This window comes from Sphingobium sp. SJ10-10, from assembly GCF_036038995.2.
In the GTDB taxonomy this organism is placed as follows: Bacteria; Pseudomonadota; Alphaproteobacteria; order Sphingomonadales; family Sphingomonadaceae; genus Sphingobium.
The window spans coordinates 1-111,225 of sequence record NZ_CP158136.1; the positions used below are offsets into that span (position 1 = coordinate 1).

The window sequence follows — 111,225 nt, forward strand, 5'->3', positions numbered from 1 at the left end:
GTGGCAGCATCACTCGACATAGACGGTACGCAAGATCTCCTATCGGTAGCGACGCTCGCCCAGCGCACCTCGTCGGTGCTGGAGCGGTTACGCGATTCCGCGAGGAGCGCGCGCGCGGATGATCGTCGCGAACCGACTTTCCCTATTGGCAAGGCAGCTGACCTTGTTGGACGCACGCCGGCGGCAATTCGGGACGCGGAGAAGGATGGTCGTCTACCACCCCCGCCCCGAACCGAAAACAATCGGCGCGTCGGATATACGCTGGCGCAGCTCAATGACATGCGCGGGCTGTTCGGTACGAGGCCGTGGCGTGCCGCGGATGACCCGTGCTGCGTAGTCGCAGTCCAGAATTTCAAGGGCGGCGTCGGCAAGTCCACGCTTTCGGTCCATCTTGCGCAGTATCTCGCAATCCAGGGCTATCGTGTGGCGCTGATCGACTGCGACAGTCAGGCGTCGGCCACGACCCTGTTCGGCTATGTGCCAGACCTTGACCTGACCGAGGACGACACACTCTATCCGTTTCTGCGGCAGGAGGAGATGACCTCCCTCGACTACGCTTTGCGGAAGACCCACTTCGATGGACTAGAACTGATCCCGGCCAATCTGCGATTGTTTCAGTCCGAGTATGAGATCGCCGCGCGCATGGCACGAGGGCAGGGGGGGCTGATCGATCGCCTTGCACAAGGCATCGCCAGTATCTCCGATCGGTTCGATGTCGTCGTTCTCGACCCGCCTCCTGCGCTCGGTGCGATTTCGCTGTCTGTCCTGCGTGCGGCAAATGCGCTGGTTGTGCCAGTTCCTCCGACCGTGATGGATTTTTCCTCGACTGCCGCATTCTTGGCGATGCTCGACGAAACCATCGAAACGCTCGCAGAAAGGGGGTTCGCACCGACGCTTCAGTTCCTGCGATTCGTAGCGTCCAAGGTCGATGAAAACAAATCGATGCAAAAGGAATTGCTCAATCTGATGCGCACGTTGTTCGGGCATGCTTTGGTCAGGACGCCGCTGAAGGACTCGGCCGAGATCGACAATGCGACCGCGCGTCTGATGACCGTCTATGAGCTCGATGGGCCGGTGACGAGCAGCGCTGTACGCAACCGGTGCCTAACCTATCTCGATGGCGTCAATGCGGAAATCGAACTGGATATTCGGGCGATGTGGCCCAGCCATTTGAGCCGTTTGCGCAAGGAAGGCTTAGCGTGAACAGGCAAAATTGCACCGGTGCAATTTTCGGTGAGAAAGCGGAATTATGAGCAGGAAAAATGCGAGTTTTGCTGCCGGCCTTGCGGCCGGAATCGATCCTCCCGAAGATGCCGCGGCCGCACCTCGACGACCCGGACTTGGCGCGAATGTGCTGACGGGACGCGAGAACCGCTTGGCGGAGTTGGCGGCTGGCACTGTGGTCAGCCGGACGCACGAATTGGTGGACCCAGCGCGCTGCCGGATGTGGGTCGGCCATAACCGTGAATATGCCCTGCTCACCGAGGAGCGGTGCGCTGATCTGATCGAAAGCATGAAGGCTCAAGGTCGGCAGGAAATGCCCGCGATCGTGCGCCGGGTGCGTGGCGAGGCCGATTATGATTTCGAGGTCATCTGCGGCGCACGACGCCATTGGTCGATAAGCTGGCTGCGAAGCCATAACTATCCCGATTTCCGCTTCCTGGTCGACATACGGGAACTATCTGACGAGGAAGCGTTCCGGCTTGCGGATATCGAGAATCGGGCCCGGGAAGACCTGACCGATCTGGAGCGCGCCCGCGACTATCTGCGCGCGCTCGACGCCTACTATGAGGGGCGTCAGAAGGTCATGGCCGAAAGGATAAAGGTTACCGAGAGTTGGCTCAGCCGATACCTTGATCTTGCGCGTCTACCGAACGAGCTGATGGCGGCCTTCCCGAATCCGCAAGATTTGCGCATCAAGCATGTGACGGCCATCAAGCCTCTTCTCAAGCCCGACGATCGGCGCCAGCGCGTATTCGCCGAAGCGGCAGTTCTCGGTAGTCGATCTGGAGAGGAGGGTGTCCCTACGGCAGTGCCGGACATCATCCGCGCACTCGCGCTGGCAGCAGACCCCCCCAAGAAGTCAGGCACCCCCAAGAGGTCAGGATCAACTGAAACGCTCACCTCGCAATCGGGTAGGCCGCTTGTGAGGATCGATGGCAAGGATCGTAAGGGGGTTAGGGTGACGTTGCTGACGCAGGCGGGGGGGACGCGTGCTGAAGCTGAAGATGCGCTCAAGCTATTGCTCGATAAGCACTGGCAGTAGGACGCGGTCTAATAGAGCTTCGCCATCAGCTTGCGGGCGCCTTGCGGGGTAATGCCGAGCAACCGCGTCACTGCAGGTTGGCGCAGACCTGGATAGGCGAGTTCGAGGCGAGCCAGGAGAGGCGCGCGGCTCCGACGGGTCGCTGCTGCATTCAAGGACGATGGTCCCCGACGCTCGAGCCAGTCGAGATCTTTCAGACCTGCCTTGCAGGCCGTGCGTAGCGAACGGGTGATGACAGCCACCATGTCGTCAATCTGTGCAGGTGGAAATTTCGGCAGCAAGATGAGTGAGGGCAGGGGGGCAAGCGTGAGACCGGCGGCGTGGAGTATGGTCGGCACATGACTGGCCACCAGCCAGGACCGATCACGCGCGCGGGGTTCGAGCATGACCGTTCGCCCATCGATGGTTGTTATGTCCACTGCCGCTTGATCGGACGATCCTACCACCGCCAGCATGTCGATGATCCGTGTCGCGACCGCGCGAAGCGTTGGGGCAGAGTAGGGGGCCTGCGCCGCGACGCGAGCCTGGCGCCATGCGGACCCGAAATAGGCGAGGTCGCTCGCGGCCCAGGTCTCGGCCTCAGCGCGGTCATCAAGGACGGTGCGCAAGATGTTGAGCGTAGCCCGTGCAATCGGGTCGCGTTCGTTTGCCGTAGCTTCGATGGCGAGATGAAACACGGCCGCGACCGAAACTGGATCATTGAGGCCCTCGGACGCGCGAGGAGGGGGCGTGCGTCCGCAGATCCAGTCCTGAAGATGGTCGACATCGACCGGCACGCCTGCAAGACCAGCCAAATCCGCCGCGCCGGATAGCCGCGCCCGGGCAAGCCATATATCGGCCCAGGGGCTGTTGCGAAGTCGACCATCAAGGCGGCCGAGCATGAGCAGGGCGTTTTCTGTGAGCGATGGATCTATGATCGGTCGTGCCATACCGCTAGCGTTAACGCGATTCAGAAGGAAACCAAATTGATAAGTTGGTTTCCCTTATCCTTAGCGTTGAAATAGGAACATATGATAATTGCAGTTATCACATGTCCATAATTGACCTTACTTTATAGGGTGGGCTATCAAGCATCCTCGGTGGGCAGGGGCGATCAAGCGTGGAAAAGACGGTATTCTGGTCATGGCAGAGCGATCTCGACGGGCGTGTCACGCGCGAGGTCGTCCGTTTCGCGCTCGACGCCGCGATCACGATGCTCTCGGCCGACGTCGAGGAAGCCGACCGGCCGAGCCTGACCTCGGACACGCAAGGCGTGGCCGGCACGCCCGACATCGTCGCGACCATTCTTCGCAAGATCGACGAGGCGGCGGTCTTCGTCGGGGACGTCACGCCGATCGCCGTGTCCGAGAGCGGCAAAGCCTGCGCGAACCCGAACGTCCTCCTCGAGATGGGCTATGCGAACCGAGCGCTGAGCGAGCACCGCGTCATCCAGGTCTGGAACACCGCGTTCGAGGGCGCCACGCTCGACAAGCTGCCGTTCGACATGCGGGGTAGGCGCGGACCGATCGCGTTTCACCTGCCGGTTGGCGCCGATACGACCGAGCTACGCCGCGTGCGCGGAGAATTGGCAAAGCAGCTCGCGGGCGCGTTGAAGGCCTCATTGGACGAACTTCCCCCGCTGCCGCCAGAAGCCATTCCCTGGCAGTCGCATTTCCCGGGTGATGCCGACGTCTGGTTTGATCGGTCCGAAGTGCAGACGGTGACCAATCCGATGCACGGCACGACGAAGCTGCGGTGGAAGCCGCACTTCGCGGGCTATGCGCGGATCATTCCGTCGAAATGGGCGGCGAAGCCGGGAGCAAAGCAAGCTCTGGCTGGCAGTGAGGGGCATCCGGCGCTGCTGGCACAGCCCAACGCGCTCAATTTCGGAATCAGCAAGGGCGGAGCGATGGTCTACTGGCCAGGCACAGCGGAGGAGGGCGTCGATCCCACGGTCGCCTTGACCCAGTGGTTCGAGAAGACCGGCGAAATCTGGGGCGTGGGCGGGGGGTTCCTGTTTCAGCGAGATGAAGAGCGGCTCACCCTGTCGACCGGCTATTTCTACCAGCGCTGGCTCCATTTTCTGGAGCGGAACTGCGCGCTGGTGCTCGCCCATGGTGGTTCGCTGCCGATCCATGTCCGGCTCGGCGTCACCGACATCAGGGACAGCTGGTGGCCGCGCGGCCCGTTCCAGTTCAATGACGAAGGCCACGCGGCGGTTGAGGACTCCTACGAGTACGATGCAACGCTAACGTCGATCGGGGTAGAGGAACTCCAGCGCGTCGCCGTCGCGGCCTTCAACGGCCTGGCCGCGGCTTACGGCATGGAGCCGTTCACCCACGACCAGATCATCGAACAGTCGAGGCCCTGAGCGTGGAACAACTGCCCGCCATAAGCCCAGTGACGGACCCGCCATCGGGATCGGGGGTCGATCTGGCATGGGAAGTGACGAAGCTTGGGGCCGGCCAGACGATCACCGTCAACAAGGCGCTCATCGATGCCTATCAGGCCGCCTCCTCGCCCCACAGCATCCGCGCCCTCAAATCCGATCTGGAGGCGTTCGATCTTTGGTGTCGGTGCTCGCACAGGGCGTCGCTGCCAGCGACCCCCGAACTCGTGGCTGACTATCTCGACGCAAGGGCGGGGAAGGGGGCCAAACCGGCTTCGCTCGGCCGCTACAAGGCGTCGATCGCGAAGATCCACCAGCTTCTCGATCTGAAGGATCCGACGCAGACCGAGCTGGTCAAGCTGCGGCTCCGGGCGATCCGGCGCGAGAAGGGGACCGCGCAGGTCCAGGCACGGCCGCTGCGCTTCAAGGGGCCGGTCCGTGATGTGGAGCGCGAGGCACCGCGAGGGCTGAACGTGCGGGCGTTGCTCGAGGCCTGCCCCGACGATCTGCCGGGACTGCGCGATCGCGCGCTGCTGTCGGTTGCCTATGATACGGGGCTGCGCGCCTCCGAGTTGGTGGCGATCGCGGTTGAGCACATTGTCGAGGCGCTCGATCCCGAGGCGCGGCTTCTCACGATACAGCGCAGCAAGGGCGACCAGGAAGGGGAGGGGGCGACCGCGTACCTGTCGCCGCGCTCGGTGCGCGCGATTGCGGCCTGGACGCAATCCGCAGGGATATCCTCTGGTCCGCTGTTTCGCCGCGTCCAGGTGCGGCGCTACAAGGCGCGAGCAGCGGTGAAGGGGCGTCGAATCGATAGTATCTCAAGCCGCGAAACCTGGGATCTACGCAAGACGCTCTCTAAGCCGGCGGTGCCGGCCCGGTTGGAGTTTGATGTCGGCAGTGTTGCCCTGCATCCCGGGTCGATCGGACCGATCTACCGGTCGATCATCCAGCGGGCGTTCGATCGCGGGGCTCTGAGCGATCTCACCGCCGACGATCTCGCGCGACTGCTCAAGGGGGTCAGCGCGCATTCGACACGCGTGGGGCTCAACCAGGACCTGTTCGCAAGCGGCGAGGATCTCGCCGGAATCATGGATGCGCTGCGCTGGAAGAGCCCGCGCATGCCGCTTGCCTACAATCGCAATCTTGCTGCCGAGGCGGGCGCAGCCGGGCGTTTGCTCAATAAATTGGCCTGACTGGTAAGCCGACTATCTGTCCAATCGCGAACTCGCCTAGGCGGCTCGGGGGCCTGAGACTGCTCTGGCTATCACCAACGAGATAGGGTAGGGGGGTATGCTATGGGACATTTGACCGAAGGCAGTGATGAGCTCCTGAAGCGCGTGCGACGTATCGCCGGGCAGGTCACGGCGATCGAGAAAGCGCTGACCGCCAACGCCGATTGCACGACGACTCTGCATCTCGTTGCAGCGGCGCGCGGCGCCATGAACGGGCTGATGGACGAGATTATTGAAGAGCATGTCCGAGCCCATGTGGCGGACCCCGACCTCACGGCCGAAGATCGTGCCGCGGGAGCAGACGAATTGATCGCGGTCATACGCCGCTACGCGAAATAAGGCTGAGATCATGACGACGTCCCGCGATATTGACGCCTTTGTGCACGACCATGTGTATCTGGGGGCCTCTCACGACGACAACGCTCGTCGGACGCTGTGGGTGGTGGTGCTGACGGCTGTGATGATGATCGGCGAGATTTTCGCCGGCTATGTCACCGGATCGATGGCGCTGCTGGCCGATGGCTTCCATATGGCAACGCATGCTGGCGCGTTGAGTGTCGCAGCGATTGCTTATGCCTATGCCAAGCAGCATGCATCGAACCGGCGGTTCAGCTTCGGAACAGGCAAGGTCGGCGACTTGGCGGGCTTCGCCTCGGCGCTGGTGCTGGGCCTGATCGCCCTGGGGATCGGGATTGAATCGATCCTTCGGCTGTTCGAGCCCATAAAGGTTGCCTTCGGCGAGGCGACCCTGATTGCCGTCGTTGGGCTTGGCGTGAATATCCTCAGCGCCTTCCTGCTGTCGGGCAGCCACCACCACCATCATGGGCATGACGATCATGCCCACGACCATCATGCCCATGGCGGCGACAACAATCTCCGCTCGGCGTATGTGCATGTCCTCGCCGACGCTCTCACATCGGTATTGGCAATCGCGGCCCTTCTGGCAGGCCGCTACCTTGGCTGGGTGTGGATGGACCCCGTCATGGGGATCGTGGGAGCCGTCGTAATCGCCCGCTGGTCCTGGAGCCTGATGCGAGATACCGCCTCAGTCCTCCTCGACTCGACCGACAGCCATGTTGCCGAGGAAATACAGGATCTCGTTGAAGGGCCAGGCGATGTGCGTATTGCCGATCTGCATGTCTGGCGTGTCGGTCCCGAGGCCCATGCCGCCATCGTCGGAGTGGTCGGCAGTGCGGGGATCAATGCAGGCGTGATCCGCGACCGGCTCGTGCCGGTCCATGAGTTGAAGCACCTAACAGTCGAATGCCACTGACGAGGTTGCTGTTAAGTCGCCGTGCATAGACCTGTGCCGTTTCGATGGCACGACCGGGTGGTGTCGAGGGTGCGGTAGGTCCAAACCCGAATGCCGGGCATGGAAGAAGGCGCAGCCTCAACAGCAACGCAAGATTGCTGCCGATCTTCCGCGCCGGCTCGCGAAACTGGCGGGTCGCGAGTTGCAGAAATGAGCGCGAAGGCCCCGCGCGAAGACTAGATTCAAGATTCCAGATGCGTCAGGATCGGACATTCCGGCCGATTGTTACCGTGACAGCTCCTCGCCAGATCCATCAGCGCTGCTCGCATCGCATTAAGCGCGTCCGCCTTGCGGCCAAGGTCGGCTGCGCGGGACTCTGCCAGTGCCTTGACCTCGGCACTGGCGCGGGCCCGATCGGACCATAGATCAAGCAGCTTTCGGATTTCTTCGATTGGAAAGCCGAGGTCGCGGGCATTGGCTATGAACCGAAGTCGATGCACATCGGCATCCGAGTAGTCGCGATACCCACTATCCCGCCGCGCCGCCGACGGGATCAGGCCGATTTTCTCGTAATGGCGGATCATCCGCTGAGAGACCCCGCTCGCGTCCGATGCCGCGCCGATGTTCACAATTCCACCCGGTTGAGCCGCAATGCGTTCGTCACGACGCTGACGGAGGACAGTGCCATCGCGGCCGCCGCGATGATCGGCGAGAGCAGGATGCCGAAGATCGGGTAGAGCAGCCCCGCAGCGATCGGGACCCCGGCAGCGTTGTAGATGAAAGCGAAGAACAGGTTCTGGCGGATGTTGGACATCGTTGCTTCGCTCAAACGGCGCGCACGAACGATGCCGTTCAAGTCGCCCTTCAGCAGGGTGACGCCGGCGCTTTCGATTGCGACATCGGTGCCCGAGCCCATCGCAATGCCGACATCGGCGACGGCGAGCGCGGGCGCGTCATTAACTCCGTCGCCTGCCATGGCCACGATGCGCCCCTCAGCTTTCAATCGCGAGACCACATCGCTTTTCTGATCCGGCAACACTTCGGCTTCGACATCATCGATTCCAAGTTTCCGCCCGACCGCTTGTGCTGTTGTGCGATTGTCGCCCGTCAGCATGACAACCCGGATGCCCTCCTTGCGAAGCGCCGCGATAGCCTCAGCCGTCGTTTCTTTGATTGCATCGGCAATGGCAAGGATGCCGGCGGCCTGTCCGTCGATCCCGATGAAGATGGCGGTCGCGCCGTCTTGGCGCAGCTCATCCGCCTGCGGCTCAAGGGCGCGAACCTCGATCCCGTTTTCTGACAGGAAGCCGGCATTGCCCAGCGTGATGCGCTTGCCATCGACCGTGCCGATCGCTCCCTTGCCGGTTGGGGAATCAAAGTCGGTGACCTCGGGGAGCGCAATCCCCCTATCCTTGGCGGCGGCGACCACGGCCAGCGCCAGCGGATGTTCCGATGCCCGCTCCACGCCGGCGGCAAGCCGCAGCAGCTCGGTCTCCTCATAGCTTGTCGCGGGAACGATGCGGGTAACCGACGGCCGGCCCTCGGTCAGCGTGCCGGTCTTGTCGACGACCAGTGTGTCGATCTTCTCCATCCGCTCCAGCGCTTCGGCATTCTTGATCAGCACGCCGAGCCCTGCACCCCGGCCGATGCCGACCATGATCGACATCGGCGTCGCCAGCCCCAAGGCGCAGGGGCAGGCGATGATGAGGACAGCGACAGCGGCGATCAGGCCATGGGCCAGACGCGGCTCTGGTCCCCAGATTCCCCACACGCCAAAGGCAATGAGCGCGATCAGCAGGACCGCGGGCACGAACCATCCCGCGACCTGATCGGCCAGGCGCTGGATGGGTGCCCGCGAACGCTGGGCGTCAGCGACCATCTGGACAATACGCGCCAACATCGTGTCGCGTCCGACCTTCTCCGCGCGAATGACGAGGGCGCCGCTTTGGTTGATCGTTCCGCCGATGACCGCATCGCCCAGCGCCTTTGTGACCGGCATCGACTCGCCCGTCACCATCGACTCGTCGAGCGAGGATCGGCCGTCTTCGACCTTGCCATCGACGGGTACTTTTTCGCCGGGCCGCACACGGAGACGATCACCGACGGCCACCTGCTCGAGCGAGACCTCCTCATCATCCCCGTCGGCGCCAATGCGGCGCGCGGTCTTGGGCGCGAGGTTGAGTAGCGCCTTAATTGCGCCCGAAGTCCGCTCGCGGGCGCGCAGCTCGAGCACCTGCCCCAGCAGCACGAGCACGGTAATGACGGCGGCGGCTTCGAAATAGATCGCGACCGTCCCGTCCATCATCCGAAACGCTGCCGGGAATACCGACGGGGCGATGGTTGCCACCACGCTGTAGGCCCAGGCCACGCCCGTGCCCATCGCGATCAGGGTGAACATATTGAGGTTCCGTGTCCGCACGGACGCCCACCCACGTTCAAAGAATGGCCAACCCGCCCAGAGCACGACCGGGGTAGCCAGCGCAAACTGAAGCCAACCAGATAGTTGGGGCGGTACAAGATTGTGCAGCGCCGGGAAGAGGTGGCTGCCCATCTCCAGGACAAACACCGGGATGGTGAGCAGCAAGGCGATCCAGAAACGCCGGGACATATCCAGAAGTTCACCGCTCGGCCCAGTGTCTGCCGTCACAAGTTCCGGCTCAAGGGCCATGCCGCAGATCGGGCATGGCCCGGGATGATCCTGGCGGACCTCCGGGTGCATGGGGCAGGTCCAGATTGCGCCCGGTTGAGCGGTTGCCGCCTCCTTCTCACCCTCGGACAGGTAGCGCTCCGGGTCAGCGACAAACTTCGTGCGGCAACCCGCGCTGCAGAAATGATAGTCCTCGCCGTCATGCGAGGCATGATGTGACGTTCCCGTCGGATCAACCATCATCCCGCAAACCGGATCTTTGACCGTTTTCACGTCCGTGCCGCCACCGTGCTTGCCGGCGCAGCAGCTATGGGCGCCCGAATTGCTAGCTGGAACAGGATCAGTCACAGGCTCGTCTCCTTATCGACGAAATGCAATCTGGGGTCTGACATCGTGTCAGGGTCAAGCCCGACATGCATATATTTTTGATGGCTGATTCTGCGCTGGCGTCTCAGCCGGGCAACAGATTGTGGATCGCCGTTGCAGCCTTGGCGGCCTGACCGGCCGCAACAGCAATTTGATCCAGCCCTTCGACCATGTCGCCAGCAGCGAACAGGCCGCTGACCGTCGTTTGTTGATGCTCGTCGACGACAATGCACCCTGCCTGGTCCAGTTTCGCACCGGCCATGTGCGCGAGTTCCGAGCGAGGGGAGGTTCCGAGGGCAACATAAAGGGTGTCGAAGCGAAGCGATCGGCCATCGGTCAATTGAGCGATCAGATCCTTTCCATCGATCGACAAATCTCGGACAGGGGCGCGTTCGACCGCGATACCGCCTCGAGCCAGATCTGCCTCTTCGGCCTCCGACAGTTGCGAGCCGTCCTGCGCGAGCAAGGTGACGGTGTCGCTATAGTGCCGCACGAACACAGACTCGGCGGCGCCATGGTCTGAGCACCCCAGCACGGCCACCCGCTTGCCGCGTACCTCATAGCCGTCACAGATCGGGCAATAGCGTATCAGACCTTGCACGAGGCCTCGATCATGCGTTTCCAGCGCCATTCGCGGACGATGATTTCTCACGCCTTGGGCAAGCAATATCGTGCGGGTATTGACGGCCTCGACACCTGTAGTGACCAGGAAGCCCGTCCGGGTCTGTACAATCCCATTGGCTAAACCATCGGAGAGCTTCGCGCCGTAACGCAGGGCATGCCGGCGCATCCGCGACAGCAGATCGTCGCCCGATATGCCGTCTGGAAAACCCATCAGGTTGTGCGTGGCTGGAATGGAGGACGCGCGGCCGTCGCCGGCATCGATGACCAGCGTAGAACGCAGAAACCGGCCCAGATAGGTGGCTGCTGTCAGCCCTGCCGGGCCACCGCCTATGATGACGCAATCGTACATGCGAGCCTTTCGCTGACCTCGGCCGTCACTGATATTACGCGGTACGATGCCTCTTCCCTCGAACAGAGACACGCTCTTCCAAAAAAAGATCGGGTCGTGAGGGGTAAACGCCAGCGCTGCGTAAATTGAGATGAAGCCCATCGCCTGGCAGGATGGACAGCCGAGGTGCCCACGGGTCGCAGCGTGGCGCCGGGGCGAGCGGATGTGGGGAAGACGGATTGGAATCAACCGATCGCGCTCCGTGTCGCTCGCCCCGCAACAAAGGTTGCAGCATCACGGGCAGGGGCGTCAGCATCATAGTCGGGTGGGAGCAATGGAGACCTACAGCCCTTTCTCGGCCTCGATGGGCCAGGCGCTTTGGGTGATCATGATCGTCGCTGGCCCCCCGCTGATAATCATGTTGGTGGTGGGGCTGATTATCTCAATGATCCAGGCTGCTACATCGATCAACGAACAGACCGTGAGCTTCGTCCCCAAGCTCCTGACGTTCATCTTGTTCCCCGCGCTTTACGGGGCAACCGCTGGCGATCTCCTGATCGACTATACCCGTGACCTGCTGACGCATATTCCGGACGATATCAAATAATGAGGACCGATTTTCATTCGGGGCGACCACGCAAAAACTGGTCGAATACGGGACGGAGTGCTAGCGTCGGAGAGGATCGGCGCGAAAGGGGAGCGGGGTTTGGCGGAGTTTGAATTGCTGGCGCGGCAACTGATCCAGCGATGGAAGGAAGACCCGAACGCGACGTACCAGAGCTGGTTTCTATGGGATGAGCGCATCAAGAACTTTCGCTCGATCAGGCGTGGTCTGGCTCAGGTGGTTGCTGAGATCGAAGCCGGTCGGTTTGGCGTGGCCTATCGCGGTTCTTCTCTGGAGACGGTCGTTCATTCAGTCGCCGAGCAGAGGCAGATCTTCAAGGGCGCGGACCATGCGTTTCTCTGGAAGCCCAAATTGCGCATTCCCGACATCTATGAAAACCCGGCGAACCAACGCGCGTTTGGTCGATTGCTGGACCATTGCGCCTGTTGCGACACCGCGGAAGAGATCATCGCAGGTATTCACACGATTGATCGTCTGAACATCAAAGGGCTGGGGCCAGCGGTGGCCAACCTCCTCTATTTCCTGCATCCAACCCTCGTGCCGCCGTTCAACACGGCGATCGTCAACGGCTATAACAAGCTGACCGGCGGCAAGGTGAAGCTCGGAAGCTGGCAGCATTTTCTCGCAATGCGCTCGGGCGTGCTCGACCTGAACGAGCGTTTTCGCGATCTGCTGTCGAACGATCTGGGCGCCATTGGTGGCCTTCTGTTCGACATCGGCTCGGGCCGCTATCCCGCGCCCCCGCGCGACGAGGAAGACCAGACTCTAAGATCCTGGGCCGCGCGCCTCGAGCAAGCCCGGGCCGAAGCTCAAACCCTCAACAAAGCGCTGCAAAAGCAGGGCGAGAGTGACCGCACCCATTCGGAAATCCAGGCGTGGCTGCGCGATATCGGTCTAGCGCTGGGGTATAACATCTGGATCGCATCCAATGACCGGGGACGGCTGCATGACGGGGTGCGCTTGGGGGAGGGGTGCCTCGAGAGCCTGCCAACTTCCATTTCGACATCGACGGGAGCGGATGCGATCCGCCTCATCGATGTTTTGTGGCTGGAGCAAGGCGGCGACCGGGTCGCGGCAGCCTTCGAAGTCGAACATTCGACCTCCATCTATTCGGGTATCGTCCGGATGCTGGACCTTGCGCTGAGCGGCAGCGATCTTCACGCGACAGCCGGATTGTTTCTTGTCGCTCCTGACGCTCGCGAAAGCGAAGTCCGCGCGCAAATCGCAAGGCCCGCGTTCAACCGGATCGCGGACCTCGAAATCGCCTATCTTCCCTATGGCGAGCTCGAACGGCACAAGGAGGCGATTTCCCGGTTTGGCTCGGGTCTAAAGGCGATCAAGGCGATATCGCGCGCGCTGCCTTGATGCCTTTTACATCCCGGAGGCAGGTGGCGCCAACAGCCCCAACCAGGCAACTAAGATAAGAATGGTAACGGCGCAGCCGGTCTCGATTGCGAGGCTGCGGCGGAGCGACCCTATCGCCGAGGAGGTGTTGCCTGTCTCGATCGCCGCCGCGAGCGACGGCGTCAGAAAGTAGCGATTGGCCGCCGCCAGCAACAGCATCAAGCCGAACAGCAGCAGCTTTGCCACCAGCAGCAGGCCATAGAGGCTGGTAAACATGGATCCCAGATTGGAGGGGCCGATCAGTATCCAACTATTGATCAAACCCGACACGATAAGCAGCGCCACGACCACCGATCCGACCTTCGCAAATCCATCCAGCGCGCGGTGCGAGAGGTGAATGTGATCCACCGCCATGCGCGCGGCAGGGCGGAAAACGAGGAGGCAAAGCGCGAACAACGCGCCTACCCAGATGCCAGCTGCCCAGAGATGGATGATATCGGCACCAAGATGGACCCATCCCCGCAAGCCTTCGTCGGCAGCGCCATGCCCCGTCCAGGCCAAGGTCGCCAGAGCGACAGCGGCGGTCGCTGACAGCGACCACAGGGCGAAAGCGGGACGCCGCCAACCGACGATGGAAAAATAGAGCACGAGCAGGAGGGCCGCGACCCGTACCTGCCAGACCGTCCCGATCGCAGTGCCCGATATGAGAAGATTGACCGTGGCGCGGTCTACCTGATCGAGTGGCACGCCCCCCATCGAGGCCGCCAGGACCATCATGCCCAGGATAGATAATACGATACCGGCCAGCGCGATTGTCGCCAACACCGACCGGAAACGCAGGACCGAGCCGGATGCCCGCTCAGTCCCGCGCAACGTGTAGAGGCCGAACATCGGCAACCCGAAGAGGAGCATGAGATCGAGGAAAAGTCCCAGCCTCACTGCGATCGCTATGATGTCCGGCACGGTCTTACTGGACCTTGAAGGTGTAGCTGCCCTGGATGCGATGGGTGTCAGCAGAGACGACGTGATAGTCGACCTTGTAGGTTCCAACCGGCAACGGCTTGGCAAGCGTCGCGACGAGCGTCTTGCCATCGGCGCCCACGGTGGCCTTGACGCCGTTCATCTTCATCGGCGCCATCTTCATGCCTGGCATTTCGGTCATCGTCAGGTCGAGCCCGGAAAATTGTGCGACGAGCGCTTCAGAAAAGACGAGCTGAATTCTGGTCGGGGCGGCGACCACGGCATTTGCGGCAGGGGTGGCGGCATTGAGCTTAGGGTGAGCCTGCGCAGCGGTAGCGGTGAGGACAGACGCCGCCATGGCGACGGCAAAGATTGTTTTACGAAACATCGATTTCTCCATGGGCGGCGAGACTGCCGACACATCGAATTACGCACCACGCGGCGCCACCCCTCATCAGGCGCGCAAGAATTCTGCAAATCAGAACCCCGGCGGGATTTGCGAATGAGATCTGCGCGACAGATGAGGGATCGAAGCTTGCAGTGCGTATGGACAATTGGATGGGTGTGAGAACCACCCGGATCCAAGGGACGCTGCCGCTCGGGAGGAAGCTATGGAGAATGCTAGGACGACTTGGCTGCGCAGGCACTTTCCAAGTGTAGGTTTTATCGCTGCGACAGCGCTGGTCGGCGGCGCGCTAGCGGGGATCGTCGTCTATGTGGGTGCCTATGACATCGGGGCGGATTCGCCGCACACCAAACCGGTCTATTGGCTGATCGAGCAGCTCCGAGATCGTTCCATCGCCGTGCGATCTCGTGATGTGAATGTCCCGGCCAACCTTGGGGACGTGAAGCGGCTGCAGAGCGGGGCGGGGCTCTACACCGAGATGTGCAGCGGCTGCCATCTCGGGCCAGGACTGGAAAAGTCCGAAATCAGCCAGGGACTCTATCCGAGGGCGCCGGAGCTTTCCCGCGAGGAGCAAAGATCGCCAAAGGAGCAATTCTGGATCATCAAGCATGGGGTCAAGCTGACCGCGATGCCAGCTTGGGGTAAGACCCATAGCGACGAACTGATCTGGGATATGGTGGCTTTCGTAAGGCAACTTCCGCGTATGTCACCCGCCCAATATCAGGCGGCAATAGCCAGTGCGCCCGAAGACCATGACGCGATGATGAAGGATATGCCCGGCATGACGAAGACGGCGCCATAGCGTTGCGGCTGCTCCGTCGCTGTTGCTCAGATCTGCCCGCTATGTGCGATGCTTTGACGGACAGGCTGATAGAGGGGAAAGTAAAGAACACGTCCTGGGCCGTTGCCCCGGATTGATTGAGGATTGGACTTTTCGATGGATACCGACCTGGACCGGCTGCTGAGCCGCTTACGCAACGAACCGACGCATCCGGGGCTGATTGGTCTGGAGGATGCTGTGTTCCGACGCATAGCGGCATTGCCGCAGGTTTCGACCGCGTCTCAATTCCGCCTCGGTGCGGTCGCGGCTTTCGGAGCGGTACTGCTGGGTATCGCCAGCAATGGCTTTACGCCGCGTGCCGAGGCGTCGGTCACGCTATCGCCTTTCGGGCCATCAAATCCGCTTGCCCCTTCGACGCTGCTGGTAGGTTCTCAATGAAGCCCAAATTGCTCCTCCTCGTCGCCATCGTCGCCTTTGCATCGGCGGTTGCGGGCGTGTTCCTGGGCCGCTACTTTTTCCCGCAGCCCAAGGCAGCCGGCGTCGAGCTCCACGATGTCTTGCACAGCAAGCTCGATCTGGATGATCGTCAGAAGGCCAAGATCGAGCTGCTAGAGCAGGGTTTCGCCGTGCGTCGGCGCGCGCTGGAGCTTGAACTGCGATCGGACAATGCGCGTCTCGCAGCCGCGATCGAGGTCGAACATGGCGAAGGGCCGCGTGTGACCGCGGCCGTCGATCAGTCGCATCAGGCAATGGGCGAACTGCAAAAGGAAACGCTCGGGCACATCTTCGCCATGCGGCAAATCCTTCGCCCCGATCAGGCCAAGACCTTCGATCAGGCGGTGGTTCATGCGCTCACCGACGATGCACGGTGAGTCTGGATCTCCAGGCGTGTTCGGACGGTGAACTAGCGGCACTGACGCTTGCCGGTCGGCAGTCGGCTTTCGCCGAGATTATGCGTCGGCACCAGACAGCGATATTTCGACTGGTGCGCGGCCTGGTCGGGAATGCCGAGGAAGCACTTGATCTCACGCAGGACTGCTTTGTATCCGCGTTCAGCCATCTGCGGAAATATGATGGTGCGCGTCCGTTGCGCGCCTGGCTATCCCGGATCGCGATTAACAAATGTCGCGATTGGCGCCGCCGCCAGAGGGTGCGGCAGCTCTTCACATTTGGCTCCGCGCCGTCGGATGATGAGATTGAGCAAGTGCCGGATGACGCACCCTCCGCACATGCCAGTGCTGAATCGAAAATAGAGGTGGAGCGACTGTCGGCGGCGATCAGCGCATTGCCTGCCACGTTGCGTGAAGTCCTGATGCTCAGGACCGTCGAAGGGCTCAGTCAATCAGAGGCCGCCAAAGCGCTTTCCGTCAGTAGCAAGGCTGTGGAGACGCGCCTGTATCGCGCGCGCGCGCGCCTCGCAGAAATACTCGCTGAGGAATGAGGGGTGCGCGCTGCTCGCGCGTAAGGATAAAGAGATACCGCGCTTAAGCGTCTTTTCAGACCCAAAGTGCTGCACGTTGAACAAGGAGATATTATGTCCCCCGGATTGAACCGCCGCGACCTTTTCCGCGGCGCTGCGCTGGCCGGCGGTGGCCTCGCATTGTCGGCATGGCTGCCGGCATGGGCTCAACCCATTTCGTCCGGGATTGCCAAGCCACTGCCAACGGTCAGCGGGAACGATATCACGCTCAAGATCGCGCATCAGATGATGATGATCGACGGCCGACAAAGCCATGCCATCGGCATCAATGGCACTGTGCCTGCGCCCCTCATCCGTCTGCGTCAGGGCCAAAACGTCCGCCTGTCGGTGATCAACGATCTCGAGGAAGACAGCTCGATCCACTGGCACGGCCTGCTTTTGCCGTTCCAGTTCGACGGCGTGCCCGGCATCAGCTTCCCCGGCATCAAGCCCAAGTCGACCTTTGTCTATGAGTTCCCCATCGTCCAGGCTGGCACCTATTGGTATCATAGCCATTCGGGGCTGCAGGAGCAGTTAGGTCATTACGGACCGATTGTCATCGACCCGGAAGGCGAGGATCCGATTCAGTCGGATCGAGAGCATGTCATCGTGCTCTCCGACCATAGCCAGATGCATCCGCACGCAATTTTCCGGAAGCTCAAGCAGGTCGGCGGTGGCTATTTCAATTATCAGCGGCAAACGCTGGCCGGTTTGCTGGCCAAGGAAGACCAACCCCTCAAGGACCGACTTGACTGGGGCAATATGCGGATGGATCCGACCGACGTGTCCGATGTCACGGGCTCGACCTATACCTATCTCGTGAATGGGCATGGCCCACGGGACAACTGGACCGCGCTTTTCAAGCCAGGTGAGCGCGTTCGCCTGCGTTTCGTCAATGCCTCCGCGATGACGACGTTCAATGTCCGGATTCCCGGTCTCAAACTTACGGTTGTTCAGGCCGACGGGCTCAATGTCAGGCCGGTCGAGGTCGACGAGTTTCAGATCGCGGTTGCCGAGACCTATGATGTCATCGTTACTCCGACCGATGATCGCGCCTACACGCTGGTCGGTGAATCCGTTGATCGTTCGGGCATGGCACGCGCCACACTGGCTCCGCGTGAAGGCATGACGGCCGAAGTTCCGCCGCTCCGCAAGCGGCCCCTTGCCGATATGAAGGACATGGGCATGGGGGACATGGATATGAGCGGCATGTCCGGCATGGACCACGCAGCAATGGGGCATGACATGTCTGCCGGCGGAGCTGCCGCGGGCGGGATGGCAGGCATGGATATGGGGGCCGGCGCGTCGATGCCAAGCATGCAAAAACCGGCGGATAGTTCCATGGCCAACATGCCCGGAATGGGCAGCGGGTCCGGTGATACAATGGGCGGCATGGCGATGGGCGGAATGGGCGGCATGAACATGCGCGACGCCAGCAAAGCGCCGCAGGTTAAGATGGGACCGGGTGTCCAGACGATCTCGCCCATGCCGATGGATCGCACGGGAGAACCGGGACAGGGTCTCGAAGACGTTGGCCACCGCGTCCTTGTCTATCGCGATCTCATGGCGGTGGAGCGCAACCCCGATGTTCGCGCGCCAGACCGCGCGATGGAAATCCACCTGACCGGGAATATGGAACGCTATATGTGGTCGTTCGATGGGGTGAAGCTCAGTGACAAGCGCGAGCCCATTCCCTTTATCGAAAACGAAAGGGTCCGCGTCACGCTCGTCAATGACACGATGATGTCGCACCCGATCCATCTTCATGGGCATTTCTTCGAGCTGGTGACCGGGCATGGCGAGTATTCGCCGCGCAAACACACCGTCAATGTCGCACCAGGAGGCAAGGTAAGTTTCGACGTCACCGCAGACGCAGTCGGCGACTGGGCGTTTCACTGCCATATGCTCTATCACATGCATGCCGGGATGATGCGCGTCGTCTCTGTCCGTCCCCGGGGAGATGCCGCATGAAGTCGCTTCTCCTTCTGATCGGCGCGGCCCCGCTCGCCTTGGCGACCCCAGTCAGCGCGCAGTCGATGCAGAATATGCCGGGCATGAACATGCCTGCTGCTCAGCCAGCGGCGAAGAAAAAGCCGGTGGCCAAGCCAGCAAGCCAGCCCAGGCGCGCCGCTGCGCCCACGGCTAAGGGCAAGCCTGCCACCCCGAAGCGCCGGGCACCGGCAGCAAAACCCAAGTCGGCGCCGCACGACATGTCGGGCATGGGGGCTATGTCCGGCATGGAGATGCCCGGTAACAAGACGCCTCCAATGGCTGACCCGCATGCCGGCCACGACATGTCCGGCATGCCTGGCATGACCATGCCCGATGGGGCGGGCGGTACGATGAAACACGACATGCCCGGCATGGACATGCAGGCGGCACCCGGCGGTCAGCCGATGCAGCACGATATGTCGTCGATGCCCGGCATGGCGATGGATGGGCCGATGGCAGCCCATGGCGCTGGTGGCACCAGTCTCATGCCCGGCAACGCCCCTGCACCCCAACCTCCTACCGACAACTATGCCGACCGCGTCTACAAAAACGGCGAGATGGCGGCTTCGCGTATCATGCTGCATAAGGAACATGGCGGCTCATCCAGCTCGATGATCCTGTTCAATCTGGCGGAATATCAGGTCCGTAACGGCCGCGACGGCTATCGGTGGGACGGGGAGGCGTGGTTCGGCAAGGATCTCGATCGGCTGGTGGTCAAGACAGAGGGTGAGGGCGTTCTTGCTGGCAGAAGCGGCACCTACATGGAGACCGCAGAAGTTCAGGCGCTCTACAGTCGTGCACTCGACCCTTATTGGAACCTCCAGGCGGGTGTCCGTTACGATTTCAAACCCAACCCATCCCGTACTTATGCGACGATCGGTATTGAGGGGGTGGCGCCTTACTGGTTTGAGACCGAGGCTGCCCTGTTTCTGTCGAACAAAGGCGAGGTGTTGGGGCGGATCGAGGGCTATTATGATCAGCGTATCACGCAACGCCTCATTCTCCAGCCGCGCCTGGAAGTGAACCTTTCAGCACAAAATGTCCCGGAGACGCGGATTGGAGCGGGCATCACGAACGCCGAATTGGGACTGCGTTTGCGTTACGAACTGCGCCGCGAATTTGCCCCCTACATCGGCGTTTCTTACGACCGAAAGTTCGGGCGGACGGCGGACTATGCACGCTCAGACGGAGGGGACGTGAAGGCGGCCAGCTTTGTAATCGGTGTTCGGACCTGGTTCTGAGAAGCGCCAAACTCCGCTTCCACATCGGGGCTAGCCGCGTTCATCGCTGGTTAGCCCTGGTTATCGGCGTCCAGCTGCTGCTTTGGTTTGCGAGCGGTCTTGTCATGAGCCTGTTGCCGATCGAGCGAGTCCGCGGTGAACATCTCGTCGAGCGATCGTCGCCGGCGATATTGGAACAGTCGAGATCGCGCGCGCCGTTGGACCTAGTGTTGCGCGCGGCGACCAGACCCGTGCGTGAAGTCCGATATCGCGCGCTGCTCGGCCGCGAGATTGCGGAGGTCGAGTCTATCGATGGGACGATCTCACTCCACGATGCAGAAACAGGTCGTCGACTTGGTCCCGTGAACGCTGCGATGGCTCGCGCGGTGGCGATACAGGCCTACCGTGGTACGTCGGAGCCGCCGAGCGTGCGCCTGGTTGTGGCGTCGACCCCAGAATTCAAGGGCGTCCTGCCGGCCTGGCGGGTGGACTTCCCTGACCGCGAAGCGACCCGCGTCTATGTTGCCCAGAATAGTGGTCGGATCGTCGCTGTGAGAAATGGAACGTGGCGCCTGTACGATTTCTTCTGGGCGCTCCACATCATGGATTGGAAAAACCACGAAAATTTCAACACGCCGTGGTTGATGGCGTTTGCCGCAGGTGGTCTCGCATTGGCGATCGCGGGTTCGGCACTTTTGTATCTTCGGTGGCCGCGAAAGCGACGCCGCACGGGTTGAATAGTCAAGCAGGATCGGGGCGGGGGCCAAAGGAGACGACCAATGATGAAAAATGCCTATGCGAGCCTCGCCCTGCAGACCTTGGTTGGCGGCGTCATCATGTATCTGGTGATGTTCGTCATGATCGACAGCTTGGGGAGCTTCTACAACAACCTGAATATGCTCTACATGACGCTAATGATGGTGGCGCCCATGGTGGTGCTGATGGTCCTCGCGATGGGCCATATGTTCCCGTCGAAAAAGGCAAACGCGGCCCTTATATTAGGGTCAGTTGCGATATTCGCCGGATCATTTGCCCTCATCCGCACGCAAACAACGATCGGCGATACAGCATTCCTCCGATCGATGATCCCGCATCATTCGGGCGCGATCCTGATGTGCCGCGAGGCCTCCTTGAAGGATCCGGAAATCGTTCGTCTGTGCAGCGGCATCGAGGAATCTCAGCGCCGCGAAATCGATGAAATGAAGGCTATTCTAGCCCGCAAGTAGGCTTCGCGCTCCCGTTCCCGTAAATTTTGTGCCGCCTCACGAGGGAAATGGCGCGCCCATGCGTATTATCAATGCGGGGCGCTGAGGAGAGAATTGTGAAGAAAATAGTCCCCATCATCATCGCTGGATTGGTGGCCGCGCCGGCGATCGCCCAAATGCAGGGCATGGACCATAGCAAGATGGACATGCGCCAGACCATGAACCCCACGCCAGCCAATCCTTACCCGCCTGCAGAAATGGAGATGCATCAGAAGATGATGTCCGCCACGGGCAGCGATGCAACGGAGACCTGGGTGCGCAAGATGATCGAGCATCATCGCGGTGCGATTGCGATGTCACGCATCGTTTTGCGCGACACCAAGGACGCGCAGGTCCGAATGATGGCGAACAAGTCAATCACCGAGCAAACGCGAGAAGTGGGCGAGCTTCAAGGCTGGCTGAGAGCCCACAACAAGCGCGCCCAATAGACCTTTCCTCCCCCGCCCAGGGGCGGGGGAACCAATAAGGGATCGTATGACACTCAAATTTGCCCTCGCTGCGTTCATAGCAGCCTTCTCCGTCGCCAGCGCCGAAGCTGCCCCGATCATCATGCATCGTGACCCTGGTTGCGGTTGCTGCGAACAGTGGGCGGCCCAGGTGCGCAGACAATTTGGACAAAGCGTCAATATCGTCGACGACCAGCAACGCGGCCGCTTTCAACGCGCTCAAGGCGTGCCCGCTGCGCTGGCATCATGCCATACTGCAATTGTCGATGGCATAGTTTTCGAGGGCCACGTTCCCATTGCCGACATGAAGCGCGCGATCGCGAAGCGCCCGAAGGGCGTAAAGGGATTGGCCGTAGCGGGCATGCCGCTGGGTTCTCCGGGGATGGAAGTCCCCGGCCAAAAACCACAACCCTACTCTGTCATCGCCTTCGGATCGGCGGGTCAGACGGTATTTGCCCGACACGGCGGGTGACCATCTCGTTGATCTTTGATGCTACGAGGCGTAATAAATAACGGCTGTGAAACGCGTTTTGCAACTTCTTCTCCTTCTGGGAGCCATGGTTGGCTTGATTGGCCAAGCGGCGGCCTTTGCGTCCGCTCCGCCTGCGATGTCCGCCCCAATGGCCACGTCTGTGCAGGCCGTGGCTGGGATGTCGGAAGACTGCATGAAGATAATGGCACAGCAGCAACAACCTGCTCAGAAGCCTTGCAAGGGCATGACCCTGGAATGCATCGCGGCCATGGGCTGCGTCGTTCCGCTGGCCGTTCGTAATGACGCGCCTATGCTGGAAGCACGCGAAGCCAGTCCAGCTCTGCCCTTCTGGGCAACCATCACTGTCCTGCACGGCAGTGACCTCACTCCCGAACCGGAACCACCGACTCTCCTTGGCTGATCGACACCGGCTGCCAGGCTGACAGGATTCTTGCGTCTATCGCGCATCTGAAAATCCTGTCTGACCCGCGGCTACCACGATATTTTGCCCAAGGATTACAGTCATGAAGAACCGTGTTTTCTATGCCCTGCTGGGCATTGCGCTTGCCGCTCCCGTTGCCGCTTTCGCCGGCGAACCCAACACAAACTCGCAGTCTGGCCATTATGAATGGCGTCAATCGCCAAACTATGGCCCGCGTGCGCCATCTATGAGCCCCCGTCGCGTCTGGGTGCCCGATGCTCCGCAGATGGCGAACTGCAACTGCGACATGATGAAGATGAGCGCGGCGGACTGCATGAAGGAGATGCATAGCATGGCATCGCCTTCGTCGGCTCCCTCGGCCGGCTAGGCACAGCCTCTGGCCGTGTAAGGTCGCATAGACGGCCAGGCCAGCAGTGGCGGCGGGATTGCCCCCATCCCGCCGCCACTGACATGCCTGCCAGAGTGCGCGACGCCGGCCTGATCCTCCGATCAGGAGTTTTCCATGCGATTGTTTGTTTGTCTGCCGCTGCTCGCGGCGATCCCCGGCGTTGCATTCGCTGGTCCCCTCACTTTCGACGCTGCGCTCCAGCGCGCGCGGCAGGAAGCGCCGTCGATCAAGGCCAAGGCGCTCGCCGCCGAGGCCGCTCGTTCCGCTCGTGGCGGCGCCGGATCGCTACCTGATCCGACTCTGGCCGTTGGGCTCGACAGTTTCCCGATCTCGGGGCCATTGGCGTTTGCTCCCGGGCAGGACAATTTCACGATGGCGCGGGTGGGCGTGTCCCAGGATATTCCCAACCTCGCCAAGCGCCGTGCGCAACGCGCCCGCGCTGACAGCGATATCAAGGCTGCAGATGCCGACACCGCATTTGAGGCGCGTTCGGTTGAGGTCGGCACTGCGCTTGCCTGGATCAACCTTGCCTATGCCGAGCGCCGGCTGACCGCGCTTGATGATCTTCTAGCCCGTCTGGAGCGCGTGGTGCGGACAACGCCCAGTGCCGTCGCGTCGGGCAATGCCCGGCCTGCGCAGACTCTTGCCGGCCGACAGGCTATCGCCTCATTAGAAGATCGTCGCAGCGAACTGGTCTCAAACATAGCGCGGGCACGGGCTGCTCTGACGCGATGGACGGGTGACCCGGCGCCTGAAATTGCCGGATCTATTCCCGACTTCCCTGTCGATGGGGCCGAACTGCGCGCTGGCCTGGATCGCCTTCCCACCATGGCAATGATCGACGCCCAGTCCGGTCAGGCAATGGCCGATGTGCGTATGGCCGATGCCAACCGCCGTTCCGACTTCGGGGTGAACCTTGCCTATCAACGCCGCGACCCTCGTTTTGGAGATTATGTGTCAGCCGGTGTGACGGTCAGTCTGCCCTTCTTCACCCGCAGTCGACAGAATGCGGGCATTGCGGCGGCCCAGGAGAATGCCGGACGCATCCTGGCCGAACGCGACGCGGCCCTGCGGGCGCTGGCCGCTGATCTCGAAACCGATCTTGCGGACCATATCATGCATCATGAACAGTGGCTGCGCGCGCGGGACACATTGCTGCCACTCGCCGAGCAGCGGGTGACGTTGGAGACGGCAAGCTACGGGGCAGGTCGCGCCAATCTTGTCGATATCGCGGATGCCTATGCGGCCCTTGCCGACGTCACCCTCAACACTCTCGACCGTGAAGCCCTTGTCGCTGCTGACGGTGTTCGACTGAACCTTACGTATCGGAGCGAATCGCAATGAGCCATTTCACAATCCCTCGGGGCGGCCTTTTCGGTGCCGCGGCGCTGCTCGCGGTCGCCGCTGGCGGGGTCGGTTTCACCATCTCTGAATGGAGAGGAGGATCACCCGACGCTACGGCCGCCAAACCGCCGGCACGCAAGATCCTCTATTGGTATGACCCGATGATCCCCGCTGAGCATCATGACGGTCCAGGCCTGTCGTCGATGGGAATGCAAACAATCCCGCGCTATGCGGATGAGGTGGGGGCAAGCGCGGCACAGCCGGGAATATCGATCGACCCGTCCGCCTCCCAGGCGCTCGGGATGCGAACGGTGGCTGTGCGGCGCGGCGAATTGGCGAGCAGTCTCACCGCCACCGGCACGATCGACTTCAACCAGCGCGACGTTGCGATCGTTCAGGCGCGTGCAGGCGGCTTCGTTTCCCGTGTCTATGGCCGCGCACCTGGTGATGTGATCGGTGCAGGCGCGCCGCTTGCCGATGTTCTGGTGCCGGAATGGGGCGGCGCACAGACCGAGTTTCTGGCGGTCCGCCGCACCGGCAACGCCGCTCTGATCCAGGCCGCGCGTCAACGGCTCATGCTGCTCGGCATGCCCTCCGGCACGATCGCATCGGTCGAGCAAACCGGACGACCGCATAATGTGATCACCATCTCCACGCCCACGGGCGGCGTGATCAAGACGTTGAACGTGCGGGGCGGCATGACCTTGATGGCAGGCCAGACGCTTGCCGAGGTCAACGGGCTCGGCACGGTCTGGTTGAATGCCGCCGTGCCCGAAGCGGTCGCCGGTCCCTTGAAGCCTGGACAAGCGGTGCGAGCCGCGCTTGCAGCCTTCCCCGGCGAAACCATCTCCGGGCGTGTCTCGGCGATCCTGCCCACGACTCAGGTCGACAGCCGGACGCTCACGGTGCGGATCGAGCTGCCCAACCGCGGCGGGCGCTTGCGGCCCGGCATGTTCGCGACCGTGTCGTTCGGCGGCAGTACGCAGCCGGCATTGCTGGTGCCGTCCGAGGCGCTGATCCGCACCGGCAAGCGGACGTTGGTGATGCTCGCGCTCGACAAGGGGCGTTACCGCCCCGCCGAGGTACAAACCGGGCGCGAATCCGGTGACGATACCGAGATATTGGCTGGCCTAAGCGAAGGTGAAAAGATCGTCGCCTCGGGCCAGTTCCTGATCGACTCCGAGGCGAGTTTGTCCGGCGTCGAAGCGCGGCCGATCGGTGGCAGCGCGCCGCCGGCAATTGCCAAACCCACAGCTGTAGCCGCGCTGTACGAGACCGTCGGCAAGATCGAACAGATCACCACCACTTCGGTGACGCTCAGCCATGAGCCGGTGCCCGCCATCGGCTGGCCGGCAATGACGATGACCTTCCAACTTCCAGACCCGAAGATCGCGCGGGGCCTGAAGACTGGCGATCGCGTCCGCTTCGGCTTCGACCAGCCACCGGCCGGACCGACGATCCGGCGTTTGGCGAAGGTTGCCGACCAATGATCGCCCATCTCATCCGCTGGTCGGTCAAGAACCGCTTCTTCGTCCTGATCGGCGTGCTGGCCCTCATCGGTGTAGGCGTCTGGGCGGTGCGATCGACCGCGATCGACGCGCTGCCCGATCTCTCCGACACCCAGGTCATCATCCGCACCAGCTATCCGGGACAGGCGCCGCAGATCGTCGAGAATCAGGTCACCTATCCGCTCACCACCACCATGCTCTCGGTCCCCGGCGCCAAGACGGTGCGCGGCTATTCCTTCTTCGGCGACAGCTTCGTCTATGTGATCTTCGAGGACGGCACCGATCTCTATTGGGCGCGCAGCCGCGTACTCGAATATCTCAACCAGGTGCAGGGACGATTGCCGGCGAGCGCGCGTAGTGCGCTCGGTCCAGACGCGACCGGGGTCGGCTGGGTCTATGAATATGCGCTGGTTGACAAAACCGGCCGGCACGATCTTGCCCAGCTTCGCGGGTTTCAGGACTGGTTCCTGCGCTACGAGTTGAAGACCGTCCCGGGCGTCGCCGAGGTTGCCAGCATCGGTGGGATGGTGAAGCAGTACCAGGTGCTGCTCGATCCGGTGAAGCTCGCCGCCTATGGGATTACCCACAGCCAAGCGGTCCAGGCGATCCAGCAGGCCAATCAGGAAGCGGGCGGCTCGGTGCTGGAGATGGCCGAGGCCGAATATATGGTCCGCGCCTCGGGCTATCTGAAGACGCTCGACGATTTCCGCGCGATCCCGCTCAGAACCGCTGCGGGCGGCGTGCCCGTGCGGCTAGGCGATGTCGCCACGATCCAGATCGGCCCCGAAATGCGGCGCGGCATCGCCGAATTGAACGGCGAAGGCGAGGTCGCCGGCGGCGTGGTGATATTGCGCTCGGGCAAGAACGCCCGGGAAACGATCGCGGCGGTCAAGGACAAGCTGGCGGACCTCAAGAAGAGTCTGCCGCCCGGCGTCGATGTGGTGACGGTCTATGACCGTTCACAGTTGATCGACCGCGCCGTCGCGAATCTCACCCACAAGCTGATCGAGGAGTTCATCGTCGTCGCGATCGTCTGCGGCCTGTTCCTCTGGCATGTTCGCTCGGCGCTGGTCGCGATCCTGACCTTGCCGCTGGGCGTCCTCGCGGCATTTACCGTGATGCGGTTCCAGGGGGTGAACGCCAACATCATGTCGCTCGGCGGCATCGCCATTGCCATCGGTGCGATGGTCGATGCGGCCGTGGTCATGATCGAGAATGCCCACAAGAAGATCGAGCGCTGGGAGCAGGATCACCCGGACAAGCATCTCGAAGGCGAAATGCGCTGGATCGTCATCACCGAAGCTGCTGCCGAGGTCGGACCGGCGCTGTTCTTCAGCCTGCTGATCATCACGCTGTCCTTCATTCCCGTGTTCACGCTCGAAGGACAGGAGGGCAGGCTGTTCGCACCGCTCGCCTTCACCAAAACCTATGCGATGGCGTCAGCGGCGATCCTGTCGGTGACCCTGGTGCCGGTGCTGATGGGTTTGCTGATCCGGGGAAAAATCCCGCCCGAGCAGTCGAACCCGGTCAATCGCTGGCTGACCAATATCTATCGACCCGCGCTCGACTGGACGATGCAGCGACCGAAGACAGTGCTGCTGATCGCGGCACTCGCCTTTGCGACCACGGCCTGGCCGCTCACACGCCTTGGCGGTGAGTTCATGCCGAATATGGACGAGGGCGACCTGCTCTACATGCCGTCAGCGCTTCCCGGCCTTTCGGCGGCGAAGGCGTCGCAACTGCTCCAGCAGACCGATCGGCTGATCAAGACCGTGCCTGAGGTCGAGAGCGTGTTCGGCAAGGCCGGGCGCGCGGAGACTGCAACCGATCCGGCGCCGCTGGAGATGTTCGAGGCCACGATCCAGTTCAAGCCACGCGATCAGTGGCGGCCGGGGATGACGCCCGACAAGCTGGTCGAGGAGCTTGATCGCACGGTGAAGCTCCCCGGCCTCGCCAATGTTTGGGTGCCGCCGATCAGGAATCGCATCGATATGCTCGCCACCGGCATCAAGAGCCCGATCGGGGTCAAGGTGTCGGGTGCCGATCTCGCCCAGCTTGATCGCGTCGCGCATGACGTCGAGGCGGTGGCCAAGACCGTACCCGGCGTCAGCTCGGCGCTCGCCGAACGGCTGACTGGTGGACGTTATGTCGACGTCGACATCAACCGGGCGGCCGCCGCTCGGCTCGGGTTGAACGTCGCCGACGTTCAGGCGATCGTCTCGGGCGCGATCGGCGGGGAGACGATCGGCGAGACAGTGGAGGGGCTTGCGCGTTATCCGATCAGCGTGCGCTATCCGCGTGAGCTGCGCGACAGCCTTGAAGGGCTGCGCACCTTGCCGGTTCTGACCCCGTCGGGACAACAGATCACGCTTGGCACGGTGGCAAATATATCGATCGCAGAGGGGCCGCCGATGCTCAAGACCGAGAACGCACGGCCCTCGACCTGGGTCTATGTCGACGTGCGCGGGCGCGACCTCGCCTCGGTAGTCGGCGACCTGCAACGCGCGGTGGCGAAACAGGTCAGGCTTTCGCCCGGCGTCAGCCTCGCTTATTCTGGCCAGTTCGAATACCTCGAGAGGGCAGTCGACAAGCTAAAATTGGTCGTACCGGCAACGCTGTTGATCATCTTCGTACTGCTTTACCTGATTTTCGGACGGTTCGATGAAGCCGCGCTGATCATGGGGACCCTGCCGTTCGCGCTGACCGGCGGGATCTGGACGCTCTACCTGCTCGGTTTCAACCAGTCGGTCGCGACCGGAGTCGGGTTCATCGCGCTCGCTGGCGTCTCCGCCGAGTTCGGCGTGGTGATGCTGATCTATCTCAAGAACGCATTGGAGGAGCGCGAGAACCATTCGGATGCTGCCGAGGTCGAGGCGGCGGTGCGTGAAGGCGCGCTGCTGCGTGTCCGGCCGAAGGCAATGACCGTCGCGGTGATCCTCGCAGGCTTGCTGCCGATCCTGCTCGGCTCGGGCGCTGGCTCCGAAGTGATGAGCCGGATCGCTGCGCCGATGATCGGAGGCATGCTGACCGCGCCGCTGCTGTCGATGTTCGTCCTTCCTGCCGCCTATCTTTTGCTCCGGCGGCCGAAGAGCAAGCCCTTACCTCAACCTCTCATTTCATGAAGGAGAAGACCATGAACCGTGCACGACTGACCATTGCCCTCGGCCTCGCCGCCCTGACCGCCGCCTGCGGCAAGAAGGCGGAGACGCCCGTTGCGGCCGAGACCAACCAGGCGGCGCCCGCCGCGACCATGAGCGGCGACATGGGCAACATGGCGATGGCGCCAGCGGCGCGCACCGCGATCAAGGCCAAGGGCCACGGCACCGTCACCGCGATCGACAAGACGGCGGGCACGATCACGCTTAACCATGGCCCGATCCCCGAAGCCAATTGGCCGGCGATGGCGATGGCGTTCAAGGCGGCGCCTGCGATCACCGATGCGGCCAAGGTCGGCGACAAGGTCGATTTCGACCTCACGCTGACAGGTAATGCGGGTGAAGTGACTGCGATCCACACGCAGCCCTGACCAGTTGATCGTGGTGCCGTTCGCCACCGCCTCACCATTATGATGCAGCATCGGCCTGCGGAGGCAGCTTCGCCGGCCGATGCTGAAAAAATGCACGTTTGATATCGCGCAATGACGCACCGGCCAAAGGGACCGATTCTATCCCGTGAGGCCGTCGACCAAAGCGAGTTGGCTTGGGACATTTACGGATAGAGCCAAATTCGTTGTTCCATGATCTTCGGCCCCGAATTGCAGATCACTGGAGGGCATGATCATGGTTTCGATGCGCAAGATTACGACCATATTGGCTTTGACCGCTTCTTCCCTTGTGCTGGCCGTTCCGGCCGGCGCGCAGTCGAACGGCGGCCCCGGCACGATGATGGGTCCGGGAATGATGGGTCCGGGCATGATGGGTCCGGGGATGATGGGCCCCGGGATGATGGGTCCGGGCATGATGGGTCCCAATGGGTGCCCCCACTGCGGGATGATGTGGAATCAGCGGCAGGCCAATCTGAACCTTTCGATCGCCGATGTCCGCGCCAATCTCGAGCAATGGCTTCAATGGAATCAGAACACCCGCCTCAAGGTTGGCCGGGTCGTGGAAACCGACGCCAACACGATCACCGCCGACATCGTGACGGCGGAAGGCAATTCGCTGGTCGAGCGCTACACGGTCGATCGTCATTCGGGCTTCTATCGCCCGGCCCGCTAAGATGATGTGGTGGGACCGAGCCTGTGGCTCAGCATATTGGACCGCCGGTTGGGGGGTGATGCACGCGATCATCCCCTTGACCTTGCTTGCATTCCTGGTTTTCGGCGTAATCCTGCTGGTCCGCAAAGGCCGCTCCGACGCGCCGCTCGAGAAACGCAGCGGGCTGGAGATCCTTGACGAACGCTACGCGCGGGGCGACCTCGATCGCGAGGAATATCTGCAGAAACGCAAGGACCTGGAGGTTGGGCCGTAGGTCCGCGCCGCCCCTCTCGTCAGAGGGAGGCGATCGCGCGCTGCAACTTGTCCCTGACCTGCTGAGCTGCCGATTTCAGTTCTGTATTATCGATCGCCTGCATTGAGGCAACGGGATCGATCGCGGCCACCTCGACCTGTCCGTTGCCGACATCCTGCACAATCACATTGCACGGGAGCATGGTCCCAACCTTGTCCTCGATCCGAAGCGCCTCATGGGCCAGCGATGGATTGCAGGCGCCAAGAATGCGATATTCGCGGAAATCAACGTTGATCTTCTTTTTGAAAGTCGCGCTGATGTCGATGTCGGTTATGATCCCGAAACCCTCTTGCTTCAGGGCCTCGGTCGCACGCTGGACTGCTTCGGTGAAGCCCATCGACAGCGTCTTGGCAAAATAATAGCTCAATGTTTGTCTCCGATGTGCGGTTGAGATGACAGGCAATGACCGAATGCGGCGCGCATGCTGATCACCCCCTTACGGGCCATTGCAGTAAGGCACTGTTAGTCGAAGGCGGTCGCCGGTTAAGTTGCCTCTCCTTCATTTAAGCAAGATGTAAAGACCGACCGCGACCACCATGGCAGCAAAGCCGCTTCGCGCGACCGTCACGCGCGTGGCGAGCCAGCGCGAAACCGGCAAGCCCAGCGTCGCACCCGCGACACCGCCCGCCACCAACGGGGTGAACAGTGCCCAGTCGACCAATCCCGAGACGGAGTAGCTGATACTCGTTGCCCCGCCGAACAGGGTGACGGACACGAGGCTGGACGCCGATGCGTTGGCAAGCGTCATGCCGGTCGAGGCCATGAGGCCGGGCGCAATCAGGAAGCCGCCGCCGATGCCGAAGAATCCGGCCGCGAAGCCGGCTGCCAAGCCCACAGGAGCCAGCTTCCACACCATCGGCGGGGTCAAACGGACGCCGGGGTCACCCTCACTCTTGCGCGGCATCAGCATCGAGATGGCGATCGCGATCATCGCCAATGCGAACCAGTGCAGCAGGGCCGCACCGTCGATCATCTTTCCGACCTGCGCTCCGGTCAGTGCGCCGACGAGTCCGGCCGCAGCAAAAACGCTGGCACAGGGCCATTTGACGGTGCCCGCACGCGCCTGGGCGGCAAGGCCGGTGGCGGCGTTGACCGCGACGGCCGCGGCAGAGGTGCCGATGGCCACATGCGTATCCGCGACGCCCACCACATAGATCAGCCAGGGCGTCGCCAATACCGAGCCCCCGCCGCCAAAGACGGTGAGCAGCAGGCCGATGAGGACGCCGCCGAGGGCCGCAAGGAGGAGCGTTTCCGTCACGATGTCAGGCAGCGCGAGCGCGGCGGTTCCAGGGGGCCAGCATCAGAAGCCGCGCCATACCGCAAAAGCCGGTGGCCCCGGCAAAGGTCAGGCCCGCGCCGACAAAGGCGGACAGGCCGAACCAGCCGGGTGCCACGACGAAGCCAAGGATGACTCCGATGAGGACGAGCAGGCCCGCCGCAATCTGGACCTGCCGCATGATTTCCAGCGGTGCCTTGGCGTCCACGGCGACCGGCAGGCCCGCCTTGCTCCACGCGTCGATGCCGCCCTGAAGCACATAGGCCTGGCCGGAGACGCGCGCGGCGAGGCGATCACAGGCTCCAGCCGTGCGCATGCCTGACCGGCAGGTGAAAATGACCTCACGATCGGGCTCGACAGTCAGGCGGGCCGCCTCCCAACCCGATAGCGGCTGGGAAACCGCGCCGGGAATATGGCGTCGGGAAAATTCGTCCGGTTCCCTGATATCGACCAAAATGGCGCTGCCATTTGCGAGCCGACGGCGGGTGTCGTCGGGCGAGAGTGGGATCAGACCCGCAGTCATGGCGTTGGCTCCTCATCGGTTGGGCAGAACAGTTCGGCGAGCGTGGCGATGACGCGCAGCGCGGCCGGATCGACAATTCGGTAATAAATGGTTTGCGCAGCGCGCCGGGTAGCAACGATGCCCTCTTCACGCAGCAACGCCAGATGCTGCGACAGCGCGGACTGGCTAAGCCCGACGCGCGGCTGGATCTGACCTACGGAGAGTTCCCCATCGGCAAGCTGACACAGGATCATCAGTCGCCGCTCGTTGGCGAGCACGCGCAGGAGCGTGGCGGCGCGAGCAGCGTTGGCCTCGAAGGTTGTCAGGTCGAATTTGGCGAGATCGAGCATGCTCCAATTATATTCATTGATTCTAATTTAGCAAGTGTTAATATGAAGGATATTAGGAGGTAACCTCGTGTCTCATGCTCTCCCCGTCTCCGCAGCCAGGCCCGCCGTGCAAGGGTTCTTCGATCCCGCGACCAATACCGTCAGTTACATCGTCCATGATCCTGCGACCAAGGCGGCCGCGATCATCGATCCGGTGCTGGATTTCACAGCGCGCAATGGGCGTACCAGCACTGCCAGTGCGGACGCGCTGCTGGCGGCGGTCCGCGAGCAGGGACTGGATCTGCGCTATTTGCTGGAAACCCATGCCCATGCGGACCATCTTTCCGCCGCGCATTATCTGCGGGCGCAGACCGGCGCCCCGGTCGTCATCGGCGCGCGCATCACCGAGGTTCAGGCGATCTTCGGCGATCTGTTCGAGGCGAATGACGTCGCACGCGACGGCAGCGCTTTCGATCGGCTCGTGCGCGAAGGCGATGTGCTGCCGCTCGGTGAGCAGAACTTGCATGTCATGGACACGCCGGGACATACGCCCGCCTGCGTCAGCTATCTGATCGGTGATGCCGCGTTCGTCGGCGACACAGTGTTCATGCCGGACTACGGCACTGCCCGGGCGGATTTCCCCGGCGGCGATGCCGCAACGCTTTATCGCTCGATCCGCAAAATACTCGACCTGCCCGCCGCGACGCGCGTTTTCACCGGGCATGACTATCCCCCGGCATCCCGCGCCAAACCTGCTTGGGAGGCGAGCGTCGCCGAGCACCGAAGCAACAACCTTCATGTTCGTGATGGTGTTGGAGAGGCCGAATTCGTGGCAATGCGCAAAGCTCGCGACGCCGGGCTCGAAGCGCCGCTGCTCATTCTGCCCTCCCTGCAGGTAAACATTCGCGCCGGTGAAATGCCGCCGGCTTCGCCTTCGGGACATGTTTACCTACGCTTGCCGGTCAACGCGATTTGAGGCTTCACGAGCTGGTGATGAATTCGCGAGCGCTTTGCCTTTCGTCGCGCCTACGACGTCAAGCGCGCCATCCCCCCGGCTCGGCGCGCGGGGGGGAAGGAGGGCATGCGGACCTGACTTCGCTTCCGCAAGGCCAGTTAAATACGGTTGGTCTCAGCGCACTTCACACGGTCTCGATCTTCAGGGCAATTGAAGTTCCGACACTATAAGATGTTGGCGGTCGTAAGGAGCAGAAGGACGCCGAGCATCCCGCGATAGACGACGAATGGCCATGCAGAAAAGCGCTCGAGGAATCGCATCAGCGCCCAGATAGCCACAAAGGCCGAGATCGAGGCGGTAAAGAGGCCGAGTGCCAGCACAGACCAGCCATGCAGGTCGAGTCCCACCCGATGAAGTTCCCACAGCTCCTTGAACCCGGCGAGCGCGATCGCCGGGATGCCAAGCAGGAATGAGAACCGGGCCGCTTCTTCGCGCTTGAATCCGAGCGCGAGCGCGGCGGTGAGGGTCGATCCGGAGCGCGATACGCCGGGGATGAGTGCGCCAACCTGCGCGAGACCGACGAGCAGCGCATCGGCCAGCGATGAAGCCTCGATGCCACGGCGATGGCGTGCCAAAATCTCGGCGAGACCCATCAGCACTGCCATCGCGATGCAAGCCCAACCGATCACCGGCAAGGCGCGAAAGGGCGAGTTGCATGTGTTGAGGCTGTTCGACAGCAGAGCGCCCGCTAGCACGATCGGGACCGTCGCGAGAGCGATCCAGATTGCCAGACGAAGATCAGGATCAGCGAACTGCCGACGACCGATTGCCGATACTGAACCGACCGCTAGGCGGCGGACATCCTGCCAGAAATAGCTGATGACCGCGGCGAGCGCGGCGAGCTGCATCGCGGCTGAAAAAGCCGAGCCGGGATCCCGCCATCCCAACAGAGCCGGGACGACCCGCATATGGGCTGTTGACGAAATCGGCAGGAGTTCGGTGATACCTTGCACCACGCCCAAGAAGGCGACCTTGGCATAGCCCAGTGTCACGAAGCCCGTGTCGACGCCCGCGGCACATTGTCCGGTCATAGCAGTGCGGTCCTATTGGGTGGTGGGTGAGCGTAGATCGTTGCTTCGCTGCCTGGGTAACCGGATTATCGAACTCGCTGGTCGCGACCGACAAGACGCATACCATTGAGCACGACCAGGAGCGAAGCGCCGACATCCGCCGCGATCGCGCCCCAGAGCGAGGCCATGCCAAGCAGAGTCAGACCTGCGAAAACGAGCTTTACCGTCAGTGAGAAGCCGATGTTCTGCCGGATGACGGCGAGCGTCGCCCTGGAATGCCGAATGAGCCACGGCAGGCGGGAGAGATCGTCCTGCATCAGCGCGATATCCGCCGTCTCGATCGCCGCATCGCTGCCAATCGCACCCATGGCGATGCCGAGGCCCGAGCGCGCCATCGCCGGCGCATCATTGACGCCGTCACCGACCATGGCGACAAGGTTGTGCTGCGCTACCAGCCTTTCTATCGCCTCGACCTTCTGTTCGGGAAGCAGCTCGGCGTGAACCTCATCCACGCCGGTCTCGCGCGCGATGGCCTCGGCAGGCGCGCGACTGTCTCCGGTCAGCATGACGATCTGCGCGATGCCAAGTTCATGCAGTTGCGCGACGATCTGTCGGGCCTCGGGACGCATCGCGTCACCGACCGCAATCAATCCGATGACCGACTTTGCCTCACCGACAATAATCCCGGTCAGTCCCGCGGCGGCTATGCGATGCAATTGGACGGCAAGCGCATCATCGCCGGCGTCCCCAAGTCGCTCTCCAAGATAGCCGGGAGATCCGACCCAGGCCTCGCGACCATCGATCGCGCCAACGACGCCTTTGCCGGGCAACGCCGTCACGGCCTTTGCGGGGACCACGTCAACGCCGCGTTCCGCTGCGGCATCGAGGATCGCACGCGCAATCGGGTGCTCGCTTCGCGCTTCGATAGCAGCCGCAACCGCCAGCAGTTCAAGTTCGTCCCGGCCGCCAAGCGGGATCAGTTCGATCACCTTGGGACGTCCAAGCGTGAGCGTGCCCGTCTTATCCATGGCGATCGCGGTGATGCGGGCAGGCGTTTCGAGATGGACGCCGCCTTTGACCAGCACGCCCTGCCGGGCTGCGCCGGTCAGCCCCGCGACGATGCTGACGGGGGTCGAGATGACGAGTGCGCAGGGGCAGGCGATGACAAGCAACACCAGCGCCTGATAGAACCAGGCGGCCGAGCTTCCCCCGAGCAGAAGCGGCGGCACCAGGAACACCGCCAGCGCAAGCGCCATCACGACCGGCGTGTAGATCCGCGCGAAGCGCTCCACCCACTGTTCGGTCGGCGCACGCTTGCTCTGCGCCTCGCCGACCATGCGCACGATACGGGCGAGTGTCGTGTCGGAGGCCGGCCGGGTCGTTACGATCTCGATCGCGCCCATGCCGTTGATGGTCCCGGCAAAGACCGTTGCGCCTTGCGCGACGGTGACGGGGACGCTTTCACCTGTAATCGGCGCCTGATCGACCGCGCTCGTCCCCGCAACGACGCGCCCATCGAGCGGAATCTTTCCGCCGGGCGGAACGATCACCTGCGTGCCGACCGCAACATCAGCGACCGGCACATCCTTCTCGACGCCTGCGGCATCCCGTATCCGGGCAGAGTCAGGCGCGATGTCCATGAGCGCCGCGACGGCGCGGCGGGCACGTCCAAGGCTCCATGCCTCGAGCGCGAGCGCAAGCGCGAAAAAGAACGCCACGGTCGCCGCTTCGAACCATTGCCCAATGCCGAGGGCGCCCGCCACCGCGACGATCATGAGCAGGTTCATGTCCGGCCGGAGCCGCCGCGCCGCGAGGACCGCCTTGGGGGCGACGTACCGAACCGCCGAGAGGATCGCCAGGGAATAGGCGAGCATGGCGAGGAGGGGAGGATGAGCCTCCCGCGCCAGACTCTCGTGCAGCACCGCGGCGAGGCCGCTCGCGCGGGCATGGATCGCAAAGCCCGCCACCACCAACACGCCGCTCGCGATCGTCAGCGCGGCCTGGATGCGGCGCCGACGCTGCTCGGCTTGCGCGCCGGCACTGTTCACGCCTTCTTTCCAGAGTTCGGCGCGCATGCCGGTGCGCTCGACCGCCTTCAATATTTCGGTGTGATGTAAGGCGTCGGAAGCACCCGCGATCGACATGCGGCCATTGATGAGATCGAACGACAGGTTCCCCAACCCGACGATCGGCCCGACTTCGCGCTTGAGAACCGCGACTTCGTCACCGCAGTCCATGCCTTGGATCTTGAAGATGACGCTGTCCGGACGGTCCGGAAGCATCTGTTCGACAGGCGTCGGTTCGCCCGAGCAGCTGCTGCAACCGCCGGCCTCTGCTTTATCCTCGGTGAACGCATTCGCGGTTAGCAATTCGGCTGTCATCCCGGTGGTCGATACGGCCGCGATTACCGCCTCCACTCCGATGCCGGCCTCGACATCGATATCAAGGAAACCGTGCTTCGGCTGGAACGACAGACGTTGCTCGTCTCCGACAAGGGGGACGAGGACCTCCTTGAGAAGCCGAACCTCATTCTGGCAGTCGAGCCCGCGGACCTTGAAGCGCCACCAGCGGCCCATCGCTATAGCGCGCGCGTCGGTTTGCTCGACCATATCGTCACCTCGACTCTTCGACATGACATCCTCTATAAAGCCTGAAGTCACTAGAGGGTCAAACGATATGTCCGTCGAGCTACTCAGCATCGGAAAGCTCGCCACCGCGACCGGAACGAAGGTAGAGACAATTCGCTACTATGAGAGCGTGGGCTTGCTTGCCCCGCCCGGGCGGACGAAGGGCAATTATCGGGCCTACTCTGCGCAGCATCTCGCCCGGCTCAGCTTCATCCGCCGCGCACGCGCGCTGGGTTTCTCGATCGGCCAGGTCCAGGAGCTTCTCAAACTCGCTGACCAGAAGGACATCTCGTGCAAGGCCGTGGATACGATCGCTCGCGAACATCTTGCCGAGATCGACCGAAAGCTTCGGGACCTGAATACTCTACGGTCTGAATTAAGCAGCGTGATCGTCCAGTGTGGGCACGGCACCATTTCGGAATGCCGCATCATCGAAACCCTGGCGCCGGATTCCGCGGCGGGTGGCTAGGAGGGCGACAGACTCAGGATTGCTTTTGCGGCTATCTGCGCTAATGCAAACTAGTCGCAAAAAACTGCTTGACCCTCTAGCTGCTAGAGGGTCTAAAGAAAGCGGATGTTTACGTCCTCGAGCAGTCTCCGCCTTTGGTCGATTCGCGGGCGAGCACCCTCACTCCACCGATGGGCACTCCGCATGTTGGCGGTGCTTGGTGCTGCCGCCTGTACACTGGGCGCAAGCGCAATCGCTCAAGCCGAAACGTCTGACGTTCAGACCGCGTGGCGGCTTCTCGACTACATGGCGGTAGACTATGGCGGCGCGGTCTCCGGCGGCAAGATCAAGAGCGCGTCCGAGTATAGCGAAATGACCGAGTTTGCAGCGTCGGTCTCTGCGCGCCTCGCGACGCTGCCGCCAACACCCGAGCGCAGCAAGCTTATCGATCGTGCGGCACGGCTTCAGGCGGTCGTGGCAGTGAAAGGCTCACCGAACCAGGTTGCCGATCTTGCCCATGGTCTCGCCGCTGATCTGCTCAAAGCCTATCCGGTCCCGCTTGCACCGGCCAAGGCACCCGATTTCGCCCGTGGCGCGACGCTCTTCGCGCAGAACTGTGCGAGCTGCCACGGCCCTGCCGGCGATGGCCATGGCCCGAACGCCGCCAAGCTCGCCACGCCGCCAATCGCGTTCACCGATGCCGCCCGCGCCCGCCAGCGCAGCCCCTTCGCGCTGTATCAGGTGATCGATCAGGGCATCGACGGCACCGCGATGCAGAGCTTTTCGTCGCTGCCGACCGATGATCGCTGGGCTGTCGCCTTCTATGCGGGGCATTTTGCCTTTTCCGATGTTGCTGCCAAGGAAGGTGAGCGACTCTGGAAAGCCGATCCCGGCCTTCGCCAGCAGATTCCCGATCTAACAGCGCTGGCCGGCCTGACGCCGGAAGCCCTCGCCAAGGATGTGGGAGTCGACAAGGCCGATGCGGTCATCGCCTATCTGCGCCGCCACCCGGAAGCGGTGGTTCGGCAGGCCCCCGGCTCACTTGATGTTGCGCGCGCGAAGCTGCGACTGAGCCTCGCGGCCTATCGCGCGGGCGACAGCCACGCCGCCCGAGAGCTCGCGCTCTCCGCCTATCTCGACGGGTTCGAACCGCTCGAGCCGATGCTGACCGCGCGTGACGCTACGCTCATGGGTCATATCGAAAGCGCCATGGGCGAATTTCGGGCCTCGCTCCAGCAAGGTCGGCCCGCCGACGAGATAGCGACGCGTATCCAGGTGCTCAACGGCTTGTTCGACGACGCCGACGCGGCCTTGTCTCCGGACGCGGCGAGCAGCGCTTCTACCTTCCTGGGCGCGTTCACCATCTTGCTGCGCGAGGGCCTCGAAGCCCTGCTGATCGTCGTTGCGATGATCGCCTTCCTGCGCAAGGCCGAGCGACCCGAGGTGTTGCCCTATGTCCATGGCGGTTGGATCGGCGCGCTGGCGGCGGGCGGCCTGACCTGGGCGGTTGCAACCTATGCGATTGGGATCAGCGGCGCGAGCCGGGAGCTCACCGAAGGGTTTGGATCGCTGTTCGCGGCCGTCGTTCTGCTCTCCGTGGGGATCTGGATGCATGGCAAGGCGCAGGCGGGCCAATGGCAGCGCTACATCCGCGAAAAGATGTCGCACGCACTGTCCCGGCAATCGGCCTGGTTCCTGTTTGGCCTGGCCTTCATCGTCGTCTATCGCGAGGTGTTCGAGACCATCCTGTTTTATGCTGCGCTCTGGACCCAAGGCAATGGCGGGGTCATGCTGGCGGGCGCCGGCTCGGCTGTCCTGCTGCTCGGCGTTATTGCCTGGGCGATGCTGCGCTACAGTCGTGACCTGCCGATTGCGAAGTTCTTCGCTTATAGCGCGTGGCTGATGGCGCTCCTCACCATCGTACTCACCGGCAAGGGTGTGTCGGCGCTGCAGGAAGCGGGCATCATCGATATTGCGCCGCTGGACGGCGGAATTCGCGTCTCGGTGCTCGGCATCTTCCCGACCGTGCAGTCGATGGGCGCCCAGTTGCTGATGCTTGTCGCGGTGGCCGGCGGGTTCATGCTCAACCGGCGCCGTGCCGTCGTGGCAACCACGGGATGAAGATCGGAGCAGGACGCGATATTCGTCTTGACCCTCTAGTAGCTAGAGGGTGCATAAGGCTGCTCATGATGCTTGCACGCGTTGATAATCATGGTCTGTAGCAGCTGCCAGTCGGATGCGCCGGCGGCGCCCGATCCGCGCTGGCGCCGCTTGCTGTGGATCGCTCTCGCGATCAATCTGACGATGTTCGCCGGCGAGATCGTCGCGGGTATCGCCTCGGGGTCGCGTTCGCTGCAGGCGGACGCAAAACCGCTGGATGGTACGTCGGCTCAACATTCGATGACCTCTGGCCGCTTGCAGTTGCTGGAGCGCAAATAGATGCTTTCCATCGCCATATGCCTTCGCGCACGATGTGCCTGGTCTCGCCCGAGATTATGCGATGACATCTTAGGCCTTCATGCGATGTCGGGGCTATCCCGTTGTCGGCTTTCCTGTTAGTTCGTTGTCCGTGCGACGCCTGCTCAACATCCTTGCTTATTTGACGATCGCCCTCTCGTTGGGGACGACGGCGACCGCGCATGTGCTGGAACGGCCGGACGTAAGCGTTTCATCGCAAGAGATAGGTGTGGACGAAGTTGCCATGGGCCATGCGCCCGGCGACGCTGATCAGGTACCCTCCGATGGTGACAAAGGGTATCCTCACCATCACGGCGGCTGTCACGGCGATCACGTCGCAGCGCCGGTCAAGATCTCGAATACCGCGCTCACGCACGACCTTCGGCTTGCCCCCATTTTCGCAAGCCACTCCATGCGGCCGCTCTCGACTGCCGATCCGGCGCTAAGGCCGCCCCAAGCCTGACGATCCGCTGACCTCGCCGGCCATTGCTGCGCGGGGCGAACTTGGTTCGTCAGGAGTCATCATCTATGTATCGTACAATCGCGGCCTTCATGGTCGCGGCGACCTTGGCCAGTACGGCCGGGGCGCAGACAGCACCGTCGCTCGGCATTCCAGCGACGCCCTCTTCATCACAAGCGGCAGATGCGTTCTCGCTCGAGAACGCTCTGGCTGCGGGCGGTATGCCATCAGTCCCATCGGCCGTCGTCAGCAACGGTTTGGCATCGGGGGCGGGGGGTAACGGTCCTGCGCCCCTGCCATCGGTCGCGGCGGCTACGGCCGGCGTCGATGCCGCGACCGCAGCCCGGCGCGTTGCCGGGCTACGCCCCAACCCCGAGTTTCAGGCTCAGGTCGAGAACGTGGCCGGCACTGGCGTTTATAAAGGCCTGCGAAGTTCCGAAACGACAGTGGGTGTGGCGCTCCCGCTGGAGTTGGGCGGCAAGCGGCCGGCGCGTGTCGCGCTCGCAACGGCGCGGCTCACCCGTGCTCAAGTTCAGGCTGAAATCGCGCGAGCGGATCTCCGGCTGCGGATTACGCAGCTCTATATCGAGGCCGCCGCCGCGGAGCGCCGCGCCGAAGTGCTGAGCGAACAGGCCGGGATTGCCAACAATGCTTTTCGGGTCTCAAGCGAGCGTGTGAAGGCTGGCGACGTCGGCCCGATCGAACAACAGCGTGCCGACGTGCTTCGCATCAATGCGCAGGTCGCGGCCGACAGCGCCGCCCGCCAGGCACAGGCGGCGCGGGCCAACCTTGAGACATTGTTGTCGGCACCGGTGACGGGGCCGCTCGATCGCGCGTGGTTCGAGAGGATCGATGGCTACGGACCGCCACGGCCGATCGAGGTCGAAGGGACGTTGGCCCTGGCGGCGGCGGAGGCCGACGTGCGTACCGCCGATGCTCAAGTGCGCGTCGCGAGGTCGCTGCGCGTGCCCGACCTGACCGTCAGCACCTTCGCCCGCCGATTGGAGGCGAGCAACGACACCGCCGCGATGGTGGGTATCTCTTTCCCGATCCCAGTGTTCAACAACGGCAGCGCGTTCGTGGCGCAGTCGCGATCGGAGCAGACGCAGGCGATCGCGCTGCGCAACCTTGCTGTGATCGATACCCGCCAGCAAATCGCCAGCGCGCAAACCGAAGTGGCGAACGCCGCTGCGACCGCGCGGGCGGCAGGTGGACCGGGGCTGGCGGCGGCACAGGAAGCCGCCCGCATCGCGCGGATCGGCTGGACGCAGGGCAAGTTCGACCAGATCGCGCTCCTCGATGCCGAGCGCACGCTCTCACAGACCCGCCAGACCTACGTCGATGCGCTCGCCGCGTACCACGACGCGCAGGCTCGGCTTGACCGGCTCACGACGCCGGCCCCCATGATTTCCGGAGAAGATCGATGATGAACGATAAGCGCCTCCTGGGCGGTGCGGCGGCTGTCGCGATCGTTGCCGCACTTGGCGGCTTCGGGATCGCACGCTGGACCGCGAGCGAACCTGCCGCGACCGAAGCGGCAAGCAGCAACGCCGCTGCCCCGGCAGAAGAGGAAAAGACCCCCGACACGGTGGCGATGACCGAGCAGGCGGTCCAGCAGGCCGGCATCGCCACAGAGACAATCAATCCCGGCGGGCTCGGCGCGGAAATCGTCGCGCAGGCGATGGTCAGCGCATCGCTGCAAGGCGAGGCGATCGTGACCGCCCGCGCAGCCGGCGCGGTGACGCGGCTGATGAAGCGCCTCGGTGATCCGGTGCGCGCCGGTGAGACGTTGGCTATCGTCGAGAGCCGGGACGCGGCACAGTTTGCCGCCGATCGCACTGCTGCCGCTGCCAAATCGACCTTGGCGCAAAAGGCGCTCGCCCGAGAGCAGTACCTATACCGCCAGAAGGTCTCGGCACGAGTCGAGCTGGAACAGGCGGAGGCGGAAGCCGCTTCGGCCGCGGCCGAAGCGCGCCGCGCGAGTGTCGCGGCAGGCGCGGCGCGCGTGACCTCGGATGGTCGCGGTGTGGCGGTCTCGAGCCCGATTTCAGGCCGTGTCACCTCGGAGAATGTCAGTCTAGGCGCGTTCGTCCAGCCTGAAACCGAGCTGATGCGCGTCGCTGATGCGTCGAAGATTCAGATCGAGGCGGCGGTCGGTCCTACGGACGCACAGCGGCTCACTCCAGGCGATCGGGCTATCATCGAGCTGCCCGACGGGCGAACGGCGGAGGCGCGAGTACGCGCCGTCACGCCGGGACTCGCCAACGACACGCGCTCGGCGACCGCCGTTCTCGACGTGTCGGGCAGTCTTCAGCCCGGCCTCGCGGTGCGGGTGAGGCTGCTGCCGAGCCGTGGCAGCACGTCCAACGCGATCGTGGTGCCGGAGGATGCGGTGCAGACGCTCGAAGGGCGCGACATCGTGTTCGTGCGGACCGCGAAGGGCTTCCGCGCGCAGACCGTCACGATCGGTCAGCGCAGCAATGGTCGCGTCGAGATCTTGAAGGGCCTCGTTGGCGGCGCCCAAGTCGCGACCAAGAACGCATTTCTGCTCAAGGCCGAACTCGGCAAGGGCGCGGGCGAGGAAGAATAGACCATGATAGCCAACCTTATGGCGCTCTCCGTCCGCGCCCGCTGGACGGTCCTTGCCTTGTTCCTCGTCATCGCCGGGCTCGGCGTGTGGCAGCTCTCCAAGCTGCCGATTGACGCGGTGCCCGACATCACCACGAAGCAGGTTCAGATCAACACGGTCGACCCGCGGCTCTCGCCGGTCGAGATCGAGAAACTCGTAACCTACCCGGTTGAAATCGCGCTCGCCGGCATTCCCGGACTCGAGACGACGCGCTCGATCTCGCGAAACGGCTTCAGCCAGGTGAGTGCGATCTTCACCGACGATACCGACCTCTATTTCGCGCGTCAGCAGGTCGGTGAACGGCTGCGCCAGGCGACAGAAAACCTGCCGGACGGCGTGCAGCCGCAGGTCGGACCGGTGTCGACCGGACTTGGCGAGATTGTCATGTACACGGTTGGCTATGCCAACCCGGACGGCAAGGGCGCAAAAAAAGTCGCCGGCCAACCCGGCTGGCAGCCTGATGGCAGCTATCTGACACCCGAGGGCGAGCGGCTAACTGATGCAGTGGCCAAAGCAAGCTACCTGCGCACCGTTCAGGATTGGATTATCGGCCCTCAACTTCGATCGGTTAAAGGCATTGCCGGGGTCGATTCGATTGGCGGTTATGCCAAGACCTTCGTGGTCGAGCCGGATCCGACGAAGCTCGCCAGTTTCGGTGTCTCGTACAGCGAGCTTGGCCAGGCTCTCGAAAACGCCAATCTCGCGGTCGGCGCGAATTACTATAATCGCGGGGGCGAAGCCTATCTCGTGCGCGTCGACTCACGCGTGCGGACTGTTGATGAAATCCGCAATGCTGTCGCGGCGACGCGAGGCGGAACGCCAATTACCATCGGCCAGATCGCGAACGTTCGCGTTGGTGGCGATTTGCGGACGGGTGCCGGAAGCATGAACGGCCGGGAGGCGGTCATCGGCACTGTGCTGATGTTGATCGGCCAGAACAGCCGCGTCGTGGCTGAATCGGCGACTGCCAAGCTCGACCAGGTAGCAAAGACGCTGCCACCGGGTATCGAGGTGAAGGTGGTGCTGAACCGCGCCGCGTTGGTCGGGGCCACGGTGGCGACGGTTCAGCGCAACCTGACGGAAGGCGCAATCCTCGTTGCAGCATCGTTGTTTCTGCTGCTCGGCAACTGGCGCGCGGCGGTGATCGCGACGCTAGTGATTCCGTTCTCGTTTCTGATGATGGCGATGGGGATGAATGCGTTCAGCGTGCCTGGCAACCTGATGAGCCTGGGGGCACTCGACTTCGGTCTGATCGTCGACGGTGCCGTCATCATCATCGAAAACTGCCTCGCCCGCCTCGCGCACCGGCAGGAACATGAGGGTCGGCTGCTTTCGGTTCGAGAGCGGCTGGAGGAGACGATGCGGGCCGCGCAGGAGATGATTAAGCCGACCGTCTTCGGTCAGGCGATCATCCTGCTCGCCTTCGCGCCACTGCTCACCTTCACCGGCACCGAAGGCAAGACGTTCTCGCCGATGGCGATTACGATCATGCTCGCTCTGGTGGCGGCATTCGTCCTGGCGATTACGCTGGTGCCGGCGCTGGTGGCGATCATGATACGTGGCAAAGTCGCGGAAAAGGACGTTTGGCTGATCCGGAAGTCCAAGGACCGCTACCTGCCGTTGCTGGACAAAGCGATCGCGCGCCCGTGGCCGTTCATCCTCGGCGGGCTTGCCTTTTTCCTGGCGGCAATTCCCGCATTTGGCCTGCTGGGCTCCGAGTTTATTCCCCAGCTCGACGAGAAAAATCTCGCCTTCGCATCAACGCGCGTGCCCTCGGTCAGCCTCGATCAGTCGCTGGCGATGGAACGCAAGGTCGAGGAGGCGGTGATAAAGGTTCCGGAAGTCGCCTTGATGTTTTCCAAGACCGGCACAGCGGAAGTGGCCAGCGACCCAATGCCGCCGAACGTATCCGACGGCTTTGTGATTCTGAAGGAAAAGGAAGAGTGGGCCGCCGGCACAAGCAAAGCTGACGTGGTCGCGAAGATTGAGAAAGCGACCGGAGGGCTGCTCGGGAATCTTTACGAGGTCAGCCAGCCTATCCAGCTTCGCTTCAACGAATTGATCGCCGGTGTCCGCGGCGATGTCGCGATCAAGCTCTACGGTGACGATCTCGACAAGATGGCGCTGACCGCCAACGAAATGGTGCGGGTGCTTCAGACCATACCCGGTGCGGCCAGCGTCAAGGCCGAGCAGGTTGGTGGTGCGCCAGCGCTGGATGTAAGGCTCGACCGCGCCGCCATAGCGCGGCTAGGTCTTACAGTGCGCGACGTTGCGGACACGGTTGCGGCAGGGCTCGGCGGCCGTGAGTCGGGGCTCGTGTACGAGGGCGATCGGCGGTTCGATGTCACCGTGCGCGTACCTGAAGCGACGCGCGCAAACCTTGACGACATCCGGACGCTGCCGGTGCTGCTGCCACAAGTCGAGGGACGGCCGCGTGCCCAGGTGCCGCTTGCGCAAGTGGCGCAAATCCGGCTGACGGAAGGCCTGAATCAGATCAGCCGGGAAAACGGCAAGCGTCGTGTGGTCGTCCAGGTCAATCTCGGTGGCCGCGATGCGGGTTCATTCGTCCAGGAAGCGCAAGCGAAGATCGCACAGGTCAAGTTGCCTGCCGGTTACTACCTCGAATGGGGCGGTCAGTTCGAGAACTTGGCCGCGGCATCGAAGCGCCTGTCGATCGTTGTGCCGCTGTGCTTCCTGGTCATATTCGGGTTGCTATACATGGCGCTCGGCGGGTTCGGCAGAGCAGCGTCAGTGTTTTTGGCGGTGCCGCTGGGGCTGGCGGGCGGTGTGTTCACGTTGCTGCTGACCGGCATCAACTTTTCGGTGTCGGCAGCGGTCGGGTTCATCTGTCTTGCCGGCGTGGCGGTCCTGAACGGACTCGTGGTCATGTCCGCGATCCGGGAGAGCAGCGAATCCGGGATGCCCGTGGTGGAAGCGATCCGTCACGGCATGGCCGAGAAGATGCGGGCCGTCATCATGACGGGGTTCGTCCCCGCGATCGGCTTCGTGCCGATGGCGCTCGCCCATGGCACCGGCGCCGAGGTGCAGAAGCCGCTCGCCGTTACCGTGATCGGCGGTCTCGTCGCCGCCACCATCCTTACACTGCTGGTGCTGCCGGCGATCGCGAAAGTGATCTTGGGACGGAACGATCGGCAAAATGAGCAAGAGGCGACCACGCCGCATAGCGAAGGACCCGCCCCCCTGAAAGGAGAAGCATGATGGGAGAACCAGCCCGGAAACTGCTGCGGATCTACACGGATGAAGCGGCTTACATCGGCGATCGCAAAGTCTTCGAATATGTCGCCTCGCTGGCGCGTGATCGAAAGATGGCGGGCCTGACGGTGCTGGAAGCGCTGATCGGGTTCGGGGCGTCCGCGCACGTCCATCGACGCCATGTGCTTGAGAGCGACCGCGCGGTGGTGATCGAAATCGTCGATTTCGAGGACGCTTTGCGCGCGTTCGTGTCTGCACTGAGCGATATCCCCGACATCGGGCTAATGACGCTTGAGGCGGTCGAGGTCATCGGTGGCAAGGCCAGCAAGACGCTGGAAGCCTAAGACGATGACCCGCGGCCCGGCAAGGGAGAGGGCTTGCGCCATGCAAGCCCTCTGCGCCTCACCAACTCCCATCAATCCCCCGTCCAATCGGGGAGGGGGCCACCTTTGCGCGGCCTCCGCTTTCACCGCGCCTTGGCCGGACAGGACAGGCAACCATGAAGGAAGAGACCACTTTCGATTTCAATATGTCAGCGCTGCGGGTCTGGTCACTGATCTCCGATCTGAGGGGCTACGCACGATGGCACCCCATCTATCGCATCGCGGGCGATGCCGAACGCGGTGCCGAAATGGACGTCACCTGGCTGCTGTTCAAAGGCGACCGGAAGATGACGACGCAAATGGTCATCAACCGCCTGACCAAGCCCCAGCTCATCGGGTGGCAGATGGGCGTAAAGGGCTTCCTCACCTTCGACGAACGCTACGAGATCGAACCGATCGCGAACGGCGTCTGCATTCACCATTCGGTCGAATGTCGAGGCATCATCGGCGGCCTGTTCGGCCGCATGATGCGCAAGGGTCTGCGGCGGACCATGCGACAACAGGACGCGGCGTTTCTCAATCTCCTGCGCCGGCAATCCCGGTTGCCAGGGCGATCTACGCGGCAACATCGCCGCCCCATCAAACCACCGCCTCCTCGCGGCGCGGCGAATGACTGACGCCCCAACATTCCCAAGAAAGGAACCCATCATGGTAGATAGTCGTGCTTCCCAGGGGCTGCTGTGCCCAACGTGCCGCGTCGATCTCGTCATGAGCGAGCGGCAGGGAATCGAGATCGACTATTGCCCGCAATGCCGTGGAGTCTGGCTCGATCGCGGCGAACTCGACAAGATCATCGAGCGCAGCGCCGGCGATGACAGCGCGCGGCCGTTGAGCGGCGTTCGTCTCGGAATATCCGACGATCGCGGCCAGGGCGATCATGGCGGAAAGCACGGGTACGAGCGGGGTCATAAGGGCCGCCGCAAGGGCTTTCTCAGCGAATTGTTCGACTGACTGCTATGGATCGGCCGCCGCACAACGAGTCCTTCGGGTGTCCGTGTGAGAACGGCCCGCGCCATGGGCGTGCCCCCTGTAGCGCCCATGGCGATAGATCGTGGAAAGACGGGGAAATAGCGGCTCGGCGCCTGCGGAGCGGCCCGGTTCGGGGGATCATCCTCGCGACCGGGCTTGCTCTGGCGCCGGGCCTGCTTGGCTGCTCGCCAGCCACCAACAAGAGCGAGGCCGAAGCGTCGCGTGATCGCGAGCTGCCCAACTTCATCGGCGAGCATTTCTACGCCTGTCCTGATGGGTCGCGCCTCGATGTCGACTTCCTCGGCGATGGCCTGACCCTCGACATAAAGACCCGACCGAACGCCGCTCCGGAACGGGTGACAGCGCCGGCAAGCGGGCGGACCTATGCCGGCCGGAACCTCAACGTGTCGATCTCAGGCGGCGACCGGATCACGCTCAAGCGCCCCGGCGCGCCTGCCTTGGCCTGCAACAGGGTGCTGGCCTATCAGGATGCACCGGACGGGGTAGCGAGCGGCCGGGCCGAAGGTTCGGCCGCATGATGACGATCTCGTCATGGGGGGAGTCGCTTTCCCATATCGTCAGTCTCGCGCTGGCCTATGCGTTGGCACTTCCGGTTGGCTGGAACCGGGAGAAGGATGAACGCAGCGCCGGCATCCGGACCTTTCCGCTGGTCGCCATCGCCAGTTGCGGTTTCGTGCTGGTCGGTATCGCCATTCTCGGACGCACATCGCCTGCCCAAGCGCGCCTGCTCGAAGGATTGATTACCGGCGTCGGCTTCATCGGCGGCGGCGCCATATTGAAGCACGCCGGCAAAGCATCCGGGACCGCAACCGCTGCGAGCCTTTGGGCGACCGGAGCGCTGGGCGCCGCGGTCGGCTATGGTCTTTACGACATCGCGGTGATCCTCAGCCTGACCACCTTCCTGACGTTGCACTTCTCTCATCCGTTGAAGCGCGCCTCCCAGGATCACGCCGAGCCGGCTGATCGACAATGAGGCACAATCGTCCCTCCGAAACTCGCGCGACGCGGCGGGTGCCCAAGAGTGGCGGGCAATTCGGGCCGGTATCGCCGCCTCCAAGCGACGACCGTCGCTCGCGTTTGGAGCGCTGGGCTTCTTTGCTCGAACGCGATCCGCACCAGCTTGTCGCGCTGCTGTGTCCGTCATGGGCAGCGGGGGAAGACATCGCGCCGATGGCGGCGAGTCCAAGTGCCGTCGATCTGGCCTGGGCCGATCCGGTGTTTCGCGTGACGGGTCTTGCGCGACGCTCTCGGGGCGACGTGAAAGCGTTTTTCCAGCTTTCGGATGCCGAGCTGGACCGGATCGCGGCGGGGTCCTGGCGCGTCCGGGTGCGGCCTGCCTGGCAGGTCGCGGCGCGCATACGCAACGTGGCAGATCCGCGCCCTGAAAGACTGATCCTGGTCGGCGTCATGGTCATGATCGCCAGTGTCGTGGGAGCTGCCCAATGGCTTGGATGAACCGGCTCTTCCCGGGAGCGACTATGACGCCGGTTCGGTTTGGGTTCGCCGGCATAGCCCTTGTGCTGGCATCGTCGGGCTGTTCGGAACAGCCTCGCAAGGCGAAACCCACCGAACAGGAAATCCACGCCGGGGACAGCGGGGATGCCAGCGGCATCCCCGGTCGCCACCCCTATCGGTGCGACGACGATCGCCCGCTCCTCGTCGACTTCAAGAATGAGGGCCTGACGCTCGAGCTGCGCCGCGACGGGAACGCTGCGCCGGTTGTCCTGACCGCGCCTGCGGCCGGGCTTCAATATGTCGGCGACACGATGAGCGCGATGTTTTCGGGCAACGAACTCAAGATCGAGGAAGGGGACAAGCCCCCCGTCTTGTGCAGGAAGGATACGAGCTTGTGACCAACCCACCCGGCAGAGAAGGGCGCTGACGATGGCGGCGCTCAAATTCTCCCTGATCCCGATGATCGCGATCATGATCGGCGCGCTGATCGCCGGATGGCGCACCCCCGGCGAGAAGCTGGTGGCGGCCATGCAGCATCTCGCGGCCGGCGTGGTGTTCGCCGCTGCTGCGACGGAGATCCTGCCGCTGGTGATGCACGGCGGTTCTCCGACCGCGACGCTGATCGGTGGGGCGCTGGGCGTCGCCGTAATGCTCGGGCTCAAGGCGGCGGAAAGCCGTTGTGAAGGGCCGGTGGCACTTCTCGCCGCGATCGGGCTCGATCTGGCGATAGACGGCCTGGTCCTCGGCCTTGCCTTCATCGCCGGCGAGAAGGCAGGAACGCTGCTGGCCGTCGCGCTGACCCTCGAAGTGTTGTTCCTGGCCTTGACCCTCACCAACGATCTGGCGGGGCGGTATCGCAAGGCAAAGGCGATCGGACTGACCTGCGCGCTGGCAGTGCTGGTGCCGATCGGCGCGCTGGTCGCGCAGCCGGTAGCGCTGCTGTCGCCGATATGGATCACCGGCTTCCTGAGCTTCGGCCTGATGGCGCTGCTTTATCTCGTCACCGAAGAGCTGCTGGTCGAGGCGCACGAGAAGCCGGACTCGCCGCTTATCAGCGCGATGTTCTTCGTCGGCTTCCTCATCCTCCTGCTGATCGAGGAAATCATGGCATGACGGCTACACCGGACACAAAGGTCTCGGCCGAGCGGCGCACACTCTGGATCGTGTTTCTGCTTAACGCGGCGATCGCCGCCGGCTTCTTCGTGACGGGCCTGATCGGCGATTCCAGCGCGCTCATCGCCAACGGCGTCGACAACCTGTCGGACACCGCGGTCTATGCGCTGAGCCTTATTGCGCTCAGCCACGGGCCGACGTGGAAGACGCGGGCCGCAACCGTGTCGGGCGTCATGCTGCTGATCTTCGCCGTCGGCATCCTGATCGACGTCGGCCGCCGCTATGTCCAGGGCAGCGATCCGATCGGCCCGACGATGATGGTGATGTCGGCCATCGCCGGCGTCGTGAACTATGTCTGCCTGCGCCTGCTCCAGAAGCTCAAGCAGCCCGATGTGAACCTGCGTGCCGCAACCACGTTCAGTTTCAACGACTTCATCTCCAATGGCGGCATCCTGATCGCGGGCGCGCTGGTGCTTTGGCTGGGGACGAATTGGCCCGATCTGCTGGTGGGCCTGGCTACCGCTCTTATCGCGATCAAGGGCGGCATCGAAATCCTGCGTGATGCGCGGGCAGAAACCAAGACCAACGCGGAGACGGCGTGATGACCGAAAAGCTCGAACTCGATATCCCCGTCCTGCTGCCGGAGGTTCCCGATGCGGCCGATGCCTGTGTCGGGCGTCTCGTGTCGACGCTCAGCGCCAAGCCCGGCGTCGAGCGCGCGCATGTCCTGCCTGCCGATGGAGAGACGCCGGCGAAGCTGTGCATCCATTTCGACGGGGCGGCGCTGCCGCTGCCGCGTGTGCGCGAGATGGTGCGGGCGGCGGGCGCCGATATCAGCGGGCGATACGGCCATGCGACATGGCAGGTCGAGGGGATCGGGCACGAGCGCCGCGCCCGCACCGTCGGCGAGACCCTGTGCCAAGTGCCCGGCGTGCTGCAGGCGGACGCCAGCGCCTCGGGCAGCGTGCGGGTCGAATATGACAAGGAGCGTGTCGACGAGGCGACGATCGTCGCGGCGCTGGGCAAGCTCAAGGTCAAGCCGGGCAAGCGGACTGGCTCGGATCATGCCGGCGATCTTGCTGGACACGATCACGGCGCGGGCGACCATGCCGGGCACGATCACGGGCCTGGCGGTCATGCCGATGGCGCAGAAAAGCACGGACCGGGCGATGGCCACGATCACGCCCACGCCAATTTCCTCGGCCCCAATACCGAGCTGATCTTCGCGCTCGCCTGCGGCGCGCTGCTGGCGATCGGCTTCGCGATCGAGAAGCTGGTTGCGGGTGCCCCCGACTGGCTGCCGACCGCCTTCTATGTCGGCGCCTATGTGTTCGGCGGCTTCTTCACGCTGCGCGAGGCGATCGACAATCTAAAGCTCAAGAAATTCGAGATCGATACGCTGATGCTCGTCGCGGCCGCCGGCGCCGCGGCGCTCGGTGCCTGGGCGGAAGGCGCGCTGCTGCTTTTCCTGTTCAGCCTCGGCCATGCGCTCGAGCATTATGCGATGGGGCGCGCAAAGCGGGCGATCGAGGCGTTGGCCGAACTCGCGCCCGACAAGGCGACGGTGCGCCGCGACGGTCAGACGACGGAAATTCCGGTCGAACAGCTGGTGGTCGGCGATGTCGTGATCGTGCGCCCGAACGAACGCCTGCCCGCCGATGGCTTTGTCATCAAGGGGTCAAGCGCGATCAACCAGGCCCCCGTCACCGGCGAGAGTATTCCGGTCGACAAGGAACCGGTCGCCGATGTTGAGGCGGCGCGCGCGAAGCCCGATGCGGTCGAGACAACGTCGCGGGTGTTCGCCGGCACTATCAACGGTGGCGCCGCGATCGAGATCGAGGTGACGCGGCGTTCCAACGAAAGCGCGCTCGCCAAGGTCGTGAAGATGGTGAGCGAAGCGGAGACGCAGAAGTCGCCGACGCAGCGCTTCACCGATCGGTTTGAGCGTGTCTTCGTGCCGACGGTGTTGGCCTTGTCGTTCATCTTACTGTTCGCGTGGGTCGTCGTCGACGAGCCGTTCCGCGACAGCTTCTATCGCGCGATGGCGGTGCTGGTTGCGGCCAGCCCCTGCGCGCTGGCGATCGCTACCCCCAGCGCGGTGCTGTCCGGCGTCGCGCGGGCCGCACGCGGCGGCGTACTGGTGAAGGGAGGCGCGCCGCTCGAAAACCTTGGCTCGCTGAAGGCGATCGCGTTCGACAAGACGGGGACGCTGACAGAGGGCCGTCCGCGCATCACCGATGTCGTGCCCGTCGATGGCGCGAGCGAAGAGGATTTGTTGGCGCTCGCTATCGCGGTCGAGGGATTGAGCGATCACCCGCTGGCGCAGGCGATCGTGAAGGATGGACGCGAGCGCTTGGGTGACCGCGAGCTGCCGACCGCGACCGACCTCAAGAGTCTGACCGGACGCGGCGTCACCGCGACCGTCGACGGCGAGACGGTATGGATCGGCAAAGCCGAGATGTTCGGCAAGGAGGGTATCCCGACGCTGAACGCGGCCGCGACCGACGCCATCGCCACCCTGCGCGAGGGCGGGCGCACGACGATGGTGGTGCGCAAGGGCGACAAGGACGTCGGCGCGATCGGGCTGATGGATACGCCGCGCGAAGCAGCCAAGGTTGCGCTCAAGCGGCTGCGCGAGATGGGCATCACCCGGATGATTATGATCTCGGGCGACCACCAGAAGGTGGCCGACGCCATCGCCAAGGATGTCGGTCTCGACGAGGCATGGGGCGACCTGATGCCGGAGGACAAGGTGGCCTCGATCAAGAAGCTCGCCGGCGAAGACAAGGTTGCGATGGTCGGCGATGGCGTCAACGATGCGCCGGCGATGGCGTCGGCGACCGTTGGCATCGCGATGGGTGCTGCAGGCTCGGACGTGGCGCTGGAAACGGCCGATGTCGCGCTGATGGCTGACGATCTCGCGCATCTGCCGTTCGCCGTGGGGCTGAGCCGCCACACCCGCGGCATCATCCGGCAGAATGTGTTCGTCAGCCTCGGCGTCGTCGCGTTCCTCGTGCCCGCGACGATCCTCGGCCTGGGCATCGGCCCGGCGGTGGCGATGCATGAAGGCTCGACGCTGCTCGTCGTGTTCAATGCGCTGCGGCTGCTTGCCTACCGCGATTCAGCGAAGCAAGCGGCATAGCGCCGAGTTGCTACTACGCTTGGATTGTCAGCGGCGAACCGGCGGCTGACGGCAGTGATGATGCTCCCAAAGGGCTCCCTAATTTGCAAGGCATGTTGCTGTGTCACGCGGTTGGCCACGGTCTTACAAAGAGGCGGTTTCCATTTGAAGCGCGACACCCGAGGTGATGCGTAGCATTTCATCCGGGGTGGGGCGAGCCCCACCCCGGATGGCAAAATTTATCCGGCCTTGAGGAGGGCGATCTGTTCTCCCAGGACCTCGTGCGGGGTGCGATAGCCCAGGCACTTGCGGGGTGTGCTGTTGAGGCGATCGGCGACGGCCTGGATCTCTTTGTCCGACAGGAGCGCAATGTCGGTGTTGGAGGGCAGGAAGCGCCGTATTCGGCCATTGCAATTTTCCACGCCGCCTTTCTGCCAGGGCGCGGACGGTAAGCAGAAATAACTGGTGACGCCGAGCCTGTTTCGCAGTGTCGCAAAAGCCGCAAATTCCGTGCCGCGATCAAAGGTGATGCTACGCCGGAGGGAAGGGGGGATGCCGCGCAAATGCCGATCGATCCCGGCCATGACACCGGCAGAATGTCGGCTCGGATTACGCGCGAGGAAGGTGAAGCGGCTGCAGCGTTCGACCAGCGAGGTGAGGTTGGCTTTGCCATATTCTCTCCGGAAGATCAGGAGATCGCCTTCCCAATGTCCGAAGCTGCTGCGATCCGCAATTTCCTGCGGACGTGCGCCGATCGTATTGGCCACAGGAATATGGAGACCGCGTGGCTTACGAGCGTAGCGCTGCCGTCGAGAACGGCGGGCAACGGGAAGATGGCGCCACAGCTTCTGGTGGCGTCCATCAGGTCCATAGACATATTGGTAAATGGTCTCGTGGCACACCGCCTCCCGGTTGCCCCGATGACGCCGCAGGTAACCCGCAATCTGTTCTGGCGACCAGGCGGCCGACAAGCGATCAGCGATATAAGCGGCGAGTTCCGGTTGGCGAGCGATCTTCCCGCCACGAACTCGACGCCCGCGCGCCATGGTCTGTGCGACAGTCGGAAAATAGCCGCGAAACAGCGGATTCTCATCCAGATGGCGGTTGCGCTTGAGCTCTCGATAAATCGTCGAAGGATGCCGACACAGCGCGTCAGCAATTTGCTGTGCTGACCGTCCGGTTGCTGCCAATCGATAAATGTCGCGCCGCTCGTCCAAACCCAGATGCTGATAGCCGTTCATTGCGTGCCTTCCTGGAAAAGGGATCAAACCCTTATAAAACCTAGGATTTCGCACTTCGAAATAGAATCCACCAGACCAAAATATTTAGACCGATAATAATGGTTATGTTAAATTTGGCCAACTCCGGGGCGATTAGAACGCCAGTTCCGTCTGCCTTGGCACCGCTCTCGGCTGCTCCTGGCGACCGCCGATCAGACCGCGCGCGCACCCTGATAAAATATAGACGGCTTGGCGCTGCGCACCGCGATTATGATGATCGACACAATAGCCCTGATAGTGCCGCTTGAGCAAGCCAGCCCGCACAAGTTCGGATACCGCCCGGCTTACATTCGTTTTTCCCGACGCTCGCACTTGCTCACGTATGGCGTCGTCGATGATTGCCGTGGCCTGATCGACGTTGGCGGGCAATGCGCCTGACATTGCCAGATCGCTGCGTATCCGCTCTTCCAAGGCAACGCGCCTGGGGTCACGCTGCCCCATCGGGGTAAGCGCATCACAAAGCCAGTCACGCAGGGGAATGAGGCCGCCGTCCTTGGCCACCAACGGCCCCGCGCTGCCGTCGGATCGGGAAACCTGTGCAATCAGGTTGAGCACCATGAAAGCGTAGCGCGGTCGAGACGAGGACCGCGCAAGCATCTCCAGCAAGCAGGGCATATCGAGTTGCGGGCGGCCGTCGCCAATGATCGGAGCGTGCAACATAACGGGATTGAATCAAGCACATATAGGGGGTGAAGTGAATCCCCCTTTGCAGCAGATTTCATCATTTTGTCGGCTGTGACACTTTGCCCGAGGGTAAAGTGTCACGCGCGCCCTTTCACCATCATGCCAGGCGACGCCAACTAAAGACGACCTGTGCATTTCTTAGGGGGAGTCGGACGTTAGAGGCAGCCGGTCTTGTTTTTCAATGGCTTCGCCGAGTGGTGGCTAGACGACGCCGTAATCGAAATGCGAACCGTTCTCATTATGGGAAGTTTGAAAGATGCCGGTCGCTTGGGTGACATCACTGCGTTCGAAGCAGAATGCCGGCAGGCGACGACCCTAGAACAACTCAAATCCAAGCTCGATGCGATCGTGCGTCAGTTCGGGTTCCGCTGGTTCGCATTGGTGCATAACGTCGATCTGAAACGGACCACCCGCAAAGCTCTCCTGATAACCACCTATCCGGTGCGCTGGATCGAGGAGGTGATGGATGCACGCCTCTATATGGAGGATCCGGTCCACGCCGCCTGTGCCAAGACTGTCTCCGGGCTCACCTGGGATCAGATCGGGGACTTCATCGCGCCCAATGCGCGCCAGCTATCAATCCTGGAGCGGGGTCGCGCGCACGGACTGGCAGCTGGGTTCACCATGCCGATCAGGATGCGCGACGAGCCCGACGCGATATTCACGGTGGCGCGTCAAGGCGACGAGATGATTTCAAGCCCGGACCTTCTTTCGGCCCGTTTGGTTGGCACGGTTGCCTTCGACCGGGCTCGTACCCTCCTGGGTCCCGAGCTGGCCAACGTACCGATAGCGCTCAGTCCTCGCCAGATCGACTGCCTCGATCTCGTGGCACAAGGAAAAAGCGACTGGGAAATTGGCCAGATTCTGGGGCTGAGCCGCGACACGGTCCACGAATATGTCGAAGGCGCGCGCCGACGTTATGGCGTCCGCCGTCGAACGCAGCTCGTGCTTCGCGCCGTTCGCGATGGCCATCTCAATATTGAGGCTCTCGTGTAGCACAAGCAGATCGGCGGTTCATGATCACCCTTGCCGAAGTGCAGGCATTCTGCACCGTGGCTCGTGCCGCTACCACCCCTCATGCTCTCATGCAGGCTGTTGAAGAAATCACGGCAGCGATGGGCTTTCGATATTTTGCGCTGGTGCATCACGTCGATTTACTGACCCCTGGCAGCACCATCGTTCGCCTCGTCAGCTATCCTCGAGATTGGGTCGACGCGTTCGAAGAGGGTCGGCTGTATGCGGCCGACCCGATACATCGCGCCAGCCACACCACGACCGTAGGCTTCGCCTGGTCGAAGGTAGCAACGCTGATCACCTTGAACCCGCGCGATCACGCCGTACTCGCTGCCGCTCGCACAGCCGGCCTCGGCGACGGATTTACAATCCCCGCCCATATCCCAGGCGAGGCGAACGGATCCTGCTCTTTTGCCATGCGCACCGGGGAGGAACTGGAGGATGCGCAATTGCCGCTGGTCCAGCTCGTGGGCAGTTTTGCATTTGAGGCCGCCCGCAAGATAGCCCGATCGGGCATCGCGCCCATCCCGCCTGCCCCGCAACTCACCGATCGGCAGACAGAATGCGTGGCGCTTGTCGCGCGGGGAAAGACCGATTGGGAGATCGCCAGGATCCTTGGTGTCGGGGTTGAAACGGTAACCCAGCATTTGAAAGACGCCCGCGACCGTTACGGAGTGACAAAGCGAACGATGCTCGCCATTCGGGCGCTGTTCGACGGAGCCATCAGCTTCACCGACATTCTCCGGCGCTGATCTCCCCAGTTCTGGGGATAACGCAGCTCATTGCAAACTGCTCGATTGACCACCTCTCACGAGGAGGTGCGTTATGGTTGTTGTTCGTAATGGTATTGAGCAGGCATTGAGCGACCGCGTGTTTCGCTCGATGTTTGAGGAGCGCAAGCGGGTCTTTGTTGATCTGCTTGGCTGGGACATTCCGGTTCTCGCCGGTCGATATGAGATCGACCAGTTCGATGACGACGAAGCGACCTATATTGTCGTGACCGACGGGACAGGCGAGCATTGCGGATCTGCCCGCCTGCTTCGGACGGACCGACCGCACATCCTCGACACAATTTTCCCCTACCTGTGCGACGATATTCCGCCAGCAGGACCGAGGGTCCGCGAGATTACGCGCTTTTGTTTGGCGCGAAGGCTCAAGGCTCGCGAGCGACTTGCGACCCGCAATCGTCTTGTGTCCGCTCTGGTCGAACATGCCCTTTGCAATGGCATCACGACATATACCGGCGTTGCTGAGTGGGCATGGTTTCAGCAGATCCTCGCATTTGGTTGGCAATGTCTCCCGCTCGGTATGCCGAGCAGCGCCGGCTGCGGCCTGTCTGCGATGCGGATAGAGATTTCGCCGGCCACACCGGGCCTGCTGCGCCAATCCGGCATCTTCACGCCGATCCAGCTGATGGATCTCGACCGCGCTGCCGCCTGAGAATTGGGAGATCATGATATGGCAACGAAAATAGCATCCGCGACGCTCGGGTCTGAGCCGCATCGTTCGCTCTGCGAGACATTGTTGGCGGAGGGTTTTTGCGTCGTGCCGAACCTGATGCCAGTGAGCGACGTCGCCCTGCTGGCGGCAGATCTTGCGCCTCACTTTGATGCAACGCCGTTCTGTGAAGGCGGATTTTATGGTGCCCGCACCAAGCGGTTCGGGAGTCTGCTCAAACGATCCCGACATGCGCCGGCATTCATCCAGCACCCGCAGATCATTGAGATGGCACAGGCCGTGCTCGGCACGTGGTGTGACACGATCCAGCTCAATCTCGCCCAGGCACTTGAACTGCACCCGGGTGCCCTGCCGCAATTTCCACACCGGGATCAGGATATGTGGGGCGGCCAGACCGGAGAAATCGAATATCTGATCAACGTGATGTGGCCGTTCACCGACTATCGGGCTGACAATGGGACGACCCTGATCTGGCCGAACAGTCACGCCGTAAATGCGCTGAATCCGGAGCCTCCCGAGAAGCCGGTTGCCGTGGAATGCAGCCCGGGATCTGCGATTGTCTTTCTCGGTTCGACGCTTCACGGCGCTGGCGGCAACCAGTCATGCGATGTGCGTCGCGGCATGATCGTAAGCTACTGCCTGGGGTGGCTGAAGCCGTACGAAAATCAATGGCTGGTGTATCCGCCTGAAGTGGCGCGCACGTTCGCACCCAGCCTGGCCGCACTGATCGGCTATCAGCAGCACAGACCCAATCTTGGGAATTACGAAGGGCGATGCCCCTCTATTCTGCTTGGGGATGAGCGCCTCGACCATCTCGGCGCGATCGATGCCCTCCGTCCAGATCAAGCGGCAGCGCTTGAGGAGTTCCTGGAAGGTCAGCGCCGGTTACGTCCAGCATCGAGGAAAAGCTGATTCCAGCGCGCTCCCCCCCTTGTGGGGGGATTGCTCGAAAATGCCGGGGCGGGTTCAAAAGAGAGGTGATTTTCAACGGAGAGTGGTCGGCGCATTTTTAATGCAGCGGCGCTGAAAAGCGGAGAAATCAGATGCAGCGCCTGCGCATTGCCCTTGCTGTGCCGTTCGTGGTGATGTCCGCCCATACGGTTCCGGCGCGAGCCAATGATCTTGGTTGCCAGGTTCTGCTCTGCATCTCAAATCCGGGCGGTGCGACGCAATATGGCGCGTGCATCCCCCCGGTGACCAAGCTTTTGCAAAAGCTGGCGACCGGCGGCTCTTTTCCCGGCTGTAGCGGTGGCGGTGTCGCGAGGACCAGGGTTTACGACCGCGACTCAGCCACCCGCCGCCGTGTCGTGATGACGTTTGCAGATGGTCGGCAACAAACCTATTCGCTGGCCAATATCGAGCGCCTGACGCCGGTCCCGGATCCAGCCGGAATGGGTTCACAATGATCCTGCAACTGGCCAGCGTCGTCGCCCTCGCGCAGCAGTGCGCGCCTTCGGTCGCACCGGAAACACTGCTTTCCGTCGTGCATGCCGAAAGCAAGTTCGACACATTGGCCATCGGCGTAAACGCCCGCGGCGTCCGACCCGAAATACCCGCGACGCCTGCGGCGGCCGCCCGAATCGCCCGATCGTTGATCGCAAAGGGATATAATATTGACCTCGGCCTCGGGCAGATCAACAGCGCCAATCTTCGATGGCTGGGCCTTTCGGTCGAGGACACATTCGATCCCTGTCGCAATCTCGCCGCCGCAGCGCGGGTTCTGTCGAGCAATTTTCTTGACGCGGCGCGCACCCAGGGTTCGTCCGATCGCGCGATCGCCGTTGCTCTTTCGATGTACAATACCGGAAGCCAGGCCCGTGGCTTTGGCAACGGTTATGTGGCGAGAGTCTATGCGAGCTCTGCGGTCATCATTCCCGCGATCAGGGGATTAGCGCCAACTGGCGCAGGCTCGGTCCCTCCACCCCCTCCTAGACCCGCATCCGAGACGCCAATCCAGGAGCCTCGCATTGCGCAGGGGCCGGCGAGAGCACCGCGGTCCTGGGACATCACCGCGCGCGCCCAAACCGCCTCGACGATGGTGTTTGGCGACGGGACACCGCCATCGAGAGAAGGACCGACCGAATGACAATTTCCGCTTCGACCTTATCCACCTGGCTGCCGCCACGTCGCCGCGCTTTCGTCCAGACGCTGGCGCTCATCGTCGCCGCGATGCTGGTTTCGATGCTGCTGAGCGACCCCGCGCATGCCCAGGCCGCCGACGGCGTCACGTCGATGGCCGAGAATATCAAGACCTGGCTGACCGGGACATTTGCCAAGACGATCGCGGTGATCGCGGTCGTCATCGTCGGCTTCATGTTCTTCACGGGCCGTGCAAGCCTCGGTCTGCTCGTGACGGTCATCGTCGGCATCTTCATCGTGTTCAGCGCGCAGTGGATCGTCGATACCATCACCGGCGGCGCGTGAGTGCGCCGCGATGGACGACGAAAAGCTCAGGGAAGAAACGCTCTTCCTGGCCGTGACCCGACCAACGATGTGGTTGGGCGTTCCGATCGAGGCGTCACTGCCGATCGCGCTGGCAGCGTGCCTGACCCTCATCATCACCGGCAACCCGCTCTACGCTTTCGCATTGGCCGGTGCGTTTCTGGCCATTGCTCGACTGATTGTCCGGCACGACGCCAACGCCTTTCGCCTGTTGTGGCTGTGGACCACGACCAAGGCGCGCTGCCGCAACCGCGGCTGGTGGGGCGGCAGCTCTTACTCCCCCCTGCCGATCGAGGGCGCGAAGCGCCCGGGCTTCGCGCGTGGCTAGCCGGGCCAGCTCATTGAGCGGAGCGACAGCCCGCACGCCCTGGCGGATCCTCAAACAAGAGGCCGATCCGGCGCGTTACCTGCCCTATGCGCGCCATATCGACGAGAACGTCATTGCGCTCGACGGGCGGGACCTCATGATGATGTTCAAGCTCGAAGGAATGGCGTTCGAAACCGCCGACCCTGTCCATCTCAACGACTGGCATGAGAAGCTCAACGGTACGCTGCGCAATATTGCCGACGACCGCCTCGCGATCTGGACCCATATCGTTCGCCGGCCGATCACGGACTATCCCGAAGGCGAGTTCCGCTCGGCCTTTGCGGCCGATCTCGATGCAAAATATCGTGCACGGGTCACTGCCAAACGGATGTTCGTCAACGAACTGTACCTCACCCTGATCATGCGCCCGTCCGTGGGATCGGCCGACCGCACCGGCGTGCTGCTTCGCCGTCTGGCGTCGGCGCGCAAGGAAGGGACCGAAGTCGACGAAGACGAGCTCGCACGCTTCGAGGACAAGGCGCGCGATATCGAGAAGCTCCTCGCACGCTGCCGACCCCAACGTCTGCACCTCTACGAGCATAATGGCCTGATGTTTTCCCAACCGCTCGAGGTTCTCGAGTTGGTGATGATGGGCCGCGCCGGCAGGGTGCCGCTGGTCCGCGGCCATCTTGGTTCCGCCATCTATGGGGAACGCGTTATCTTCGGCCGCGAGACGGTCGAGGTGCGCGCGCATGATACGAGCCGCTTCGTCGGCCTGTTCGGTATCCGCGAATATCCGGCCATGACGCGACCCGGCCAGATGAACGCGCTCCTCAGCCAGGATTTCGCGTTCGTCGTCACGCAGTCCTTTGCGTTCATGGGCAAGGCGCGGGCCTCCGAGCGCTTGCGGCGGCGTCAGAACCAGATGGCATCGACCGAGGATGCCGCTGCAAGCCAGGCGCTTGAGCTGGCCGACGCGGCCGACGATCTGCAGAGCAATCGCTTTGTCCTGGGCGAGCATCATTTCTCGCTCGCGGTCTTCGGTGAAAATCAGAAACGCCTGGCCGAGAATCTTTCGACGGCACGGGCCGCGCTCGCCGATGCCGGTCTGGTCTCGGCGCGGGAAGGCCCGGCGCTGGAAGCCGCTTTCTGGTCGCAGCTGCCGGGCAACTTTGCGTGGCGTGCGCGGCCGGCGGCGATCACGTCACGCAATTTCGCCGCACTCTCCCCCTTTCACACCTTTCCTGCCGGCAAGGCGGAGGGCAACCATTGGGGTGCTGCCATCGCGTTGATGAAGACCGCGGCTCAGTCGCCCTTCTACTTCAATTTTCATGTGAACGATCTTGGCCACACGCTGATCATCGGTCCGTCGGGAGGCGGCAAGACTGTCGTCCAGAATTTTCTGATGGCGCAACTCGAGAAAACGGGCGCGCAGCAGATCTTCATCGACAAGGACCGAGGCGCCGAGATCTATGTGCGGTCATCCGGTGGTACGTATCTGGCGCTGCGCAACGGCGTGCCGACCGGCTTCGCGCCGCTCCGCGCGCTCGAGCAGAACCCGGGCAACATCGTCTTCCTCGGCAGGCTGATCCGGCATCTGGTGACCCCCTCGGGCACCCAGCTCGGCGTCACGCAGGAGCGGATGATTGACGAGGGCATCCTCTCGATCGGACGCCTTCCCCCGGAGGAGCGGTCCATCCTCGCGCTGCGACAGTTGCTCGGGCAGCGCGATCCGGAAGGTATCGGCGCGCGGCTTGAGAAATGGTCGCGCGGCGGAGCGCTTGGCTGGGTGTTCGATAATGACCGCGATGAGTTGACGCTCGAAGCCCGGTTCATCGGTTTCGACATGACGGATTTCCTCGACAATCCCGAGATCCGCACCCCGCTGATGATGTACATGTTCCACCGGGTCGATGCGCTGCTCGATGGCCGTCGCCTCGTAATCGACATCGACGAGTTCTGGAAGGCGCTGGGCGACGACGCGTTCCGCGCCTTCGCGCAGGATGGCCTCAAGACCTACCGGAAGCAAAATGCCTTTCTGGTCTTCGGCACGCAAAGCCCGGCCGACGCGCTGCGCTCGGACATCTCGCATAGCATCATGGAGCAGGTCGCCACCAAGATCCTCTTGCCCAACCCCCACGGCCGGGAGGTCGACTATATCGATGGGCTTGGCCTCACCCGCGCCGAGTTCAAACTCATCAGAAACGATCTGATCCCCGAAAGCCGGCGGTTTCTGGTCAAGCAGGGGCACGATTCCATAGTCGTGGAACTCGATCTCGGCGGCCTGTCCGACGAACTGGCCGTCCTCTCGGGCACCACCGAAACCGTTGGAATCCTCGATCAGGTTCGCCGCGAACATGGCGACGATCCCAGCGACTGGCTGCCCGTCTTTCACGAGCGCCGTCGGGTCACCACCAGAAGGAAAGGATAAGGTCATGATAGCAATTCGAGCGCTCGCGATTGTCGGCGGACTGGCAATGTCCATGCCGGCGTTCGCGCAAGGCATTCCGGTCTATGACTCCAGTACCTTCCTGCAGACGCTCTCGACGGTGAAGAACACGCTGTCGATGATCGAGCAGGGCAAACAGCAGATTTCGCAGGCAACCGAGCTCTACAACAGCGTCAACAAGCTGACGAACGTCAATCAGATTGCCTCGTCCCTGAACACCGATGCTGTTCGCCACCTCTTGCCGAGCGAAGCACGGGATATTCAGCGCCTCATGTCATCCGACACCACAGGCCTCGGTAGCCTTGGGACCGCCGCAGATCGGATCCGTAGAAGCAACCGTGTCGAGCTTCCCGAGCTGCGCCCGGATGCGACGGCTTTCGAGCGCTCGAACCGCGATTCCATCTCCCGAAATGGTGACATGGCGGCGCGCGACGCGGCCATTGCCGAGGCAGCGTATGGCGTCACCGCCCAGCGGACGACGGGTCTCGAGGAACTGCGCTCGTCGCTCGACACCGCGTCAGACGCGAAGGACGTGATGGATATCCAAGCCCGTGTCGGCGTGGAAAATGCTCATATCCAGAACGACGCAGTGCAACTTCAGGCTCTCACAATGAGGCAGCAAGCGGAGCAGCGGATTCGATCGCAGCAGGAGAGCGAGCAAATCTTAGCAAGAAAGCTTGGGAGCCTCCATCAATGAAGGCAACCATCTTCAAGACATTCGCGCTTTTGGTCCCGGCATTTCTGGTCGCGTGCCAACCCCCCGCGCGCGGAAAGGATTACCTCAAAGCCCACCCCCAAGAGCTCGCGGAAGTCCTGAAGGCGTGCGCCGATGGCACGCATCGCGACGCACAGGAATGCTCAAACGCAGAGAGTGTGAAGACGCTTGATCAAAAGCTGCGCTCGCTGTCGCCGGCCCATTGACCGTGATGGAAAGATGAGATGGCCGACGGGCTCTTCACCACTCTCTACACCAACATCGACGGCAAGCTCGACATGTTCCTCAACGAGCGCTTGAACAATGTCATCGAGGTTATGCGCGGCCCACTCGCGCTTGGTTTGGTCATCTATATCGCGCTGTTCGGCTACATGGTGATGCGCGGCATCGTCAGCGAGCCTTGGGGCGAGCTTGTCTACCGAATGGTGAAACTGTGTTTGCTCTACGTTGCGGCCACAACGGTCGCATACACGGAGTGGGTAACTAATCCCCTGTTTCACGGCATGCCTGATGCGATCTCGCAGGCGTTGGCGGGGCACACCGTCACAAGTGTTGGCAACGTGTTCGACGACTATTTCAGCCAGTGTGACGTTATTATCGCGAGGATCGAGACCGAGGCGGCAACCTACAGCGATATCAACCCATACAAGCTCGTTTTGTACGTCTTGAGCCTGGGTCTTAAAGCGCTTGCCGGACTATCTGCGGCGATCGGCTTTTCCATCACCGTTTTCGCGAAGGTGGCGCTGGCCATCATCATCGCGCTCGGACCGATCTTCATCGCCCTTTCGCTCTTCGAGACCACTCAAAGGCTATTCCACGGCTGGCTCGGGCAGGCCTTCAACTTCATTGTGCTGATGGCAGTGATCATCGCGATCACGGCCTTGATCACTGACCTTGGTGCTACCGCGATTACCGCATCCGAAGGTGTTGGAGACGCCGCCTTGGGTGCGGTGCTGTTCGCCGTTTATATTTTCTTGGGAACGATTTTCTTCTTTCAGGCCCCCTCTATCGCGACCGGCATTGCCGGGGGCGCGTCCGCCGGCATCGGCGCTTTCGCCGGCTCTGCGTGGGGGTCCATGGCGGCACCGTTCCAGCAACGCCGCATCGCTCGCAACAGTCGCAATCTCGAACGGGCCGCTCAGCGCGGCGGTGCGGTGAGCCGCGCATGAGGAAGGAACACCCAATGACGAGGCCATCCACGACAATCCGTGCGCTCCGACGATCGGCCGTCGTCATCGCCCTTCTCCCAGCGCTCGCCCAAGGTGCCTCCGGGCCGAAGAAGCTGCCCGTCTGCAATGGCAAGCACCTGCGCGACGTGAACATCTACGGGAGCGTTCTGCCGGGCTCGCCGATCCCCGCCGTGGTGGCGCCCCCTGCCCCACCACCCGTGCCGCAGATCAAGCAACCCGCTGATCGCGGCACACCGCCCCCGCCCGTTCCCCTGTCCGAGAAGACATCGGCGCGAGCGGCTCCCAGCACCTATGGAAGTTGCTGATCATGCGGAAGCAGACCAAAGGCGTGCCGACCAAGGACGCCGAACTCTATTTCGGCCATGCCCGATCCTGGGATCAGGACCGTCAGCGCAAATCGTTACGGTCCGAACGCATCGCTTGGGTCGTGGCCGGCCTGGGCCTGCTTGCCGCGACCGCGGAGGGCTTCGCACTCGCGGGCCTTGCCCCGTTGAAAACGGTCATGCCGTACATCATTCGGGTCAACCAAACGACGGGCGCGGTCGACGTGCAAACCACCGTCACCCAGAAGCCGATGCGCTACGACGAGGCAGTCACGAAATTTTTCCTCGCGCAATATGTTCGAACCCGGGAGAGCTGGTTGCCGGCGGCGGCCGAAGAGAATTTCCGGGCTGTCACTATCCTGTCCGAACCAGGCGAGCAGCAACGCTGGGGCCGGTTTTTCAGCTCGAACAACGCCGCGAGTCCACAGGTCGTGTGGGGCAAGGGTGCGGTCGTCCAGGCCCGCGTGCGGAATATTGCGTTCATCAACGATCGTGTCGCCAACGTCCGCTTCACGCGAACAGTGCAGACCGACACCGATACGCAAAGCAGCGACTGGATCGCGACGGTCACCTTCCGGTACACGAACGCGCCGATGGCGGAGGGCGACCGCTATCGCAACCCATTGGGGTTCCAGGTCGAGAATTACCGCGCGGACCCCGAGGTGGTTCGATGAACCGCCTCCTTCCGCTAGCGAGCCTTCTCGCCATTATCGCGACACCAGCGATCGCGGAGGACACTCCGCGCGGTGGGCCGGCGGATCCACGCGTGAAGTTCGTCGAATATCAGGAGACCCAGGTCTACCGGATCGTCGGCACATTCCGGACGGCGACCCAGGTGGTGCTCGGCGCCGACGAGACGATCGAACATGTCGCGCTCGGCGACACCGTCTCCTGGGAAGTGGCGGTTGCCGGTCACATTCTGTTCCTGAAGCCCCGTGAGCGGGCGGGACCGACCAACCTCATCGTCACGACCAATCGCGGGGGTGAGCTGCGCAACTATGCCTTCGAACTGACAGCACGCCGGGGACCGATCGGCAGCGGTAGCCGCGATACATTCTTCCAGGTTCGGTTTCGCTACCCGCGCGATGATGCTGATCGTGCCGCCCGCATGCGCGCGACGCAAGAAGCACAGCGCGTCGCCGCATTGCAGGCGAGCGCCGTTCGGGGAGCCCTTGACCACGGCGTCATCGATGGACCACGCAATCTGAACTACAAGGTCCAGGGTGCGAGCGATCTTCAGCCGTCGGAGATCTCCGACAACGGCCAGTTCACGGTCCTGCGCTTTCCCGGCAACCACGAAATCCCGGCGATTTATCTCGTTCGCCCGGACGGTTCGGAGACTTTGGTCCCATTCGATGTCCGGGACGAGTTCGTCGTCGTCCACGCCGTGGCGGCTCAACTGCGCCTGCGCCGGAACCGGGAGGTGCTGTGCATCTATAATCTCGCGCCGACACCCTACGGCGTCGATCACGGCACCAACACAGCGTCGCCGCATGTCGAACGCACCATACAAGACCCGAAGGAGTGAGCGCGATGGACGAGACTGCGGCCGAGGCCCCTCGTCGCCCGCAGGGCGATCCAACACCTGAACGAGACGAAATCATCCGCGAGCGCGGCATCGATCCGATCGGTGGGATGACACCGGCAAAGCGGAATACCGCACTGATTTTCGCGGGAACGGCGATGGTCCTCGGCATCTTGTGGGTCAACTCGGGGCCAAGCGCTAATAATGCCGGCAGCCTGATGGGCAAACCGGAGTCGATGGCCAAACGTCCCGATCTGGCAGCGCGCGAGACCATCGCGTATGATGCCGTCGCGGCGAAACCCAAGCCGCTCGGCGCGATCACCGCCGATCCCAACGCGCCGGTCATCAATCCTCCACCTGGCGCGCAGGGCGTTGGCCCTGACGGACAGATCGTTCCTGCCATGCAACCGGGTGCAGCGCCGGCGGGCGCACCGCAGAATACGCGCCAGAACCTGGCCGATCAGGCACGGCGATCGACATTGATCGCCTATGGAGGGCGCGATGCGCTACAGCCGTCGCCGGGTGGAAGTGGCCCAGGTGGCACTTCCACCAGTCCGGACGGCGCCGCCGACGGTACAAGCGATACGACCGCTCGAGGCGCACCCAACGCGCTCGACGCGCTTCGACAGAGTTCGGCTGTCGGCGAGGCACGGGCCTCGATGCTGCCCAACCGCAACTATCTCGTCACTGCCGGCACGCTGATACCTTGCATCCTCCAGACAGCGATGAATTCGGCGCAGCCAGGCTACACCTCGTGCCTGATACCGCGCGATGTCTATTCGGAGAATGGCCGCGTCGTGCTGATGGAGAAGGGCACCAAAGTCCTCGGCGAATATCATGGCGGCATCCAGCAAGGGCAGAACCGCCTGTTCGTGTTGTGGACGCGCGCCGTCACGCCGCAGGGCGTGCGCATCGACCTGGCTTCGCCGGGGTCGGACGCCCTTGGCCGCGCCGGCATCGCCGGGTCCGTGGACACCTTCTTCTGGGCGCGCTTCGGCAGCGCGTTGCTGCTCTCGCTTGTCGATGACGCCGCCTATATCGCGGGGCAATCCGTCTCCGGTGGCAGCAATAACTTCAATAACACGACCCGGACCCCAAGCGAGGGGGCGAGCATCGCGCTCCAGAACAGCATCAACATCCGACCGGTGCTGAAGAAGAACCAGGGTGAGGAGGTCGGGATCTTCGTGGCCAAGGACTTCAACTTCGCCGACGTCTACAATCTCGAGTTGCGGCGCTGAGGATGAGCGATACCGCCGTCCTGCGCCATTATCTCGCGCCGATCCTGCCGCTGCTGGAACCGGTCGAGGTCACCGAACTGGTGATCAACAAGCCCGGCGAAGTCGGTATCGAGGATCATCGCGGTTGGCATTGGCATAGCGTCGCCGAACTCGACAGCGACTGGCTGGCGACGCTGGCCGTCGCGGCCGCAAGTTTTACGCGACAGGACGTCAATGCCGAGACCCCGATTTGCTCGACTATTTTGCCGGGCGGGGAGCGCTGCCAGATCGTCATTCCGTCGGTGACGCCGACTGGCGCACCATCCTTCACGGTGCGTAAGCCCTCGCGCGTCAATCTCGCGATCGATCAACTCGCCCAGACAGGTTTGTTCACCGCGACACGCTCGGCCGCCCGCGGCCTCGGCGAGGTCGATGCCCAATTGGTCGCGCAGCGCGACGCCGGCGACTGGCCGGCTTTCTTCAGGACCGCCGTCGCGGCCCGCAAGAACATCCTGGTGAGCGGCGCGACCGGCTCCGGCAAAACCACCTTCGCCAAGGCGCTGATCCAGCTGATCCCGCCCGACGAGCGGCTGCTCACGATCGAGGATACGCGCGAGCTCGTCGTCGAGCATCGCAATGTCGTGCATATGGTCTATTCGAGCGAGCGACAGGGCCTGGCGAAGGTCGGCCCCAAGCAGCTGCTCGAAAGTGCGCTGCGCATGCGGCCCGATCGCATCCTCCTGCAGGAGCTGCGCGACGGGACGGCCTTTTTCTATCTGCGCAATGTGAACTCGGGCCATCCTGGTTCGATTACGACCGTCCATGCCGGCTCGGCCATGGGTGCGTTCGAGCAGCTTACCCTGCTGGTGAAGGAGTCCGAGGGCGGACGCGATCTGGCCCGCGACGATATCCGTGGGCTGTTGCACATGCTCGTCGACGTCGTCGTCCAGACCCGCAAGCGCGCCGGAAAATTCGAAGTCGAGGAGGTGTATTTTGACCCGCCTGTCGGACGCGCGACCGCTCACTAAGGTCGCGATCGTCGCGGGGATGCTCGCGGCAACCTTTTTGGCATGTGCCTTGTGCGCGGTGCTGGTCGCACTGGTCGGCCTCAACCAGATCGGCCCGCACATGCAGATCTCGGCGATACCCGCATGGCTCTGGTATTACCGCGGCGATCCGCTTCTGCATCTGTGGCTGGAGCGCGGTGCGTTGGTTGCCGGCGCCATCGCTTTCGTCATCCTGCTTATCATCCTGAAGCGGGGGCGCACGCTCCATGGCGAGGCGCGGTTCGCGCGTGAAAGCGAGATCCGGCGCGAACATCTGCGCAGCAACAGTGGGATCATCGTCGGGCAGAAAGGCGGCCGTTATCTCGTTTTCGGCGGCACCGAACATGTCTTGCTCGAGGCACCGACGCGCGCCGGCAAGGGCGTCGGCGTGGTGATCCCCAATCTCCTGAGTTGGCCAGACTCGGTGGTGGTGCTCGACGTGAAGCGCGAGAACTGGGACATCACCGCTGGTTTTCGCGCACGGCATGGCCAAGCCGTCTATCTGTTCGATCCGCTCGATCCCGAAGGGCGAAGCGCCCGCTACAATCCCTTGAGCTTCATCGACCGGCTCGACGACACCGATGTGATCAATGAACTCCAGAAGATCGGCGGCATGTTGTTTCCGGCCCCGGAAAAGGCCGATCCGTTCTGGGCGGAAGCGGCGCGCGCCGCCTTTGTCGGCGTCGGCGCCCTTGTCGCGGCCAATCCCGCCCTCCCCTTCACGATCGGCGAAATCTATCGGCGACTGACGACGGGCGATCCGAAAATCGAACTGCCGAAGGTCGTCGAAGAGGCCCAGCGCCGCGGCCAACGGCTGAGCCAGGCCTGTGTCTCGGCGCTAAGCGACTTCACCTCCGCGTCCGACAACACCTTTTCAGGCATCAAGCAGACGATCACCTCGAAGCTCAATCTCTGGCTCAATCCCTATGTGGATGCCGCGACGTCGGAGACCGATTTCGATCTGCGCCAGATCCGCCGCGAGCGGATATCGATCTATCTTGGCGTGTCGCCCGACAATATAGACCGGATCGCGCCCGTCTATAACCTCTTCCTCCAGCAGCTGATCGACCTGAATACGCGGGAACTGCCTGAAAATGGTGGCCGCGTGCCGGTGCTCATTTTGCTCGATGAGTTCGCCCGCCTCGGCAAGGCACCGGTCATCGCGTCGGCTTTTTCCTATGTTGCAGGCTACGGGCTTCGCCTGTTGCCAGTCATCCAGAGCCGATCCCAGCCGCGCGGTATCTATGGCGTGGACGTCACAGACGAGATCATCGCCAACTGCGGTCTCGAGATCGTATTCACACCCAAGGAGCTGAAGGTCGCCAACGAACTGTCCGAGCGGCTCGGCTTTTTCACGATGAACGTCAAATCGAAAAGCCGGACAATTCATGGCCTGCTCGCCAACCGCAGCATATCGGAATCAGACCAGCGCCGCGCGCTGATGATGCCTCAGGAACTGATGCAGATGCCCAAAGGCGACCTTCTGTTGATGCGCGGCGGCATTCCCCCCGTCAGGGGCCGCAAGATCGAGTATTTCCGCTCGAAGCGCTTCACGAGCCGGATCAGTGACCCGCCCAAGGTCGCGTCCCGTCCGATCGCGATCAATGCCGTATCGTCCGCCGCCAAATTGGCCGGCGAGGCGATCAGCAGTGATCCGTTAGCGCTGGCCCTGAGCGCGAAGCGGGCTGTTCTGTTGAACGACCGTCCAGCGATTGCGGTAGCGGAGCAGGCACAACCCAGCTCGCGCGCGTTGACCGATGACGAACTGTCAGGCTTTGCCGAAATCACGGATGACATGTTGGTGCTCGGCAACATGGTGGATCTACCACCGCCCGGCGACGAACAGGCCGCTATTGCATTTGTCACGGCGATGACGGCCCGGGCCGTTCTCGAGCCGGTGGGTGCCGGCGCCCAATCTCCAGCATTTGTGACCGAGAGGCATGACCATGGCAGAGAATGATCGCAAGCAATCGGGCGCGGCGCGGACGATTACCAACAGCGTTGGCATCGATGACGCCGAACGGCGCAAGGCGCAGGCGCCTGGGCCGGCTGCGCCTGAAAAGTCCTCGCCTAGGGGACTGAAAGACGGTCCCACTGAAGCGCCTGATCATGCTAGCGCTGTTGGTACGCCGCAAAACGCGCCCAAGGTGCATTCCCTCGAGGCGGGCGATGTGCCCGACAGCGTGCGGAAGCGCTATTATGCGGACAAGGCGAAATGGTCGGGCGAACCCGCCTTTTTCACGACGGCACAAGCGAAGGATCCGGCATTTCGCGATCAGGGCCGGCGTCTGGTCACGGCGACGGAGAGCCAGGAGGTCGTCAAGGATCTGGTGGCGATTGCCCAACACCGCAATTGGGATCGGATTCACGTCACGGGATCGGAAGAATTTCGGCGATCGATCTGGATCGAGGCCAGTCAGAAGGGGCTGGAGGTACGTGGCTACAAGCCCAATGATCGCGATCTCCAGGAGCTCGACCGGCTCCGCGGAGAGACGAGCCGTAATACGATTGCGCCCATGGCAGCAGTCCGTGATCTCGATGCTGTCCGCGGGTCATCCGGAATGAGTCGGCGGAGCGATGGCAATGGTTTGGAACGGTCGGATGCCCGGCGCGGCGATCGTGGCACCACGCCGAATGATCGTGCGGCCGATAGTCAGATGCGCGTGATGGAAGCGGTGATCCGACGGACGTTGTTCGACAACCCCGAGGCGGTTGCGCGTGTGATGACCGTCGCCCGCACGCAGCTCGATGCGCATATCGCGGCGGGACGGAACATCCGCCCGGCAATGGTCAAGGACGCCTCCCCGATCGTCAGGCAGGATGTCGTCCGCGGCCGTGACCCAGCCACGCCCCCCATCCCTCGTCCAGGGCGCGAGCCCAAGCCCCAAGAACGCAGCCGGTCTCGGTGACCGAGAAGCGATCGGCTACTGCTCTAAGAACCGCCACGTTTGTTCGCGTGGGCCGAGAATTTATCATGATTGATAAACCGCGAGCGGCCTAACCCCAAGCCTGCCGGATGTATACTGTTTGCGCGCAGCGTCCTGCAAGGCACAACAATCTTGCCAGAGAATATAATTGTCGTTATATCGAATGCGCCATACATCGCACTTAGAGGCTCAAATTGCGCGAAGGATATAATCTCAAGACGCTTGGACCTCGTGCCGCCCAGCTGATCGTCGAATTGAACGAGCGCCGTCGGCCGATCTTTTCGCTCGCGGACGTCACCGAGATCACAGGTCTGAGCCCGTCATCGGCACGCAGCCTCGTCGCAAACACGGAAGCGCGCGGCATCGTCACGCGTCTCAAGCCTGGCCTCTACAATCTGGTGCCATTCGAGCGGGGCCGTGACACCGAGCATGTGAGCGATCCTTACCTCATTGCAAGAACACTGGTTGGCGATGCGGACTACTTCATCTCCCACGGCAGCGCCCTCGAGCTGCACCGCATGGTCACCCAACCGCAGTTGGCCATCATCGTCTCCTGCACCAAACGGCTGCGCCCGCAGCACATCCACGGATATGAGTTCCGCTTCGTCGACGTCAAACCGCAGAATTTCTTCGGTCTGACCGAGATCTGGATCACATCCGAGGAGCAGGTCAGGGTCAGCGATCCCGAGCGTACCATCATCGATGGTCTCTACCATCCGCAATATGTCGGTGGTGTCACGGAGGTCGCCAAGGGCCTCTGGATGAGGCGCGATACACTGCGGGTCGAACTGATGATCGAATACGCGCTTCGCCTCGGCGTTGGCGCGGTGATCCGCCGCCTGGGCTATCTTCTGGAATTTTACGGACTGGCCGACGCAGCCGCATTGGAGCGGCTGCGCGCGCGGCTGACGCCGACCTATCAGCGTCTTGATGCCCTGTTTCCCAATGAGGGCAGGATGCTGGCCCGATGGCGCATCCGACTCAACGTCGAGCCCGATGAACTCGATATAATCCGGAGCCGTTGATGATTCCCCAGCGCGATCTCTCCCGTATGCGCGTTTTGCGCGAAGCCGACCTGCCGGAGTTGAGTGCGCCGTTCATCGCCCGACGATGGGCGTAAATTAATAGATTTGCTTGCCGATTCTGCCAAAGGTTATGGTGGTCAAGTTCGGGGGATGAGTTGGACGACACGCAACGCTTTGCCTATGGGCTCAAGTTCGAGAACGCCTTTCTGCGCGAGCGCGGCAAGGCGTTCGAGACCCTGTTCGCCCGTATCATGGCGCATGCCTTTCCAGGCGATTTCCAACCCGTCCGTCCTTACGGTCCGAAAGGCGACCTGAAATGCGATGGCTTCCGGGCCAGCGATGGCACCGTGTTCCAATGCTATGCGCCCGATGCAATGAAACTCGAACCCATCCTTGCCAAGGTCGATGAAGATTTCGCAGGCGCGCTCGTCCATTGGACGACAAAAATGCTGCGGTGGGAGTTTGTCCATAACGACAGTCGCGGCCTCCCGGCCGAGGCCGTCAAGAAACTTGCCGCGCTCAACGCCGCGAATCCGAACGTCGCCTTAGCCGTTTGCGGCGAAGCGGAATTGCGGCTGATCGCCATGTCGCTCGCGCTCCACCAGCTCGAAGATCTCTTTGGCGCCGTTCCATCGGGCCGTGTGCTGGAGAAGCTCGATTTCGAGGCGTTGCGGCCGGTGCTGCTGGCAATTCAACGGCAGGAACCGGACGCGGAACCATCGCTGGTGGCGCCATCGGCCGCAAAGCTCGAACGCAATGCCCTCTCCCAGGACGCAGCCGGGCTGCTGCGGCAGGGCCGCCGCCGGGAGCAGTTGGTCGAAGCCTTTTTTGCCGGCTGGCCTGATCCCGACCTCGGCGAAGAGATCGCACAAGCGTTCCGGGTGCGCTATCAGGCCCTGAAGGCGGTCGGGCTATCACCGGACGATATCTTCGGCGAGCTTCAGGCTTTCGCGGGGGGTATGACGGGAGAACCAGCGCGCCAGGGCGCGGTGCTGGCTGTGCTTTCCTACTTTTTTGAACGTTGTGACATCTTTGAGGACGCGATTCGAATCGACGCGATATGATTCTACCGACCAAACATATCCGGCCCGATCGGGCGCTCCTGGCGGTTGGTGCCGACGTGCTCGGCTGCCTGCGCGAGCCGATGACCGTCTCCCGTCTCTGGGATGAGATACGCATTTCTCGCAGCGATCGGGCGGTGTCGGCACCGATCAATTATGACTGGTTCGTGCTGGCGCTCGACCTGCTGTTTATCGTGAAGGCCGTGCAGTTCGATCGTGGTCTGGTCCAGAAGACCGTTTCATGATCCACGGCCTTTCCAGCGACCTTCCGAGCTTCAAGAGCTTGGCCTTCCGGCCCGGTCTGAACATCCTGCTCGCTGACAAGAGCGATGGGGCGACCGATCGGCAGTCCCGCAACGGCGCCGGCAAAACCAGCCTTGTCGAGCTGATCCACTTCCTGTTCGGCGCCAATGCCGACAAGGACAGCATTTTCCGCTCCGATGAACTGGCAGGCTTCAGTTTCGAGGCCCGTGTCGATATCGGACCGACGCTCGTCGATGTCACGCGATCCGGCACCAAGCCATCCCGCATCCGATTGCAGGGCGACACATCCGATTGGCCGATCGCCCCGTCTCTCGAAGCCAAGACCGGCGATCTGATCATCAGCAACGAAAATTGGCGCGCTGCATTGGGCGCGCTGCTTTTCCGCCTGAACCCGGATGTGGACGACGAAGCAAACGGCCGCTTTCGGCCGAGCTTTCGATCTCTATTCTCCTATTTCGTGCGGCGGCAGAATAGCGGCGGGTTCGTGTCGCCCACACAGCAATCCTCGATGCAGCAGGCTTGGGATCAGCAGGTAGCGATCAGTTATCTCCTGGGCCTCGACGCGAGCGTGCCGCAACAGTTTCAGGAGGTCCGCACACGAGAGCGCGCGATGGCGGAGTTGCGCAAGGCGGCGAAGGACGGCAGTCTCGGCCGTTATTTCGGCACGGCGGCTGATCTCCGGACCCGCATGACGATCGCCGAAGCCCGTGCCAGAAGGATGCGCGAGCAACTCGACACCTTCAATGTCGTTCCAGAATATTCGGGGATGGAGCAGGAGGCTTCGCAGATCACGCGCGAGATTTCGACACTCAGCGACGACAATACCGCTGATCGGGAACTGATCCTGCAGTTGCGCGCGGCGATCGACAGCGAGCTTCCGCCGGCGACGACCAGCCTGGACCGCCTCTATCGCGAAGCCGGTGTCGTACTGCCGGGCTCGGTCGGTCGCCGCTTCGAGGAAGTGGAAGAGTTTCACCAGGCTATCGTGCAAAATCGGCGATCGCATCTGACGTCCGAGGTCCAGGCCGCGGAAGATCGTATCCGCACGCGCGATCGTGCACGCGAAACCCTCGATGGCCGGCGTCGGCAGCTGATGGGCATCCTCCAATCCGGCGGCGCGTTGGAACATTACGCAGCGCTCCAGCAGGAAGCCGGCCGCGCGGAGGCGGACGCCGAGGGACTGAGACAACGCCTCACGACGGCGGAGCAGATCGAAAGCACGAAAGCCGAACTCGACATTGAGCGCGCCCGGCTCCTGAAGACGCTTCAGGACGATCATCACGAACGTCAGAGTATCATCGAGGAAGCGATCCTCGTGTTCGAGGATCTGTCCAACGCGCTTTACGAAAAAGCCGGGAGCCTGACGGTCAGCGCCACGCCCAACGGTCCCCAGGTCGATATTCGTATCGATGCCCAGCGCAGCAAGGGCATCACCAACATGCAGATATTCTGCTTCGATCTCATGCTGGCCGAACTGACCGCCCGCCGGGGCATGGGGCCGGGTTTCCTGGTTCACGACAGTCATCTGTTTGACGGGGTCGACGAACGGCAGGTGGCCAAAGCGTTGCAGCTCGGCGCCGATCATGCTGCCGCGGTCGGATTCCAATACATCGTCACGATGAATTCGGATGCTTTGCCGAAAGACGGCTTTCGTGACGGCTTTGATGTTAGTGCCTATGTGCTCGACACCAAGCTGACCGACGCAACCGAAACCGGCGGGCTATTCGGACTGCGCTTTAACTGAAATACGCCCCTACCCCAACTTATCCACATCTTTAGCGCTCGCGATCAGGGGGCTCGCGTTTAACTTTGTCCGACTCAGCCGACGGCAAAGCATCCGATTTACGGCTGCGGCTGTCCGCTGCCGCCGAACTCCGATCGGCGATCATGATCTCCCGCGCCCGCTGCAACCGCCGAGACACCGCCGCTGGCATATCGGCCACGAACCCTGCGATATCCTCGGCCAACGCGCGGTCCTCGTCCTTTCCGGTTGCCGCCAGCGCTGCCGCGGCCTCTGCATAAGCCCCCCGGATCTGCTTCTGGCGGCCGAGCGCAAGCACATCCTCCACCCGCCGCTCTGGGTTCTGTGACCGTGCGAACGCCTGCGCGCGCTCTTCGATCAGCCGGTTGAGATCCAAATCCCTCCCCTGCCCCGCTGCCCGTGCCTCCAGATGGTGGGCCGGCGAGCGCACCCGCTTCTGGACATGGCCGCGCGCGCGGCGCGGCGTCGCTTCGGCGGTGATACCGCGCTGGCGCAATTCATGGGCGAAGCTTTCGCGCCAATGATGAAGGTCGGCCTTGCGCGGATTGAACCGCGCCCCGTCCGCACCCTGGGTCGCGACGGTCAGATGGACATGGGGGTTAGCGGTGTCGGTGTGGAGCGCCACCATATAGCTGAACTGCCCTTCGAACTCGACGCGCGCGAACGCCTGGACGGCATCATGGATGGTCGCGGCATCGGTCGTACCGCCGGGCATAGACAACACCATCGACATCGAGGTCGGTCGCTCCTTGCCATATGGGTTCATCGCCTGATCGAGCATGTCCCAATCGGCCGCGATCGCCTTCAGGCGCTTTTCGTCGGTGATGATCTCGCCTTCGCTGCTGCGAACCTCGAGCTTCCCGTGGCGCGATATATAGCCAAAATGTTCGGCGAGGTGCCTGGCCCCACGCTGCTTGCCCGAGATCTTGACCATGACCTCGGGCGCCTTGCGCACGATGCGCTCAAGCTTGGCGCGCGCCTCGGCCGGCGACAACATCGGCGCAGCGGCGCTCCCGCCTATCCCCTTGCCACCACCCGAACGGATCCGCAGCGTCCCTCCGCGCAGGCTACGCTTGCCCCCGGCCGGCGGTCGCCAGGCTTCCATCAGACTGGGGAGCGGCAGGACGCCGTCATCGTCCTCAGTCATCGGGCGTATCCCAATAGCTCAGATCACCTTTCAGCGCGCGGCCAAGCGCGCGCAGCTGGTCGGCCACCTCGTCACGGAAGGAGGCGACCCGCGCGGCCTCGCGCGCCAGGTCGAGCCGCGAATCCACCATGGTTGCGGCATGAAGGGCATGGACCGCCTGGTTGAGATTGATGCCGATCCGGTTGAGCTCGCGCCAGGACTGCGCGATCTCTACCCGGTCGGCGCGCGGCGGAAGCGGATGTGCATGAAGCCGCCGACGCAACAGCATCACGAGCCATTCGGTCCGTTTTAGCCCGCGCGCATCGGCGGCCGCATCGAGCCTCTCAATATCCTCGCGCATGAGCCGAAGTTGGAGCCGGTCAGTCGTGCGGGTCCGAGGCGAAGCCGTCTCGCTCGACCTGTCCCCGGCGTTCTCAAGCGCATCGTCGATCAGCTTGCGCAGGAGCGCTGAGCGACCGCCGGCGGCAGTCGCCCTGGCATCGAAGCGCGCCGCGAGATCATCGGGCAGACGGAGGCCAAAAAACGCCACACCCCATTGCTATTGTTTAACAATGACGGCGCCAAGCCTATCCGGCCCTCACCTAAAACCACTCGTCTTATAGTCTGCTCAAGCAGACTCCGCCCGCCCTCTAGCCAGGGATCTCACCCGACCTGACATCTGCAAAAGAGCACAATATTTCCGAGTGATTCAATAAGCACGATCCGAGAAAATGAAGACAGCCGCGCCCCTGAAGAAGGGGGCGCGGCTGTCAAAATTGTCTGAAAAGCCCGATAGTTTCTACGCGGAGTGAGGGTTGAATGTGTGAGCGCCCCGCCCGGACGATGGCTTACCCCATAACGATGCCGGCAACGGGCGCTTCGATCTCCTCGCCGTCGTCGAACACCACCCGGACCAGCTCGGGCAGGATCAAACGTCCGGTCCGCCCGTCCAGGGTCACACGAACCGCATCAAGAGGCTGGGGCTCCAAAGACTTCTCCGTGCCGAACATCGATCGCAGGCCAGCACCAGCACGAACCGGCCTGCTTGGCGCAGCGCGCTCGGAGCCCTGCCCATTCGACAGGGGGCGACGATGATCGGCTGCAGGACGCCGCGCGCGGCGATCGACGCGGCAAGATCCTTGAGCTCCGTCTCGTCGAACACGCGCCGAGGGTTTTCGGGGTCGGCGATGATCCAGTCGAGCGGCAGATCCTCGACGCGCCGCGCGCTGTCGTGGAGACCGACAAGCAGTCCGAACTCTTCGGCGCGCTGATCGAACTTGCCCATCACGCCGCACTCAGGCGACGGTCATCCATCCGGCGGACGATTTCGGCCAGGATCGGTCGGATTTCGTCAGCGGCCGCTTTCGCGCCGCTGCCGGTTTCGCGCCAGACCGGATGATGCTGTTCGGCCGAATGCTTGTAAGTCGGTCGCGCCTTGATGAAGGCGGGAAACATCAGTTTCTGGCCCACGGCGCGGGCGAGCTTGACCGCATTGTCCATTTCGCGCCGGTCGAACGGATTGACCATCGAGGGCAACAGCCCGAGAAAATCGACCTTGCGCCCGCCTCTCGCCCCTTCCGCTTTTTTGAGCGCGGTGAGCAGCATCTTGGCGCACTCGATCGAATCCTCGGCGACCTGGACCGGGGCGATCACCGCGTCGGCCACCGCCATCGCGCTCAAGGTCAGCTCATCCCATTTGGGACCGGTGTCGATGACGATATGATCGAAATGGGCGCCAAGCGCGGGAAACCGGCCCAGGAAGTCGCGGACATCCGCGGCCGCCTTGACCATCTGCAGGCGCGGATCGGCGGCGAAAACAGTGATGCCTGGCGCATCGGTCAGGTCGAGCCGCGCCTCGGGATCGAACAGATCCGCTGCAAACCACCCGGCCCGCTCGCCGGCGAGCCGACGGGTGGAACTACCCTGCGGATCGAGGTCGAGAAACGCGACCCGGTTGCCATCTCGCTCGGCAAGATACCAAGCGAGATGCGTCGCAAGAAATGTCTTGCCGACCCCGCCCTTGAGCAGGCTGACGACGATCGTTCGCATCGGCGCCGCGCCGTCAGGATTCATAGTCGTGCGGACCATCGCGCAGGTTGCGCTCATAATGCTCGCGCGACGACCAGTCGCCACCGCCGCCGATGCCGGGTCCGACATAACGGAACAGGTAAACGGTGATGACGAAGCAGACGAATGCGAACAGCAACGCATGGTCTGGATGACGCGAAAAATAGTCGGCCACGGCGGGTCTCCTTGGCATGTTCCAGGGAAACCGGTCGGTCCCCTCACCGCGCAGCGAAACGCGGCCGCTCTCGCCGCGCAGCCTCTCCTCTCGTGCCGGGGAGCAAGACCCGGTGGGCGTCAGACGGCACCGGCGATAGTCTGCTCAAGCAGACTTTTCGGCCATCCCCCCGGTCAGGGGGATAGCCGGCGTCACCATCGCTCGGTGAGACATTGTGCGCAGCCCGGCGGCAACGTCAGCGGGCTCGGTTGGCGCGACGCGATCAGCGCTCGCGGCTGACGCCTTGGTCAGTCGGCAGGCTCACGCAACCGCCACTGGTGGACCAGGGCGACGATCTTGTCCTCATAGCCGAGCTGGTCGGGATAGATCGCGCCGTGATGACCGCCCAGATAGACGAACACTACTGCCATGTCGGCCGCAACGGCGTGGTCGACGCCGAACAGGTCGGCGAGATCGAACCCGCCATTGTCTTGCGCATTCCACCAGGCGAGCAGGAAGTTTGCGGCGCGACGCGCTTGCCCCGTGTCCGAGGCGGCCAGATCGAAAAGCCGGTCGAGGGCTTGTATGACAGGCTCGCTCATCTGCGAATCCCTTTCGGTAAAAGGTGGCCCCGACAGGGTCGGGGCCATGATAGCTCAATATTCGTGGGTGAGAAGCAGCGTCAGCACGCGGGTGGTGACTTCGGGATCGGTCGGATCGGGCGATCCATAGGTCAGCGCCCGATCATAATAGTCGATCTTCCAATACAGGGCTTCGCCGGCAAGTTCGAAGCGCCCGAAATCACGCTCGCCATGGGGATCGACGTCGGGACCAAAGGCGTCATAGTCGCGCACGGTGCGCAACAGTTCGGCGCGGCGCTGGAACCCGCGGAACAAGCTAGTATCGCCGATCAGCTCGGCGACCCCGGCGGTCATGACCACCTGGTTGACGCCCGGGCTATGGATGGACTGGCGCAGGGCATCATTGAGCCGCGCGATAGTCGCGATGCGCTGGTCTGCGGATAGGACTTTGTCATTCTGGGGGTCGGCCATGACGTTCGACTTCCTGATCTGTGTCAGACCCCGCCGATCGGGGCCTTTCGACAGGCGACCGGACCGCCGGGGCATAGCGCGCCCGCGCACCCGCAGGGTCGCAACGGATGTGGAGAAGCCCGGCACGGGCTTGCGCTGGCAAGTGCCGCGGCGAGGACGCCAAGCCAGGAAGGGACGATCGGTGCAGCGGTGAGAGGGAAAATGGAACGGCATGGCCGACTTTTCGGACGTGCTGCTGGACGCGCAACCGAGGGCTTCGCTATCTATCGCCTCGATCATGACAGACACCGCCCGGATCATTGCCCTCTGGCCACGCTGGACATTGAGCGTGGGCGTGATGCAGCGGCTGCTGATCCAGGTTCGCACGCAGTGCCGCCGCTGCGGCGCCCTGATGCGCGCCGATCTGGACGATCTGGTCGCCCGCTATGGCGCAAGTGCGTCGCTGATCGATCGCCAGGAACGATGCCGCATGGTCGCGTGCGATGGCGCGACCTTCTACGTTGCCGCCCGGCGGCATGGCGAACCGTGGCGGATCCTGCTCGACGACGGGGCGCTGCGCGACGGCCTGAGCCTGTGCCCGCCAGCGCATCTCGCCCATGGGCGACCAGCCCCTTTCGCGAATGCCGCAGACCTGCTCGTTCCAGGGCGCCGTTGACGGCCTGCCCCACGGCAGGGATCGTGACCCGCATGGGCGTGCGCCGTTGTGGCGCGAAGAAGAAAGGAGTGTTCGAATGAACTGAGCTTATTGGCATAGCTCATGCCTGACCGACTTACCGGGGCCGGTGATGAATCGGCTGAGACCCCGAAAGGGGGACGGGACCATAGCATGTCGGGGTAGGGATCGAAGTTGGGCGCCGCAGCCTGACAGCTGACCAGCAGGCAAGATGCGCATGGTGAAGACTGGATTGTCTGAATCCCAGTTTCCAACGACCACTAGGTAGGTGACGGTGAACGCGGCTGACACATCGTCTCGAGCGGAGCGAGGAGCACGTCCCAGTGAATCGCTGCCAATCCGTTCGGCGTGGCCCCTGTCAGGGGACTAAGGAAACGAACGGGGCACCTAACCGCATCGCGACTCCTCACTCGCGCAACTGCGGGATCGCCTAAACAGGACGGCTCGCCGGACCTGCATGGCGACGGAGCCGTCATAGTAGTCAAACGCCCGGTGTAATGGCCGGGACAGCCGCCGCGAGGCGGACGGGGTAGCGGTATAAGCGGGAGCGATCCTTGTCGAAATCCGCTGCGTCCGGGCGAAGGACGGCAGTTCTGTAACTCGATGGATCAATGGAAAGGGACTGCTGATGCAGACCGCTACTATCCTGAGACGGATCGAGAAGCTTCCGGCCCTGTCGCGGGCGGGCAAGCGGATCAATGGTCTCAACCGCCTCATGCGGTCCCGCTGCTTATATGAGCGGGCCTATGACAGAGTATCCCGGAATCGGGGTGCGATGACGCCGGGAGTGGACGGACAGACCTTCGACGGCATGACGCTGGCGAGGCTCGACCGTCTGGTTCAAAGCGTGGCGGAAGGCCGTTACCGCCCTCGTCCAGTGCGACGGGTCTATATCCCCAAGGGCAATGGTAAGATGCGCCCATTGGGTATCCCAACGGCGGATGATCGCATCGTTCAGGAGGCGGCGAGGATGGTCCTCGCGGCGATCTATGAACCTGTGTTCTCGAAACACAGCCATGGGTTCCGCGCGGGTCACTCCTGTCACACGGCTCTCGAAGAGATCCGTAAAACCTGGACGGGCGTAAAATGGCTGATCGAGGTGGATGTCCGCGGGTTCTTCGACAACATCGACCATGACATCCTGCTCGGCCTCTTGGCCCGGCGGATCGATGATCCAGTGTTCATCGATCTGATCGGGACAATGCTTAAAGCCGGGTGCATGGACGACTGGAAGTTCGAACGGACTTATAGCGGCACCCCACAGGGCGGGGTTATCTCGCCCCTGCTCGCCAATATCTATCTCCATGAACTTGACGAGTTCATGGAGTCGATGCGGCGGGGCTTCGACAAAGGCGACAGACGGCGGGCGAACCCCGCGTATGTTGCCTGCTCTCAGCAAATCGCCGCTCTCCGCAAGGAGATCGATGCAGTCCGTGCCGATGGTGCGGGCGATGGCGAGGTTCGCGTCCGATTGGCGCTAATCGAAGCTGTCAAACAGGATCGGCGGAAACTCTCTTCCGTCGATGACATGGACCCCAACTTCCGCCGCCTGCGGTATTGTCGCTATGCTGACGACTTCCTCGTTGGCGTGATCGGCAGCAAGGCGGACGCTGTCCGGATCATGGCCGATATACAGCGCTTTCTCGCTGATCGGCTCAATCTGGCGGTGTCACCGGAGAAAACCGGGGTTCGCGATGCATCGAAGGGATCGCCGTTCCTTGGCTTCCATGTATGCGCCTTCACGTTGCGCTCCGCCGGAACAATGGCGGGGCGGCAAAAGACCGGCGGTGGAACGCGTAGCGTTCTTCGTCGGCCGACGCGAGGGAATATCAAGCTGTGGGTGCCACGGGATCGGGTCTATGCGTTCTGCAGGCGCAAAAAGCTCGGCAACCTCGACATGAGGAATGGTCGGGTGCGCCCGCAGCTCATGGAATCCAGTGTGCCGGAGATCATCGTAGCCTACAACTCGGAGTTCCGAGGCTTCGCGAACTACTACGCGATCGCCGATGGCGTGAAAGCGTCACTCGACAAGTTGGAACTGGTCATGCTCAGGAGCCTCTTCGCGACTGTGGCATGCCGGCGACGCTCGACGAGGCGGCAGGCCGAGGAATATCTGAAGATGGGGTCGGACCACGGGATTACGACCGTGGTCCGGGGCGAGCCGCGCGTTCATAAGGTGTGGAAACTGAAGCATCTGATCGTGAAGACGTGGGATAACCCCATCGTCGACACCATCACGGTAGGCTCTCGCCTTGCGCAGAGTCCGAACGATCTGGTCACGCGTCTTAGTGCCGAGCAATGCGAGGCATGTGGCGATACCGATGGTCCGTTCGAGATGCATCATCCCAATCGCTTGAAGGACAAGCGGCGCGACCAACTGACGCCTTGGGTGCAATCGGCACGACGGCGCAGGACAATCGTCCTGTGCCGAAAGTGTCACGTTGCCCATCATGGCGGCCGGATGCCCAGCGGAATGGAGAGCCGTGTGCATTGAAAGGTGCAAGCACGGTTCGGGGGGAGGCGCTGGGGCGTCCTCGAAAGAGGCGTCTCGCGTCTACCCTACCGAGACCCGGCACGGGGCTCGGGGCGTTTCGCCTAGAGCCCGGTCCGGCGCAGCCGGAGCCGCCCTCCCCGCTCAAGCCCCCTTTGCATCACCCAGATCACCGAACAAGCGAAGCAATATCTCGTCCAAACTGGCGACCTTCTCGAATCTGGTTATCCGGACCTTGCGATGGTTCGGCCGCGCATTCTTCTGGCCGTCCGCAGTCCCCTTGCTATGTTTGGCGACGGCAAACGAAGTGATGTCCGGCAAAGGCTCGCCTGGCCCCGCGCCGAACCACAGATAATGGTCGAAAAAGAGGTCTGGCGTCACCACGATCCAGATGACGCACCCGCTCGGCTTCTCCATCAGCTTGAGGCTGATCTTGACCTCATCGGTCTTGCCGCCGACGATTTTGGTCTTGAACTGGATATGGCGGGTCACGCGGCCGCGGGCCATGACCAGATCATAGCCACCCGCGTCGAATTCGGAGCGCAGCACCTCGACATCGGTCACGCCCCGTTGCCACAGGCGGCGCAGCGCGTCCCCGACAAAGACATGCTCCACGATGCGCTCACGCAGGGTCGAGTGGATGAAATGCGGGCTCGCTTCCTCGGTAAGATCGTCCAATCAGCGCTCGCACAATAACGGCGGGGGCGAATGCCCCCGCCTGAAGGTTTCAACTGAACGGATCATATTCATTGATGACCGCGACGTCGCCATCGAACTCATCGGCGGTGATGACCGCGAACTGCGTGCCGATGCCGATAACCATGGTTGCGATCATGAGGGTTCTGGAGAGGCCGAGCGCGTGGAGGCGGGCGATCTTGATGTCGGTGAACATATCGAGGCTCCTTGCAAGCCGGCGGGTTCATCCCCGCTCGACTGGCGCCCGATGTGTTCGGCCGGTGGCCGCGATCACTTTTTGCCGCAGGCCAAAAAGCCGTAGCGCAAGCGACCGGACCCTTTACGGGTTGATCGCATGAGGCTGCCGGCCGGACCAAGGATTGCGCCTCAAAGAGCGGGGTGGACCCGCCTGACGCCAGGATTTGGGCTTCGCGCCGACCCTTCTAGTATGTCTCCAAGGTCGGCCCTTGCGCAGATCGCGCGGTCTTGCGCAGGATGCTGGAGAGTTCATCCATCAAATAGGGTTTGTTGAGCAGCGCGAACCCGCAGGCGCCTTCGTCGGCCCGGACATGGCTACAGGCGCTTGAAGATGATCCGCAGGCCGGGATAGAGGGCGACCTCTTGCTGTTTGTTCTTTTTTTGTTCTATGCTTCGCTTATGCTCCGAGTCGATGAAGATAGCCTGACCCTCCATCTTGAGGTGTCGCTCGCAACCGCCGAACCGGCACTGGTAACGGATATTCGCTGCGGTGACGCAGCCGTACGGCGGCGTGCGGTGGCGCAGCTTGCCCGGCATCTGGCAGTGCGTTTGCGCTGCTATGATATTCTCGCCGACGAGCCCGCCGCAAGGACGGGTACATTGCCGCTGTTCCCCGACGCATGACGAACGCCCCGTCCCGATCCCATCGCTGATGCTCACGGCCCTGCTTCTCGCTGTCGCGACCGTACCCGCCGGGCAGACTTTCATCTGTACGCCCACCAGGGTGTGGGACGGCGATGGACCGGTGTGGTGCCGGGAGGGACCACGGATTCGACTTGGCGGAATAGCGGCACGCGAGATCGGCGGCTCCTGCCGACGCGGTCAACCCTGCCCGCGCGCCAGCGGCGTCGCCGCGCGGGACGCGCTGGTCCGATTGCTTGGCGGCGCCAAAGGCAGAACCGGCACCGGCCATATCCTTGTCGCCGGCCCTAGGCTCCAATGTCGGTCAACCGGCAACGCGAAAGGAGATCGCACCGGTGCCTGGTGCTCTGCGCCGGGGATCGGCGACCTGAGTTGCGCCATGATCGCGACTGGCACGGTGCTGCGGTGGCGACGCTATGCGGCGGGCCATTGCCGCTGAGCGGACGCGGAGGGCGATAGCGGAATAAAGCTGTCCGAAATCTGTCTACAAGCTTCGGACAGGTCTAATTTACATTTGTCCGAAATTTGTATAGGGATTTCGGACATGGCCGATGATACTCCCGACCTCAAAGCCGCCATTCTTCAGCGGATCGACGCGCGTGCACCCAAAGCGGTGTGGACGCCGGGGGACTTTCTCGACCTTGGCAGCCGCGATGCCGTCGACAAGACGCTCCAACGCCTGGTCGCCGCTGACATGCTCCGCCGTATCGACCGCGGCCTTTACGACAAGCCCGGGCGCAATAGCCTGACCCAGCAAAGTAGCCCACCAGATCCCCGCGAGGTCATCGACGCGATCGCCCGACGCGATCAGATCCGGGTGCTGGTCGACGGCATGACCGCCGCCAATGATCTGGGCCTCACCAACGCGGTCCCGGCCAGGATCGTCGTCCATACCGATGCGCGGCTGAAGACGATCCATCTCGGCCATCTCACGATCAGCTTCCGCCTGACCGCCGCCAGCAAGCTCTTCTGGGCGGGGCGGCCCGCGATGCGGATCGTCCAGGCCCTTCACTGGCTGCGCGATACGATGGGAAGCGACCCACAAGACGATGCCACGGTCCACCGACGGATCATGGCGCTGCTGCATGACGCCCGACAGAGCAAATCCGTGCGCGACGATCTGGCCGATGGCCTGTCGACACTGCCGGCATGGATGCAGGCATATTTGAAGCCGATGCTGGCCAGTCGGGCGTCGGCCGCATGATGAACCCTGACTATGACCGCATCATCAGCGCTGACGACGACACCCGTCTCGGCCTGTTCACGACGACCGCGCAGCGCATCGGCACCACGCCCCAGAATGTCGAAAAGGATTTCTGGGTTTGCTGGACGCTCGACGCCCTGTTCAACGGATTGCCGCATGGTCCCCGCCTGCTGTTCAAGGGTGGCACCTCGCTGTCGAAGGGCTTCGGGCTCATCCGGCGCTTCTCCGAGGATATCGACGTCACCGTCTTTCGCGACGATCTGGGGCAGACCGCCTCGATCACCGAACTGGAGGCGATGAGCGGAAAGAAGCGGCAAGCCGCGCTCGACGCGATCCGCGAGGCCTCCGAGGCGCATATCCAGGGACCGCTGCACGACCAGCTCGCCACGCTCGTTGGCGAAGCCGCAGACCGCCTGGGCATAGCCGCCGAGCAATGGCGCGTCGAACCGGACCCCGAGGATGCGCAGGCGCTCTATCTACGCTATCCCTCGGTCACGCCTGTCGACGCCTACGTCGGCAAGGCCGTGAAGATCGAGTCCGGCGCGAAGTCTGCGCTCGACCCCCACGCAGTACATACGGTCCGGCCCTATCTCGAAAGCGACGTGCCGGGGATCGATCTTGCCATCACCAATATCACGATCGTCGATGCGGAGCGGACCTTCTGGGACAAGGTGGTCATCCTCCACGGCCTGCGGCGCTGGTTCGAGATCCGCGGCGTCCTGCGCGGCAACGGGCAGCGTGTGTCGCGCCATTATTATGACCTCCATGAGCTGCTGCAATCCGATGCGGGCAAACGCGCGCTGGCTGATCCGGCGCTTGGACGCGATTGCGTGGCGCATGCCAGGCTGTTCTTCAACCGGCCCGCCTTCGACCTCGCGACTGCCGTGCCAGGAAGTTTCGCGCTGTGCCCCGAGGGCGACATGGTCGATGATTTGCGCGGTGACTATCGCGCGATGACGGGCATGATCTTCGGCGCGGCGCCCGCATTCGACGATGTTGTCGAAAGCATTGCTGCGCTGCAGAACGCCCTGAACGCATCGGCATCCTGACCGAATTCCATACGAGCGCCAAGCCGCCGACAGCTATGACCAGGCCAACGCCCGTGATCAGCGCCGCACGCCAATAGACAGCTTCGATATGAGCGCAGAAGCCAAAGAAAGTGCCGCCCACAATCGCTGCAGCGGCGACAAGCCGTGCAGCGAGATCGGCCCCAGTCAGAAAAGCACTGCCAGGTGTGGCCCACAGCAATAGGACCGCCCCCATTCCCACAAATAGAATGCCGATGATGCCCAAAAGCACTTGGCTGACCAGTCGTAGGACAGGGGCTGAAGGTCTGCCGCATGCCAACGGCTCATCCCCGTACGGTTTGGGGCGCGATTGCGATCGACGAGAGATCGTTCGATGGGTCTACAGGAATGCCCGCTTCGCTCCGTTCGGAATAGCGATCGACGAGTTGATCGGCATGCGGCCGCAGCAGGACGGTAAAGCGTACAAGCTCCTCGACCACATCGACGATGCGATCATAATAGCTCGACGGCTTCATGCGGCCGTCATCGTCAAATTCGGCGAACGCCTTAGCCACGCTCGACTGGTTGGGGATCGTGAACATCCTCATCCACCGGCCAAGGATGCGCAGTGTGTTGACGCTGTTGAAGGATTGCGAACCCGCGCTGACCTGCATCACAGCCAGGGTCCGCCCCTGCGTCGGGCGCATGCCCTTATACGCCAGAGGCAGATGGTCGATCTGGGCCTTCATGATACCGGTGATCTGCCCGTGCCGTTCCGGGCTGCACCAGATCTGCCCTTCCGACCACAAGGAATGCGCCCGTAGTTCGGCAACGGCCGGGTGGTCGTCCCCTTCGACCTGGTCGGGAAGCGGCAGATCAGAAGGATCGAATATCCGCGTTTCACATCCGAAAAACTGGAGAAGCCGCGCAGATTCCTCCACCACAAGCCGAGAGTAGGATCGCTTCCGCAAGCTGCCATAGAGGAGAAGAATGCGTGGCGGCGGATCGTTCGGGCCGAGACCAAGCGCGGGCCTCCGGCGGGCAAAGGCCATCTTCAGAGCCGGCAGATAATCCGGCTCGGATAGCTGGCGCAGGCGCTCAAAGGCCATGATGTCCTCGCTCATCGGCCTTGCTCGGGCACGGTATCGGGAAACCAGCGGCGACCGAACCAGAAGGCGACATTCACCAGCAGGATCAGCACTGGCACCTCCACCAGTGGGCCGATGACGGCTGCGAAAGCGACCGGGGACGCCAGCCCGAAAGCGGCGATCGCGACGGCAATGGCCAGTTCGAAATTATTGCCCGCAGCCGTGAAGGCCACAGCCGTCGTGCGCGGATAGTCGCTGGCGATGAGCTTGCCCATGAAGAAGCTGATCGAAAACTGGACGACGAAATAGATCGTCAGCGGGATGGCGATGCGGACAGCATCACCGGGCAGCGTAACGATCTCGCTGCCCTTCAGGCTGAACATGGCAACGATCGTGAACAGCAGGGCGATGAGCGTAACCGGACCGATCTTCGGGAGGAATACGCTCTCGTACCAGTCGCGCCCCTTGGCCGCGACGAGACCCTTGCGGGTCAGATATCCCGCAAGGAAGGGAATACCGAGGTAGACCGCCACCGCTTGCGCGATGATCCAGAAGCTGACGTTGATGACGCTGCCCTCCAGCCCGAACAAGGGCGGCAGGAAGGCGAGGAAGAACCAGGCATAGAGGCTGAAGAACAGGATCTGGAAGATCGAATTGAACGCCACCAGCGCCGCGACATATTGATTGTCGCCCTTGGCAAGCTGGTTCCAGACGATGACCATCGCGATGCATCGGGCCAGCCCGATCAAGATGAGACCCGTCATATAGGCTGGCTCGGCGCGCAGGAAGATGACGGCCAGAACGAACATCAGCACCGGGCCGATGATCCAGTTCTGGACAAGCGATATCGCCAGCACCCGCTTGTCCTCGAAAACGCGCGGCAGCTCCTCGTAACGAACCTTAGCCAGCGGTGGATACATCATCAGGATGAGGCCGATCGCGATCGGTATATTCGTGGTGCCCCAGGACAGGCCGTTGATCGCGGCGGGCAGCCCCTCGATGCGCGTGCCAAGGCCTACGCCCAAGGCCATCGCCAGAAAAATCCACAAGGTGAGATAGCGATCGAGAAAGGATAGCCGTGGTCGACGGGTCTGGGTCATTGCGGTTCCTTGAGCGGTGGGGCGGCGTCACCGACACCCAGCGCGATCTGCATATAGACGGTGTCGAGCCAGCGTCCGAACTTGCGTCCCACCGAGCGCATCGTGCCGGCATGTTCGAAGCCGAGCTTGGCATGGAGGGCGACGGATGCCGCTTCACCCCCACCGATGACGGCAATCATCTGGCGAAATCCTGCCGCCTCGGTCTGTGCCAGCAGAGCAGCAAGCAGCGCCTTTCCGACACCTCGGCGCTGATGCCCGGGATCGACATAAATCGAGTTCTCGCAGCTCGACGCATAGGCAGGCCGATCGCGAAACTGCGTGGCATAGGCATAGCCGACAACATCGCCGCCCTGCTGGGCGGCGAGAAACGGCCAGCCTTTCGCCAAGCATGCGCCAATCTTGGCTTCGGTCTCCATCACCGAGCGCGGGCTGGTATCGAAGCTGGCGGTGCCCTCCCGGACATGATGGGCGTAGATGGCGGCGATCGCCGGCGCGTCGGCGAGGACCGCCGGCCGGACCGTAACCGCTGCCATCGTTCAGCCTGCCGTGACGCGGTTGCCGGCAGCGTCGACGACCTGCTCGCCGTCTTCCTTGGCGAAGGCACCGCGTTGGGCCGCGGGAATGAGGTCCAGCACCGCTTCGGAAGGGCGGCACAGCTTGACGCCGAGCGGCGAGACCACGAGCGGACGGTTGATGAGGATGGGATGGGCCATCATTGCGTCGATCAGCGCCGTGTCGGAAAGACCTTCATCGCCCAGGCCGAGGTCCGCAAATGGCGTGCCCTTCTCGCGCAACAAGGCGCGCGCGCCGATCCCGGCGCGTGCGATCAGGCTTTCCAGCTGACTGCGGGAAGGCGGCGTCTTCAGATATTCGATCACATGTGGTTCGATCCCGGCATTGCGGATCATCGCGAGCGCATTGCGCGACGTCCCGCATTCGGGATTGTGGTAGATGATGATATCCACGGTCATTCACCCGCCTCCGCCTTGGCGCTGGCGCCTTCGCTCTGTCCGATGTCCTTGAGCTTGCGCCGCATCGCCATGTCATCGAGGCTCGAGATCGGGAGCGCCAGAAACAGCGCAATGCGATTCTGCAAATAGCGCAGCGCCTGCAGGAAGGCCTCGCGTTGCCCCTCGCCCTCGATCGCAGCAGGGTCTTCAATGCCCCAATGCGCTGTCATGGGATGGCCGATCCACACTGGACAGGTCTCACCGGCTGCATTGTCGCAGACCGTGAAGATGAAATCGAACTGCGGCGCACCGGCACCGGCAAACTCATCCCAGCTCTTGGACCGCATATCGGTGGTATCGAAGCCGAGCCCCTGAAGCACCGACAATGCCATTGGGTGGACCTGCCCTTTTGGCTGGCTCCCGGCGCTATAGGCTCTGAAACGCCCCTCGCCGAGCTTGTTCATGACCGCTTCGCCAAGGATGGAACGCGCCGAGTTCCCGGTACACAGGAACAGGACATTATAAATACGGTCGGGCATACAGGGCTCCGTCAGCAGCAGGGAACAAGCTCGGCGATCAGCGGCTCGCACAGTTCCGCCCTGCCCCCGCAGCAATCCTTGACCAGGAACAGGGTCAGCGCCTTGAGCTGATCGAGGTCGGCGCGGTAGATGATCTGGCGACTGTGGCGCTCGGCACGGATCAGGCCCGCACGCGCAAGCCCGGCCAGATGCGATGACATCGTATTCTGGGGGATATTGAGCTGGCGGGCGACTTCGCCCGCGGCCAGGCCATCGGGCTCATGACGCACCAGCAAGCGAAACGCATCAAGGCGAGTGCCTTGGGCAAGCGCCGCCAGCGCGCTGATAGCAGAATCATTGTCCATATATCGATAATATTGGATATATGGATTTCTGACAAGCCCAAGCAGAGGAATGCCGACACAGCAAAAGGCCCGGTGGTTGTGGCCACCGGGCCTTCGCGGGTTTCAGAACGGAATTTCGTCGTCATCGACCGAGCTGTCATTGCCGCCCTGGTCGCCACTGGCGGACTTGGCGCGGGTGAGGAAGGTCACCTCGTCGGCGATGATCTCGACGCCATACCGCTCGATATTCTCGTTGTCGGTCCAGCGGGTGTAGTGGATGCGACCGCGCACCATCACCTTCATCCCCTTGTCGACATATTGTTCGACCGTCTTGCCGACGCCGTTGAAGCAGGTGATCCGGTGCCATTCGGTATCTTCGATCCGCCGGCCATTGTCGTCCTTGACGATCTTGCCGTTGCTGTCGCGCTTGGGCCGCGAGGTCGCGAGGCTGAAGTGGGTGATCTTGGTGCCGCCCTGGGTGGTGCGGGCTTCCGGCGTGGCGCCGACATTGCCGGCGAGGATGACGAGGTTTTGCATGTCGAGGTTCCTTTTTTGGGTGCCGAAGGGACCGTCCCTTCGACTGACCCCCGAAAAAGGCGGGCATGGGCGGTGCTTCCACCGAAGCGCGTCAGCCGCGCAGGGAAACCCCGACACAAGGGGTGGTGCGGGCAGCCGTGGCACACGGCAACTCGGCCCGAAGGGGAGCGGGTTGGAAGGACCGAACGACCGACTTAGGGATCAGGTCAAAAAGAAGAGATGGTGGCTTTGGTTCTATGAACCCAGGAACCGATGCAGAAACCTTCCCCTATCGCCGCGGCATGTCCCCGCCAGGCAGAGACCCCACAACCGGTCGTCAGCGCTTTTTCGCACCTAAGACGGTCGTCCGCAGCGAAACGACGGCAACTCTCATGGCAACAGACATAATGGCCGTCTGACGCACGGTACGCCGCAGGCCCGCCCATCCCCGGCTTCATGGGATGGCTAGCGCCTTTTCGAACCGCGCAAAGGATGATGCGGCAAAGGATGATGCGGTGGTGCGCCGTCACACGATCTGCGCCCTGATCACGGCAAGGAGACGGTCGATGCAGTGAGAGACGTCGGCCACATCGAAGGGTGACGCTCCAGCCCGGAACAAGGCGTCGATCTGGTGGCGGCGATAGGCCGGCGAAAGGATCGCGGCAAGTTCCGGCAATTCCGGAGGCAGGCCGGACAGGCCCGCCTCCATCGCAAGCGCCAGGGCCTTTTCGAGGTCATGCCGAATATGGACGCGGTTCCAGTCGTCGGCATAGCCGGCCTTCATCAAAAAGGCTTTGAGGCCGAGTTCGATCGCGATCGCCAGCGAATGTGCGGCACTCGCGGGCGCGATCTCCACCCCACCCGCCGCACCGCGCGCAAATCCCACAGCATTCTCCATGAAAATGCCGACAAGCGCTAGATCGACGGTCCCGGCAAAACGCCGCGCAGCGTCATCGAGCATGGAGGCCGATAGCCCGATCAACCAGCGCGGCCCGGCAATATTGCGCAAATGGCGCAGATACGCCGAACCCGGTTCATCGGTGTCGGTGCCGGCCGACCAGCGTAGCAGCAGCGCGGCCTTCCAGCAGCGCCCGTGACGCTGCCGGAAGGCTAGCAGAGCGCGCAGTTCCTCATCATGCAAATCGCGCATCATCATCTCTCTCTAGTTCGTGGTAAAGCGACCGTCGGTGCAGCGTCGGCAACGCGGATGGCTGGTGGACTCTGAGCCGCGTCCCGGCCGCCAACACGGCCGACGGGTTCCAGTGCTATTCAGCGACACCAAAAAGGGCCTCGGCGCCCTCCCCTCCTCTCGCCTGCGGGAATTTCCAGGGGAGGACGTTAAGCGCAGCGAAAAGGGGGCCGCCGGAAAACCGGCGGCCCGCGGCTTCAGCCCGCAGCGCGACGGGCAGCGGAAGGAGGGCTTCCCAACGGGCCGCGACGATCAACGACACGGAGTCCCCGAGCCTTGGCTTCGATGACAAGCCGCTCCGTCACGCCGTTGCCCTGGAAGGCGATAACGAACCGCGGCTTGAGCGAGAGCATCTGCTCGTTGCGACGGAAGCCGGCGCGGTCTCCGAGTTTGCGATCGAGACCGAACCGCACCTGCTGGATGCCATTCTGCTCGGCCCAAGACGCTGCAAGCCGCTCGATACCCTTCATATCGCCGCCGTGTACGAGATACATGTCGCCGACATGGGCGCGAACCTTGTTGAGGGTGGCCAGCAGATTATCGGCGAACGTCTTCATATCTTCGTCGTTGGCGAAGGTGAGGCGGCCACCGGCGAACACAACGGGCGTACCCTGCGCGGTGTTTGCGTTCAGAGCCCGCTCGCGGCGCGCTCGCAGGAAGGCATGGCCATCGACGATCCCGGCGGTGACGCCGAGCGAAATGCGGTTGCCGGACGATGGCACCCACGATCTCCCGGTCTCGCGGATATAGTGCGCGGCGGCGACATCGCGCATGATCTCGAAGGCACCAGCGGATTCCTCGACCTTCTTGGCAAGATCGATCTTCTCCTCCAGATTGGCCGTGCTGATTTCGGAGCCGTCCTGTTCGGCGAGGAGAAGGCGGATGTCGTCGGTCAATCGATCGACCAGTCCGTGTTTCTTGGCGGCGGCGCGGTGGAAGAGGTTCACCAGGCCCCAGCCCAGGTCTTCGATGTCGCGCTCCAGCGCGGTGTTTCCCATCGTCGTGAAGAGATCGCTCCAGATTGCGGTGGCGGTCTGCTCCAGCGCCTCGGTTGGTGGCGGCGCCATGCCACTCAGGTCTTCAGCGCGGGGTTCGAGGTGCCCTAGCTCCAGTGCCGCGAGTGCGGCTGCAAGCGATGTGGACATGATAGCGAGCCTTTCTGTCTGTGCCGGCGGCCTCTCCGCCGGATGCGCATCCTCCGGGCGCTCGCAAAAGAGGGGCTGGCACCGAGGCACAGCCGAGGGGAACTCGCGAACAAGGGGTGGTGCGGGCAGCCGTGGCACACGGCAACTCGGCCCGCCGTTCGCGGGTTGCCAGCGCCTCGCGGGCGCCCATATGCGGCATCCTCTGGCGGGGAAGGTGTCGACACAGACCGGTTTCGCTTTGCCCTCAGACCCTGCCGTCGATCCGGAATGGGGGTATCTCCAATTCCGCCGCTGCGAGATGCGACAGCACCGCCGCGAAGCTGCCGAGACCGCGCACCGTTTCCGCCGAGATCAGGATCTGGTCATCGTCCGACGCGCTGAAACTGCGAACGGTCATGCCGTCAAAGACCACCCGCTCCGGGCCAAACGCCCCAGGAGCGCCGCCAGCCCAGCGCGCGAAGACAAGGGCATGATCGACACAGAAAGTCTCGATCGCCTCGAACCGGCCCCAGGCAACCTCATGGTCGGCCAGGTACAGGGGAACGCTCGTATCGAGAGCGTCCGGATCGAACGCGGTGCCCTCCCAGTCCGTATAGGCGCCGTCGCTCGCGACGGCAGCGCAGAAGCCGGGAAGGAGGTCAGGGGACAGCGATCCGCCGATGCGGATCGCGACAGAAGCGCGATCGGCCATGAGAGTCTCCATAGCTAGGGAGGGGGTCAGCCTGCGGACTGACCCCGGTGGAATGCGTCGAGCCAACGCGCCATCGACATGCGCTGCTCGACGGGTTTGCGCGCTTGCGCCGCCTGGAAAGCGACCAGCGCGAGCGGTGCATCCGCAACGATCCGATCAACCTCGCTCGGTGGCAGAAGGCCGAGCGCACGGACATAGGCGGTGATATTGCCCGGTCTCGGTATCGCCCCGCCGCGCCCGACAACGGGCTTGCGCCAGAGGCCCTCGATCGTGCGCAAGCGCGGTTTTGCGCGGGCCTCCATCAGAACGATGGTGCGAAGTTCATCCTTGGAGAGCGCATCCACCTCGTGTGGCCGCATGGCGGGACAGAAAAAACATGAGGATTTAGGCGGTACAGGGAGGCCCGCACGCTCAATACGTGCAACGCAATCCGCCCGGGTCCAGCCCAGTTCGCGAAGGGGATACCGATAGTCATAGCGAGGGTCAGCATATCCCTCGGCATGCGCGTAGCGTCGCTGATCGGCACCGGAACAGTCATAGCCGATCAGTTTGACGACACGTCCGCCTTCTCCCCAGCACCGTATCGCGGGCGCCCATTGGGCCGTCCATTTGTCCTGCGGCGCCACCTTCCATTTGAGCGAGCACGACCCCCGCCCAAATGCCTTGGACGGCAGGGTGGCGTTGGTCAGCATGTTGGTGCCCAAGCTATCATAGGGCGGCCAATGCTTGAAGTTTCGCGGTTCGTAGCGGACTATCTCGGACGCAACATCGTGACGGTCCATCCAATGACGAAAGACCGGAATGAACGCATAGGTATCGGTCTTCTCGGATCCGGTATCGGCGAACAACACCATATCGATCGGCTCGCCTCGTTCGACGAGCTCGATGATCATGGCGGTGGAATCGACGCCCGCGCCCCAGGCCGCGATCACTGGCGCGCGCTCAACCATCGGTCGCGTCCTTCGGGACGATGGTCGGGTTGATAAGCCGGTATGCGCGCGTCTTGAGCTTTGTGATCCGGCACACAGTGCCGGTTGTGGGATCGCGAAAGAGCGGTGCCTTGCCCTTCGGATTGGCAATGACCGTGAAGCGGTCGCGATCTTCGCCGTCATTGAAACGAATGGGCTCGTCGAAGACGATGGTCTGTCCCGGCTTCGGGGCCGGCTTCGCGCGTTCGAGCTTGCGGCGAACCAGGTTGGCACGACAGCGTGCGCGCCATTCGGAGGCGTAGGTGCTGTCGGTTTCGGTCAATTCATCGAGAATTGCAGCGGGGCAGTCGCTTTCGCACGGTCCCATCGCTTCCGTCAGTCGGGTAGGATTGGTGCTGCTCATGGAGTCAGCCCTGATCCCCCCGCCGAACCGCACGTGCAGCTTTCACTGCATGCGGCTCTCCACTGTGACCTACCATTCCTTCGCGCTGATCGGGCAATCGGCCAGCATGAGTGTCCCGGTGGCACTGCTCGCACAGGACTACCGTCCTGCGCGCGCGGGCCGCCTTCATTCTCACGACAAAGCCGCGGTGCGAAACATCGGCCATCCCCCGGATATGGTGCACCTGACACGGAATATCGGATCGACCGCAAGCCTCGCATTGCTTGGCATTTTGACGTTCAACCCAGTCCGTACGTGAGTGTGTGAACACCTGCGTCCAAGGCTGGATATCAATCCTGGACGAGGTGGCCGGATCACGTTTCAGATGAGCCAGTTTCCAGACTTTGACCGATCGGGGCTGGCCATCGACGTCGTAGCCGATGGTAAATTCCTGCCCCTGTCAAACGGCGTTCAAAAGGGACCCCCGATCGGCGTCGAAGAGGGACCCCCTTTTCAGATAATATGATGCTGGTTTGTTGAAGATGGCCTTGCGCTGCGTGCGGCGGAGGGCGGGCGTAGCCCGACCGGAGGCGCGCGCAGCGCAAGATAGATTTTTGAAGGCGCCGAAGGTGGCTGTCAGCTGCGGTTTTTGAAGCGCCAGCTGTCGTTGCCCGTCTCGACGATATCGCAGTGGTGGGTGACGCGGTCGAGCAGCGCCGTGGTCATCTTGGGATCGCCGAACACGGTCGGCCATTCGCCGAAGGCGAGGTTCGTGGTGATGATGACGCTGGTCCGCTCATAAAGCTTGCTGATGAGGTGGAACAGCAACTGCCCTCCCGAGCGGGCGAACGGCAGATAACCGAGCTCGTCGAGAACGATCAGGTCGAGCCGCGACAGCTGCGCCGCCAGGGTCCCGCCTTTGCCGATCCGGGTCTCCTCTTCGAGGCGTGTCACCAGATCGACGGTGTTGAAGTAGCGGGCGCGAGCGCCCCTTCGCACGACATTGGCGGTGATCGCGATGGCGAGGTGGGTCTTGCCTGTCCCCGTGCCGCCGACCAGCACGATATTGCGGCGAGGCGGGAGGAAGGAGCCATCGTGAAGGGAGCGGATCATCTCCTCATTGATCGGTGTGCCCTCGAAGCTGAACCGCTCCAGGTCCTTCACCACGGGCAGCCTCGCAGCCGTCATCCGATAGCGGATGGAGGCTGCATCCCGGTGGGTCGCCTCAGCACGGAGCAGGTCGGTCAGTATCTCCATGGTGGTGCGCTTGCGCTGGAGGCCGGTGGTGACCGCCTCGTCGAACGCCGCCGCCATGCCCTTGAGTCCGAGGCCGCGCATCGTGTCGATCATATCATGCCGCTGCATCATAGCCTCGCAGCAGATCATAGCGGGCACAGTCGGCGAGCGGAGGATGCTGCAGCATCCGGTCTTCCGAAGTGACGATGCTGTGGGGTGTCGCCGGCTCGCGGCGCCGGGAGAGGATGTTGAGGATCAGCTCGTCGCTGGCCGTTCCGTTCGCCAACGCTTCGCGCACGGCAGCCTCTACCGGCTCCAGGCCATCGGTGAGCACCGCCGAGAGGACCCGCACGAACCTGCGATCGGCCTCGTCCCCGGTGCCGAGCCTTCGCCGTAATCGGTGCAGGGCGGGCGGCAGATCCCAGTCCTGGAACGGTGCGCCGTTACGCAGCGCGCCGGGCTTGTGCGCGAGGACCGGCAGATAATGCCAGGGATCGTATATCGTGCGGTTCCGACCGAAGTGGCGCTCATGCTCCCCGACGATCGCATCGCCGCAGCGTATGACGATGCGATCGGCATAGGAGCGCACCTGAACGGTCCGGCGTGCGGCCGTCGACATGACCGAGTAGCGGTTGCGATCGAAGCTGATGAGGCAGGTGCCGGTGACGGCATGCTCGCTCTCATGGAAGCCGTCGAACGGTGCCAGGATCGGCTGCAGGGCCGGTCGCTCCATATCCAGCGCCTCGGCGACGGTAATATCCCCGCGTTCGGGATGGGCATGATGCTCGGCCCAGCGCCGGCACTCGGCCTCCAGCCACCCGTTGAGCTCGGCCAGGCTGGCGAACCGGAGCCGCGGCTGGAAGAAGCGGCCTCGGATTGTCTGGACCTGCTGCTCGACCTGGCCCTTCTCCCATCCCGCCGCCGGCGAGCAGGCGGTCGGCTCGACCATGTAATGATCGGTCATGATCAGGAAGCGGCGGTTGAACACACGCTCCTTGCCGGTGAACACGGCCGTCACCGCCGTCTTCATATTATCGTAGATACCGCGTCGCGGCACACCGCCGAAGAACGCGAACGCCCGGGCATGGGCATCGAACAGCATCTCCTGGCCCTCGCGCGGATAGGCCCGGACATAGGGTGCGCGCGAGTCGCAGAGACGCATATGCGCCACCTTCACCCGCATCGGCTTGCCGGCGATCTCCACATCCTCGTGGCTCCAGTCGAACTGGTAGGCCTCACCCGGCTGGAAGGTCATCGGGATGAACGCCGGTGCGCCTTCGCCAGCATCCTTCCGCCGCGCAGCACGCCAGCGCGCCGCATAGCGGCGCACCGCATCATAGGATCCATCGAACCCCTCGCGCACCAGCAGGTCATGGATACGCGTCATCCGTAGCCGATCGCGGCGGCCGCGACCTTCGTTCTCCTCAAGCAGCGCATCGAGACGATCCTGATAAGGACCGATCCGCGGCAGCGGCTGGACTTTGCGCTGATAGTTGAACGCCGCCTCCGGCGACCGGATCGCTTTGCGGACGACCTTCCGCGACAAACGAAGGTCACGAGCGATCGCCTTGATCGCCTTACCCGCTGCATGCTCACGCCGAATCCGAACCACTGTCTCCACGATCAACATCCCGTTCTCGCCAACTGATCAAAACCAGTCGGCCGACTAAATCCCCGGGATGAAGGGGTCCTTTTTGCACGCCGATCACCCCACGAAGGGGGTGCCTATTGCACGCTGATCCTCACCTGCCCCGTCCTCATGCGGGCCACGACCGCTCGCACATTGGTCTTGTGCTTGCTGGCCAAGGTCTTGAACAAGCTCCACCGCTGGAGGAACTCAAGCCTGTTCAGCTTGAAGCTCACATCCTTGGCGAGAGCGTAATAGTTCGCAAAACCCCGCAATTCGGCGTTGTAAGCAAGGACAATCTCAACGTCGCTGCAGCTGAGCAGCAGGCTACGATGACGCGGCTTCAAGACCGACAGATCACCATAGCCCTTCGCCGAGGCAAACGCGTGGACCTTCTCCCAAGGGACATGCAGCTGCATCACTTCCGACGGCGGCCTGCGGAGGAAGCTGACGGAGCCCTTTCGGCTCCGAACCACCCGCTGACGTGTCGTATATGTGCGGACTTCATATCCAAGGAAGGCGGCCCCATCGCTCGCCTTGCGGATACCGCTTTTCTCCTCGGACACCGTTAGCGCCAATGCTTCTGTCAGGAATGCCCTGACTTCGGCGAACACGCTTCGTGCATCCTCCTTGCTACCGATAACCCCAATCATGAAGTCGTCCGCGTAGCGACAGTAACGAAGTCGGCGATAACCGGGGTCCATCGCATCTCCCGACGGGATGGACCGCTTTTGCGGCAGTAAGGTTTGGATTTTGGCCAAGGCGGCCGCAACCTTCACCTCGTCGACGTTCTCTTTAGCCCGCAGCATAGTGACGCGCTTCCGTTGTTTCTGGATGCGCCCAGCCAGTCGCCCATATTCCGGGTTCGTGGCACGGACCTTCCCCCTCTCGAAAGCCGCCATCCGTTCCGCCATGAACATATCGAGTTCATGGAGATAGATGTTGGCCAGGATTGGAGAGACGATACCGCCCTGCGGAGTGCCGCTGTAGGTCCGGGTGTGAACCCGGTCTTCCATAACGCCCGCCTTAAGCATGCTGCCGATCAGGCCGATGAATTTCTCGTCATCGATCCGTTTCCGCAGCAGCCGCAGGAGAATGTCATGGTCGATGTTCTCGAAGAACCCTGCGACATCCACATCTACGAGCCATTTCACCCCCGTCCATACGGCTTTGACATGTTCAAGCGCCGTATGACACGACCGGCCCGGCCGGAATCCATGGGAGGCGTTCGAGAACACCGGCTCATAGATCCGTTCGAGCAGTTGCCGCGCCACTTCCTGAACGAGGCGGTCATCACGCGTGGGAATCCCCAGCGGACGCCGTTTGCCCTTGCCTTTCGGGATAAACACCCGACGCACTGGTTTGGGATCGTAGGTCCCTGCCATCACGCTGGCGATAATCGGGTCGAGGTCTTCCGGTCCAAAGTCCACGAAAGTCTCGCCGTCGATACCCGGCGTCATCGCACCCTTGTTGGATGCGATCTTTTGGAGGCCGTCCTCCCAAAGGAGGCGAGACCCCATCAGACGATAGAGCCCATTCACCCGTTTGCCCGACGCAACGAGCGTCGGAATGGCCTCCAACCGGCCTTTCACAGTTTCTGGCAGCATCAGCACACCCCATGATCGGTGGTTGAAGAATCACAGCTGCCGCCCTTCCCCCGGTCTTCCCCGCTTTCGGCCTGATCGCTCAAGACCTTATACGGTTGCACCGCCGCCTCCGAAGAGGTCGATGTCCCGGGCATTACCCCGGGCGTTTGAGTAATATGGCGGCTCCGTACCCATGCAGGCCGGCAGAAGCCGCCTGTTTAGGGCATCCCGTAGTTACGCTGAATGGAGATGCGGCGCGGTTAGGTGTCCCGTTCGTCCACTAAACCCCTCGACGAGAGGCGCACCGGATGGGCTGAGAAACAGGCGGCCAAGACATGAGACCGCTGTCAACATCCGGACCTGGCGTGACAGTCGCTTTCGCCAGTATCGCTATATAGATTGCTGCAGACTGGGATTTAAGCAGTATAGCCTTCACCATACGCACCTTGCCCTGACCGTCATCGTCTCGATTTGCGACTGAGACGCATCCGGCCTTTTCCGAACATGCTATTGTTCCCCGTCCCTTTCGGGATTTCAGACCTTGTGAGGTCCGAGGTTAGTCCGGCGAGCAGAGGCATTCTCAACTTACCTCATCATCACTGATACTCCATTTCAGCGCCGCAACGGCGCACTATCTTTGTAGCCGAACGTGCAGCCATCGCGCGCGCCGGTGCTTTGCCTGGTCAGGCACACGACGGCGAAGACGGCCCGAGCGCCGGACGCCTCGATCCGTTCGCACGCGGCATAATAGGTCGAACCGACCATCGAAGACGCGAGAACCGTGAGACGATGATCCGCGTGCGCATAGGTGAACTGGTTGTCGAGATAGGAGCGCGGCGTGGCGTAGCCATCCTTATCGCGCATGAAGAGCCAACCCATGAAAGGTCTCCTGCATTACGGGGTTCAGGCCGCAGCGGCGAGGCACACAGCGCCGATCTCGTCGGGCGTGCCGGCAAGCCGGCGGCGGAACGCGGCCACGTCGAGCAACTCGGCAATCGGCGCGCAGTAAGGCCTGCCAACCGCCTGCCCATCGCGACAGCGGCTGATCGACACTTCGCTGTCGGGGAGGAAGCCCCGTGGAACCACGCGAACGGCGAGATCCGCGTGGCGCAGCTCCGTCGTGCCGTCTTCGTGATCGGCACCCATGACGGTGTTGATACGGACGTCGTCCGCATCGAGACCGATCGCCGTCGCGAGACGTGCAAGCGCGCGGCGCGCCTGATAGTGGAAGGTACGTTTGGCGTGGTAGTTTCCGCCGACGCTCTTCCCGGCGATGTCGAGCAGCGCCGGCGCGGCGGCAACCGCCAGGCGATCCGCTTCGCAACGGAGGCGAAGGGCGTTGACGCTGGGCGTGTCGCGTTCGGCAATGTCCGCCAGATGGCGGATGAGAAGAAGGATTGCCGCGTCGCCGGCGACAGGCTTGCCGGCACGCTGACAATCGTCGACGGCGGCGTTGAGGGCGTGGAGCGCCGCCGGCAGATGGTCCAGACCGGCGAGGGAAAGGGCCTGATTGTGGCGGTAGAGCGTATCGTAGAGCATGGGAGCCTCCTTCTGAGCGCTCTGGCGCGCTCAAAAGGCCGAAGGCGTCCTCCCCTCCCCTGTCCTTGCCGCGGCTGAACGGTACGGCGAACCGGCGGTAGCCGCCGGGGTCTGGGCGGCCGATCGCCGCGATCATGCTGCTTCACGGATCGGATCCTGGGCGTCGTCCGATGTGGCGAGGCCCGTTGCGCGGAGCAGGAAAGCGGCGGCCGCTTCGGCTTTTGCTGCAGCCGTCATGATGGCGCGGGAATCCTTGCGCAGCACCGCGAGCCACGAGCCGATATACGCTGCATGATCGTCGATATGGGCGGTCGGGAGGCCAAGATCCGCGCCGAGCAGGGCGGATGTCATCTCGGCGATATATCCTGACAGTCCAGCGAAAAATGGCGGTTGAAAGGTGAAAACCATCGGTGCCTCCTGCACTGCCTAAAAACCCCATGGCTCCCCCGAGGCGGGGGTGGGCGGCGAGAACGACCGGAGAGGCCCGCGCAAGCGGGGGGCCGCACCCGGAGGGGCGAAATGCAATGGAGCAGCGCGGCGAAGCCGGGCTTGCGGCGCGCCGTGGCGGGCCTAGCAGGGAGCGCCGACCAGACCCGCATCGAGGGAGGCCCAGAAATCAGCGCCGCCGCGCCAGCGGCGTCCGCTGGTGAGCGGGCGAAGCCCGCGCATCGCCGTGCGCGACGAAGCGGCCGAGCCCGCGAGGGATCGGCCGCTCGGCTTTGGTCGCTGCTGGATCATGGCTGACGGGCGTGCATCCAGTCGGCCGCTGCCTGCGCCTTGCTCGCCGCGGTGAAGATCGCGCGGGGCTCGTCCTTGAGCAGTTGCAGCCAGGAGGCGATATAGGCCGCGTGATCGGGTCGCGGTTCGTGCGCGATCCCAAGATCGGCGAGCAGGAACGATGCGGTCAGTTCGGCGGTCGCTTCCTCCATGGCGAGCGCGTGCCTGGTCCACTTGGCGCTGAAATCCCGGTCGAGCCGGTGAGCTGCGCCACTGGCATGAGCCGCCTCGTGAATATGGGTGGCGTAGAAGCCGTGGGCATCGTGGAAGGCGCTGAAATCCGGCATGTGGATGCGGTCTTCGGCGATGTGATAATAGGCGCTGGCCGAGCCGTAGACGGTATCGATGCCGAGGGCGGCGATGAAGGCTTCGGCGGCGGCGAGGCGTTCGCTCTCGGGCAGGTCCGGCCCCGGTTCGGGCGCATAGCCATCGACCTGATCGGCGTTGAACAGGCTGAACGCCTTGGCGAAAAGCCGGCGGTGGTCGTCATCGTCGCCGGCGTCGTCATCCTTCGCGCGAAACTCCTTCCAGAGGACGCCGAGGCTGGCCTGCTCGCCCTTGCGGACCTGCGCGCCGAGCGTCTGCCACTGGCGATAGGTGCCCCAGACGCCGCTCGCATAGCCGCTGCCATAGGCGGCTGCCCAGAGCGAGACCGTATTTATGCCGCGATAGGGCTTGCCGCTGGCGACGTTCGTCGGGCGGGTGACGTCGGCGCCAGAATGATGCCATGGCATGCGCCAGGTGCCGGTGCCGGCTTCGATGGCGTCGACGATCGCTTGCGTGACGCGAGCATAGACGTCGACACGTGGTGAGGCTGACATGATCTGTTCTCCGTTCTCGCGCCGGGGACCATCCCCGGCGGCGGAGGCCCGTTCGCGCCGGGCACAGGGGGGCTCGCGCACCCGTCAGGGCCGCAGCGAAGCGAAGGACGGCGAAGCCGTTGCGCGGGCGCGCCGACCGGCGCAGGACTCCGCCAACAGCCGGGGTGGTCTACGGCGTGGGAGGATCGATCCCGGCAATCACCGCGGTCAGGCGATCAAGCTCGCGCTGGAGAGCCTGACGCTGAAGATCGGAGATGCGCCGTTCGCGTAGATGCGCCCTGGCATCGGCCGCCGCGCGTTCCCAGGCCGGCCTGTGGCGGGCGGTGATGCAGGCGTTGGGACAGCGGGTCGGCTCGCACAGGGCGGTGAGCGGCTGCGCGGGATCAGGGGTCGTCACGCGCTTGAGGCAGAGCGCGGTCGCGGGATCAAAGAAGCAATCCGCGAGCGGGCCGACATGGAAGGTGCGCGCGACGCTGGCGAGCATGACGCGCAGGCGGGCGCGATCGGCGATCATGGCGGGCAAAGGCCCTTGTCTGACGGCGGCATCGTCGAGCGTCCGCGCGATGCGCGGTCCCGCTGGGCCGCCGAGCGATGCGCCGCCCTGACGGCGGTCGAAATAGTCCAGCAGATCGTCAATCTGACCGAGCCGGCGCTGCGCTTCGACCTCGGCGCGAAACCCCGATGCGCTGGTCCCGGCATAGCCCTCGAAAGCGGCGACCGAGGCGTGCTTGTACTGGATCATGCCGGCGATGGTGCCGAACGGGCGGTTGGCGATGTGCCACGCGATCGTGCGCCGGAACTGCCGTGTCGTGATGCGCCACGGCTTGCCGTCGGGACCGCGCGGGATGACCGGCATATCGGGGTTGCCGAAGGCGGTGTTGAGGTGGTCGCGGAAGGCGTTGAGCTGGCGGACCACCTCGCTCGACAGATGCGTCTTGGAGACGGCGCTCGCGCGCAGTACCGGCCAGAGCGTATCGCTGCCGCTGGCGCGCGCCGGTCCTGCCGACAGGCGTTCGAGCACCGTGATCGCATCGGCGACCGGCTCGATCGTCACCCAGCTCGCCACTTCGCCCACCGCCGCCCGGCGCTTGTAGATGGTCGATCGGATGCGATGCCGTTCGATCAGGCCGTCCTCGCTGCGCGCGATAGAGACACACCCGCGCCGCATCGCCTGCACCTCGCAGTCGCGCATGCCGGTCAGATAGGCGCACACGATATAAGCGGCGGCCTGGAGCATCCGTTCCTCGTGTGCGAGAGTCTTCGCGTCGAAGCGCTCGCGCCATGGCCGACCGCTATCGGGATCGATCGAGATCGGCGTGTCCATGCCGCCGACCTCCACCCCCAGCTCGGCCGCCACTGCATCGATCAGCCTCGCTTCGCCGCCGGTCAGCATGAGATGTGCGTGCGGTTCCGCCTGCACGTCGATCCCGACATGGAGATGTAAGAGATGGGCGTTGATCGGTGGGGTCACGCTGCCGGTGTTGGGGTCGACGCGCAGCTTGCCGTTATGAGCGGTGGCCCAGATCGGTGCGCCGCGCCCCTCGCGGCGTCGGCGATCGAAATAGGCCTTCAGGCGGGTGCGGCGACGTTGCCGGCGATCAGGGTCCGAGAGGCCGGCGTCGGCGGTGACAAGGCGATCCCGGCGCGCTTCGAGCCGATCAAGCTCGCGGCGGGCGGCGAGAATATCGTCAGCGAAGACGGTGACGTAGCGCAACGACCAGGCGAGCAGCGCGGCGATGACCTCTTCCGGGAACCGTGGGGTGCGGTTCTCCCGGACATGGCGGTAGCCCGCAACGCGGGCGGGCGCCTGTCCGGCCCAGGGCTCGAATACAAGGCCTCCGTCAGCGAGGTGGTCACGATAGTAATAGAGATCGGAGACCACTTCGAGGAGGTGACCGACGATGACGGGTCGTCGGGCAGGATCGTCACGGAGATGACGGGCATAGGCATCGACCAATGGCTGATCGATACGGGAAACGTCGAGCCGTCCGAGCCGCTCACGGGCGAAGGCGAAGAACCGGCGGGCACGGTTGAATGCCTGGCGGATGCAGGCGGGCGGTAACTTCGTCCGATAGCCGGGGAGATCGGCGTTGAGGCGGGCGTAGAGATAGGCGCGCATCGCCGCCTGGACATCGGCATGTTCGAGCACGTCGAAATGCACGGTGACGTGGCAGCGCCGGGCGTTCTCGCGGAATACGGCGGGACCGAGATCCCAGCTCGCGTCGCCGACGCGCGACAGATCTTCGCGGGCGTGACCGGCCTTGAGCGGCGCGCTCGCCAGCACGGCGCGATCGTCGAAGGCGGGCGCCTGGACATGGGCTGGCATGGTCATGTGCGTGCCTCCGGCGGCAGATAAAGCCGTTCGCCTTCCATCTGCCGGCGCGCATCGGCGATGACGGCATCGGAGAATGCCGGCAGGACCTGGGCGGTGATGCGGGCATGGACGCGGCCGAACTTGGCCGCCCAATCGTTCGCGGGCAGGCTCAGCCTCTGCTCTTCGACGAATGCGAGGAAAGCGAGGATCGCGGGGAGCTTGCGCGCGGTGATGACGGCGTTGGGACAATCGAGGCAACCCCAGAAGGGCTGCGCGCAGGGTGATCCGGCATCGGCGAAGGGACTGCTATGGAAGCCCGCGCAGGCGGCGAGCCAGACATCCTGTTCGCCGTCGAGCAACGGACCGACGGTATCGGGCGGCATCAGCGGCGCGGCCTGATCGGGCGATTGGCGCAACGCCTTCTCGGCGGTGGGCGGCAGCACGGTCGGCGTCGCGGTGGCGACCGCTTCGCGAAAGGCGTCAGCGAGGGTCTTCTCGTGCAGGGACCGAAGCGACGGCAGATCGGCATAGTGGCGCCCCGCAACCTCGCGCGAATGACCGACTGCGAAGCGGGCCATGTGCCCCTCAGTCTTCGTGTACCACAGCGCCTTGTGGGTCTTGCGGAGCCGGGAGAGCAGCAGGTGGAGCGGCTTGCCGTCGTCATCGACAATAGCATGCTGTGCTATCCAGGCAGCGATCCGCTCCTTCGGATGAGCGATACCCGCCCGCAGGCCGCCAACGTTGTGATAAACCCAAAGACGATCATCGGTCAGATGCTCGCGGGCTGGCGCGGTGACGTCGATCAGGCGACGGATGAGGCCGCCAGGCGTGCCACCACCGCCGTCGCGGACGCGCATGCTCTTGTGCTCGGCGCCGCGGGCGCGGCGCTTGAGATAGCGCAGTTCCACCGTGCCGGCATGGGGGTTGGTGAGACAATCCACGGTCAGCGCCTTCAGGCACTCGGGCTCGAGCCCGGTATCGAGCGTGAGCAGCACGAGCAGCGCCGGCAGATCGCGCGCAAGCAGGTGATGGCGGCCATGCAGATCGTCGATGAGCGTGCTGATCGGCAATCCGCGTCGCATGCGCATGAAATAGAGGCTCTTCAGCGCGGGCTGGTCTGCGACGATAAAGCCCTGCCGCGCGATGATCGCTTCGACCTCGGCGCGCACGCTGGCGATGACCGGGTCGCCCTCATCGGTGCGGTCGTCGGCACCGAGACGGCGGAACATCGCTTCGACGTCGGTCCTCGCGGCGTCGCGCAACGCGCGGGCAACGAAGGGGCTATAAGCATCGCGCGGGGTCGAGCGGCCCGCCGACGTGGCCAGTGTGTAGCGCAGCCGCTCATGCAGGTCAGGCGCGATCCGATCGGGCCGGTCTGCCTCGATCGCGCGCAATGTGTTGACGATCTTGCCGACCGTTATGTGCCGGTGGATCGCGCCCATCCCGCGGCGGTCGAGCGCGGAGGCGAACCCATCGATATGGGCTGCGCGCAGGTCGCCGACGCCAGCCACGTTCAGCGCTTCGTCGCCAAGCCAGGCGAAGAACAGGCGGTAGGCATTTACATACTGCTTGATGACGCTCGCCGCACCGATCGGTCCTCCGAGCGCGGCCGACCGTCGCAATGCGCCAGCAAAGGCGATGGCGAGCGGACGAGGATCGAGTGCGGCCATATCGATCAGGACCGTCCCGCCATGCCGCGCCTCGATGGTGAACTTGAGGCCGAGCACGGGATCAGGCTGCACGGGCTCCGGCGTGATCGGCACGAAGGCGACGGGCCGGCCCTTGCGGGGACGACCGCTCATGCGCCCTGCGGTCCCGGCAGCAGCGCAAGCAGCTCCTCGACCGCCGCATCCACCGTATCGGCGCGGGTCGCAATATGGTCGAGGTAGATATAGGTGGTGGTGAGGCTCGCGTGGCCGAGCAGGCGTTGCACCTGTTGCAGCGGGTCCCCGAGGATCAGCCGGTAGCTCTCCATCGGCCCCGCCGGCAATGCCGCTTCGCGCAGTCGCTGCTGGATCAGCAAGGCAAGCATATGGACTGCGAACGTGTGGCGAAGCTGGTGCGGGTTGATCGACAGCGGGAAGCCGTTCTCCGCGCACCGGTTGCCAGCACGGGTGAAGATCACCTCCCACGAGTTGGGCCGAACAGGCTGCCCGACCTCGGTCAGCCACAGCGCCGCCGGCTCGCGGGGCGGTCCATCCTCGTCGCAGAGGATCAGGCGGCATCGTTCCTCCGGGGTGCAGATATCGCGCATGCGGTCGAGACCGGCGCGGGTGACAGGGATCGGTCGTTCGAGCTTGGTCGCGCCGTCTCGCGCGGCGAACTTGGCGACGCCCGCGGCGCGCTCGACGGCGACGTAGGCGGCAATCTGACGAAGCAGCCGACGCGGGAGCAGGACGCTGCGTCCCCGGTCGCCCTTGGTCAGCGGTGGCGGGAGAGGCAGCCAAAGTTGTTGTGCATCGCTGTCCTCGCGGTCGATCGCCGCGAGCTCGGCGGCGAGTAGACCCGACGCCTCTTCGAGGCGCAGGCCGGTGGTGACGAGAAGATCGGCGAACAGCGCGTTGCGCAGCCCGTTCCGGTCGCGCGCGCCGGGGCGCTCGGTGCCGTCAGGGGTAAGGCCGCGCAGGCCGACCTCGCGGAAAATGCGGTAGTCGTCCATCGTGACGAACCGCACATCCGATCGCCTGGCAACACGTTCATAAGCGTCATTGCGCGCCGCGATCATGCCGCGACGGCCACCATGCGCCGGTCGCCACACGGCGCGGCGGCTGAACGGCGCGTCAGTGATCAGCCCGTGCTGCTCACCCCATCGGTAAAGGCGATCGAGACTGGCGACGGCACGGTTCCAGCTTGCGGCCGTTATCCGGTGATCGGCCTCGTCGCGGCGTCGCTCACGATGATAGGCGTCGACATCGTCGCGGGTCGCAGCCCACACGGTCTTGCCGCAGGCATCGAGAAAGCGAAGCCAGACTACGACATCATAGGCATAGGCGCGCAGCGAATGGCGCGAGCGGACGCCCGACAACGGCAGGTCGAGAAAGAAGCGATCCAGATCGGGATCATAGAGCGCGTCGCCGCGCAGGATCAGCGGCACATGCGCATCGAGGCCCCTGGCCTCGCGGCGCTCGCAAACAGTAATGATCGACACCGGCGCGAAGCCCTCCCCCCGGACCCCCCACCCGGAAGCTGACCTTCACACCGTTGCGCACTATGGCCTGGCAGCAATCAGGCTGGCCTCCGCCAGCTCTTGGGTCAGCGCTACGGCCAGCCTGATTACTGCCTACCGTGGGCGTCCATCGCCGACCTTACTGCAAAGTTGCGAGCGGCGCAGACTGTCCAGATAAGGCGCAAAGCTCTTCGAAAGCATAAGCGTTGTCGCCGAATTTCCTGCCGAACTCTCGGTTGAGCCGGTCAGGATGACCGGTCCAATGCCCTGCCTCATGCGCTAACGTCGACGCGAAATAGGCACGGGTGGAAAACAACGCGACGGGCGGCATCGTGATGCTGTCGGCAACACGGTCATAGAAGGCCCGATCGCCGCACTGGAAAACCCTCGCCGGAAGGGCATCGAGGAAGCGCTCTGCGCGATCCGGCAGTTCGTCGTCGGGGGCGACCACGCTGAGGGGGCTTGGATAAAATTTCTCCGGCAGCCCTTCGATCTGATCGGCATTGAAGACGGCGTAGGATCGCAGCACGCGTCGCATTTCGTCCGTGGGGTCGCCGGTGACGGGCGACTCCACCGTCTTGCTGTAGGATTTGTAGAAAATGGCGATTTGCGACCGCTCGCCTTCGCGGACCTGGCCGCCCAGCGCCTGCGCCTGCTTATAGGTCATCCAGGTGCGAGAATGGTAGCCGGCGCCTTCGGCGCAGAGCCACAGCCAGAAGCAATTGATGCCCTTATACGGGTCGCCGGTCGCGCGAAGAGGACGGCCGCCAAGGCCCGGCCGCCATGGTTTCACCCAAGGGCGTACGCCCGCTTCGAGTTTGTTGATGATCGCGTTGGTGATAGTGTCGGCAGGCGACGGTTTATCGGTGGTCTTTACCACGGTCATTCTCCTGATCTCGTAGAGGCGATCCCGGACCAGCACCCTCCCCTCAGAGAGCCTGCCGCCGGGGCACAAAAGGAGGGGCGACACTCCGCGAAGAGTGCCGCCCCCAGTCGCCTCGAACCGTGCAAACGGGCGTCAGGCCGCCTCGCTCAAATCCTCCTGATCGTCGTGCGGCGCGTCCTCCAGATCCGACTCATCATCGACATCATCACCATCATCGCCGGGATCGACATCATCGGCCTCGTCGATGAACGTCGAGCGCAGCGCGATGGTCTCGGGCTGCTCGACGGCGTCGAAGCGCATCGCATCAGGCAGCCAGGCCGTCGCCTTTTCACGGATTTCGGCCTCGACGATCCCCTGCCCGTTGCAGAGCGAAGCGCAGGTTGCGGCAAGGTCGCCCTTCTTGGCGTCCTTGTAGCGCCCGCGCAGGATCGGCCCGCCAATGTCCTCGAGCGCGGCGAGCATGACCTCCTTTTTGACGCGGCCGAAGAAGTTCTCGGCCGTGGGGCGCCACCAATGCTCGACCTGAATGTCGAGCGCGCGACCAAGATGGTCATGGAACCCGTTGGACCGTCCGCCCTCGGCGATGTTCAGGCTCGGTTCCAGCGTGCGTGCGATCGAGAAGGCCACCCAACTGCCGCGGGCCTCGTCGTCGAGCGCACGAAAGGCTTCGAAACGCTCGGTCATGGTCTTGTAACCGGCCCAACTCGTATCGAGACGCTGGCGCTGATCCTCGATGGTCTGCGACGCCATCGACCCTTCGTCGCGGAAGCCGAAGATCGGGAATTGCGCGCCGCCGGACTTGAGCGTCGAGTGATTGCGGACGTAATTCTGCTCGAAGACGACATTCTGCGCCATCAGGAAGATGGTGAGGTCCAGCGCCATCGCCGGATCGCTGGCGATATGGGCGACGAGGATCTGCCGGCGCTGGGTCGCCAGCTCGTCGATCAGCGTAGCGCTGAGCTTGGGTCCATGATCGATGTCGCCGGCGCCGTCTTCACCATTGGCACCGCCCGTCGCCTTGGGCGGAGCATTCGGATCGACAACGGGCTTCTCACTGAACATGCGGGTGTGAACGCGGGCTTCGCCATCGCCACCGATATAGACGAAC

Annotated in this window: 123 protein-coding genes (1 of these 123 only partly in view); 74 read left to right on the plus strand and 49 right to left on the minus strand. The window is 63.1% G+C overall.

What is annotated here, in order from left to right:
* Positions 1–1,203 carry an AAA family ATPase gene (locus tag VVT58_RS23085; protein ID WP_021243466.1) on the plus strand — a complete coding sequence of 401 codons (1,203 nt, stop codon included), beginning with the start codon at positions 1–3 and terminating at the stop codon, positions 1,201–1,203.
* Positions 1,204–1,249: 46 nt separating this feature from the next.
* A complete protein-coding gene (locus VVT58_RS23090; RefSeq protein WP_021243465.1) occupies positions 1,250–2,266 on the plus strand; it encodes a ParB/RepB/Spo0J family partition protein in 1,017 nt (338 codons plus the stop codon).
* Between the two features lie 8 nt (positions 2,267–2,274).
* Here VVT58_RS23090 and VVT58_RS23095 read toward each other — a convergent pair whose 3' ends face one another.
* Positions 2,275–3,147, minus strand: coding sequence for a hypothetical protein (locus VVT58_RS23095; RefSeq protein WP_231377886.1), 873 nt, complete (start codon positions 3,145–3,147; stop codon positions 2,275–2,277).
* A 218-nt stretch (positions 3,148–3,365) separates the two neighbouring features.
* On the opposite strand from VVT58_RS23095, the gene VVT58_RS23100 reads away from it, so the two are divergent.
* From VVT58_RS23100 to VVT58_RS23120, 5 genes are all read left to right on the plus strand, one after another.
* The gene (locus tag VVT58_RS23100; RefSeq protein ID WP_021243463.1) at positions 3,366–4,616 is read left to right on the plus strand and encodes a hypothetical protein; all 1,251 of its coding nucleotides are present in this window, start codon (positions 3,366–3,368) and stop codon (positions 4,614–4,616) included.
* Between the two features lie 74 nt (positions 4,617–4,690).
* Positions 4,691–5,830 carry a tyrosine-type recombinase/integrase gene (locus tag VVT58_RS23105; RefSeq protein WP_405053761.1) on the plus strand — a complete coding sequence of 380 codons (1,140 nt, stop codon included), beginning with the start codon at positions 4,691–4,693 and terminating at the stop codon, positions 5,828–5,830.
* Between the two features lie 102 nt (positions 5,831–5,932).
* Positions 5,933–6,208, plus strand: coding sequence for a metal/formaldehyde-sensitive transcriptional repressor (locus tag VVT58_RS23110; RefSeq protein ID WP_021243461.1), 276 nt, complete (start codon positions 5,933–5,935; stop codon positions 6,206–6,208).
* 10 nt (positions 6,209–6,218) lie between these two features.
* Positions 6,219–7,142 (plus strand): CDF family Co(II)/Ni(II) efflux transporter DmeF, encoded by a 924-nt coding sequence (gene dmeF, locus VVT58_RS23115; RefSeq protein ID WP_021243460.1) that lies wholly within the window; start codon positions 6,219–6,221, stop codon positions 7,140–7,142.
* A gap of 25 nt (positions 7,143–7,167) precedes the next feature.
* Positions 7,168–7,335, plus strand: coding sequence for a DUF1289 domain-containing protein (locus tag VVT58_RS23120; protein WP_081659631.1), 168 nt, complete (start codon positions 7,168–7,170; stop codon positions 7,333–7,335).
* 28 nt (positions 7,336–7,363) lie between these two features.
* On the opposite strand, the gene cueR is transcribed toward VVT58_RS23120, so the two are convergent.
* The 3 genes from cueR to VVT58_RS23135 form a co-directional block, all read right to left on the minus strand.
* Positions 7,364–7,750: a Cu(I)-responsive transcriptional regulator gene (gene cueR, locus VVT58_RS23125; protein ID WP_021243459.1), complete on the minus strand. Its 387-nt coding sequence runs from the start codon at positions 7,748–7,750 to the stop codon at positions 7,364–7,366.
* Positions 7,747–10,041, minus strand: coding sequence for a heavy metal translocating P-type ATPase (locus VVT58_RS23130; RefSeq protein ID WP_051187041.1), 2,295 nt, complete (start codon positions 10,039–10,041; stop codon positions 7,747–7,749). Before VVT58_RS23130 ends, cueR begins: the two co-directional genes overlap by 4 nt.
* Before the next feature lie 178 nt (positions 10,042–10,219).
* Positions 10,220–11,107 carry an NAD(P)/FAD-dependent oxidoreductase gene (locus tag VVT58_RS23135; protein ID WP_021243457.1) on the minus strand — a complete coding sequence of 296 codons (888 nt, stop codon included), beginning with the start codon at positions 11,105–11,107 and terminating at the stop codon, positions 10,220–10,222.
* Between the two features lie 313 nt (positions 11,108–11,420).
* Between VVT58_RS23135 and VVT58_RS23140 the strand changes: the two genes are divergently transcribed.
* Together VVT58_RS23140 and VVT58_RS23145 are read left to right on the plus strand one after the other, a co-directional pair.
* Complete coding sequence (locus VVT58_RS23140; protein ID WP_021243456.1) at positions 11,421–11,693, plus strand: flagellar biosynthetic protein FliQ; 273 nt, start codon at positions 11,421–11,423, stop codon at positions 11,691–11,693.
* A gap of 99 nt (positions 11,694–11,792) precedes the next feature.
* On the plus strand, positions 11,793–13,076 hold the full coding sequence (locus VVT58_RS23145; RefSeq protein ID WP_021243455.1) for a hypothetical protein: 1,284 nt from the start codon (positions 11,793–11,795) through the stop codon (positions 13,074–13,076).
* A gap of 6 nt (positions 13,077–13,082) precedes the next feature.
* On the opposite strand, the gene copD is transcribed toward VVT58_RS23145, so the two are convergent.
* Both copD and copC read right to left on the minus strand, forming a co-directional pair.
* Positions 13,083–14,018 carry a copper homeostasis membrane protein CopD gene (gene copD, locus VVT58_RS23150; protein WP_021243454.1) on the minus strand — a complete coding sequence of 312 codons (936 nt, stop codon included), beginning with the start codon at positions 14,016–14,018 and terminating at the stop codon, positions 13,083–13,085.
* 4 nt (positions 14,019–14,022) lie between these two features.
* The gene (gene copC / locus VVT58_RS23155) at positions 14,023–14,415 is read right to left on the minus strand and encodes a copper homeostasis periplasmic binding protein CopC (protein WP_051035789.1); all 393 of its coding nucleotides are present in this window, start codon (positions 14,413–14,415) and stop codon (positions 14,023–14,025) included.
* 211 nt (positions 14,416–14,626) lie between these two features.
* On the opposite strand from copC, the gene VVT58_RS23160 reads away from it, so the two are divergent.
* From VVT58_RS23160 to VVT58_RS23245, 18 genes are all read left to right on the plus strand, one after another.
* On the plus strand, positions 14,627–15,223 hold the full coding sequence (locus VVT58_RS23160) for a cytochrome c (RefSeq protein ID WP_017502273.1): 597 nt from the start codon (positions 14,627–14,629) through the stop codon (positions 15,221–15,223).
* Positions 15,224–15,358: 135 nt separating this feature from the next.
* A complete protein-coding gene (locus VVT58_RS23165) occupies positions 15,359–15,640 on the plus strand; it encodes a hypothetical protein (protein WP_017502274.1) in 282 nt (93 codons plus the stop codon).
* The gene (locus tag VVT58_RS23170) at positions 15,637–16,074 is read left to right on the plus strand and encodes a periplasmic heavy metal sensor (RefSeq protein ID WP_031290470.1); all 438 of its coding nucleotides are present in this window, start codon (positions 15,637–15,639) and stop codon (positions 16,072–16,074) included. The genes VVT58_RS23165 and VVT58_RS23170 overlap by 4 nt, the downstream gene beginning before the upstream one ends.
* On the plus strand, positions 16,071–16,643 hold the full coding sequence (locus VVT58_RS23175) for an RNA polymerase sigma factor (RefSeq protein WP_021243451.1): 573 nt from the start codon (positions 16,071–16,073) through the stop codon (positions 16,641–16,643). Before VVT58_RS23170 ends, VVT58_RS23175 begins: the two co-directional genes overlap by 4 nt.
* A gap of 93 nt (positions 16,644–16,736) precedes the next feature.
* Positions 16,737–18,632 (plus strand): copper resistance system multicopper oxidase, encoded by a 1,896-nt coding sequence (locus VVT58_RS23180; protein ID WP_021243450.1) that lies wholly within the window; start codon positions 16,737–16,739, stop codon positions 18,630–18,632.
* Positions 18,629–19,894, plus strand: a complete 1,266-nt coding sequence (locus VVT58_RS23185; protein WP_021243449.1) for a copper resistance protein B — start codon at positions 18,629–18,631, stop codon at positions 19,892–19,894. The genes VVT58_RS23180 and VVT58_RS23185 overlap by 4 nt, the downstream gene beginning before the upstream one ends.
* A gap of 23 nt (positions 19,895–19,917) precedes the next feature.
* Complete coding sequence (locus VVT58_RS23190; protein ID WP_026109409.1) at positions 19,918–20,610, plus strand: PepSY domain-containing protein; 693 nt, start codon at positions 19,918–19,920, stop codon at positions 20,608–20,610.
* Positions 20,611–20,652: 42 nt separating this feature from the next.
* Positions 20,653–21,099 (plus strand): DUF305 domain-containing protein, encoded by a 447-nt coding sequence (locus tag VVT58_RS23195; RefSeq protein ID WP_017502281.1) that lies wholly within the window; start codon positions 20,653–20,655, stop codon positions 21,097–21,099.
* Positions 21,100–21,170: 71 nt separating this feature from the next.
* Complete coding sequence (locus VVT58_RS23200) at positions 21,171–21,566, plus strand: DUF305 domain-containing protein (RefSeq protein ID WP_017502282.1); 396 nt, start codon at positions 21,171–21,173, stop codon at positions 21,564–21,566.
* Between the two features lie 46 nt (positions 21,567–21,612).
* Positions 21,613–22,056: a DUF411 domain-containing protein gene (locus VVT58_RS23205; RefSeq protein ID WP_021243446.1), complete on the plus strand. Its 444-nt coding sequence runs from the start codon at positions 21,613–21,615 to the stop codon at positions 22,054–22,056.
* A gap of 193 nt (positions 22,057–22,249) precedes the next feature.
* Positions 22,250–22,477 carry a hypothetical protein gene (locus tag VVT58_RS23210; RefSeq protein ID WP_234781450.1) on the plus strand — a complete coding sequence of 76 codons (228 nt, stop codon included), beginning with the start codon at positions 22,250–22,252 and terminating at the stop codon, positions 22,475–22,477.
* A 103-nt stretch (positions 22,478–22,580) separates the two neighbouring features.
* Positions 22,581–22,865 (plus strand): hypothetical protein, encoded by a 285-nt coding sequence (locus VVT58_RS23215; RefSeq protein WP_021243444.1) that lies wholly within the window; start codon positions 22,581–22,583, stop codon positions 22,863–22,865.
* A 135-nt stretch (positions 22,866–23,000) separates the two neighbouring features.
* On the plus strand, positions 23,001–24,230 hold the full coding sequence (locus tag VVT58_RS23220; protein WP_017502287.1) for a TolC family protein: 1,230 nt from the start codon (positions 23,001–23,003) through the stop codon (positions 24,228–24,230).
* On the plus strand, positions 24,227–25,720 hold the full coding sequence (locus VVT58_RS23225) for an efflux RND transporter periplasmic adaptor subunit (protein WP_021243443.1): 1,494 nt from the start codon (positions 24,227–24,229) through the stop codon (positions 25,718–25,720). The genes VVT58_RS23220 and VVT58_RS23225 overlap by 4 nt, the downstream gene beginning before the upstream one ends.
* Positions 25,717–28,860: an efflux RND transporter permease subunit gene (locus VVT58_RS23230; protein WP_021243442.1), complete on the plus strand. Its 3,144-nt coding sequence runs from the start codon at positions 25,717–25,719 to the stop codon at positions 28,858–28,860. The genes VVT58_RS23225 and VVT58_RS23230 overlap by 4 nt, the downstream gene beginning before the upstream one ends.
* 11 nt (positions 28,861–28,871) lie before the next feature.
* On the plus strand, positions 28,872–29,264 hold the full coding sequence (locus VVT58_RS23235; protein ID WP_021243441.1) for a copper-binding protein: 393 nt from the start codon (positions 28,872–28,874) through the stop codon (positions 29,262–29,264).
* Between the two features lie 247 nt (positions 29,265–29,511).
* Complete coding sequence (locus tag VVT58_RS23240) at positions 29,512–29,955, plus strand: hypothetical protein (protein ID WP_021243440.1); 444 nt, start codon at positions 29,512–29,514, stop codon at positions 29,953–29,955.
* Between the two features lie 58 nt (positions 29,956–30,013).
* Positions 30,014–30,208 (plus strand): SHOCT domain-containing protein, encoded by a 195-nt coding sequence (locus VVT58_RS23245; protein ID WP_021243439.1) that lies wholly within the window; start codon positions 30,014–30,016, stop codon positions 30,206–30,208.
* 19 nt (positions 30,209–30,227) lie between these two features.
* Here VVT58_RS23245 and VVT58_RS23250 read toward each other — a convergent pair whose 3' ends face one another.
* The 4 genes from VVT58_RS23250 to VVT58_RS23265 all read right to left on the minus strand — a co-directional run bounded on the left by VVT58_RS23250 (position 30,228) and on the right by VVT58_RS23265 (position 32,375).
* A complete protein-coding gene (locus tag VVT58_RS23250) occupies positions 30,228–30,614 on the minus strand; it encodes a DUF302 domain-containing protein (protein WP_021243438.1) in 387 nt (128 codons plus the stop codon).
* Between the two features lie 132 nt (positions 30,615–30,746).
* Positions 30,747–31,505 carry a TSUP family transporter gene (locus VVT58_RS23255; protein WP_021243437.1) on the minus strand — a complete coding sequence of 253 codons (759 nt, stop codon included), beginning with the start codon at positions 31,503–31,505 and terminating at the stop codon, positions 30,747–30,749.
* 4 nt (positions 31,506–31,509) lie between these two features.
* Positions 31,510–32,046, minus strand: a complete 537-nt coding sequence (locus VVT58_RS23260; protein ID WP_021243436.1) for a rhodanese family protein — start codon at positions 32,044–32,046, stop codon at positions 31,510–31,512.
* Positions 32,043–32,375: a helix-turn-helix transcriptional regulator gene (locus VVT58_RS23265; protein ID WP_021243435.1), complete on the minus strand. Its 333-nt coding sequence runs from the start codon at positions 32,373–32,375 to the stop codon at positions 32,043–32,045. Before VVT58_RS23265 ends, VVT58_RS23260 begins: the two co-directional genes overlap by 4 nt.
* Positions 32,376–32,442: 67 nt before the next feature.
* Here VVT58_RS23265 and VVT58_RS23270 point away from each other — a divergent pair, with 67 nt between their 5' ends.
* Positions 32,443–33,330: an MBL fold metallo-hydrolase gene (locus VVT58_RS23270; protein WP_081659623.1), complete on the plus strand. Its 888-nt coding sequence runs from the start codon at positions 32,443–32,445 to the stop codon at positions 33,328–33,330.
* Positions 33,331–33,533: 203 nt separating this feature from the next.
* On the opposite strand, the gene VVT58_RS23275 is transcribed toward VVT58_RS23270, so the two are convergent.
* Complete coding sequence (locus VVT58_RS23275) at positions 33,534–34,400, minus strand: undecaprenyl-diphosphate phosphatase (RefSeq protein WP_021243433.1); 867 nt, start codon at positions 34,398–34,400, stop codon at positions 33,534–33,536.
* A 65-nt stretch (positions 34,401–34,465) separates the two neighbouring features.
* Positions 34,466–37,012: a cation-translocating P-type ATPase gene (locus VVT58_RS23280; protein ID WP_236614705.1), complete on the minus strand. Its 2,547-nt coding sequence runs from the start codon at positions 37,010–37,012 to the stop codon at positions 34,466–34,468.
* Positions 37,013–37,055: 43 nt separating this feature from the next.
* On the opposite strand from VVT58_RS23280, the gene VVT58_RS23285 reads away from it, so the two are divergent.
* From VVT58_RS23285 to VVT58_RS23295, 3 genes are all read left to right on the plus strand, one after another.
* Positions 37,056–37,475: a helix-turn-helix domain-containing protein gene (locus VVT58_RS23285; protein ID WP_021243431.1), complete on the plus strand. Its 420-nt coding sequence runs from the start codon at positions 37,056–37,058 to the stop codon at positions 37,473–37,475.
* Between the two features lie 183 nt (positions 37,476–37,658).
* A complete protein-coding gene (locus VVT58_RS23290) occupies positions 37,659–39,575 on the plus strand; it encodes an FTR1 family protein (protein ID WP_021243430.1) in 1,917 nt (638 codons plus the stop codon).
* A gap of 90 nt (positions 39,576–39,665) precedes the next feature.
* Positions 39,666–39,893, plus strand: a complete 228-nt coding sequence (locus VVT58_RS23295; protein ID WP_021243429.1) for a hypothetical protein — start codon at positions 39,666–39,668, stop codon at positions 39,891–39,893.
* Between the two features lie 229 nt (positions 39,894–40,122).
* Here VVT58_RS23295 and VVT58_RS23300 read toward each other — a convergent pair whose 3' ends face one another.
* Positions 40,123–40,287, minus strand: coding sequence for a hypothetical protein (locus VVT58_RS23300; RefSeq protein ID WP_021243428.1), 165 nt, complete (start codon positions 40,285–40,287; stop codon positions 40,123–40,125).
* Between the two features lie 152 nt (positions 40,288–40,439).
* On the opposite strand from VVT58_RS23300, the gene VVT58_RS23305 reads away from it, so the two are divergent.
* The 13 genes from VVT58_RS23305 (at position 40,440) to VVT58_RS23365 (ending at position 53,296) form a co-directional block, all read left to right on the plus strand.
* A complete protein-coding gene (locus tag VVT58_RS23305) occupies positions 40,440–41,798 on the plus strand; it encodes a TolC family protein (protein ID WP_031290466.1) in 1,359 nt (452 codons plus the stop codon).
* A complete protein-coding gene (locus VVT58_RS23310) occupies positions 41,798–42,961 on the plus strand; it encodes an efflux RND transporter periplasmic adaptor subunit (RefSeq protein WP_021243425.1) in 1,164 nt (387 codons plus the stop codon). Before VVT58_RS23305 ends, VVT58_RS23310 begins: the two co-directional genes overlap by 1 nt.
* A 3-nt stretch (positions 42,962–42,964) precedes the next feature.
* Entirely contained in the window at positions 42,965–46,219 is a 3,255-nt protein-coding gene (locus tag VVT58_RS23315) for an efflux RND transporter permease subunit (RefSeq protein ID WP_021243424.1), read from the plus strand.
* On the plus strand, positions 46,219–46,557 hold the full coding sequence (locus VVT58_RS23320; protein ID WP_021243423.1) for a DUF190 domain-containing protein: 339 nt from the start codon (positions 46,219–46,221) through the stop codon (positions 46,555–46,557). Before VVT58_RS23315 ends, VVT58_RS23320 begins: the two co-directional genes overlap by 1 nt.
* Before the next feature lie 155 nt (positions 46,558–46,712).
* Positions 46,713–47,213 (plus strand): SRPBCC family protein, encoded by a 501-nt coding sequence (locus VVT58_RS23325; protein WP_021243422.1) that lies wholly within the window; start codon positions 46,713–46,715, stop codon positions 47,211–47,213.
* Positions 47,214–47,244: 31 nt separating this feature from the next.
* A complete protein-coding gene (locus VVT58_RS23330; protein ID WP_021243421.1) occupies positions 47,245–47,547 on the plus strand; it encodes a zf-TFIIB domain-containing protein in 303 nt (100 codons plus the stop codon).
* 5 nt (positions 47,548–47,552) lie between these two features.
* The gene (locus tag VVT58_RS23335) at positions 47,553–48,104 is read left to right on the plus strand and encodes a hypothetical protein (RefSeq protein WP_021243420.1); all 552 of its coding nucleotides are present in this window, start codon (positions 47,553–47,555) and stop codon (positions 48,102–48,104) included.
* A complete protein-coding gene (locus VVT58_RS23340) occupies positions 48,104–48,559 on the plus strand; it encodes an MgtC/SapB family protein (protein ID WP_031290463.1) in 456 nt (151 codons plus the stop codon). The genes VVT58_RS23335 and VVT58_RS23340 overlap by 1 nt, the downstream gene beginning before the upstream one ends.
* 122 nt (positions 48,560–48,681) lie before the next feature.
* Positions 48,682–49,041 (plus strand): hypothetical protein, encoded by a 360-nt coding sequence (locus VVT58_RS23345; RefSeq protein ID WP_231377892.1) that lies wholly within the window; start codon positions 48,682–48,684, stop codon positions 49,039–49,041.
* 23 nt (positions 49,042–49,064) lie between these two features.
* Complete coding sequence (locus VVT58_RS23350) at positions 49,065–49,439, plus strand: hypothetical protein (RefSeq protein WP_021243417.1); 375 nt, start codon at positions 49,065–49,067, stop codon at positions 49,437–49,439.
* Between the two features lie 31 nt (positions 49,440–49,470).
* The gene (locus VVT58_RS23355) at positions 49,471–50,154 is read left to right on the plus strand and encodes a ZIP family metal transporter (RefSeq protein WP_021243416.1); all 684 of its coding nucleotides are present in this window, start codon (positions 49,471–49,473) and stop codon (positions 50,152–50,154) included.
* Positions 50,151–50,756, plus strand: a complete 606-nt coding sequence (locus tag VVT58_RS23360; protein WP_021243415.1) for a cation transporter — start codon at positions 50,151–50,153, stop codon at positions 50,754–50,756. The genes VVT58_RS23355 and VVT58_RS23360 overlap by 4 nt, the downstream gene beginning before the upstream one ends.
* A complete protein-coding gene (locus VVT58_RS23365; protein WP_196871743.1) occupies positions 50,756–53,296 on the plus strand; it encodes a heavy metal translocating P-type ATPase in 2,541 nt (846 codons plus the stop codon). The genes VVT58_RS23360 and VVT58_RS23365 overlap by 1 nt, the downstream gene beginning before the upstream one ends.
* A gap of 218 nt (positions 53,297–53,514) precedes the next feature.
* On the opposite strand, the gene VVT58_RS23370 is transcribed toward VVT58_RS23365, so the two are convergent.
* Positions 53,515–54,516, minus strand: a complete 1,002-nt coding sequence (locus VVT58_RS23370) for an IS30 family transposase (protein WP_061934287.1) — start codon at positions 54,514–54,516, stop codon at positions 53,515–53,517.
* Positions 54,517–54,648: 132 nt separating this feature from the next.
* Positions 54,649–55,215: a hypothetical protein gene (locus tag VVT58_RS23375; protein WP_021243524.1), complete on the minus strand. Its 567-nt coding sequence runs from the start codon at positions 55,213–55,215 to the stop codon at positions 54,649–54,651.
* 264 nt (positions 55,216–55,479) lie between these two features.
* Here VVT58_RS23375 and VVT58_RS23380 point away from each other — a divergent pair, with 264 nt between their 5' ends.
* The 23 genes from VVT58_RS23380 (at position 55,480) to VVT58_RS23490 (ending at position 75,946) form a co-directional block, all read left to right on the plus strand.
* Positions 55,480–56,235, plus strand: coding sequence for a LuxR family transcriptional regulator (locus tag VVT58_RS23380; RefSeq protein ID WP_031290502.1), 756 nt, complete (start codon positions 55,480–55,482; stop codon positions 56,233–56,235).
* 20 nt (positions 56,236–56,255) lie between these two features.
* Complete coding sequence (locus tag VVT58_RS23385; protein ID WP_031290504.1) at positions 56,256–57,005, plus strand: LuxR family transcriptional regulator; 750 nt, start codon at positions 56,256–56,258, stop codon at positions 57,003–57,005.
* Between the two features lie 73 nt (positions 57,006–57,078).
* The gene (locus VVT58_RS23390; protein ID WP_031290506.1) at positions 57,079–57,693 is read left to right on the plus strand and encodes an acyl-homoserine-lactone synthase; all 615 of its coding nucleotides are present in this window, start codon (positions 57,079–57,081) and stop codon (positions 57,691–57,693) included.
* A gap of 18 nt (positions 57,694–57,711) precedes the next feature.
* A complete protein-coding gene (locus tag VVT58_RS23395) occupies positions 57,712–58,623 on the plus strand; it encodes a phytanoyl-CoA dioxygenase family protein (protein WP_021243528.1) in 912 nt (303 codons plus the stop codon).
* A gap of 131 nt (positions 58,624–58,754) precedes the next feature.
* A complete protein-coding gene (locus tag VVT58_RS23400) occupies positions 58,755–59,117 on the plus strand; it encodes a hypothetical protein (protein ID WP_021243529.1) in 363 nt (120 codons plus the stop codon).
* Positions 59,114–59,797 carry a lytic transglycosylase domain-containing protein gene (locus VVT58_RS23405; RefSeq protein WP_021243530.1) on the plus strand — a complete coding sequence of 228 codons (684 nt, stop codon included), beginning with the start codon at positions 59,114–59,116 and terminating at the stop codon, positions 59,795–59,797. The genes VVT58_RS23400 and VVT58_RS23405 overlap by 4 nt, the downstream gene beginning before the upstream one ends.
* A complete protein-coding gene (locus VVT58_RS23410) occupies positions 59,794–60,135 on the plus strand; it encodes a TrbC/VirB2 family protein (protein ID WP_021243531.1) in 342 nt (113 codons plus the stop codon). The genes VVT58_RS23405 and VVT58_RS23410 overlap by 4 nt, the downstream gene beginning before the upstream one ends.
* A 10-nt stretch (positions 60,136–60,145) precedes the next feature.
* Complete coding sequence (locus VVT58_RS23415) at positions 60,146–60,481, plus strand: type IV secretion system protein VirB3 (RefSeq protein WP_021243532.1); 336 nt, start codon at positions 60,146–60,148, stop codon at positions 60,479–60,481.
* Complete coding sequence (locus VVT58_RS23420) at positions 60,474–62,891, plus strand: VirB4 family type IV secretion/conjugal transfer ATPase (protein ID WP_150426755.1); 2,418 nt, start codon at positions 60,474–60,476, stop codon at positions 62,889–62,891. Before VVT58_RS23415 ends, VVT58_RS23420 begins: the two co-directional genes overlap by 8 nt.
* A 4-nt stretch (positions 62,892–62,895) precedes the next feature.
* Complete coding sequence (locus tag VVT58_RS23425; RefSeq protein WP_021243514.1) at positions 62,896–63,606, plus strand: type IV secretion system protein; 711 nt, start codon at positions 62,896–62,898, stop codon at positions 63,604–63,606.
* Positions 63,603–63,830 (plus strand): EexN family lipoprotein, encoded by a 228-nt coding sequence (locus tag VVT58_RS23430; RefSeq protein WP_021243513.1) that lies wholly within the window; start codon positions 63,603–63,605, stop codon positions 63,828–63,830. The genes VVT58_RS23425 and VVT58_RS23430 overlap by 4 nt, the downstream gene beginning before the upstream one ends.
* Positions 63,831–63,848: 18 nt before the next feature.
* Positions 63,849–64,793, plus strand: a complete 945-nt coding sequence (locus tag VVT58_RS23435) for a type IV secretion system protein (protein WP_021243512.1) — start codon at positions 63,849–63,851, stop codon at positions 64,791–64,793.
* Between the two features lie 14 nt (positions 64,794–64,807).
* Positions 64,808–65,119 (plus strand): hypothetical protein, encoded by a 312-nt coding sequence (locus tag VVT58_RS23440; protein WP_081659627.1) that lies wholly within the window; start codon positions 64,808–64,810, stop codon positions 65,117–65,119.
* A gap of 2 nt (positions 65,120–65,121) precedes the next feature.
* The gene (locus VVT58_RS23445; RefSeq protein ID WP_031290488.1) at positions 65,122–65,811 is read left to right on the plus strand and encodes a virB8 family protein; all 690 of its coding nucleotides are present in this window, start codon (positions 65,122–65,124) and stop codon (positions 65,809–65,811) included.
* Positions 65,808–66,665: a P-type conjugative transfer protein VirB9 gene (virB9, locus tag VVT58_RS23450; protein ID WP_021243510.1), complete on the plus strand. Its 858-nt coding sequence runs from the start codon at positions 65,808–65,810 to the stop codon at positions 66,663–66,665. The genes VVT58_RS23445 and virB9 overlap by 4 nt, the downstream gene beginning before the upstream one ends.
* A 5-nt stretch (positions 66,666–66,670) precedes the next feature.
* Positions 66,671–67,900 (plus strand): type IV secretion system protein VirB10, encoded by a 1,230-nt coding sequence (gene virB10, locus VVT58_RS23455; RefSeq protein WP_021243509.1) that lies wholly within the window; start codon positions 66,671–66,673, stop codon positions 67,898–67,900.
* 2 nt (positions 67,901–67,902) lie between these two features.
* A complete protein-coding gene (virB11, locus tag VVT58_RS23460; protein ID WP_021243508.1) occupies positions 67,903–68,907 on the plus strand; it encodes a P-type DNA transfer ATPase VirB11 in 1,005 nt (334 codons plus the stop codon).
* A 19-nt stretch (positions 68,908–68,926) separates the two neighbouring features.
* A complete protein-coding gene (locus VVT58_RS23465) occupies positions 68,927–70,885 on the plus strand; it encodes a type IV secretory system conjugative DNA transfer family protein (RefSeq protein ID WP_040602500.1) in 1,959 nt (652 codons plus the stop codon).
* Positions 70,872–71,834 (plus strand): LPD7 domain-containing protein, encoded by a 963-nt coding sequence (locus VVT58_RS23470; protein ID WP_021243506.1) that lies wholly within the window; start codon positions 70,872–70,874, stop codon positions 71,832–71,834. The genes VVT58_RS23465 and VVT58_RS23470 overlap by 14 nt, the downstream gene beginning before the upstream one ends.
* A gap of 212 nt (positions 71,835–72,046) precedes the next feature.
* Entirely contained in the window at positions 72,047–72,877 is an 831-nt protein-coding gene (locus VVT58_RS23475; RefSeq protein WP_021243505.1) for a type IV toxin-antitoxin system AbiEi family antitoxin domain-containing protein, read from the plus strand.
* Between the two features lie 155 nt (positions 72,878–73,032).
* Positions 73,033–73,941 (plus strand): ABC-three component system protein, encoded by a 909-nt coding sequence (locus VVT58_RS23480; protein WP_021243504.1) that lies wholly within the window; start codon positions 73,033–73,035, stop codon positions 73,939–73,941.
* Entirely contained in the window at positions 73,938–74,183 is a 246-nt protein-coding gene (locus VVT58_RS23485) for an ABC-three component system middle component 6 (protein ID WP_021243503.1), read from the plus strand. The genes VVT58_RS23480 and VVT58_RS23485 overlap by 4 nt, the downstream gene beginning before the upstream one ends.
* Entirely contained in the window at positions 74,180–75,946 is a 1,767-nt protein-coding gene (locus VVT58_RS23490; protein WP_021243502.1) for an ABC-three component system protein, read from the plus strand. The genes VVT58_RS23485 and VVT58_RS23490 overlap by 4 nt, the downstream gene beginning before the upstream one ends.
* A 31-nt stretch (positions 75,947–75,977) precedes the next feature.
* Here VVT58_RS23490 and VVT58_RS23495 read toward each other — a convergent pair whose 3' ends face one another.
* From VVT58_RS23495 to VVT58_RS23525, 7 genes are all read right to left on the minus strand, one after another.
* Positions 75,978–77,111 carry a relaxase/mobilization nuclease domain-containing protein gene (locus tag VVT58_RS23495; RefSeq protein ID WP_021243501.1) on the minus strand — a complete coding sequence of 378 codons (1,134 nt, stop codon included), beginning with the start codon at positions 77,109–77,111 and terminating at the stop codon, positions 75,978–75,980.
* Positions 77,104–77,640 (minus strand): hypothetical protein, encoded by a 537-nt coding sequence (locus VVT58_RS23500; protein ID WP_021243500.1) that lies wholly within the window; start codon positions 77,638–77,640, stop codon positions 77,104–77,106. The genes VVT58_RS23495 and VVT58_RS23500 overlap by 8 nt, the downstream gene beginning before the upstream one ends.
* A 405-nt stretch (positions 77,641–78,045) precedes the next feature.
* Positions 78,046–78,375, minus strand: a complete 330-nt coding sequence (locus tag VVT58_RS23505) for a ParB N-terminal domain-containing protein (protein ID WP_352000192.1) — start codon at positions 78,373–78,375, stop codon at positions 78,046–78,048.
* Positions 78,375–79,139, minus strand: a complete 765-nt coding sequence (locus VVT58_RS23510) for a ParA family protein (protein ID WP_031290484.1) — start codon at positions 79,137–79,139, stop codon at positions 78,375–78,377. The genes VVT58_RS23505 and VVT58_RS23510 overlap by 1 nt, the downstream gene beginning before the upstream one ends.
* 13 nt (positions 79,140–79,152) lie before the next feature.
* Positions 79,153–79,332 (minus strand): hypothetical protein, encoded by a 180-nt coding sequence (locus VVT58_RS23515; protein ID WP_021243497.1) that lies wholly within the window; start codon positions 79,330–79,332, stop codon positions 79,153–79,155.
* Between the two features lie 287 nt (positions 79,333–79,619).
* The gene (locus VVT58_RS23520) at positions 79,620–79,913 is read right to left on the minus strand and encodes a hypothetical protein (RefSeq protein WP_021243496.1); all 294 of its coding nucleotides are present in this window, start codon (positions 79,911–79,913) and stop codon (positions 79,620–79,622) included.
* A 54-nt stretch (positions 79,914–79,967) separates the two neighbouring features.
* Positions 79,968–80,363, minus strand: a complete 396-nt coding sequence (locus tag VVT58_RS23525; protein ID WP_021243495.1) for a DUF3768 domain-containing protein — start codon at positions 80,361–80,363, stop codon at positions 79,968–79,970.
* Between the two features lie 211 nt (positions 80,364–80,574).
* Between VVT58_RS23525 and VVT58_RS23530 the strand changes: the two genes are divergently transcribed.
* Both VVT58_RS23530 and VVT58_RS23535 read left to right on the plus strand, forming a co-directional pair.
* Complete coding sequence (locus tag VVT58_RS23530) at positions 80,575–81,018, plus strand: hypothetical protein (protein ID WP_021243494.1); 444 nt, start codon at positions 80,575–80,577, stop codon at positions 81,016–81,018.
* Between the two features lie 646 nt (positions 81,019–81,664).
* Positions 81,665–83,530 (plus strand): reverse transcriptase/maturase family protein, encoded by a 1,866-nt coding sequence (locus VVT58_RS23535; protein WP_059153288.1) that lies wholly within the window; start codon positions 81,665–81,667, stop codon positions 83,528–83,530.
* A 141-nt stretch (positions 83,531–83,671) separates the two neighbouring features.
* Here the strand turns inward: VVT58_RS23535 and VVT58_RS23540 are convergent, their stop codons facing one another.
* Complete coding sequence (locus tag VVT58_RS23540; protein ID WP_196871740.1) at positions 83,672–84,205, minus strand: hypothetical protein; 534 nt, start codon at positions 84,203–84,205, stop codon at positions 83,672–83,674.
* Positions 84,206–84,254: 49 nt separating this feature from the next.
* On the minus strand, positions 84,255–84,419 hold the full coding sequence (locus VVT58_RS23545) for a hypothetical protein (protein WP_021243491.1): 165 nt from the start codon (positions 84,417–84,419) through the stop codon (positions 84,255–84,257).
* 311 nt (positions 84,420–84,730) lie between these two features.
* On the opposite strand from VVT58_RS23545, the gene VVT58_RS23550 reads away from it, so the two are divergent.
* From VVT58_RS23550 to VVT58_RS23565, 4 genes are all read left to right on the plus strand, one after another.
* The gene (locus tag VVT58_RS23550) at positions 84,731–85,084 is read left to right on the plus strand and encodes a hypothetical protein (RefSeq protein ID WP_021243490.1); all 354 of its coding nucleotides are present in this window, start codon (positions 84,731–84,733) and stop codon (positions 85,082–85,084) included.
* Between the two features lie 28 nt (positions 85,085–85,112).
* Positions 85,113–85,541: a thermonuclease family protein gene (locus tag VVT58_RS23555; RefSeq protein WP_081659626.1), complete on the plus strand. Its 429-nt coding sequence runs from the start codon at positions 85,113–85,115 to the stop codon at positions 85,539–85,541.
* A gap of 105 nt (positions 85,542–85,646) precedes the next feature.
* Complete coding sequence (locus VVT58_RS23560) at positions 85,647–86,306, plus strand: DUF6088 family protein (RefSeq protein ID WP_021243489.1); 660 nt, start codon at positions 85,647–85,649, stop codon at positions 86,304–86,306.
* Positions 86,306–87,355, plus strand: a complete 1,050-nt coding sequence (locus VVT58_RS23565) for a nucleotidyl transferase AbiEii/AbiGii toxin family protein (protein WP_031290480.1) — start codon at positions 86,306–86,308, stop codon at positions 87,353–87,355. The genes VVT58_RS23560 and VVT58_RS23565 overlap by 1 nt, the downstream gene beginning before the upstream one ends.
* A gap of 302 nt (positions 87,356–87,657) precedes the next feature.
* Here the strand turns inward: VVT58_RS23565 and arsH are convergent, their stop codons facing one another.
* From arsH to VVT58_RS23660, 19 genes are all read right to left on the minus strand, one after another.
* Positions 87,658–88,437 (minus strand): arsenical resistance protein ArsH, encoded by a 780-nt coding sequence (arsH, locus tag VVT58_RS23570; RefSeq protein WP_021243487.1) that lies wholly within the window; start codon positions 88,435–88,437, stop codon positions 87,658–87,660.
* Complete coding sequence (gene arsB, locus VVT58_RS23575; protein ID WP_021243486.1) at positions 88,434–89,501, minus strand: ACR3 family arsenite efflux transporter; 1,068 nt, start codon at positions 89,499–89,501, stop codon at positions 88,434–88,436. Before arsB ends, arsH begins: the two co-directional genes overlap by 4 nt.
* Positions 89,498–90,034: a GNAT family N-acetyltransferase gene (locus VVT58_RS23580; protein ID WP_021243485.1), complete on the minus strand. Its 537-nt coding sequence runs from the start codon at positions 90,032–90,034 to the stop codon at positions 89,498–89,500. The genes arsB and VVT58_RS23580 overlap by 4 nt, the downstream gene beginning before the upstream one ends.
* 3 nt (positions 90,035–90,037) lie before the next feature.
* Positions 90,038–90,472 carry an arsenate reductase (glutaredoxin) gene (arsC, locus tag VVT58_RS23585; RefSeq protein ID WP_021243484.1) on the minus strand — a complete coding sequence of 145 codons (435 nt, stop codon included), beginning with the start codon at positions 90,470–90,472 and terminating at the stop codon, positions 90,038–90,040.
* The gene (locus VVT58_RS23590) at positions 90,469–90,990 is read right to left on the minus strand and encodes an arsenate reductase ArsC (RefSeq protein WP_021243483.1); all 522 of its coding nucleotides are present in this window, start codon (positions 90,988–90,990) and stop codon (positions 90,469–90,471) included. Before VVT58_RS23590 ends, arsC begins: the two co-directional genes overlap by 4 nt.
* A gap of 11 nt (positions 90,991–91,001) precedes the next feature.
* Complete coding sequence (locus VVT58_RS23595; RefSeq protein ID WP_021243482.1) at positions 91,002–91,334, minus strand: helix-turn-helix transcriptional regulator; 333 nt, start codon at positions 91,332–91,334, stop codon at positions 91,002–91,004.
* Between the two features lie 102 nt (positions 91,335–91,436).
* Positions 91,437–91,850, minus strand: coding sequence for a single-stranded DNA-binding protein (locus VVT58_RS23600; protein ID WP_021243481.1), 414 nt, complete (start codon positions 91,848–91,850; stop codon positions 91,437–91,439).
* Between the two features lie 505 nt (positions 91,851–92,355).
* Entirely contained in the window at positions 92,356–92,985 is a 630-nt protein-coding gene (locus tag VVT58_RS23605) for a hypothetical protein (RefSeq protein WP_021243480.1), read from the minus strand.
* Between the two features lie 230 nt (positions 92,986–93,215).
* Entirely contained in the window at positions 93,216–94,163 is a 948-nt protein-coding gene (locus VVT58_RS23610) for a DUF2493 domain-containing protein (RefSeq protein ID WP_031290476.1), read from the minus strand.
* Positions 94,164–94,407: 244 nt separating this feature from the next.
* On the minus strand, positions 94,408–94,854 hold the full coding sequence (locus tag VVT58_RS23615) for a hypothetical protein (protein ID WP_021243478.1): 447 nt from the start codon (positions 94,852–94,854) through the stop codon (positions 94,408–94,410).
* A gap of 26 nt (positions 94,855–94,880) precedes the next feature.
* Entirely contained in the window at positions 94,881–95,804 is a 924-nt protein-coding gene (locus VVT58_RS23620; RefSeq protein ID WP_021243477.1) for a hypothetical protein, read from the minus strand.
* Positions 95,797–96,186, minus strand: coding sequence for a DUF6927 domain-containing protein (locus VVT58_RS23625; RefSeq protein WP_021243476.1), 390 nt, complete (start codon positions 96,184–96,186; stop codon positions 95,797–95,799). The genes VVT58_RS23620 and VVT58_RS23625 overlap by 8 nt, the downstream gene beginning before the upstream one ends.
* Before the next feature lie 4 nt (positions 96,187–96,190).
* Positions 96,191–96,391 (minus strand): hypothetical protein, encoded by a 201-nt coding sequence (locus VVT58_RS23630; protein ID WP_327754314.1) that lies wholly within the window; start codon positions 96,389–96,391, stop codon positions 96,191–96,193.
* A 410-nt stretch (positions 96,392–96,801) separates the two neighbouring features.
* Positions 96,802–97,530, minus strand: coding sequence for an IS21-like element helper ATPase IstB (istB, locus tag VVT58_RS23635; protein WP_031304487.1), 729 nt, complete (start codon positions 97,528–97,530; stop codon positions 96,802–96,804).
* Positions 97,517–99,031: an IS21 family transposase gene (gene istA / locus VVT58_RS23640; protein WP_021238707.1), complete on the minus strand. Its 1,515-nt coding sequence runs from the start codon at positions 99,029–99,031 to the stop codon at positions 97,517–97,519. The genes istB and istA overlap by 14 nt, the downstream gene beginning before the upstream one ends.
* Positions 99,032–99,126: 95 nt before the next feature.
* Positions 99,127–100,635, minus strand: coding sequence for a reverse transcriptase domain-containing protein (locus VVT58_RS23645; protein WP_327754308.1), 1,509 nt, complete (start codon positions 100,633–100,635; stop codon positions 99,127–99,129).
* Positions 100,636–101,226: 591 nt separating this feature from the next.
* Positions 101,227–101,493, minus strand: coding sequence for a hypothetical protein (locus VVT58_RS23650; protein ID WP_021243474.1), 267 nt, complete (start codon positions 101,491–101,493; stop codon positions 101,227–101,229).
* Between the two features lie 24 nt (positions 101,494–101,517).
* Positions 101,518–102,153, minus strand: coding sequence for a hypothetical protein (locus VVT58_RS23655; protein WP_021243473.1), 636 nt, complete (start codon positions 102,151–102,153; stop codon positions 101,518–101,520).
* Between the two features lie 132 nt (positions 102,154–102,285).
* Complete coding sequence (locus tag VVT58_RS23660) at positions 102,286–102,504, minus strand: zincin-like metallopeptidase domain-containing protein (protein ID WP_327754309.1); 219 nt, start codon at positions 102,502–102,504, stop codon at positions 102,286–102,288.
* A 168-nt stretch (positions 102,505–102,672) separates the two neighbouring features.
* Between VVT58_RS23660 and VVT58_RS23665 the strand changes: the two genes are divergently transcribed.
* Positions 102,673–102,897, plus strand: a complete 225-nt coding sequence (locus VVT58_RS23665; protein ID WP_062118092.1) for a hypothetical protein — start codon at positions 102,673–102,675, stop codon at positions 102,895–102,897.
* Here VVT58_RS23665 and VVT58_RS23670 read toward each other — a convergent pair.
* The 6 genes from VVT58_RS23670 to VVT58_RS23695 form a co-directional block, all read right to left on the minus strand.
* A complete protein-coding gene (locus VVT58_RS23670) occupies positions 102,888–103,751 on the minus strand; it encodes an ArdC family protein (protein ID WP_020818728.1) in 864 nt (287 codons plus the stop codon). The genes VVT58_RS23665 and VVT58_RS23670 overlap by 10 nt on opposite strands.
* Positions 103,752–103,920: 169 nt before the next feature.
* Positions 103,921–106,083 (minus strand): integrase, encoded by a 2,163-nt coding sequence (locus VVT58_RS23675; protein ID WP_327754312.1) that lies wholly within the window; start codon positions 106,081–106,083, stop codon positions 103,921–103,923.
* Positions 106,080–107,867 (minus strand): hypothetical protein, encoded by a 1,788-nt coding sequence (locus VVT58_RS23680; RefSeq protein ID WP_020818726.1) that lies wholly within the window; start codon positions 107,865–107,867, stop codon positions 106,080–106,082. The genes VVT58_RS23675 and VVT58_RS23680 overlap by 4 nt, the downstream gene beginning before the upstream one ends.
* Positions 107,864–109,213 (minus strand): site-specific integrase, encoded by a 1,350-nt coding sequence (locus VVT58_RS23685; protein ID WP_020818725.1) that lies wholly within the window; start codon positions 109,211–109,213, stop codon positions 107,864–107,866. Before VVT58_RS23685 ends, VVT58_RS23680 begins: the two co-directional genes overlap by 4 nt.
* A 157-nt stretch (positions 109,214–109,370) precedes the next feature.
* Complete coding sequence (locus VVT58_RS23690) at positions 109,371–110,153, minus strand: ArdC-like ssDNA-binding domain-containing protein (protein ID WP_327754432.1); 783 nt, start codon at positions 110,151–110,153, stop codon at positions 109,371–109,373.
* Positions 110,154–110,249: 96 nt separating this feature from the next.
* Positions 110,250–111,225 carry the end of a ParB/RepB/Spo0J family partition protein gene (locus VVT58_RS23695; RefSeq protein WP_021243471.1) on the minus strand. 1,088 nt of this gene lie beyond the right edge of the window, so 976 of the gene's 2,064 nt are visible here — the last part of the coding sequence; its start codon lies beyond the right edge, outside the window; the stop codon is at positions 110,250–110,252.

Excerpts from the sequence above, each read along its gene's own strand:
- VVT58_RS23135 (WP_021243457.1), bottom strand. The coding sequence starts at position 11,107 with ATGTACGATTGCGTCATCATAGGCGGTGGCCCGGCAGGGCTGACAGCA.
- VVT58_RS23280 (WP_236614705.1), bottom strand. The coding sequence starts at position 37,012 with ATGTCGAAGAGTCGAGGTGACGATATGGTCGAGCAAACCGACGCGCGC.
- VVT58_RS23195 (WP_017502281.1), top strand. The coding sequence starts at position 20,653 with ATGATGAAAAATGCCTATGCGAGCCTCGCCCTGCAGACCTTGGTTGGC.
- VVT58_RS23535 (WP_059153288.1), top strand. The coding sequence starts at position 81,665 with ATGCAGACCGCTACTATCCTGAGACGGATCGAGAAGCTTCCGGCCCTG.
- copC (WP_051035789.1), bottom strand. The coding sequence starts at position 14,415 with ATGGAGAAATCGATGTTTCGTAAAACAATCTTTGCCGTCGCCATGGCG.
- istB (WP_031304487.1), bottom strand. The coding sequence starts at position 97,530 with ATGCAGCGGCATGATATGATCGACACGATGCGCGGCCTCGGACTCAAG.
- VVT58_RS23240 (WP_021243440.1), top strand. The coding sequence starts at position 29,512 with ATGATCATGGTTTCGATGCGCAAGATTACGACCATATTGGCTTTGACC.
- VVT58_RS23430 (WP_021243513.1), top strand. The coding sequence starts at position 63,603 with ATGAAGGCAACCATCTTCAAGACATTCGCGCTTTTGGTCCCGGCATTT.
- VVT58_RS23395 (WP_021243528.1), top strand. The coding sequence starts at position 57,712 with ATGGCAACGAAAATAGCATCCGCGACGCTCGGGTCTGAGCCGCATCGT.
- istA (WP_021238707.1), bottom strand. The coding sequence starts at position 99,031 with ATGTTGATCGTGGAGACAGTGGTTCGGATTCGGCGTGAGCATGCAGCG.
- VVT58_RS23415 (WP_021243532.1), top strand. The coding sequence starts at position 60,146 with ATGGACGACGAAAAGCTCAGGGAAGAAACGCTCTTCCTGGCCGTGACC.
- virB11 (WP_021243508.1), top strand. The coding sequence starts at position 67,903 with ATGAGCGATACCGCCGTCCTGCGCCATTATCTCGCGCCGATCCTGCCG.
- VVT58_RS23440 (WP_081659627.1), top strand. The coding sequence starts at position 64,808 with ATGACGAGGCCATCCACGACAATCCGTGCGCTCCGACGATCGGCCGTC.
- VVT58_RS23680 (WP_020818726.1), bottom strand. The coding sequence starts at position 107,867 with ATGAGCGGTCGTCCCCGCAAGGGCCGGCCCGTCGCCTTCGTGCCGATC.
- VVT58_RS23630 (WP_327754314.1), bottom strand. The coding sequence starts at position 96,391 with ATGGCCGATGTTTCGCACCGCGGCTTTGTCGTGAGAATGAAGGCGGCC.
- VVT58_RS23330 (WP_021243421.1), top strand. The coding sequence starts at position 47,245 with ATGGTAGATAGTCGTGCTTCCCAGGGGCTGCTGTGCCCAACGTGCCGC.
- VVT58_RS23530 (WP_021243494.1), top strand. The coding sequence starts at position 80,575 with ATGGCCGACTTTTCGGACGTGCTGCTGGACGCGCAACCGAGGGCTTCG.
- VVT58_RS23510 (WP_031290484.1), bottom strand. The coding sequence starts at position 79,139 with ATGCGAACGATCGTCGTCAGCCTGCTCAAGGGCGGGGTCGGCAAGACA.
- VVT58_RS23485 (WP_021243503.1), top strand. The coding sequence starts at position 73,938 with ATGATTCTACCGACCAAACATATCCGGCCCGATCGGGCGCTCCTGGCG.
- VVT58_RS23215 (WP_021243444.1), top strand. The coding sequence starts at position 22,581 with ATGAAGAACCGTGTTTTCTATGCCCTGCTGGGCATTGCGCTTGCCGCT.
- VVT58_RS23095 (WP_231377886.1), bottom strand. The coding sequence starts at position 3,147 with ATGCTCGGCCGCCTTGATGGTCGACTTCGCAACAGCCCCTGGGCCGAT.
- VVT58_RS23520 (WP_021243496.1), bottom strand. The coding sequence starts at position 79,913 with ATGAGCGAGCCTGTCATACAAGCCCTCGACCGGCTTTTCGATCTGGCC.
- VVT58_RS23350 (WP_021243417.1), top strand. The coding sequence starts at position 49,065 with ATGACGCCGGTTCGGTTTGGGTTCGCCGGCATAGCCCTTGTGCTGGCA.
- VVT58_RS23360 (WP_021243415.1), top strand. The coding sequence starts at position 50,151 with ATGACGGCTACACCGGACACAAAGGTCTCGGCCGAGCGGCGCACACTC.
- VVT58_RS23375 (WP_021243524.1), bottom strand. The coding sequence starts at position 55,215 with ATGTTGCACGCTCCGATCATTGGCGACGGCCGCCCGCAACTCGATATG.
- VVT58_RS23590 (WP_021243483.1), bottom strand. The coding sequence starts at position 90,990 with ATGCCCGACCGTATTTATAATGTCCTGTTCCTGTGTACCGGGAACTCG.
- VVT58_RS23580 (WP_021243485.1), bottom strand. The coding sequence starts at position 90,034 with ATGGCAGCGGTTACGGTCCGGCCGGCGGTCCTCGCCGACGCGCCGGCG.
- VVT58_RS23565 (WP_031290480.1), top strand. The coding sequence starts at position 86,306 with ATGAACCCTGACTATGACCGCATCATCAGCGCTGACGACGACACCCGT.
- VVT58_RS23445 (WP_031290488.1), top strand. The coding sequence starts at position 65,122 with ATGCGGAAGCAGACCAAAGGCGTGCCGACCAAGGACGCCGAACTCTAT.
- virB9 (WP_021243510.1), top strand. The coding sequence starts at position 65,808 with ATGAACCGCCTCCTTCCGCTAGCGAGCCTTCTCGCCATTATCGCGACA.
- VVT58_RS23620 (WP_021243477.1), bottom strand. The coding sequence starts at position 95,804 with ATGGTTGAGCGCGCGCCAGTGATCGCGGCCTGGGGCGCGGGCGTCGAT.
- VVT58_RS23225 (WP_021243443.1), top strand. The coding sequence starts at position 24,227 with ATGAGCCATTTCACAATCCCTCGGGGCGGCCTTTTCGGTGCCGCGGCG.
- VVT58_RS23320 (WP_021243423.1), top strand. The coding sequence starts at position 46,219 with ATGGGAGAACCAGCCCGGAAACTGCTGCGGATCTACACGGATGAAGCG.
- VVT58_RS23205 (WP_021243446.1), top strand. The coding sequence starts at position 21,613 with ATGACACTCAAATTTGCCCTCGCTGCGTTCATAGCAGCCTTCTCCGTC.
- VVT58_RS23465 (WP_040602500.1), top strand. The coding sequence starts at position 68,927 with ATGCTCGCGGCAACCTTTTTGGCATGTGCCTTGTGCGCGGTGCTGGTC.
- VVT58_RS23435 (WP_021243512.1), top strand. The coding sequence starts at position 63,849 with ATGGCCGACGGGCTCTTCACCACTCTCTACACCAACATCGACGGCAAG.
- VVT58_RS23140 (WP_021243456.1), top strand. The coding sequence starts at position 11,421 with ATGGAGACCTACAGCCCTTTCTCGGCCTCGATGGGCCAGGCGCTTTGG.
- VVT58_RS23365 (WP_196871743.1), top strand. The coding sequence starts at position 50,756 with ATGACCGAAAAGCTCGAACTCGATATCCCCGTCCTGCTGCCGGAGGTT.
- VVT58_RS23400 (WP_021243529.1), top strand. The coding sequence starts at position 58,755 with ATGCAGCGCCTGCGCATTGCCCTTGCTGTGCCGTTCGTGGTGATGTCC.
- VVT58_RS23310 (WP_021243425.1), top strand. The coding sequence starts at position 41,798 with ATGAACGATAAGCGCCTCCTGGGCGGTGCGGCGGCTGTCGCGATCGTT.
- VVT58_RS23185 (WP_021243449.1), top strand. The coding sequence starts at position 18,629 with ATGAAGTCGCTTCTCCTTCTGATCGGCGCGGCCCCGCTCGCCTTGGCG.
- VVT58_RS23385 (WP_031290504.1), top strand. The coding sequence starts at position 56,256 with ATGATCACCCTTGCCGAAGTGCAGGCATTCTGCACCGTGGCTCGTGCC.
- VVT58_RS23290 (WP_021243430.1), top strand. The coding sequence starts at position 37,659 with ATGTTGGCGGTGCTTGGTGCTGCCGCCTGTACACTGGGCGCAAGCGCA.
- VVT58_RS23295 (WP_021243429.1), top strand. The coding sequence starts at position 39,666 with ATGGTCTGTAGCAGCTGCCAGTCGGATGCGCCGGCGGCGCCCGATCCG.
- VVT58_RS23325 (WP_021243422.1), top strand. The coding sequence starts at position 46,713 with ATGAAGGAAGAGACCACTTTCGATTTCAATATGTCAGCGCTGCGGGTC.
- VVT58_RS23600 (WP_021243481.1), bottom strand. The coding sequence starts at position 91,850 with ATGCAAAACCTCGTCATCCTCGCCGGCAATGTCGGCGCCACGCCGGAA.
- VVT58_RS23660 (WP_327754309.1), bottom strand. The coding sequence starts at position 102,504 with ATGACATCCGCCCTGCTCGGCGCGGATCTTGGCCTCCCGACCGCCCAT.
- VVT58_RS23610 (WP_031290476.1), bottom strand. The coding sequence starts at position 94,163 with ATGTCCACATCGCTTGCAGCCGCACTCGCGGCACTGGAGCTAGGGCAC.
- VVT58_RS23335 (WP_021243420.1), top strand. The coding sequence starts at position 47,553 with ATGGATCGGCCGCCGCACAACGAGTCCTTCGGGTGTCCGTGTGAGAAC.
- VVT58_RS23405 (WP_021243530.1), top strand. The coding sequence starts at position 59,114 with ATGATCCTGCAACTGGCCAGCGTCGTCGCCCTCGCGCAGCAGTGCGCG.
- VVT58_RS23165 (WP_017502274.1), top strand. The coding sequence starts at position 15,359 with ATGGATACCGACCTGGACCGGCTGCTGAGCCGCTTACGCAACGAACCG.
- arsC (WP_021243484.1), bottom strand. The coding sequence starts at position 90,472 with ATGACCGTGGATATCATCATCTACCACAATCCCGAATGCGGGACGTCG.
- VVT58_RS23555 (WP_081659626.1), top strand. The coding sequence starts at position 85,113 with ATGCTCACGGCCCTGCTTCTCGCTGTCGCGACCGTACCCGCCGGGCAG.
- VVT58_RS23170 (WP_031290470.1), top strand. The coding sequence starts at position 15,637 with ATGAAGCCCAAATTGCTCCTCCTCGTCGCCATCGTCGCCTTTGCATCG.
- VVT58_RS23390 (WP_031290506.1), top strand. The coding sequence starts at position 57,079 with ATGGTTGTTGTTCGTAATGGTATTGAGCAGGCATTGAGCGACCGCGTG.
- VVT58_RS23645 (WP_327754308.1), bottom strand. The coding sequence starts at position 100,635 with ATGCTGCCAGAAACTGTGAAAGGCCGGTTGGAGGCCATTCCGACGCTC.
- VVT58_RS23625 (WP_021243476.1), bottom strand. The coding sequence starts at position 96,186 with ATGAGCAGCACCAATCCTACCCGACTGACGGAAGCGATGGGACCGTGC.
- VVT58_RS23110 (WP_021243461.1), top strand. The coding sequence starts at position 5,933 with ATGGGACATTTGACCGAAGGCAGTGATGAGCTCCTGAAGCGCGTGCGA.
- VVT58_RS23180 (WP_021243450.1), top strand. The coding sequence starts at position 16,737 with ATGTCCCCCGGATTGAACCGCCGCGACCTTTTCCGCGGCGCTGCGCTG.
- VVT58_RS23425 (WP_021243514.1), top strand. The coding sequence starts at position 62,896 with ATGATAGCAATTCGAGCGCTCGCGATTGTCGGCGGACTGGCAATGTCC.
- VVT58_RS23650 (WP_021243474.1), bottom strand. The coding sequence starts at position 101,493 with ATGGGTTGGCTCTTCATGCGCGATAAGGATGGCTACGCCACGCCGCGC.
- VVT58_RS23560 (WP_021243489.1), top strand. The coding sequence starts at position 85,647 with ATGGCCGATGATACTCCCGACCTCAAAGCCGCCATTCTTCAGCGGATC.
- VVT58_RS23470 (WP_021243506.1), top strand. The coding sequence starts at position 70,872 with ATGGCAGAGAATGATCGCAAGCAATCGGGCGCGGCGCGGACGATTACC.
- VVT58_RS23380 (WP_031290502.1), top strand. The coding sequence starts at position 55,480 with ATGGGAAGTTTGAAAGATGCCGGTCGCTTGGGTGACATCACTGCGTTC.
- dmeF (WP_021243460.1), top strand. The coding sequence starts at position 6,219 with ATGACGACGTCCCGCGATATTGACGCCTTTGTGCACGACCATGTGTAT.
- VVT58_RS23260 (WP_021243436.1), bottom strand. The coding sequence starts at position 32,046 with ATGACTGCGGGTCTGATCCCACTCTCGCCCGACGACACCCGCCGTCGG.
- VVT58_RS23160 (WP_017502273.1), top strand. The coding sequence starts at position 14,627 with ATGGAGAATGCTAGGACGACTTGGCTGCGCAGGCACTTTCCAAGTGTA.
- VVT58_RS23275 (WP_021243433.1), bottom strand. The coding sequence starts at position 34,400 with ATGACCGGACAATGTGCCGCGGGCGTCGACACGGGCTTCGTGACACTG.
- VVT58_RS23490 (WP_021243502.1), top strand. The coding sequence starts at position 74,180 with ATGATCCACGGCCTTTCCAGCGACCTTCCGAGCTTCAAGAGCTTGGCC.
- VVT58_RS23605 (WP_021243480.1), bottom strand. The coding sequence starts at position 92,985 with ATGATGATGCGCGATTTGCATGATGAGGAACTGCGCGCTCTGCTAGCC.
- VVT58_RS23370 (WP_061934287.1), bottom strand. The coding sequence starts at position 54,516 with ATGAACGGCTATCAGCATCTGGGTTTGGACGAGCGGCGCGACATTTAT.
- VVT58_RS23210 (WP_234781450.1), top strand. The coding sequence starts at position 22,250 with ATGAAGATAATGGCACAGCAGCAACAACCTGCTCAGAAGCCTTGCAAG.
- VVT58_RS23655 (WP_021243473.1), bottom strand. The coding sequence starts at position 102,153 with ATGCTCTACGATACGCTCTACCGCCACAATCAGGCCCTTTCCCTCGCC.
- VVT58_RS23410 (WP_021243531.1), top strand. The coding sequence starts at position 59,794 with ATGACAATTTCCGCTTCGACCTTATCCACCTGGCTGCCGCCACGTCGC.
- arsB (WP_021243486.1), bottom strand. The coding sequence starts at position 89,501 with ATGACCCAGACCCGTCGACCACGGCTATCCTTTCTCGATCGCTATCTC.
- VVT58_RS23615 (WP_021243478.1), bottom strand. The coding sequence starts at position 94,854 with ATGGCCGATCGCGCTTCTGTCGCGATCCGCATCGGCGGATCGCTGTCC.
- VVT58_RS23230 (WP_021243442.1), top strand. The coding sequence starts at position 25,717 with ATGATCGCCCATCTCATCCGCTGGTCGGTCAAGAACCGCTTCTTCGTC.
- arsH (WP_021243487.1), bottom strand. The coding sequence starts at position 88,437 with ATGAGCGAGGACATCATGGCCTTTGAGCGCCTGCGCCAGCTATCCGAG.
- virB10 (WP_021243509.1), top strand. The coding sequence starts at position 66,671 with ATGGACGAGACTGCGGCCGAGGCCCCTCGTCGCCCGCAGGGCGATCCA.
- VVT58_RS23315 (WP_021243424.1), top strand. The coding sequence starts at position 42,965 with ATGATAGCCAACCTTATGGCGCTCTCCGTCCGCGCCCGCTGGACGGTC.
- VVT58_RS23505 (WP_352000192.1), bottom strand. The coding sequence starts at position 78,375 with ATGGGCAAGTTCGATCAGCGCGCCGAAGAGTTCGGACTGCTTGTCGGT.
- VVT58_RS23245 (WP_021243439.1), top strand. The coding sequence starts at position 30,014 with ATGCACGCGATCATCCCCTTGACCTTGCTTGCATTCCTGGTTTTCGGC.
- VVT58_RS23675 (WP_327754312.1), bottom strand. The coding sequence starts at position 106,083 with ATGACCATGCCAGCCCATGTCCAGGCGCCCGCCTTCGACGATCGCGCC.
- VVT58_RS23235 (WP_021243441.1), top strand. The coding sequence starts at position 28,872 with ATGAACCGTGCACGACTGACCATTGCCCTCGGCCTCGCCGCCCTGACC.
- VVT58_RS23595 (WP_021243482.1), bottom strand. The coding sequence starts at position 91,334 with ATGGACAATGATTCTGCTATCAGCGCGCTGGCGGCGCTTGCCCAAGGC.
- VVT58_RS23525 (WP_021243495.1), bottom strand. The coding sequence starts at position 80,363 with ATGGCCGACCCCCAGAATGACAAAGTCCTATCCGCAGACCAGCGCATC.
- VVT58_RS23285 (WP_021243431.1), top strand. The coding sequence starts at position 37,056 with ATGTCCGTCGAGCTACTCAGCATCGGAAAGCTCGCCACCGCGACCGGA.
- VVT58_RS23340 (WP_031290463.1), top strand. The coding sequence starts at position 48,104 with ATGACGATCTCGTCATGGGGGGAGTCGCTTTCCCATATCGTCAGTCTC.
- VVT58_RS23200 (WP_017502282.1), top strand. The coding sequence starts at position 21,171 with ATGCGGGGCGCTGAGGAGAGAATTGTGAAGAAAATAGTCCCCATCATC.
- VVT58_RS23305 (WP_031290466.1), top strand. The coding sequence starts at position 40,440 with ATGTATCGTACAATCGCGGCCTTCATGGTCGCGGCGACCTTGGCCAGT.
- VVT58_RS23670 (WP_020818728.1), bottom strand. The coding sequence starts at position 103,751 with ATGTCAGCCTCACCACGTGTCGACGTCTATGCTCGCGTCACGCAAGCG.
- VVT58_RS23265 (WP_021243435.1), bottom strand. The coding sequence starts at position 32,375 with ATGCTCGATCTCGCCAAATTCGACCTGACAACCTTCGAGGCCAACGCT.
- VVT58_RS23495 (WP_021243501.1), bottom strand. The coding sequence starts at position 77,111 with ATGACTGAGGACGATGACGGCGTCCTGCCGCTCCCCAGTCTGATGGAA.
- VVT58_RS23090 (WP_021243465.1), top strand. The coding sequence starts at position 1,250 with ATGAGCAGGAAAAATGCGAGTTTTGCTGCCGGCCTTGCGGCCGGAATC.
- VVT58_RS23220 (WP_017502287.1), top strand. The coding sequence starts at position 23,001 with ATGCGATTGTTTGTTTGTCTGCCGCTGCTCGCGGCGATCCCCGGCGTT.
- VVT58_RS23545 (WP_021243491.1), bottom strand. The coding sequence starts at position 84,419 with ATGTTCACCGACATCAAGATCGCCCGCCTCCACGCGCTCGGCCTCTCC.
- VVT58_RS23665 (WP_062118092.1), top strand. The coding sequence starts at position 102,673 with ATGCAATGGAGCAGCGCGGCGAAGCCGGGCTTGCGGCGCGCCGTGGCG.
- VVT58_RS23355 (WP_021243416.1), top strand. The coding sequence starts at position 49,471 with ATGGCGGCGCTCAAATTCTCCCTGATCCCGATGATCGCGATCATGATC.